Source organism: Streptomyces sp. NPDC052016 (assembly GCF_044548445.1).
GTDB lineage: Bacteria > Actinomycetota > Actinomycetes > Streptomycetales > Streptomycetaceae > Streptomyces.
In genome coordinates this window covers 1-112,238 of sequence record NZ_JBIUBX010000023.1, presented here as the reverse complement: position 1 = coordinate 112,238, position 112,238 = coordinate 1, and the positions used below count along the sequence as shown (strand labels likewise).

Sequence of the window (112,238 nt, the reverse complement as noted above, 5' to 3'; positions counted from 1 at the left end):
GTCACCGGAACCGCCCGGGGGATGTGAAAGGCGTTACAGCGGCTGAACTCCGGCCGGTCGGCGTCCGTGGCTACGGATGACCCCGGCCGACGGCCGGGCCGACGGAAGCAACCCGGAACACGACCTGAACAGGTCTAAACCAATTTTCCGTCGGCCCTTGTCACCGGGCACCCGGGTCTGATGAGCTGTGGCCTGGGACACAACGGACACCCTTCGAGAGGGAGATGTCGTGAGCAACGAGAGCCTGGCCAACCTGCTCAAGGAAGAGCGCAGGTTTGCGCCCCCCGCCGAGCTGGCCGCGCACGCCAACGTCACGGCGGAGGCGTACGAACAGGCCAAGGCTGACAGGCTCGGCTTCTGGGCCGAGCAGGCCCGCCGACTGACCTGGGCCAAGGAGCCGACGGAGACGCTGGACTGGTCGAACCCGCCGTTCGCCAAGTGGTTCAAGGACGGCGAGCTCAACGTCGCGTACAACTGCGTCGACCGCCACGTGGAGGCCGGGTACGGCGACCGGGTTGCGATCCACTTCGAGGGAGAGCCCGGGGACAGCCGCGCGATCACCTACGCCCAGCTCAAGGACGAGGTCTCCAAGGCCGCACATGCCCTGCTGGAGCTGGGAGTGCGCAAGGGCGACCGCGTCGCCGTCTACATGCCGATGATCCCCGAGACGGCGGTCGCGATGCTGGCGTGCGCCCGTATCGGCGCCACGCACTCCGTCGTCTTCGGCGGTTTCTCGGCGGACGCGCTGGCCACCCGCATCCAGGACGCCGACGCCAAGGTCGTCATCACGTCCGACGGCGGCTACCGGCGCGGCAAGCCGTCCGCGCTCAAGCCGGCCGTCGACGAGGCGATCTCCAAGGTCGACAACGTGGAGCACGTGCTTGTGGTCCGCCGTACCGGGCAGGACGTCGCGTGGGACGACAGCCGGGACGTGTGGTGGCACGACATCGTGGACCGGCAGCCGGCCGAGCACACGCCCGAGGCGTTCGAGGCCGAGCACCCGCTGTTCATCCTCTACACCTCCGGTACGACGGGGAAACCGAAGGGCATCCTGCACACCTCCGGCGGCTACCTCACCCAGGCCGCCTACACCCACCACGCCGTCTTCGACCTCAAGCCGGAGACCGACGTGTACTGGTGCACCGCCGACGTCGGCTGGGTCACCGGGCACTCGTACATCGTCTACGGGCCGCTGGCCAACGGCGCGACCCAGGTCATGTACGAGGGCACGCCCGACACCCCGCACCAGGGCCGGTTCTGGGAGGTCGTGCAGAAGTACGGGGTGACGATCCTGTACACGGCGCCGACCGCCATCCGTACGTTCATGAAGTGGGGCGACGACATCCCCGCGAAGTTCGACCTGTCCAGCCTGCGGGTCCTCGGGTCCGTGGGTGAGCCGATCAACCCCGAGGCCTGGATCTGGTACCGCAAGCACATCGGGGGCGACCGTACGCCGATCGTGGACACCTGGTGGCAGACCGAGACCGGCGCGATGATGATCTCGCCGCTGCCGGGCGTCACGGAGACCAAGCCGGGCTCCGCGCAGACGCCGCTGCCCGGCATCTCCGCGACCGTCGTCGACGACGAGGCGAACGACGTACCCAACGGAGGTGGCGGCTACCTGGTCCTGACCGAGCCGTGGCCGTCGATGCTGCGCACCATCTGGGGCGACGACCAACGGTTCATCGACACGTACTGGTCCCGCTTCGAGGGCAAGTACTTCGCCGGTGACGGCGCGAAGAAGGACGACGACGGAGACATCTGGCTGCTGGGCCGGGTCGACGACGTGATGCTCGTGTCGGGCCACAACATCTCCACCACCGAGGTGGAGTCGGCACTCGTCTCCCACCCGTCGGTCGCCGAGGCGGCGGTCGTCGGCGCGGCGGACGAGACGACGGGCCAGGCGATCGTCGCCTTCGTCATCCTGCGCGGTACGGCGTCGGAGGACGAGAGGCTCGTCGACGACTTGCGCAACCACGTCGGCGCGACCCTCGGCCCGATCGCCAAGCCCAAGCGGATCCTGCCGGTGGCCGAGCTGCCGAAGACGCGTTCCGGCAAGATCATGCGCCGTCTGCTGCGGGACGTCGCCGAGAACCGCCAGCTCGGAGACGTGACCACCCTGACCGACTCCACGGTCATGGATCTCATCCAGGCGAAGCTGCCGGCCGCGCCGAGCGAGGACTAGGCGACCGGGGACCGGCCGAGCGGGAGTAGTCGTACGCCGACAGGGGCACCCGGTGACCAGTGCGCCGGGTGCCCCTGTCGCACATCACGCGAAGATCACCGGGACCCCGCACGGCGCAGCTTAGGTAAGCTAAACAAACAGGTGAGCCGGGAAGTCTGGTCGGCACGTGTTCCGTCCTGCCCACCGACCGAAGGTGTCCCCCGTGACCGCGCCCCGTACAACCGCTCCCCGCAAGGTCCTCGGACGGCTGTCCCTCCCCGAGCGGACCTTCGTCGCGGACGCCCTGCGCACCGAGACCGTCGGCGGTGTGCTGCTGCTCGTCGCCGCTGTCACCGCGCTGGTCTGGGCGAACGTACCCGCGCTGCACGACAGCTACGAGACGGTCAGCCACTACCACCTCGGTCCCGAGGCCCTCGGGCTGAACCTGTCCATCGCCCACTGGGCCGCCGACGGTCTGCTCGCCGTCTTCTTCTTCGTCGCCGGCATCGAACTCAAGCGCGAACTGGTCGCCGGAGACCTCAAGGATCCCCGGGCCGCGGTCCTGCCCGTGGTGGCCGCCCTGTGCGGCATGGCCGCACCGGCACTCGTGTACACGCTCACCAGCCTCACCGGCGGCGGCTCGACGGACGGCTGGGCCGTGCCCACCGCCACCGACATCGCGTTCGCGCTGGCCGTGCTCGCCGTCATCGGCACGTCCCTGCCGAGCGCACTGCGCGCCTTCCTGCTCACGCTCGCCGTCGTCGACGACCTCTTCGCGATCCTGATCATCGCGGTGTTCTTCACCGACACCCTGAACTTCGCCGCCCTCGGCGGCGCGGTCGCCGGCCTCGCCGTGTTCTGGCTGCTGCTGCGCAAGGGCGTCCGCGGCTGGTACATCTACGTCCCGCTCGCGGTCGTCGTCTGGGCCCTGATGTACAACAGCGGCATCCACGCCACCATCGCCGGCGTCGCGATGGGGCTGATGCTGCGCTGCACCACCCGGGAGGGCGAGGAGCGCTCCCCGGGCGAGCGCATCGAGCACCTGGTACGGCCCCTGTCCGCAGGACTGGCCGTCCCCCTGTTCGCCCTGTTCAGCGCCGGTGTGGCCATCTCCGGCGGGGCGCTCGCGAAGGTGTTCTCCCAGCCGGAGACCCTCGGCGTGGTGCTGGGACTGGTCGTCGGCAAGACGATCGGCATCTTCGGCGGAACATGGCTGACCGCCCGCTTCACCCGGGCCTCGCTCAGCGAGGACCTCGCCTGGGCGGACCTCTTCGCCGTCGCGACGCTGGCCGGCATCGGCTTCACGGTCTCCCTGCTCATCGGCGAGCTGGCCTTCGAGGGCGACACGGCCCTCACCGACGAGGTCAAGGCCGCCGTCCTGACGGGCTCGGTGATCGCGGCGGTTCTGGCGAGCGTCCTGCTGAAGATCCGCAACGCCAAGTACCGGCGCCTGTGGGAGGCCGAGCAGCGTGACGACGACCTCGACGGTATCCCCGACGTCTACGAGGAGCACGACCCGGCGTACCACCTGCGCATGGCCGCCATCCATGACCGCAAGGCGTCCGAGCACCGGCGGATCGCCGCGGAGATCGCCCGGGAGAAAGGCGCCGCGGGGACCGGGCTTGCCGAAGTGACGGGCAGGGCGGGCGAGGAGGGCGACCGTCCGGCATGATCTGACGGGACGGTACAAAAGACGGGACCGCACGCAGTCAGGCAGAAGCCGGCGGAACCGTACAAGACGAGGGAGACCGCGATGAGCGCACCCGACGGCAGCCCGGTCGGCGCCGAACGCAGCATCGGCCAGCTGTTCGCCTCCGCGACGACCGAGATGTCGGCGCTGGTGCACGACGAGATCGCGCTGGCGAAGGCGCAGCTCAAACAGGACGTCAAGCGCGGCGCGACGAGCGGCGGCGCGTTCACGATGGCCGGCGCGATCCTGCTCTTCTCGCTGCCGATGCTCAACTTCGCCCTCGCCTACGGCATCCGGACCTGGAGCGACTGGAACCTCGCGATCTGCTTCCTGCTGTCCTTCGCGGCCAACGTCCTGATCGCCCTGGTCCTGGTGCTGGTCGGCGTCGTCTTCGCGAAGAAGGCCAAGAAGGGCAAGGGCCCGCAGAAGGTCGCCGCCTCCGTGAAGGAGTCCGCGGGCGTCCTGCAGAAGGCCAAGCCGCACCCGAGGCCCGAGCTCGCGCGGGACCGGGCTCCGGAGGCCATCGAGGCTGTGGCACGCTCGTCGTCATGACGGACCCCGCCACGCCTTCGGCGCTACCTGCCTCGGTCGTACGACCCGACGTCGTCGACGGCCGAAAGGTGACCCACCGGGAGGTCGCCGCCAACGGCGCGCGCTTCCACATCGCCGAGCTGGGCGACGGCCCCCTCGTCATGCTGGTGCACGGCTTCCCCCAGTTCTGGTGGACCTGGCGGCACCAGCTGACCGCGCTGGCCGACGCGGGCTTCCGGGCCGTCGCGATGGATCTGCGGGGTGTCGGCGGCAGCGACCGCACGCCCCGCGGCTACGACCCGGCCAACCTGGCCCTCGACATCACCGGCGTGATCCGCTCCCTCGGCGAGCCGGACGCCGCGCTGGTCGGCCACGACCTGGGCGGCTACCTGGCGTGGACGGCGGCCGTCATGCGCCCCAAGCTCGTACGGCGGCTCGCGGTCGCCTCGATGCCGCACCCCCGGCGCTGGCGCTCGGCGATGCTCGCCGACGTCCGGCAGACCTCCGCGAGCTCCCACATCTGGGGTTTCCAGCGGCCCTGGATCCCGGAGCGGCAGCTGACCGCCGACGACGGAGAACTGGTGGGCCGGCTGATCCGTGAGTGGTCCGGGCCCTCGTTGCCGGAGGACGAGGTGCTGGAGAGGTACCGGCGCGCGATGTGCATCCCCTCCACCGCGCACTGCTCGGTGGAGCCGTACCGGTGGCTGGTGCGGTCACTGGCCCGCCCGGACGGCATCCAGTTCTACCGGCGCATGAAGCGGCCCGTGCGCGTGCCGACGCTCCATCTGCACGGCTCCCTCGACCCGGTGATGCGCACCCGCAGCGCGGCCGGCTCCGGGGAGTACGTCGAAGCGCCGTACCGCTGGCGGCTGTTCGACGGACTCGGCCACTTCCCGCACGAGGAGGACCCGGTCGCTTTCTCCACCGAACTGATCAATTGGCTGAAGGATCCCGAACCCGATCGGTGACCAGGACATCGCGCCCGGTATCCGATCCTGAACACCTGTACTACGAACAGCCAATTGCCCGGCGCATAGGCCAATTGGCGGGCCCGCGGGCGGTTATCGACCTTGGGGCGGGGGCAGACGTCGGGGTATGGGCTGGACGCACGACTACAGTGACGTAGCACGCAACCGCCGCTCGGCCACGGGCCTGAGCTCCCACCAACGAGGGACCGCGCCGCAATCGGGCAGCGACCTCCGGGTGGGCATTCCGCATATCCTGCGCCGCCGGGCCCGCTGGGTCTCGGTACGCCTGCGTCACCCGCGCGGGTGACACGCTCCGCGCGGCGACACACCCGCCTGCGACACACCCCCCGCGCTACAGCGCGCAGTTGTCGCTGTCCACTTCCTGGTTGGCGGTGCGTCCCCGGGCGATGTCGTCCCGGATCTCGTCCGCGGTGAGCGCGTAGCCGGTGTCGGCGTCGTCGAGGGACTTGGCGAAGACCACGCCGTACACCTTGCCGTCGGGCGTGAGCAACGGGCCGCCGGAGTTGCCCTGGCGGACGGTCGCGTACAGCGAGTAGACGTCACGGCGGACGGTGCCGCGGTGGTAGATGTCCGGGCCGTTGGCCGTGATGCGCCCGCGCACGCGCGCGGACCGCACGTCGTACGCGCCGTTCTCCGGGAAGCCCGCGACGATCGCGCTGTCGCCGCTCGCCGCGTCCTCGGTGGTGAAGCGCAGGACGGGCGCGTCGAGGTTCGGTACGTCGAGGACGGCGATGTCGCGCTTCCAGTCGTACAGCACGACGGTGGCGTCGTACTTGCGGCCCTCGCCGCCTATCTGGACGGTGGGCTCGTCGACGCCGCCCACGACGTGCGCGTTGGTCATGACGCGGCGCTCGCCGAAGACGAAGCCGGTGCCCTCCAGGACCTTGCCGCAGCTCTCCGCGGTGCCCGTGACCTTGACGATGGAGCGCTGCGCGCGCGTGGCCACCGCGCTGCCCGCGAGGGCCGGGTCCGGTGGCCGGACGTCCGTGATCGGCTCGTTGGAGAACGGACTGAAGACCTGCGGGAAGCCGTTCTGCGCGAGGACGGAGGAGAAGTCGGCGAACCAGGTGTCGGCCTGGTCGGGCAGCGCGCGGGCCACCCCGAGCAGCACCTTGGAGTTGCGGACCTCCTTGCCCAGCGTGGGCAGGGTGGTGCCGGCGAGGGCGGAACCGATCAGCCACGCCACGAGCAGCATGGCGACGACGTTGACGAGCGCGCCGCCCGTCGCGTCCAGCGCGCGGGCCGGGGACCAGGTGATGTACCGGCGCAGCTTGTTGCCGAGATGGGTGGTCAGGGCCTGGCCCACGGAGGCGCAGACGATCACGACGACGACCGCGACGACGGCGGCGGTCGTGCTCACCTCGGAGTTGTCGGTCAGCGCGTCCCAGATGACCGGCAGCAGGTAGACGGCGACGAGGCCGCCGCCCAGGAACCCGATCACCGACAGGATGCCGACGACGAAGCCCTGGCGGTAGCCGACCACCGCGAACCAGACGGCCGCGACCAGCAACAGGATGTCCAGCACGTTCACCGTTTCAGGCCTCGCCTCTTTCTTCCCCGGCCAGTGCAGGTCGGCCGGAGGTCCGGGGGGTGTGCCCCGGGTAGACACAGCACGGAGGACACCCTGTCATGACCGCCAGTCGAGCGGGACCTGCTTCTCACGGTCCCAGGGGCGCTCCCACCCCGCGTAGTGCAGCAGGCGGTCGATCAGGCCTGCGGTGAAGCCCCACACGAGCGCCGATTCGACCAGGAATGCCGGGCCGCGGTGACCGCTCGGGTGGAAAGTGGTGGCGCGGTTGCCGGGGTCCGTGAGATCCGCCACGGGGACCGTGAAGACGCGGGCGGTCTCGTTGGGGTCGACCACTCCGACCGGGCTGGGCTCCCGCCACCAGCCGAGGACGGGCGTCACGACGAAGCCGCTGACCGGGATGTACAGCTTGGGCAGCACGCCGAAGAGCTGGACGCCGGCGGGGTCGAGGCCGGTCTCCTCCTCGGCCTCGCGCAGGGCCGCCCGCAACGGCCCGTCGCCGTGCGGATCGCCGTCCTCCGGGTCGAGGGCGCCGCCCGGAAAGGACGGCTGACCGGCGTGCGACCGCAGGGAGCTGGCCCGCTCCATGAGCAGCAGCTCCGGGCCACGCTCGCCCTCACCGAAGAGGATCAGCACCGCCGACTGGCGCCCCGCGCCGTCCTCCGGCGGCAGGAACCGGCTCAGCTGGAGCGGCTCCACCGTCTCCACGGCACGCACGACCGGCTCCAGCCAGCCCGGCAGCCCCTCCTTGCTGACCGTCACCGCACCACCCTGCGTGTCACTCGCCCGTGTCACCGCACACCACCCCCGCTCCTCCGGTCCAACGCCCCGGGCGCCCTAGATCGTTCCGCAGAGGGCGCCGGGAGGGCGCCCGGCGGACCACAGCCGTCACCCGGCCCCCAGCGGCGGAGCCGGCCTGCCGCCGGCGTCCAGGTAGGCCTGCGGCGGGTTCAGGCGCTGTCCCGGGAAGCCGCCCTTCTCGTACTTCAGGAGCTTCCTGGCCTTCTCGGGGTCCGTCTCGCCCTCGCCGTACGCCGGGCAGAGCGGGGCGATGGGGCACGCGCCGCAGGCGGGCTTGCGGGCGTGGCAGATGCGGCGGCCGTGCCAGATGACGTGGTGGGAGAGGTCCGTCCAGTCGCTCTTGGGGAAGAGCGTGCCGATCTCGGCCTCGATCCGGTCGGGGTCGGTCTGCTCGGTCCACTGCCAGCGCCGCACCAGCCGCTGGAAGTGCGTGTCCACGGTGATCCCCGGCCGGCCGAACGCATTGCCCAACACCACGAAGGCGGTCTTGCGGCCGACGCCGGGCAGCTTGACCAGGTCCTCCAGCTTCCCGGGGACCTCGCCGCCGAACTCCTCCACCAGGGCCTTCGACAGCCCTATCACCGACCTGGTCTTGGCCCGGAAGAAGCCGCAGGGGCGCAGGATGTCCTCGACCTCCTCCGGGTCGGCCGCGGCCAGGTCCTCGGGGGTCGGGTACTTCGCGAAGAGGCCGGGGGTCGTCTGGTTCACCCGGAGGTCGGTGGTCTGGGCCGACAGCACCGTGGCGACGATCAGCTGGAAGGGGTTCTCGAAGTCCAGCTCGGGGTGGGCGTACGGGTAGACCTCGGCGAGCTCCCGGTTGATCCTGCGGGCGCGGCGGACGAGAGCGGTACGGGACTCGGGCTTCCGGACCGCCGCGACCTTCTCGGCAGGAGCCGTCGCCACCTTCTTCGCGGACGGCGTCACCGTCGTCTTCGCACGTGCCGTCGCCGTCTTCTTCGCAGGCGCCGCCCCCGTCTTCCGCGTGGGCGCCTTCTTCGTCACCTTTGCCGCCTTCCCGGCCGACTTGTCCTCGCCGCCGGAGCCATGTTCGCCCACAGCGGAATCGCGACGTACAACCACCCGCTCAGCCCCCTTGGCCTGTGCTTCACCGGCGACTTGGACACCCGGCCAGCCTAAAGCCACCCACCGACATCCGCCCCGGACCCACAAGATCAGCCCCCAATTGGACCCCTGCCGCTTACCCCGGGACACCTGTGCGGCATCCTTGTGACAGATCACACTGTTTGGACCGTCCGGCAAAATGGGGAACACGGTCCCCTGACACAACGGGGGAGCAAGTTCCCCTGAGCAGGTCGACAAGGAGAGAACTCGTGGACGACGTTCTGCGGCGCAACCCGCTCTTCGCGGCTCTCGACGACGAGCAGGCCGCGGAGCTGCGCGCCTCCATGAGTGAGGTGACGCTCGCCCGTGGCGACTCCCTGTTCCACGAGGGCGACCCGGGCGACCGGCTCTACGTCGTCACCGAGGGCAAGGTCAAGCTCCACCGCACGTCCCCCGACGGCCGCGAGAACATGCTGGCCGTGGTCGGACCCGGCGAGCTCATCGGCGAGCTGTCGCTCTTCGACCCGGGCCCGCGTACGGCCACGGCGACCGCGCTGACCGAGGTCAAGCTGCTCGGCCTGGGCCACGGCGACCTCCAGCCCTGGCTGAACGCCCGCCCCGAGGTGGCCGCCGCGCTCCTGCGCGCCGTCGCCCGGCGCCTGCGCAAGACCAACGACGCCATGTCCGACCTGGTCTTCTCCGACGTGCCCGGCCGCGTAGCCCGCGCCCTGCTGGACCTCTCCCGCCGCTTCGGCGTGCAGTCCGAGGAGGGCATCCACGTCGTCCACGACCTCACGCAGGAGGAGCTGGCCCAGCTCGTCGGCGCCTCCCGCGAGACCGTGAACAAGGCCCTTGCCGACTTCGCCCAGCGCGGCTGGCTCCGCCTGGAGGCGCGAGCGGTCATCCTGCTCGACGTGGAGCGGCTCGCCAAGCGTTCGCGGTAACCCGTTTCCGGGGGCGCCGGTAACCCCCCTTCCGGGGGAGCCCGCCCCTGGACCTCCGCACCGTCCCGTACGGCCCCGGGGCCGGCCCCGGTCCCGGCGGCCTGACTGGCGGTGTCCCGCTGACCCGCACCGAAATTCCGAGCATCCGGGGCCGGCCCGGTGCACAGTGACCGCATGGCCGAAACCCCGCACCGCAGAGGACTCGACACACAGGGCCACATCGCCCGCGAAGGCTCCCTCGCGCGCGTGCCCGACGGTTTCCGCCCCGTCGTCGCCGCCGCCCGGGACCGGCTCCCGGACCTCTTCGGGCCGCGGCTGCACAGCGCGTACCTCTACGGCTCGGTCCCGCGCGGCACCGCGCGCGTGGGGCGCAGCGACCTGGACCTCCTGGTCGCCCTGCACGACGAGCCGACCGAGGCGGACCGGGCCGGTGGCCGTGCGCTGGTCGAGGCGCTCGACGAGGAGTTCCCGCAGATCGACGGCGGCGGAACGCTGCTCTACAGCCGCGCCCGCCTGCTGAGCGACCTGGAGACCCACGACCTGGGCTTCTTCGTGGCGTGCCTGTGCACGCCCCTCCTCGGGGACGACCTCGCCGAGCACCTGCCCCGCTACCGCCCCGACTCGCTGCTCGCGCGCGAGACCAATGGCGACCTCGCCCTGCTCCTGCCGCGCTGGCGGGAGCGCGTCGCCGGGGCCGCCGACACGGAGGAGGCCCGCCGGCCCCTCGTCCGGTTCATGTCCCGCCACCTCGTGCGCACCGCGTTCACCCTGGTCATGCCCCGCTGGAACGGCTGGACCAGCGACCTGTTCGAGATGGCGGAGGCGTTCGCAGGGTGCTACCCCGCGCGTGCGGCGCAGGTGCGGGCAGCGGCCGTACGCGGCTACGAGCCGGCCGGGGACCCGGCCGTCCTGCGCTCGTACCTCGACGACCTCGGACCGTGGCTCGCCGGGGAGTACGCGCGCGTGCACGGCGTCAAGGCGGCCAGACCGACCGGGACCGGGTGACGCGGACGGACCGGACGGCCGGCGGAGTGGGCGGCCGGGTGGAGAGGGCTAGATGAGGCCGTGCTCCTCCAGGTACTCCATCTGCGCCCGTACGGACAGCTCCGCCGCGGGCCACAGGGAGCGGTCGACGTCGGCGTAGACGTGCGCGACCACCTCGGCGGCGGTGCCGTAGCCGTCCTCGACGGCCGTCTCGACCTGGGCGAGGCGGTGGGCGCGGTGGGCGAGGTAGAACTCGACGGCGCCCTGGGCGTCGTCCAGCACGGGGCCGTGGCCCGGGAGGACCGTGTGGACGCCGTCGTCGACCGTCAGGGACCTGAGCCGCCGCAGGGAGTCCAGGTAGTCGCCCAGGCGGCCGTCGGGGTGCGCCACGACCGTCGTACCGCGGCCGAGGACGGTGTCGCCGGTCAGGACCGCGCGGTCGGCGGGGAGGTGGAAGCAGAGGGAGTCGGCGGTGTGACCGGGGGTCGGGACGACCCGTAGCTCCAGGCCACCGACGGTGATCACGGAACCGGCGGCCAGTCCCTCGTCGCCCAGCCGCAGCGCCGGGTCCAGGGCACGGACCTTGGTGCCGGTCAACTCGGAGAAGCGGGCGGCGCCTTCTGCGTGGTCGGGGTGGCCGTGTGTGAGCAGGGTCAGGGCGACACGCTTGCCGGCCTTCTCGGCGGTGTCGACGACCCTGCGCAGGTGGCCGTCGTCCAGGGGGCCCGGGTCGATCACGACGGCCAGGTCGGAGTCGGGCTCGGAGACGATCCAGGTGTTCGTGCCGTCCAGGGTCATCGCGGAGGCGTTGGGCGCGAGGACGTTCACCGCGCGGGCGGTGGCGGGACCGGAGAGGACACCCCCGCGAGGCCGGCCGGGAAGGGCTGCTGCGTCCGTCATGCGGGTGCTCCACCTGTGGGGATGTGCTTGGTGAACTCGTCGTGGCCCGGCCAGGACAGCACGACCTCGCCGTCCTCGAGCCGCGCCCGCGCCAGCACGGGAGTGAGGTCGCGCGCGGGAGCGGCGGCCAGGGCCTCGGCGGCCGTGGCCCAGGGCGCAAGCTGACGGAGGGTCGCGATGGTGGGCGGCATCATCAGCAGTTCGCCCTTGTCGTACGAGGCCGCCGCGTCCGCCGGGCGGATCCAGACGGTGCGGTCGGCCTCCGTGGAGGCGTTGCGGGTGCGCTGGCCCTCGGGGAGGGCGGCGACGAAGAACCAGGTGTCGTAGCGGCGGGACTCGAACTCCGGGGTGATCCATCGCGTCCAGGCGCCCAGCAGGTCGGAGCGCAGCACCAGGCCCCGGCGCTCGAGGAACTCCGCGAAGGACGTCTCACGGGCCACCAGGGCCGCCCGGTCGGCCTCCCAGTCGGCGCCGGTCGTGTCCCCGACGACCGACTCGGGGGTCGGCCCGGCCAGCAGGACGCCCGCCTCCTCGTACGTCTCCCGTACGGCCGCGCAGACGATCGCCTGGGCGCCCGCCTCGTCCACACCCAGCCGATCGGCCCACCACGCGCGCGTGGGACCCGCCCAGCGCACGTGCCGGTCGTCGTCCCGCGGGTCGACACCACCACCCGGATAGGCGTACGCGCCTCCGGCGAAGGCCATGGAGGCCCGTCTGCGCAACATGTGGACGACGGGACCGCCGTCCCCGTCCTTCAGCAGCATGACGGTCGCCGCACGTTTCGGGGCGACCGGCTCCAGGGTGCCGTCCGCGAGCGCACGGATACGGTCCGGCCAGTCCGCTGGAAACCACTGCCCATTCGCCATGGCCGGAGGCTATCCCGTGGTGCGCGAATGTTCGAGAGGTGCCTGGGGGGAGGGGGCCGGGGCGGGGCGATGCCGGGCGGGCGTCGGAAGCGCGGGGCTCCAGGGCGGCGCCGCGCGCGGGCGCCGCCGGGGCGGCGCGGGCGGGCGTCGGGGCGGGGCCGCGCGGGCGGGCGTCGGGAGCCCGGACGTCCGGCACGGGCGGGGCGGCGCGTTCGGGGCGCACCGGCAACGGGGACACGGGAGCGGTCGGCTGACGGCCGTCGGCCGCAGCGACCGACGGGCCAGGCGGGCAGGTCCTGCTGGGGGCAGTACGGCCCGCTGCGTGCGCTCCGGAAGCGCCGGCACCGACGCGGGCAGCACGAAAGCCGACACACAAGGCGGCTCCCACGCGCGGGCGTCGCCCCCGAGGGGGGCTGAAGCCCGCCAGGCCGGTCGAGTAGTGCCCGGTTGCCCTGGGGCAGGCGGGCACAAAGGCGAGCATGTAGAGGGCGGACACGTACCCGTACGGGCGCCCACTCCCGGACTACGGCCACCCACCCGAGCGCTCCGCCCGGCCAGGCACGGCACGGCACGCGCCGACCCTACCCCCGACCTTGGCCCCGGCCACGGCTTGGCAGCGCCTCCGCGGGTACGCCGTACGAACGAGCCTGCCGCCGCCGGGCCCAGGAGCCACCGGACGCCAACCGCCGGACGACCCCCAGCCCCAAGCACTCAGCCCCAGGCACCCGGCATCGGTATCAGCACCGGTATCGGCACCGGCACCGGCACCGGCACCGGCACCCGGGTTACGCCAACTCGACCTGGATCTCGACCTCGACCGGTGCGTCCAGGGGGAGCACCGCGACGCCGACCGCGCTGCGCGCGTGGACGCCCTTGTCCCCGAGGACCTCGCCGAGGAGTTCGCTCGCGCCGTTGAGGACGCCCGGCTGGCCCGTGAAGTCGGAGGCGGAGGCGACGAAGCCCACGACCTTCACCACGCGCGCGACGCGGTCCAGGTCGCCCGCGACCGACTTGACGGCGGCCAGGGCGTTCAGCGCGCAGATGCGGGCGAGGTCCTTGGCCTCCTCGGGGGTGACCTCCGCGCCGACCTTGCCGGTGACCGGCAGCTTGCCGTCCACCATGGGCAGCTGGCCGGCCGTGTACACGTACGGCCCGGTCTGCACGGCGGGCTGGTAGGCCGCCAGCGGAGGGACGACCGCCGGCAGGGTCAGGCCCAGCTCGGCGAGCCTCGCCTCGACCGCGCTCACGCCTTCTCCCGCTTCAGGTAGGCCACGAGCTGCTCGGGGTTGTTCGGGCCGGGCACGACCTGGACGAGCTCCCAGCCGTCCTCGCCCCAGGTGTCCAGAATCTGCTTCGTGGCGTGGACGAGCAGCGGCACGGTTGCGTATTCCCACTTGGTCATGGGCCGACTGTATCCGCTGTGGACCGCGTGGCTCGTTTCAGGCCGCGCGGCCGGTTCCCGGCCCCTGGGACACGGGTCCGTACGCCCGTTGTCCACAGCCTCCCGATTGGCTCGGGCGCCGACTGGTTACGCTCGAAGACGTGAGCAGGCTCCAGGTCGTCAGCGGCAAGGGCGGGACCGGAAAGACGACGGTCGCCGCCGCACTCGCGCTGGCCCTCGCGACCGAGGGGAAGCGGACGCTTCTCGTCGAGGTCGAGGGCCGGCAGGGCATCGCACAGCTCTTCGAGACGGAGGCGCTTCCGTACGAGGAGCGCAAGATCGCCGTCGCACCCGGGGGCGGGGAGGTGTACGCCCTCGCCATCGACCCCGAACTGGCCCTTCTGGACTACCTCCAGATGTTCTACAAACTGGGCAGCGCCGGCCGGGCCCTGAAGAAGCTCGGCGCGATCGACTTCGCCACCACCATCGCGCCCGGGCTGAGGGACGTACTCCTCACCGGCAAGGCGTGCGAGGCCGTGCGCCGCAAGGACAGGAGCGGGCGTTTCGTATACGACTACGTCGTCATGGACGCCCCGCCGACAGGCCGCGTCACCCGCTTCCTGAACGTCAACGACGAGGTCGCGGGCCTGGCCAGGATCGGCCCGATACACAATCAGGCGCAGGCCGTGATGCGGGTGCTGAAGTCGTCGGAGACCGCTGTTCACCTGGTGACGCTGCTGGAGGAGATGCCCGTCCAGGAGACCGCGGACGGCATCGCCGAACTGCGGGCCGCGAGGCTCCCGGTGGGCCGCATCGTCGTCAACATGGTCCGTCCGGAGGTGCTGGACGCGGACGAGCTGGAACTCCTGCGGACGGTGGGGCGTTCCTCGGTTGCGCGATCGCTGTCCGCCGCGGGGCTCGGCGGGGCGCGGCGCGGCGGGCACGCCGAGCGGCTGGTGGACCCGCTGCTGGAGCAGGCCGGGGAGTACGCCGAGCGGTATTCGCTGGAGCAGGAGCAGCGGTCCGTCCTGGCCGAGCTGGGTCTGCCGCTGCACGAACTGCCGCTGCTCGCCGAGGGCATGGACCTCGCGGGCCTGTACGAACTCGCCACCGAGCTGCGGAAGCAGGGGATGTCATGAGTCCGGACCAGACTCACGACCAGGGGAGCACCCGGCACGGCCTCTCCCCCGCGCGCGTGCTGGACATCGACCCGCTGCTCGACGACCCGGCGACGCGCATCGTGGTGTGCTGCGGCTCGGGCGGTGTCGGCAAGACGACGACGGCGGCCGCGCTGGGCCTCAGGGCGGCCGAGCGGGGCCGCAAGGTGGTCGTGCTCACCATCGACCCGGCGCGCCGGCTCGCGCAGTCCATGGGCATCGACTCGCTCGACAACACCCCGCGCCGTGTGAAGGGCGTCGAGGGCGACGGCGAACTGCACGCGATGATGCTCGACATGAAGCGCACCTTCGACGAGATCGTCGAGGCGCACGCGGACGCCGAGCGGGCTGCCGCGATCCTGTCGAACCCCTTCTACCAGTCGCTCTCGGCGGGCTTCGCGGGCACGCAGGAGTACATGGCGATGGAGAAGCTGGGGCAGCTGCGGGCGAAGGACGAGTGGGACCTGATCGTCGTCGACACCCCGCCGTCCCGTTCGGCGCTGGACTTCCTGGACGCGCCCAAGAGGCTCGGATCGTTCCTGGACGGCAAGCTGATCCGTGTCCTGCTCGCCCCCGCCAAGGTCGGCGGCCGAGCCGGGATGAAGTTCCTCAACGTCGGGATGTCGATGATGACCGGCGCGCTCGGCAAGGTGCTCGGCGGTCAGCTGCTGAAGGACGTGCAGACGTTCGTGGCGGCGATGGACTCGATGTTCGGCGGCTTCCGCACCCGCGCGGACGCGACGTACAAGCTGCTCCAGGCGCCCGGGACGGCGTTCCTGGTGGTGGCGGCCCCCGAGCGGGACGCGCTGCGGGAGGCGGCGTACTTCGTGGAGCGGCTGGCCGCCGAGGAGATGCCGCTGGCCGGACTGGTGCTCAACCGGGTCCATGGCAGCGGCGCCGCCCAGCTGTCCGCCGAACGGGCGCTCGCCGCCGCCGAAAATCTTGAGGAGCCCCGCATTGTGGATCAGGACGGCGGGAAAGCTGGACTTCGTAACTCTCCCGACACGTACGGCAGTTCAGAGTCGCCCGCATCCGGGCCCCCGGCGTCCGGATCCGCGGCATCCGAGTCCGACTCCCCCACGGACACGGAACGGACCGTGGACGACCTGACCGCGGGCCTGCTGAGGCTGCACGCGGACCGTATGCACCTGCTCTCGCGCGAGCAGCGCACGCGCGACCGTTTCACCGCGCTCCATCCCGAGGTGGCGGTCGCCGAAGTAGCGGCGCTGCCCGGCGACGTCCACGACCTCGTGGGACTGCGGGACATCGGGAACCGGCTCGCGGCCAACCGGCCGGAGCTGCCCGGCGGCTGAGCCGGCTGGACCGGCCGCGCCGAGGGTTGCCCGCCGAGGGGAGGGGTGCCCTCAGCTCACCGCCGCGTAGTTCTCGTACACCTGGTCGTCGTCGAGCGAGACGATGCCCGCGCCGCGCTCGTACTCCGAACGCGCCGTCTCCAGCAGCCGGCGCCAGGACGTGACGGTCGGCCGCCTGCGCAGCAGTGCGCGGCGCTCGCGCTCCGTCATGCCTCCCCACACACCGAACTCGACACGGTTGTCGAGCGCGTCGGCCAGGCATTCCGTGCGTACCGGGCATCCGGTGCACACCGCCTTGGCCCTGTTCTGCGCTGCTCCCTGAACGAACAGTTCATCCGGATCGGTAGTGCGGCAGGCAGCCTGCGCACTCCAGTCGGTTACCCAGCCCATACCGGCGCCGTCCTCTCCCGAATCGAGGCTCCCCCACGGCGGCAGCGGCATATTCACCGCCGCCAGTTGAGGACGTTACGGAAGGTGGGCACAGCGCAACACCCCCTTCGGGCCCAATCTTGAATGGCCCGAACGGACTATGGGTAAGCGGCAGATCACCCGGGGGAGTGAGCCTGCGACATGCGCGACTATCCCGGCAAACGGGACAGTTCTGTTGCGTCACAACGGACGCCGGGTGACACTCAAGGCGGATTCGGACACGCCCCCACCAAAAAAGTGAGGAACCTCCGGAACGATTCGGGGTCGCCGGACGTATTGATACGTAGCCCTGCTGCTGTGACAGTCGAGAGCAGCTTAGGCCAAGGCATATACGCGTGTCCGGCGAATGAGAACGTAGGCTGCCCTCATGCCAAAGAAGCGCTCGGGCGGTGGTCTGACGGCAACGCAGCAGGCCGCCAAGTTCCTCGGTGTCAGTGTGCTCTCGGGAGCCGTGCTGGCCGGTATCGCCCTGCCCGCGTTCGGCGCGCTGGGCCTGGCCGCCAAGGGGTCGGTGGAGTCCTTCGACGAACTTCCGGCCAACCTCAAGACACCGCCGCTCAGCCAGCGCACCACGATCCTCGACGCCAAGGGCGAGACGCTCGCCACGGTCTACTCCCGTGACCGCACGGTCGTCGACCTCAAGGACATCTCGCCCTACATGCAGAAGGCGATCGTCGCGATCGAGGACTCGCGCTTCTACGAGCACGGCGCCGTCGACCTCAAGGGCGTCCTGCGCGCGCTCAACAAGAACGCGCAGAGCGGCGGGGTCGCCCAGGGCGCCTCCACGCTCACCCAGCAGTACGTGAAGAACGTCTTCGTGGAGGAGGCCGGCGACGACCCGACGAAGGTCGCGCAGGCCATCCAGCAGACCCTCGGCCGCAAGATCCGCGAGCTGAAGTACGCGATCCAGGTCGAGGAGGAGCTGGGCAAGAAGAAGATCCTCGAGAACTACCTGAACATCACCTTCTTCGGCCAGCAGGCCTACGGCGTCGAGGCCGCCTCCCAGCGGTACTTCTCCAAGCACGCCAAGGACCTCACCCTGCCCGAGGCGGCCCTGCTGGCCGGCATCGTCCAGTCCCCCAGCCGCTACGACCCGGTCAACGACGAGGCCGAGGCCACGAAGCGCCGTAACGTCGTGCTGGAGCGCATGGCCGAGGTCGGCGACGTCTCGCAGGCCCAGGCCGAGCAGGCGAAGAAGGCGCCACTGGGCCTGAAGGTCACCCAGCCGAAGAACGGCTGCATCACCGCCGTGCAGGGCGCCAGCTTCTTCTGCAAGTACGTCGAGCGGGTCTTCAAGAGCGACCCGGTCTTCGGCAAGACCAAGGAGGAGCGCGCCAAGGTCTGGAACCAGGGCGGCCTCACCATCCGGACGACGCTCGACCCGCAGGCCCAGAAGTCCGTCCAGGACTCGCTGAAGGACCACGTCTACAAGTCGGACAAGGTCGCCGCGGCGGCCACGCTCGTCGAGCCCGGCACCGGCAAGATCCTCGCGATGGGCCAGTCGAAGCCGTACGGCTACGGCAAGAACGAGACCGAGTACAACTACTCGGTCAACTCGGCCATGGGCGGTTCGAACTTCGGCTTCCCGACCGGCTCGACGTTCAAGCCGTTCGTGGCCGCGGCCGCCCTGGAGGAGGGCCGGCCGGTGACGCAGACGTACCCCGCGCCGTACGAGATGCCCTACCCGAGCCAGGTGCAGACGTGCAGCGGCAAGCCCTGGGTCAACACCGGCAACGCCAAGCTGGAGAACGAGGCGGAGTCCGAGGTCGGGCCGTACGCGCTGAAGAAGGCCATGGAGCTGTCGGTCAACACCTACTTCGTGCAGATGCTCGCCGACATAGGCATGTGCCCGGTGGTGAAGATGACCAACGCCCTCGGCGTGGTCCAGGGCAACGGCGACAAGGTCCCGGAGGTGCCGTCGTCGATGACGCTCGGTTCGACCGGCCTCTCGCCGCTGACGATGGCGAGCGCGTACGCCGCCTTCGCCAGCCGCGGCATGTACTGCACGCCGGTCGCCATCGAGTCGATCACCCAGACCGTCGGCGGCGAGAAGAAGTCGCTGGAGGTCCCGAAGTCGACCTGCTCGCGCGCGATGAGCGAGAAGACCGCGGACAGCATCAACACGCTGCTGAGCGGTGTGACCGACTCCGGCACGGGCAAGCAGGCCGGTCTGTCCGGCCGCGACAACGCCGGCAAGACGGGCACGACGGACGAGCGCAGGAACGCCTGGTTCGTCGGCTACACCCCGAACCTCTCGGGCGCCGTCTGGGTCGGCAGCGCCACCCAGAAGGTCAAGATGACCCGCATCACCATCGGCGGCGTCTACCACGCCCAGGTCTACGGCGGTGACACGCCCGGCCCCATCTGGCGGGACGCCATGACCGGCGCCCTCCAGGGCAAGGAAGCCCCCCGCTTCAACATGGTCGACATCCCGAACCCCGAAAAGCCCCGCGACGAGAACGACAAGGGCAACGGGAACGGCAACGGCGACGGCGACGAGGGCTTCATCGGTGGCCTGATCAACGGCGGCACGACGACCGGCAACACCACCGGCGGCATCACCCTCCCGGACAACCTGTTCCAGGGGCAGACCAACGGCGGGAGCAACGGGTCCGGCGGCCGGGGACGCGGCTGACCCCGGGGCCGGACGCCCGAGCGGTCCGGCTCACGACGAACGGCCCTGCATGACGAACGGCCCCGGCCTCTCCGTACGAGAGGCCGGGGCCGTTCGTCGTTCCGTCGGCCGGATCAGCAGGACCAGCCGGATCAGCCGGATCAGCCGGATCAGCCGGCCAGGAGCTTCTTGACCGCGGCGGCGACGCGGCCGCCCTCGGCCTGACCGGCCACCTTCGGGTTCACGATCTTCATCACGGCACCCATGGCCCGCGGCCCCTCCGAGCCGGCCGCCTTCGCCTCCTCGACGGCCTGGGCGACGATGTCGTTCAGCTCGTCGTCGCTGAGCTGCTTGGGCAGGTACGCGGCAAGGACCTCGCCCTCGGCCTGCTCCCGCGCGGCCTGCTCGGCGCGACCACCCTGCGCGAAGGCGTCGGCCGCCTCACGCCGCTTCTTCGCCTCACGGGTGATCACCTTCTGCACCTCGTCGTCGGAGAGCTCGCGCTTCTCCTTGCCCGCGACCTCCTCCTTGGTGATCGCGGCGAGCGTCAGCCGGAGCGTCGAGGAGCGGAGCTCGTCGCGCTCCTTGATCGCGGCGTTGAGGTCTTCCTGCAGCTTCGACTTGAGCGTGGTCATGTCGTTGATTGTCGCAGGTGCGGGGAGCCCGACGCCCGTACATTTAAGGGGCGATCATGTGACGGCCGTCGGGTCTGACACGATGGACGTATGCGCGCGCGATACGGAGTACCTGTAGGAATCGCGGCGGTTGGTGCCGCCGGTCTGTTGTACTCGGCGGGCTTCGAGGCCCGCTTCTTCCGCCTCCGACGGGTGACGGTCCCCGTCCTCCCCGCCGGGATGCGCCCCCTGCGCGTGTTGCAGGTGTCCGACATCCACATGGTCAGCGGCCAGCGCAAGAAGCAGCGCTGGCTGCGCTCCCTGGCCGGCCTGCGCCCCGACTTCGTGATCAACACGGGCGACAACCTCTCCGACACGGAGGGCGTCCCGGAGGTCCTCGACGCGCTGGGCCCGCTGATGGAGTTCCCGGGCGCGTACGTCTTCGGCTCCAACGACTACTACGGCCCGAAGCCGCGCAACCCCGCCCGCTACCTGCTCGAGAAGGTCCAGGGCCGCCACGGTCTGAACGGCAACCCGCCCGCCGTCGGCGTGGTCCACAACCCCTGGGAGGACCTGCGCGACGCTTTCGACGCCGCGGGCTGGCTCAACCTGACCAACACGCGCGGCACGCTGAAGGTCGACGGCGTGTCCGTCGAGCTCACGGGTCTGGACGACCCGCACATCAAGCGCGACCGGTACGCCGAGGTGGCCGGCGGCCCGTCCCGCTCGGCTGACTTCTCGATGGGCGTGGTGCACGCACCGTACCTGCGCACGCTGGACGCCTTCACGGCGGACGGCTACCCCCTGATCCTCGCCGGCCACACCCACGGCGGCCAGGTGTGCATCCCCTTCTACGGCGCGCTGGTCACCAACTGCGACCTGGACACGGACCGCGTGAAGGGCCTCTCCACGCACACGGCGGAGGGCCGCACGGCGTACCTGCACGTCTCCGCGGGCTGCGGAGCGAACCGCTACACACCGGTACGGTTCGCGTGCCCGCCGGAGGCGACGTTGCTGACGTTGGTGGGGCGGGAGTAGGGGGCAGGGGCAATGGGGGGCAGGGGCCATAGGGGGCAGGGGCAAGGCCCCCCTCCGCATCGCCGCCCATCCCCGCTCCCCCATATGGGCGCACCCGGATGGCCCCATTTGCCCCCTCTTCCTAGCGTGAGGGGATGACCGCCCCGATACCGAGGGACCTGCCGGACCTCCCGCCCATCCCCCGGCCCCACGCGCTCCTCCCCTCCCTCCTCTTCTCCCTCGTCCCCGCCTCGGCGGTGGTGGCCCCGGTACGCCGCCCCCTGGCCGCGGTGCTCCGCCTGCTGATCGCCGCGACAGCGGCGGCCGGCGTCGCTCTGGCACTGCTGCTCGGCAGTCCGGCGCGCGTGCTGAGCCACTTCGCCGTCCAGAGCGGCATCCTGTTCGCCATGGTCACGGCCCTGTCGGCCTACCGCGCGTGGACGGCCCGCCGCCCGGTTCCCTCCGCCTGGACAGGTGCGGCGCTGCTCTACGTCCTGATCACCGGGCTGGTGTACCACCTGCTCCTGGTGGACGCGGCGAGCCCGTTCTCCGTGACGGGCACGACCGGCGCTCCGACGGGCCGGCACGCGGTCGCGGACCACCTGCTGCACACGGTGACGCCGGCCGCCGCCGTCCTGGACTGGCTGCTGCTGACACCCCCCGGCCGCCTGCGCCTGCGCCGAACCGCGCCGTGGCTGCTGTACCCCCTGGCCTTCCTGGGCTACTCCTTGATCCGCGCGGAACTGATCACCCCGGGCACCCCCGGCCGCCACCTCTACCCCTTCCTCGACGCGGCCGCCCACGGCTACAAGCACACCCTCGCCAACGCGCTGCTCCTGGGCCTGTCCTTCTACGCCCTCGCACTCGTCCTGGTGGCCGTGGACCACGTCCGCCCCAACCCCGTCCGCCCACCGTGCCAAAACCGGATTTCGTCTGGAGCCACCGGTGGGCTAAAGTAAACGACGTCGCCGCGACAAGCAGGACAAGCAGCGACATCGGGGTGTAGCGCAGCTTGGCAGCGCGCTTCGTTCGGGACGAAGAGGTCGTGGGTTCAAATCCCGCCACCCCGACAGTGAGACAGCAGGTGAGGCGCCTACTCGGATGAGTAGGCGCCTCACCTGTTTCGTGTGCCTGGCTGTCCGCGTGAGGGACTCGTCGGCGTCGGTTCCCTCGGCGTCCTTGAGCCCTGTTGTCTGAGTCCTGACAGGTCTACGCTCGGCTAATGACCTTGGAATGGCGGCATGTAGTGGTGCACTCGGCAGACCCCGCGGCTCTGGGGCAGTGGTGGGCCGAGGCTCTTGGCTGGGTTGTGGTCCACACCTCTGATGTGGAGTTCGCGATCCGTCCGGAGGCGGATCGCTCGCCGGGGTTGGAGTTCGTTCTGCTTGATGAGGCCAAGAAGGCCAAGAGCCGACTGCATCTCGACTTCGTGCCCGATGACCAGGACGCCGAGGTGGCTCGCCTCGAGGCTCTTGGCGCCAAGCGTGTCGACATCGGCCAGGGTGACCAGCCGTGGGTTGTCATGGCAGACCCCGAAGGCAACGAGTTCTGCGTTCTTGGCCGGCGGCCCCAGAACACGACTTCCTGAGGCCCTGGCACACCGAAGGCCCCAAGATTCATGGGTCCGCGTCAGCGTAGTGCTGCTTCGCCCGTGTGGACGGCGCGCAGGGCGCGGTCGACTGTTTCCCGGTTCTCGCCGACCGGGGCCACATAGTCGATGACGTCACGCGCGGCGTCCTCACCTAGCGTTCGAGTGATCACCCATGTGGCGAGGTACTGCGACGCCAGGCAACCGCCCGCCGTGGCGATGTTCCCCTCGGTGTGGAAGGGCGCGTCCAGCACGGTGACGTCGTAGGCCTCGACGAAGGGCCGGCTCTTCATGTCCGTGCAGGCGGGCATGCCGTCCAGCAGTCCGAGCCGGGCGAGCACCAGCGCGCCGGAGCACTGCGCACCGATCAGCTGTCGCGAGGGGTCCAGCGGCAGCCTGGAGATCAGCCGGTCGTCGGCGACCACCTCGCGTGCCTTCACCCCGCTGCCGATCAGCACGACGTCGGCTTCGGTCACGAACTCCATCGGGCGCTGGCCGGTCACCTCGACGCCGTTCATCGACGTGACCACCGGCGTCGGTGTCGTGATGACGGCCTCCAAGCCGTCCTTTCGGCACCGGTTGATCAGGGCGGAGGCGATGAAGCTGTCGAGCTCGTTGAACCCGTCGAAGGTGACCACGGCTACCTGCATGGCGTCTCCTAGAAGTACGGCGCATCAGGGGTGCACCTTCTCAGCAGCGCTGTGTCCGGGTCGCGGGCCAATGGGCGATCGGTGGCTCGTCCGCCCGTCCGCCGGCCCGTCTGACCGCCGTCCCTGGGTGGGGCGTGGGGGCCGGCGTCGGGCGGTCCTGGTCGTCGTCGGTTTCCTTGCGGTCTCCTTCGCAGGCCCCATGTCTCACGTGGCCTGCGTCCCACGTGCTACGCGGGTTCCTGGAGGACGGACAGGACGTTCCCGGCCGGATCGGTGAACCACGCGATCAGCGGGCCGCCGCCGCGGAAGATGCCCTTCTCGTCCGCTTCGAGGTGGTCGTAGCGCTCGAAACGCACACCCCTCCTGCTCAGCTCGTCCACCGTCGCCTCGATGTCGTCGACGGGGAAGTTGAGGATCGTGTACGTGGCCGGGGTGTGGTCGGGCTTGGGGTAGACCAGGATGTCCCGGTCGCCCGCGATGTGCAGGGTCAGCATGCCTCCCTGCTCGGACACGCGGAGTCCGAGCGTCTCGCCGTAGAACTTCCTGGCCGCGTCGATGTCGTCCACCGAGAATCCGCTGTACGCCTTCGTCGTGTCGAACATGGTCGCCTCCAGGGCTTGTGCTCTCCACTTCAGGACCGGCGGGCGGCCGGAAACTCATCGGTCGGGCGGCGCGGGCGTCCGGCGCACCAGGCCCTGGCTCGTTTTCGGTGACCTGTGAGGGAAAGCCGGGAGAGGATCTGAACAGACCGATCCAGGAAGGACCCGACAAATGATCATCTTCGGCACCAAGGGGTACCTGTACCAGCTCGCGATACTGACGCTGGTCTGTGGCCGCTGCGGCAACCCCGCCGCGCACACGCTCAGGAAGCGCGTCACGAAGTTCACCCTGTTCTTCGTGCCCCTGTTCCCGGTCTCCACGAAGTACGCCACGCAGTGCACCTTCTGCGGCGCGGAACAGAAGGTGACCAGGGAGCAGGCGGAGCAGTTGCAGGTGCAGGGCGGTGGCGGGTTCGGCGGTCAGCCGTACGGGCAGCCGCAGCAGCAGCCGTACCAGGGGAGGTGACGGGCCGGCCTCGACGGCGTCCTTCATCCGTTCCGGGTTCGTCAGTAGTTCCGGATTCGTCTGTCGTTCCGGGGTCGTCTGTCGTTCCCGGTTCGTCAGTCGATCCGGGTTCGTCAGTCGATCCGGGTTCGTCAGTCGTTCCAGGTTTCGCGGTCGTACCTGGTTCGTCAGTTGTTCCAGGTCTCGTCGTACGGGTCCCGGGGTGCCGTCACCGGCTTCGCGGTGGCGACCTCGAGGAACGGGATCGGGCCGTCGTTCACCGGGTCGCGGGTCAGCCGGGGGGTGTAGGTGCCGGTGACCTGCAGCCAGGTGTCCGGCTGGAGGACCGGGGGGATGCGGCCGGTGAGGCCCACCTTGACCGGCTGGGCGTCCGCGGCGCAGCAGTTGAGGGTCATGCGGACCAGGTACGGCGTGCCGTCCTCGTCGAGGGTCACGAAGCCGGTGAGCGCGACACGGCGGCCGGTGAGGGTGCGGCCGTGGTCGTAGGCCGCGCGGCCCGCGTAGTCGGCCACCGCCAGGGGGAGCGGATCGGTGGCGGGGAGCGCGGGGTAGGCGACGGGTTCCTGGAGGGCCGTGCCCGTGCGGGTCGCGCTGTAGGAGCCGAGGGCCGGCGGCGCCACCAGGATCAGGGCCAGGAGGGGGAGAAGCAGGAGCCAGGAGACTCGGGGTTCGGGGTGCGAGTGTGATTCCTCGGGCTCCTTGGCCTTGCGCCACTCGTACCACGCCGTCGCCAGCGCCGTGGCGATCAGGACCGCGCCCGACGCCAGGAGGAGGGGCTGCAGGCCCGCCTTGACGTACCGCAGGTAGAGGTCGGTGGCGCCGGCGTGCAGGAGGCTCGCGCCGAGGAGGAACAGGACCGCTGCCTGGGCCTGACGGTTCACAGGAGCACCGCCCCGGTCAGGGCCGACACGGCGACGGCGAGGCAGAACGTGGCGGGGGCGAAGCGCAGGGCGAAGGCACGGCCGAAGGTGCCCGCCTGCATCGCGAACAGTTTGAGGTCGATCATCGGGCCGACCACCAGGAAGGTGAGCCGGGCCGTGAGCGAGAACTGGGTCAGGGACGCCGCGACGAACGCGTCCGCCTCCGAGCAGAGGGACAGCACCACGGCCAGGGCGGCCAGCGCCAGCACCGCCACCACCGGGTTGTCGGCGGCCGTGCGCAGCCAGCTCTCCGGGGCGACCGCCTTCAGGGTCGCCGCCGCCATCGCGCCCACGACGAGGAAGCCGCCCGCGTGCATCACGTCGTGCCGCACCGAGTCCCAGAACGCCGCCCCCCTGCTCTGCCCCTCGTGCGGCGCGTGCGTCGGCGGGCGCAGCCAGTCCGTGCGGCCCAGGCGGTGCCAGAGCCAGCCCATCGCGCACGCCACGAGCAGGCTCGCGACGAAACGGGCCAGGACCATTTCGGGGTCGCCGGGGAAGGCGACGGCCGTGGCCGTCAGGACGATCGGGTTGATGGCCGGGGCGGACAGGAGGAAGGCGAGGGCCGCCGCGGGGGTGACGCCCCGGCGGACCAGGGCGCCGGCGACGGGGACCGACGCGCATTCGCAGCCCGGCAGCACCGCGCCCGCGGCGCCCGCCACCGGCACCGCCAGCGCGGGGCTGCGGGGCAGGGCGCGGGCGAAGAAGGACGGGGGGACGTACACGGCGATGGCCGCCGACAGCAGGACGCCGAGGACGAGGAACGGCAGCGCCTGCACGACCACCGCCACGAAGACCGTCGTCCAGCTCTGCATCACCGGGGCGGAGAGGGCGCGGCGGAGCGGGCCCTGCACCAGCACCAGGAGGAGCAGGAGCGCGGTCAGAACGAGGGGGGAGGTGAGGCGCCGGGGTTCCTGGGTGCTGCCGGACTCACGGGCGGCGCCGGGAGATGCGGGGTGGTTGCCCGGCTCATGGGAGTCGTGCGATGTGGGGCGGCCTGGGTCATCAGGGCCGCGGGAGTCCCGAGGGATGCCGGACTCGTCGGGGCCGCCGGGATGCTGGGGATCGTGATCCTGCGGGTCGTCGGATCCCCGCGGGGCCGTGCCCTCCTCGTGCGAGGCCGCTCTGGTGATGGCCACGGGTGGGCACCTCCGGGTTCCGTGTTCTCCCTCCCCTCCCATACGAGGGCACGGGACCGCCCGTTCACCGCATTTCTGGAACCACCCGTCCCGGTGAGGCAGTCTTCTCCCGTGTGGGGAGCGTTCCGAATCAGGGTGGGCCGTCGGGAGACACCGGCGCGCACATGGTGGTGTGCGGCGACGACGGGCTCGCGCACCGGCTGGCCGCCGAGTTGCGGCACGTGTACGGGGAGCAGGTGACGCTCGTCGTACCGCCTTCCGAGCGCACGGTGCGGCCGCCTGTCGTCGGGCGGGCCCGTGCGGTGTCGGCGGCGCTGCTGGACCGGGTGGTGAGCGCGGCCGTCAACCGGGCCTCGGGCAACGGTGGTAGCGGTTCGGGGGGCTCCGGCGGCCCGGCCGGTGGCGGTTCCGCCGCCGGAGAGCGTGGTGAACGCGGCGGCCCCGGAATGGTGTTGGAGGCCGCCGAGCCCACCGAGGCCGTGCTCGCCGAGGCCGGAGTGGACCGGGCCGCCGCGCTGGCGCTGGTGTACGACGACGACGAGACGAACATCCGCGCCGCCCTCACCGCCCGCCGGATCAACCCCCGGCTGCGGCTCGTCCTGCGGCTCTACAACCGCCGGTTGGGACAGCACATAGAGGAACTCCTCGATCAGGCGGCCGCGTTGGCGATCGGCGGCGTGGCCGGGGATGCCGTCGTGGGGGACGCGTCGACGACCGTGCTGTCCGACGCCGACACCGCCGCGCCCGCGCTGGCCGCGACCGCCGTCGTCGGGACCACCAAGGTCGTCCAGACGGACGGGCTGCTGCTGAGGGCCGTCGAGCGCCCGCCGCCCGGTCCCGGGCAGGCCGTCGACCCCCGGCGGGCCACCCTCGCGCTGCTGTCCTCGACGGGCAACGACCCCTCTTTCGCGGACGGTTCGGATGCCAGCGGGGATCAGGGGCCCCAGCTGCTGCCGGACGCGGCGACGGTGGCGTCCGCGACCGGGCGGGGCAGTGTCGTCCTGGAGCAGGTGGCGTACTCGGCCGGGACCGCGCTGCCGTCGGGGCGGGGCGTCGGGGTGGTGGCGCCGTTCGCCTCGTTGTTCTCGCGGCGGCTGCGGTGGTCGTTGGCCGGGCTGGCCGGGTGTGTGATCGCGCTCGCGGTGGCGCTGTGGCTGGCGACCGGGATCCATCCACTGGGCGCGGTGTACCTGACGTTGCTGGATCTGTTCGCGATCAACGATCCGGCGATCGGGTCGTCGACCGAGCGTCAGGTGCTGCAACTCCTGTCCGGGCTGATGGGACTCCTGCTGCTGCCGGTGCTGCTGGCGGCGGTGCTGGAGGCGCTGGGCACGTTCCGCGGGTCGGGATCGCTGCGGAAGCCGCCGCGTGGGCTGGGCGGGCACGTGGTGCTGCTCGGGCTGGGGAAGATCGGCACGCGGGTGCTGACGCGGCTGCGGGAACTGGACATCCCCGTGGTGTGCGTCGAGGCCACGCCCGAGGCGCGCGGGGTCGCGGTGGCGCGACGGTTGCGGGTGCCGGTGGTGCTCGGGGACGTCACCCAGGAGGGTGTCCTCGAGGCCGCCCGGATCCGCCGGGCCCACGCCCTGCTCGCGGTGACCAGCTCCGACACGACGAACCTGGAGGCCGCGCTGTACGCGCGGTCCCTGCGGCCCGACCTGCGGGTGGTGCTGCGGCTGTACGACGACGACTTCGCGACCGCCGTGTACCGCACCCTGCGGGCCGCGCACCCGCACGCGCTCACCCGGAGCCGGAGCGTGTCGCATCTGGCGGCGCCGTCGTTCGCCGGGGCGATGATGGGGCGGCAGATCCTCGGTGCCATCCCGGTGGAGCGGCGCGTGTTGCTGTTCGCCGCGCTGGAGGTCGGGGGGTACGCGCAACTGGCCGGGAAGACGGTCGGGGAGGCGTTCCGCGCGGGGTACTGGCGGGTGCTGGCGCTGGACACGGGCGAGGAGGGGCAGGGCGGGTCGGGGCTGGTGTGGGATCTGCCCGAGACGTACGTCCTGCGGAACGAGGACCGGGTGGTGCTGGCGGCGACGCGGAAGGGACTGGCGGAGTTGCTGGGCCGTCGCCGCAGGGACCGGCCCGGGCCATGACAACCGCGCAGGCGGGCCCTTGCACACAGGTGGGGCCCCACACAGGTGGGGCGCCCCCGCACCGCCGTGGGGGCGCCCCACCTGCGTGGGGGCCCCGCCACCCGTCTCCTACCGCAGATGCCGCTCCGCGAACTCCAGCTCCAGCCGCACCTGCTTGATCCGCTCGTCCACCACCAGGGAGCCGTGGCCCGCGTCGTAGCGGTACACCTCGTGGACGGCGCCGCGGGACTCCAGGCGCTTGACGTAGTTGTCGATCTGGCGGATGGGGCAGCGCGGGTCGTTCACCCCCGCCGAGATGTAGACCGGGGCCTTGACCTGGTCGACGTAGGTCAGGGGTGAGGACGCCTGGAAGCGCTCCGGGACCTCCTCCGGGGTGCCGCCCAGGAGGGTGCGGTCCATGGCCTTCAGGGCCTCCATCTCGTCGTGGTAGGCCGTCACGTAGTCGGCGACGGGGACGACCGCGATGCCCAGGGCCCACGCGTCGGGCTGGGTGCCGAGGCCGAGGAGGGTGAGGTAACCGCCCCAGGAGCCGCCGGTGAGGATCAGGCGGTCGGGGTCGGCGAGGCCGGAGCCGATCGCCCACTCGCGGACGGCCGCGATGTCCTCCAGCTCGATCAGGCCCACCCGGTGCTTCAGCGCGTCCGTCCAGGCGCGGCCGTAGCCCGTGGAGCCTCGGTAGTTCACGCGGACGACCGCGTAGCCGTGGTCCACCCAGGCCGCGGGGCCCGCCGCGAAGGAGTCGCTGTCGTGCCAGGTGGGGCCGCCGTGGATGTCGAACACGGTGGGCAGGGGGCCGGTCGCGCCGGCGGGCTTCTGGACCAGGGCGTGGATACGGCCGCCGGGGCCCTCCACCCATACGTCCTCGACCGGGACCGAGCCCGGGGACTTCATGCCGGGCGGGTCCAGGACCACCCCGCCGGACGTCGAGCGGACCACCGGCGGCTGGGCGGCGGAGGACCACAGGTACTCCACGCTGCCGTCGGGGCGGGCCGTCGCCCCGGACACCGTGCCCGGCGGGGTCGGCACTCTCACGAGCTCGCGGGTCGCCAGGTCGTAGCGGAACAGCTCGCTGCGGGCCTCGAAGCTGTGGGCGACCAGGAGGCCGGAGCCGTCCGGGTACCACTCGGCGCTGACGTCGCCCGGCAGGTCGAGCGCCAGGTCGGTCTCCTCGCCCGTCGCCACGTCCCACACCAGCGGCTCCCAGCGGCCCCGGCGCTGGTGGCCGATGAGCAGCCGGGTGTCGCCGTCGACGGGGGCGAAGCCCAGCACCTCCAGGCCCAGCTCCTCGGTGCCGCCCTTGGTGTCGTCCAGCTCGGCGACCGTGCTGCCGTCGGGGCGCAGGACGCGCAGCGCGGAGTGCATCGCGTCGCCGTGCTCGGTGTGCTCGATCGCGATGAGGGAGCCGTCGTGGGAGAGGTCGCCCACGCCCGCCGACTCGCGGTGGCGGTACAGCTCGAAGGGGGCCTCGCCGAACCGGGCCACGTGGATCGTGGTGCCGTCCTCGTCGGTGGAGCGGCCCACCACCGCCGTACGGCCGTCGCGGCCCAGTGCCAGGCCCGCCGGGTACGAGGGGTCCAGGCCCGGCGCCGCCAGCTCGTCCTCGCCGCCCTCGAAGGCCTGGCGGCGCCAGACGCCGAACTCGTCGCCGTCCTTGTCGTCGAACCACCAGATCCAGGCGCCGTCCGGGGAGAGCACGCCGTCCGTCGTGCCGTTCGCCCGGTTCGTCACCTGGCGCTGGGTGCCGGTCGAGCGCTCCCAGGCGTACAGCTCGTACGTCCCCGTCGCGTTCGACACGAACAGGGAGCGGTCCGGCGCGTCCTCCGCCCAGTCGGGCAGCGACACGCGGGGCGCCCTGAAGCGCTTCTCCCAGTCCGGCATCTCCTCGTACCGCTGCGGTGCGGCGGACCCGTTGCTCTCAGTCATGGCCCCATAGTGCCCGCACAGGGAGACACTTCGCTGCCGAGGCCCCCAGCCTGTGGACAACTTCGAGCAAGCCCTTTCCCGCCCGCTTCCGGTTTCCTTACATCCGCACGCGCCACGGGGCACGCCACGGAGGCGCTCTCCGTCGAGCCGACCGCGGGCCCGGAGCACCCGGCGGGCGGGCCGGTGACCGACCCCGCGGGCCGGTCGGCCGTGTCCGCCCCGTACCGTTGAGGGCGTGTACCGGTTTCTGCTGACGCCCCGATGGTGGGGGATCAACGTCTTCGTCCTGCTGGCCATCCCCTTCTGCGTGTTCATGGGGTCCTGGCAGCTGAGCCGGTTCGAGGCCCGGGTCGACGATCACCACAGCGCGCAGGAGCGGGCGTCGTCGGAGCGGACGGGGGCGGCTCGCCCGCTGGCCGAGATGCTGCCCGTGGACAAGGCCACCTCGGGCGAGCGGGTCACCGCGACCGGGCGGTACGGCGAGCAGCTGCTGGTCCCGGACCGTGAGCTCGACGGCGAGCGCGGCTTCTACGTCCTGACCCTCCTGCGGACGGACACCGGCAAGGCCGTGCCCGTCGTCCGCGGCTGGCTGCCCGGCCGGGCCGACGCGGCGAAGGCCCCGGCCGCGCCCACCGGCGAGGTCACCGTCACCGGCGCCCTCCAGGCGTCCGAGACGCCCGGCGAGAACGGCGTGAGCGCGCAGGGAGGCCTGCCCGCCGGGCAGACGGCCGCGATCAGCGCGGCCTCACTGGTGAACCTGGTGTCCTACGACCTCTACGACGCCTGGATCACGCTCGACACCGCCGACTCGGGGATGACGGCGGTGCCCGCGAGCGCGCCGGCCGGCACGGGGCTGGATCTGAAGGCGTTCCAGAACCTCGGGTACACCGGCGAGTGGTTCGTGTTCGCCGGGTTCGTGGTGTTCATGTGGTTCCGGCTGCTGCGCCGCGAGGTGGAGTTCGCGCGGGACGCGGCGCTGGGCATCGTCCCGGACGGGACGGACCCCGCGCCCGCACCGGGCGCCGGGGCTCACGACGAGGCCAGCACGCCCGTCCGGTAGACGGTCCCCGCGCAGGCGTCGGACACCGTGGCCGCCACCGTGGGCTCACCACCCTCGGCGGTGTAGGTCACGACGACGCTGCCGTCGGCCGTGCCGTCCTCGACGAGCAGCTGGGTGGAGGCGCCGTCGGTGCCGGTGGAGGTGGAGCCGGTGGCGGCCTGCTCGCTCTCGGTCGGCTGGGGGGAGGCCGAGCTGCCGCCGTCGCCGCCCCCACCGGGGCTGCCGGTGGTGGGGCAGGTCTCGGAGGGCACCCAGGCGAACTTCACGTCGTAGGCCGACCCCGGGGCGAGGGAGAGCTGGGAGACGTAGAGGGAGGGGTCGGGCAGGTCGGCCGCCGCGTCTCCGGAGACGTGCTCCACCACGCTGATCTTCGTGCTGTCGGCGGCGCCCTGGGCGGTGGGGGTGACGGAGACCTTCCCGCCGACGGTGCAGGCGCTGTCGGAGACGTTGACGACGCGGAAGGTGCCGTAGACGACGCCGGCCGAGTCGGGGACCTCGACGCCTGCGGTGGCCTCGCCGAGCTGGGACGACGCGCAGGCGGGCGCTGTCGTCCCCGCGCTGGCGGAGGGGTCGGCGCCGGTGGCGGAGCCGGTGGCGCCACCGGGGTCCTTGCCCGGACGGGTGTCCTTGCTGGTGCCGGCGCCCTGCTCCCCGCCCTGGCCGGCGGAGTCGCCCGCCTTGCCCGAGGAGCCGCCGTCGGGGGCCTTGCCCTCGCCCGCGCCGCCCTGGGCCTGGGAGGCCTGGCCGGCCATGGCCGGGTTGGCGTCGGACCCGCCGGCGTTGGAGACGTGCAGGAGGGCGGGGACGGCGGTGCCGACGAAGAGCGCCGCGGCGGCCATGCCGACGGCGGCCTGCCGCTTGCGGGCCCGGCGGGCCGGGACGGCCCGCCGGAGGTGGTCCAGCGTCCCGTCGCGCGGCTCCATCTCCTGGACCGCCTGGTGCAGCATCCGGCGCAGTGCCAGCTCGTCCGAGTCGAGCCCGTCGGGGCCCTGGTCGTCGAGGTGGAGGTTCACAGTTCCGTTCCCAGCGTGCGATTGCTTCGGCTCTTGCTTGTGCGGGGGCCTCGTCGGCTCGGGCGACGAGAGGCCGCCGGCGTCCGGCTCCTGCCGTTCGTGGTCGGCCGCGTCCCCGGCTCGCCCGCTCACGCCCGCGCCTCCATGGCGACGCGCAGGGCGGCGATGCCGCGGGAGCCGTAGGCCTTGACCGAGCCGAGGGAGATGCCGAGGGTCTCGGCGACCTGGGCCTCGGTCATGTCGGCGAAGTACCGCAGGACGAGGACTTCGCGCTGGCGGCGCTGCAGTCCCTTCATCGCCTTGATGAGGGAGTCGCGCTCCAGCTGGTCGTAGGCGCCCTCCTCCGCGCTGGCCATGTCCGGCATCGGCTTGGACAGCAGCTTCAGTCCGAGGATGCGGCGGCGCAGGGCGGAGCGGGAGAGGTTGACGACCGTCTGGCGCAGGTAGGCCAGGGTCTTCTCCGGGTCGCGGACGCGCTTGCGCGCGGAATGGACGCGGATGAAGGCCTCCTGGACGACGTCCTCGCAGGAGGCGGTGTCGTCGAGGAGGAGGGCCGCGAGACCGAGCAGCGAGCGGTAGTGCGCCCGGTAGGTCTCGGTGAGGTGGTCGACGGTGGTGCCGGCCGCCACCCCGTCGTCGGCGTACCCGACGGGGTCGGCGCCGTCACGCTGGCTGGGGATGCGGGTGGGCCGCGCTGCGGGCATGGGCGCGATCACCGGCATGCCACCGGGCGCCCCGGCCTGGCGGGGGCGGAAGGCGTTGCGGGGCGGCCGCAGGGCCGTACCGCGGGTCGCCGCGGGGAAGTCGAGTACCTCTGCCACGCCAGTTGGACACACGTCCCCCCTCGGGGGTTGTACGTGCCGGGCGCCGCTTTCCCGCCGGACGGTGAAACAGGCGCCGCGGCCGGTGACGCAGGCGTCCGCGCCGCCGCCCCGGTCGCCCGTCTCGTCCCGGACGGCAGCACCACTGACGGCGTCTCACATGCCCTCATGTGTCCCGCTCTTCCCTATGTCCCATATGAACGGGCGTCCCCACGCCCCGATCACGGCGTCCCCTACGCGCCGGGATCACACCTCCGCGCACCCCGAAGGGTGACCGCAAAGACGCTCCCCGCATTCCGCGTGGTTGCGGAGTGCGGGGAGGAAAAACTCCATGCATCTTCGAACGCCAAAGGTGCCCGATACAAGTGGTACCGGTCGTCGACCGGCTCACATCCACCCGCGAAGATCCTACAAACCCGTCAAGCTCTGGCCAGCGGTTTTGCGGTGCAGCGGCCCCTCGTCTCCGAAAACGCCTTCGGCCGGTGGCGGGCCCGTCGGCTCACACCCGGTTCGACGGGCCTCTCACGACAGCTCCGCCGCCACCAGTTCGGCGATCTGCGCGGTGTTGAGGGCGGCCCCCTTGCGCAGGTTGTCCCCGCACACGAAGAGCTCGAGCGCCGTGGGGTCGTCCAGCGCCCGGCGCACCCGGCCGACCCAGGTCGGGTCGGTGCCGACGACGTCGGCGGGCGTGGGGAACTCCCCGGCGGCCGGGTCGTCGCACAGGACGACACCGGGGGCCGTGGCGAGGATCTCGCGGGCCTTGTCGACGGTGACCTCGTCCTGGAAGCGGGCGTGGACGGTGAGGGAGTGCACGGTGATCACCGGCACCCGCACACAGGTGACCGCCACGGGCAGCTTCGGCAGTCCGAGGATCTTGCGGGACTCGTCCCGCACCTTCATCTCCTCCGACGACCAGCCGTCCGCGCGCAGCGACCCCGCCCACGGCACCACGTTCAGCGCGACCGGCTCCGGGAACGGCCCGGTGCGGTCGCCCACGGCCCGCCGTACGTCACCGGGGCTGGTCCCCAGCTCCGTGCCGGCCACCAGGGACAGCTGCTGCCGCAGGGTCTCCACACCGGCCCGTCCCGCCCCGCTGACGGCCTGGTACGACGACACCACCAGCTCGCGCAGGCCGAACTCGGCGTGCAGCGCGCCCAGGGCGACGATCATCGACAGGGTCGTGCAGTTCGGGTTGGCGATGATCCCGCGCGGACGGATCCGGACCGCGTGCGGGTTGACCTCGGGAACGACCAGCGGCACGTCCGGGTCCATCCGGAAGGCGCCGGAGTTGTCGACCACGACCGCGCCCTTGGCGGCGGCGACGGGCGCCCACCGTTCGGCGACTTCGTCGGGCACGTCGAACATCGCGACGTCGACACCGTCGAAGGCCTCTTCGGTGAGCGCCACCACCTCGACCTCCTCACCGCGTACGGCCAGCTTGCGGCCGGCCGAGCGCGGTGAGGCGATCAGCCTGATCTCGCCCCAGACGTCGGCGCGCTGGGACAGGATCTGCAGCATGACCGTGCCGACCGCTCCGGTCGCTCCCACGACCGCGAGCGTCGGACGCACGGACACCCGGGGGCCCGTCATCAGCGCCCGGTGCCTCCGTAGACGACGGCCTCGTCGCTGTCGGAGTCGAGGCCGAAGGCACTGTGCACGGCGCGCACGGCCTCGGGGACGTCGTCGGCGCGGGTGACCACCGAGATGCGGATCTCGGAGGTCGAGATCAGCTCGATGTTGACGCCCGCGTCGGACAGGGCCTTGAAGAAGTCGGCCGTGACGCCCGGGTTGGTCTTCATGCCCGCGCCGACCAGGGAGATCTTGCCGATCTGGTCGTCGTAGCGCAGGGAGTCGAAGCCGATGCCGCCCTTGTTCTTCTCCAGCGCGTCGATGGCCTTGCGGCCCTCGGCCTTCGGCAGCGTGAAGGAGATGTCCGTCAGGCCCGTGGAGGCGGCGGACACGTTCTGCACGATCATGTCGATGTTGATCTCGGCGTCGGAGATCGTGCGGAAGATCGCGGCGGCCTCGCCCGGCTTGTCCGGCACGCCGACGACCGTGATCTTGGCCTCGGAGGTGTCGTGCGCGACACCGGAGATGATGGCCTGCTCCACCTGCTTGTCCCCTTGCTGCTGTGTCTTTCGAACGACTGGCTCGCTGCTGACCCACGTGCCCTGCAGTCCGCTGAAGGACGAGCGGACGTGGATCGGGATGTTGTACCGGCGCGCGTACTCCACGCAGCGGTGGAGCAGCACCTTGGAACCGGACGCGGCCAGTTCGAGCATGTCCTCGAAGGCGATCCAGTCGATCTTCCGGGCCTTCTTCACCACACGCGGGTCGGCGGTGAACACGCCGTCGACGTCGGTGTAGATCTCGCACACCTCGGCGTCCAGCGCGGCCGCGAGGGCGACGGCGGTGGTGTCGGAGCCACCGCGGCCGAGGGTGGTGATGTCCTTGGTGTCCTGGCTGACGCCCTGGAACCCGGCGACGATGGCGATGTTGCCCTCGTCGAGCGAGTCACGGATCCGGCCCGGCGTCACGTCGATGATCCGGGCTTTGTTGTGGACCGAGTCGGTGATGACACCTGCCTGGCTTCCGGTGAAGCTCTGGGCCGAGTGGCCCAGGTTTTTGATCGCCATGGCCAGCAGGGCCATGGAGATCCGCTCCCCGGCGGTCAGCAGCATGTCGAGCTCGCGCCCGGCAGGGATCGGGGATACCTGCTCGGCGAGATCGATCAGCTCGTCCGTCGTGTCGCCCATCGCGGAAACCACGGCGACCACCTGGTGGCCGTTCTTCTTGGCTTCCACGATCCGCTTGGCGACGCGCTTGATGCCCTCGGCATCGGCTACGGAGGAGCCTCCGTACTTCTGCACGACAAGGCCCACGTGCGCTCCTCGCTCAGTTTGTCTCTTTCCGCACATACGCCCTTGTACTGCGGGTCGGCTCAGTCTAACGAGCGCCCGTATTCCGCCCCCGGGGTATCGCATGGTGAGACCCCACGCGAGGACACCCGGAGACGGGGCCGGACGGCCGTCCAGGACGTTCCCTGCCCAGTTCGACCGAGCTGATAGCTGTTCATTAAATTTCAAGTACTAAGGTGCGGCTGTGCACGTACTCCTGGTGGAAGACGACGAACCGGTGGCCGAGTCGCTCGGACGCGGTCTGAAACGCTACGGCTTCGAGGTCGACTGGGTCACCACGGGTGCGGCCGCCCTCTCCCACACGTCCCCCTACGACGTCGTCCTCCTCGACCTCGGCCTGCCCGACACCGACGGCCTGGACGTCTGCAGGGCGCTGCGCGAGCGCGGGAACGTGCCGATCATCGTGATCAGCGCGCGCAGCGACGAGACGGACCGGGTGGTCGGGCTGGAGCTGGGCGCCGACGACTACGTCTCCAAGCCGTTCGGGGTGCGCGAGGTCATCGCGCGCATACGGGCGGTGATGCGCCGCGTCCAGCCCCGTACGGCCGAGGGGAGCGGCGCCGCCGGCGGACCCGACCGCTACGGGACACGCCTCACGATCGACCGCAAGGCGGTCCGGGTGCACGTGGACGGCGAGGAGATCGCCCTCTCGCCGAAGGAGTACGACCTGCTGGCCTTCCTCACCGAGGAGCCGGGCGCGCTGATGTCCCGCGAGCAGATCATGGAAGCGGTCTGGGACGCCAACTGGTTCGGGCCGACGAAGACGCTGGACGTGCACGTGGCGGCGCTGCGCCGCAAGTTCGCCGGGGTGATCGCCATCGAGGCGGTGCGCGGGGTCGGCTTCCGGTTGGAGATCGTCGGCGGCACGGTCCCCGGCTCAGGTTCCGGCACCGTCCCCGTCCCCGGCTCCGGCTCCGGCTCCGGCTCCGGCTCCGGCGGACCGGTCTCATGATCAAGCAGCTCATCCGCAGCTACGTGCTGCTGGTCGCCGTCGCCATCGGCCTGTTCACCGTGCCGGTGGCCTTCACGCTGACGGCCCAGCTGCGCGGCGACACCGAGGTGTCCGTGCAGCGCGAGGCCACCACCATGGCCCTGCTGCTGGGCAACGCCGACACCGCGTCCTGCCAGGCCCTGGAGGAGATGGCCAAGGCCTACGCCGAGGAAACCAAGGACGAGGTGCAGGTCACGGCCACCGCACGGTGCTCGGCGGACCTGCCGCGCCCCCGGCCGGACGCGGCCCTGACCACCGCCCTGGAGAAGGGCGACGAGACCGTCGACTGGGGCTCGGACCTCATCTGGGGCCGCCACCTGGTGATCACGGTCCCCGCACAGCACGACGAACAGGTCGTCGGCGCCGTACGGATCGTGTACTCCACCTCCGGGCTCACCGACCGTCTGTGGACGATCTGGGGCTTCCGCGCCGTCCTCGCGGTGGCGGTGCTCGGCGTGGCCGCGCTGATCGGCGCGGTCGCCGCCCGGCGCCTCACGCGCCCGCTCCGCCAGCTCAACGACATGGCCACCAAGTTCAGCAACGGTGACCTGACCGCACGCTCCCCCGAGACGGGCCCCCAGGAGACGCAGACGCTGGCGCGCACCCTGAACCAGGCCGGCGAGCGCCTCGACACGCTGATCGCGTCCCAGCGCATCTTCGTGGCGGACGCCTCGCACCAGCTTCGTACCCCCCTGACGGCGCTCAGGCTGTCGCTGGACAACATCGCGGACGGCGTGGACGACGAGTTCGTCCGGGAGGACGTGGAGCAGGCCACCGCCGAGGTGGTGCGGATGAGCCGCCTGGTCAGCGGCCTGCTGGTGCTGGCCCGGGCCGAGGCCGGGGTGACGGCGGCGGAACCGCTGCCCCTGACCGACCTCGTGACGGAACGCCTGTCGGTGTGGAGGCCGGCCGCCGAGGAGCGCGGAGTCACCATCGCGCTCAGGGGGAGTGGTGTCGGCGACCGGCCGTCCGTGCTGGCCAGCCCCGGTCATCTGGACCAGGTACTGGACAACGTGTTGTCGAACGCCCTGGAGGTGTCGCCGGACGGCGGGACGATCACCGTCCGGGTGGAGCCGAGGTCCGACAAGGTGGTGCTGTCGGTCCTGGACGAGGGTCCGGGCATGTCCGACGCGGAGAAGTCCCGCGCGTTCGACCGCTTCTGGCGCGGTCAGGGCCTCACCGGACGGTCCGGTTCCGGGCTGGGCCTCGCCGTCGTCAGACAGCTGGTGACGGACGACGGCGGGACGGTGGCCCTGGCGGACGCCCCGGGGGGCGGGCTGTGCGTGCGGATCACGCTCCGCGCCGCGCAGCGCACGGGCTGATCAGCCCTCGGGCATCGCCGACGAGTGGTGGTTGACGATCTTCCACTGGCCGCCGCGCTTCTCGTACTCGTAGGTGTAGCGGGCCTCGACGACGCGCTTCTCGCCGGTCTCGTGGTCGGTGAGCGTGAACGCGTACACGCCGGTGTCGATGGCGGAGTTGCCGTCGAGGACGTTGATGTGCGTCTCGATCTTCTTGCCGACCGGCTTGCCGGCGAGGAAGTGCTCGAAGTAGTCGACGATGCCGGCGCGGTCGGTGCGGACCTTGTTGGACACCGTCGGCAGCAGGACCGCGTCCTTGGCGTAGCGGTCCGCGACCACCTCCGGGTCACCGGTCCGCAGGGCGGCGTTCCAGCCGTCGAACAACGCGGCGATCTGCCGCTTGCCGGGCTTCCCGGGCTCCTCGGAGCCGGCCGCGCTGACGCCGGCCGTCACCGTCGCGGCGGTGACGAGGGCGGTGGCGGTGACGAGGGCGGCGCGTATGCGGGTCGTGCGGGTCATCGCAACTCCTGTGCGGACAGTACCTGTTGGGATGACCCAAGACTCTCTTCACGCCGGTTAGGGCCCGTGCAGCCGTCGTACAACGCACGTGCAGGACCTTTCCAATTCCCCGATGGTGCAGGCAGGTGGCCATGACGGGTGGAGTGGGTGCCGCCGAGGCACTGCTGGCGGGGACCGTGCTGCTCGGCTCGTGCGTGCAGTGGCTGACCGGAATGGGCTTCGCGCTGGTCGCGGTGCCCGCCCTGGTCCTGCTGCTGGGCCCGGCCGACGGGGTCGTCCTGGCCAACTGCGCGGCCGGCGCGATCAGCGTGGTGGGTATGGCGGGCGGCCGGCGCGGGGTCCGGCTCCGGGCGATGGTCCCTGTGTGCGCCGCCGCGGCCTGCACGGTACCGGCGGGCTCCTGGCTGACCCGCCGCCTCCCGGACCCGGTCCTGATGTCGGTGATGGGCGCCCTGGTGACGGTCGCCGTGCTCCTGATCATGCGGGGTGCCCGCGTCCCGGCCCTGCGCGGCACCCGTGGCGCGGTCGTGGCCGGCGCGGCGGGCGGTTTCATGAACACCGCGGCGGGCGTCGGCGGCCCCCCGGTCTCCCTGTACGCCGTCAACGCGGGCTGGACCGTACGGGAGTTCGCCCCCAACGCGCAGTTCGTGGTCGTGAACGCGTTCTCGGTCGCCGCGAACGGGGTGCCGGAGCTCAGCGGTCCCGACCGGACGGCCGTCGTCGTCGCGATGGCCGTGGGCGCCCTCGCCGACCGGGGCCGCGCGGGACGGACACCGGAGCGTCGGGCCCGGCTGCTGGTGCCGGGGCCGGCGTCGGCGGGTGGGCTGACGGCCGTGGCGAAGGGGGTGTGGGGCCTGTGGCCGACGCCCGGGGCCTGAGCCCCGGGCCGCACCGCGGGAACGGGTGCCGGGCGGCGGTGGTTACCGGGCCTGCCCCAGCCCCATCCGGCCCCCCATCTCCTCCGCCATCACCCTCCCGGCCTCGAACTCCAGGGTGTCGTCGCCCATGCCCTGGTCGGTGTCCAGGCCGTCCAGTTCCTCCAGCGGCTGGTTGAGGCGGACGTGGGCGAGGACGGAGTGGAGGGCGCGGAGGGTGGCCGAAGCCGTGGAGCCCCAGTTGGAGAAGTAGGAGAACTGCCACCACCACAGGGCCTCCGAGGTCCGGCCGGCGCGGTAGTGGGCCATGCCGTGGCGGAGGTCGGTGATGACGTCGGCGAGGTCGTCGGAGATGCGGGCCGGGACGGGCGCCTTGCGGGGCTCGTACGGGTCGAACACCTCCGAGTAGACGTCGACCGGGTCCAGGAGGCGGGCCAGGTTCTCGCGGAGTTCGTCGACGTCCGCGTCGGGGCCCGTGTCGGGCTCGTAGCGCTCGTCGGGGACGATGTCCGCGTGGGCGCCGAGACGGCCGCCGGCCAGCAGGAGCTGGGAGACCTCCAGGAGGAGGAAGGGGACCGCCGAGTCCGGCTCGTCGCCCTTGGCTACCTCCGTGACGGCCACCAGGAAGCTCTCGATCTGGTCCGCGATCTGGACCGCGAAGTCGTCCGGGTTCTGGTCGCTCGCGTGCAGCGTGGCGTCAGACATCTAGGAGTCGTCTCCCCTCGAAGGCGCGGCCGAGCGTGACCTCGTCCGCGTATTCCAGGTCGCCACCCACCGGGAGGCCGCTGGCCAGGCGGGTGACCTTCAGGCCCATGGGCTTGATCATGCGGGCGAGGTACGTGGCCGTCGCCTCACCTTCGAGATTCGGGTCCGTGGCGAGGATCAGTTCGGTGACCGTGCCGTCCGCCAGGCGGGCCAGCAGTTCTCGTATGCGGAGGTCGTCCGGCCCGACGCCCTCGATCGGGCTGATCGCTCCGCCCAGGACGTGGTAGCGGCCCCGGAACTCGCGGGTGCGCTCGATGGCGACCACGTCCTTGGGCTCCTCCACCACGCAGATCACCGACGGGTCGCGGCGGGTGTCCCGGCAGATGGCGCAGTGCTCCTCCTGCGCCACGTTGCCGCAGGTCGCGCAGAAGCGGACCTTCGCCTTGACCTCCATCAGGGCCTGTGCGAGGCGCCGCACGTCCGTCGGTTCCGCCTGGAGGATGTGGAAGGCGATCCGCTGCGCGCTCTTGGGACCGACGCCGGGCAGCCGCCCCAGCTCGTCGATGAGGTCCTGGACCACGCCTTCGTACAACGGACTGCCGTCCTTCCTGGGGTTCCCTGCAGTACGTACGGTAGATGGCCGCCACCCGTCCTAGGAAGGCGGTGCGGGCGTCGCGCGGGCGACGCACGTCAAAACGGCCGGGGCCGCCGGACGGTCAGAACGGCAGGCCGGGGAGGCCGCCGCCCAGGCCCTGCGCCAGCGGGCCCAGCTTCTGCTGCTGGAGGTTCTGCGCGTTCTCGTTCGCCGCGTGGACGGCCGCGACGATCAGGTCGGCGAGGGTCTCGGTGTCCTCCGGGTCCACCGCCTTCGGGTCGATCCTCAGTGCGCGCAGCTCGCCGGCGCCGGTCACCGTCGCCTGCACCAGGCCACCGCCCGCCTGGCCGTCGACCTCCGTGTTCGCCAGCTCCTCCTGTGCACGGGCCAGGTCCTGCTGCATCTTCTGGGCCTGCTGGAGCAGCTGCTGCATGTTGGGCTGGCCACCACCGGGAATCACGATCAGCTCCTCTTCCGGGCCTGAGGTCGGTACGGGATTTTCCCGCTCGGCACGAGCCTACGTGGTCTGTGCGGGTGTCGCCCCGGCACTCTTTCGAGTGAGTCTCGTGCCGCGCCTATACCTGATCAAGGCCCTCTTACGGGCGTAAAGGCGGTGAAACCTTCCTCTCCGCCACCCATTGGGAGGTAGGAAAGGTCCGGCGCGTCAGGCGTCGTCACATGTCACCCGGCGTGACCCGTGAGGTCACGCGTGACGTCCCAGGTGACAAGGGACGCGGCGGGGGACGTGACCTGGTCGGGTCGTCGGTCGGTGTCGGTTCGGGACAGTAGGGAGTGCCGGGTGGGTCAGCAGCCGGAGATGCAGCCCGAGGGTCCGCCTCAGGACGGGCGGGGCGAGGGCGCGGCCGGACTGCGGCCGGGCGATCTGACCGGGCGGGCCTTCCCGCTCGGGGACTGGGGTGAGCCCGCGGAGCGGCTCGACGAGCTCTACCGGTGGGTGGAGCGGGGGGCGCTGGAGACGGCGGCCTGGTATCTCGCCGAGCGGGTGTGGAAGCGGCGGGGTGCGCGGGCGCTGCGGGGCGGGGCGGCGGCCGGTGCGGTCGCCGGGGCCGCTCTGCCGCTGCTGGATCTCACCGGGGCGATGGGCGGAGCGGCTCCCTGGGGGTATCTGGCGTTGCTGCTCGCGGTGGCGTGCGTGGGCGTCGACCGGTTCTTCGGGGTGACGTCCGGGTGGATAAGGGACGTGGCGACCGCGCAGGCCGTACAGCGGCGGTTGCAGGTGCTGCAGTTCGACTGGGCGTCGGAGTGCGTGCGGGAGGTTCTGGGGCCGGCGGAGGGGACCGCGAGTGAGGCCGCCGAGCGGTGTCTGGGGGTGCTTCGGCGGTTCTCGGAGGACGTGACGGAGCTGGTGCGGGTGGAGACGGCGGACTGGATGGTCGAGTTCCGTACGGGGTCGGCGCCGATGGGGATCCAGGGGACGGTGGCCCCCGGCGGGGGGCGCGGGGAGGGCGCGGGCTCGTCCGGGCGGTTGCCGTTGCCGCCGGGGGCGGGGAGCCGGCCGAACATGCCCCGACAGCGGCCGCCGGAGCCGCGGTGACGTCCGGACGGCGGCGGCAGGGCCTGCTTCATCGCGAGCCGGGCGGACTGCTCTCCTGCGCGCACAGCCTCAGCCCCTCCGGCGTCCAGCACGGCAGATGGCCGTGGGTGCGGATGACGTCCTGGCCGGTGCCCCGGGTGAGGTAGGTGAGGAAGCTCGACGCCAGGGAGTCGGCCGGGGGCCGGCCGTAGGTGTAGGCGTACTCGATCTCGCGGTACGGGTAGTCGCTGGTGCCGTTCTCGATGGCGTCGACGGAGGGCGGGGCGCCGTCGAGGTTGAGCGGGTGGAGGCCCTTCGCGCGGTCGGCGACGTTGAGCTCGGTGTAGCCGATCGCGCCGGGGGTGGTGGCCACGGTGGCCAGGACCTGGTCCGTCGAGTCGAGTTCACAGCGGACCACGGAGGCCGTCGGGTCGTCCTTGTGGAGGCAGTCGACGGAGGAGTTGGCGATCTCGCCCCGGCCCAGGACGCGGCGCTGGAACACCTGCCGGGTCCCGGAGTTGGCGTCCCGGCTGACCAGGATCACCGGCAGGTCCGGGCCGCCGAGATCCCGCCAGTTGGAGACCTGCCCGAGGTAGAGGCGGCGCACGTCCGCCGTGGAGAGGTTCCTCAGCCGGACGTCGTCGTTGACGACCAGGGCGAACACCGACACCGCCACGCGGTTCTCCCGGAGTTCCTCCAGGCCGGACGGCTTGGGGCCGTCGGAGAGGGCCACCAGGGGCGGGGACCCCTCCTTCGCGCGGGCGCCCGCCGCGGTGAGTTCGCGGATGCCGGCCGTCGAGCCGTGCGGGTCCACGGTGAGGTGGGCGCCCTCGCAGTCGCTCTCGTACTTGCGGGCCACCTCACGGATCACCGGGGCGAACGCCGTCGAGCCGGTGAGGGTGAGGGTGCCGCGTTCGCAGCCGATGGGGGGCGGGGTGTCGTCGCGGACGACGACCATCGTCGCGAGGGTGATCACGCTGAGGGTCAGGAGGACGGAGATCAGGCGGGCCGCACGGCTGAACAGCGGCGGGGTGTCGTCGGGGGTGGCGCTGCGGTTGGGGTGGACCACGCCGTCGCGGATGCCGCCGTAGAGGCGTATGCCGTGGCCGACGTCGCCGCCCGACAGCAGGACCAGCAGCTTGAAGTGCTCGCGCGGGTTGAGCGGGACGCGCGGGATGCGCAGCGTGTTGTCCTCGTAGCCGAAGCCTCGGTCCGCGGTGAAGTGGTCCATCAGGTGGTCGGTGTCGGTCGGCTGGGTGACCGACACGCCGCGGATGGTGCGGTCCGTGAACACCGCGGTCAGACCGTGACGTTCCGGGCCGGTGTAGTCGTCGCGGGCGATGCCCTGCGAGCCGTCGTTCTCGATGCGGAGCAGGACGAGGGTGGCGTCCGCCATGCCGGGGGCCTCGTCGAACAGGCCGAGACGGCGGTTGGGGCGGCCGGATCTGACGTCGTCGCCGATCGGGTTGTCCATCTGGACGCGGTAGCCGATCCTCTTGCGGCGCGGCACCCTGCGCTCGTACCAGACCATGACGCCGGACGCGACGATGCCGAGGACGGCCGTCCCCACGGCCACGACGTTCTCAGCGTTCAGCCAGTCCACTGTGGGTGCCCCCGCCACTCCGCCGGCCGGATCGTGGGGTCACCGTACGTCCGTCCGGGGGGACATTCCGGATGCGTGGCCGGAAGTTCGGCGGACGTTCACCGGCGGGTGTAGGTGAGTTTCTCCCCGGTGGCCGGGTTGAGCCGTTGCAGCCTGCCGTCGGGGAGCAGGGTGACCTCGGTGGCGTCGCCCGGGGTGCAGGAGGAGAGGGGCTCACCGGTGGTGACGGTGGAGGGCCCTATCCGCAAGGGGCCCTGCGCGGAGGGGCGTTGGGCGAGCCGGGCGCTGAACTCGCAGTGGTAGCCGTCGCCGTCGGCGACGAGCGCGAGCACCGTGTCGCCCACCTCGCCCTGGGACAGGGTCAGCCGACGGCTGTTGGTGCCGGTGGCGTTGTCGATGGTCGTGGTCCAGGTGCCGAGGTAGGCCTCCGGGATCGTGCCGTCCGCCGCGGAGGGGGACGGCGAGGGCGACGGTTCCTCGGACTCGGTGGGGGTGGCGCTCCGCGTGCTGGGGGCGGCCGAGGTCGCGGTCGGGCCGGGGCGCGCGCCGGTGTCGGTGTCGCCGCCGTTCATCAGCGCGTACACCGAGCCGCCCGCCGCGAGCGCGACGACCACGGCGACCGCGAGGAGCAGCAGGGTCGAACGGCCGCTGCGGCGGGCCGGCTCCTCGGGCTCGTCCCCGAAGGGGGAGTACGGGGGGTACGGCGAGGTCGTGCCGGGGCCGCCGCCCGCGTACGGGTTGTACGGGACCGGCTGCGGGGGCGGCGGCTGCGGGTGGCCGTAGGCGGGGGAGGCCGGTTGCGGGTGCTGCTGCGGCCGGCCGTACGCCGGGTGGGCGGGGGCGGCGGGGCCGGCCACCGGGGGGACGCCCCCGACCCGTGTGGGGGTGTGGTCCGGGGAGGCGCCCTCGCCACGCGGGCCGGAGTGCTGCGGGGCGGCCTCGGGCGCGCGGGCCGGGGCCTCGCTCCCTTCCGGGTCCTCCGTCTCCAGCAGCCGTACCGCGTGCCGCCCGAGCTGGGCCACGAGGGTGCTCGGCAGCCACGGGTCCCGGGAACGCCCCTCGGCGACGGTCTCCTGCGCGCCGGTGCGCTCCAGGATCCACTCCAGTGACGGACGGGCGGCCGGGTCCTTGCGCAGGCAGGCGCGGACCAGGTCGGCGATGCCCTCGGGGAGGCCCGACAGGTCGGCTTCCTCCTCGGCGATGCGGAACATCAGCGCGTGCACCCCGCTGTCGGCGGAGCCGAAGGGGAGGGCGCCGGTGGCGGCGAAGGCGAGGACGGAGCCGAGGCAGAAGACGTCGCACGCGGGCGTGATGCGGTCCCCGCGAACCTGCTCGGGCGCCATGAAGCCGGGCGAGCCGATCACCGCGCCGGTCCGGGTGAGAACGCTGTCGCCGGGCAGCGTCTCCAGCGCCCGCGCGACGCCGAAGTCGATGACGCGGGGCCCTTCTATGGTGACCATCACGTTGGACGGCTTGAGGTCGCGGTGGACGATCCCGGCCGCGTGGATGTTGGTGAGCGCGTGGGCGAGCCCGGCGGCCAGGATGCGCACCGACCGCTCGGGCAGCGGGCCGTGGTCGTGGCTCACCACCTGCTGGAGGCTCGGTCCGGCGACGTAGCCGGTGGCGACCCACGGCACCGCGGCCTCGGTGTCGGCGTCGAGGACGGGCGCGGTCCAGAACCCGCCGACCCGCTGGGCGTTGCGCACCTCCTGCCGGAACCGCGCCCGGAACTCCTCGCGCGCGGCCAGCTCCGGCCGGACCAGCTTCACGGCGACGGTCCGCCCGCGGTCCGAGCGGGCGAGGTAGACCCGCCCCATCCCGCCGGACCCCAGCCGCGCGAGCAGCCGGTAGCCGCCGATGCGCTGCGGATCCCCCGCGCTCAGCTCCTCCATGGCCGCCCCACCTCTCCCCCACACATGTGATCGAGCCGAGAATAATCCGGCCGTTGAGGGAGTCGAGCGGCGTGGTGTCTACGGTTCCATAACGGGCGGTTCCAGCTCGTCCAGCACCTTCGACAGCCGTTCCAGGACCCGTACGGTCTCGGCGAGCTCCGCCTCCCCGTACGCCTGCGCCAGCCGGTCGGCGAAGGCCGCGTGCCCGGGGTCGATGCGGGAGATCGCGGCCCGCCCCTCGTCCGTGGGCGCCAGCAGCTTGGCGCGCCGGTGCGCCGGGTTGGGCCGGTACTCGGCGAGCCGCCGGTCGACCAGCAGGTCGGCGACGCGCTGCACGCTCTGCCGCGTGATGCCCATCGCGCGGGCGATGCCGGACACCGGCAGGGGCTCGGTCAGCACGGCGCCGAGCACCTGCCACCAGGCGGCGGTGAGCCCGGACGGCCTCGCCAGTTCCTCGGCCACGGCGAGGAACTGGCCGTTCAGCCGGAAGACCCCGAGCGCGCTGCGGCTGAGCAGGTCCTGACGCTCACGGCTCACCGCGCGTCCGCCTTCTCCAGGACGGCGTAGGCCTCGGCGTCCGAGTCGTGGAACAGCCGGTACCAGGCGTCCAGCACCTCCCCCTCGTACACGCCGAGCCGCTGGAGGATCTCCCGGGCGAAGGCGACGGGTTCGGTGGGACCGGCGGTGATCAGGTCGCCGTCGGTGACGGCGTCGGCGTCGACGTACCGGTCGCCGCCCGCGTATCCGGTGGCGGCGAGGTAGAAGGAGACGGCGCTGGTGTGGGCCCGGTCGTCGAGCAGGCCCTCGCGGGCGAGCCCGGCGGTGGCGCCGCAGATCGCGGCGACGGGGGTGCCGGCGTCCAGGAAGGCGCGAGCGGTGCGGGCGAAGGGCGCGAGATCGCCCGACGTGTCCCAGAGGTCCGCTCCCGGAAGGATCAGCAGGGCGGCGTCCTCGGGGCGGAGCTCGTCCAGTGCCAGGTCGGGCCGGATGCGCAGGCCGCCGATGCTGCGGACCTCGTCCGTGGTGGGGCCGACGGTGCGGATGTCGTAGCCGTTGCGTGCCAGGTAGGCCGTGGCGTACCCGGTCTCCCAGTCGGCGAGGGTGTCGTAGACGGCGAGGTACACGGGCTTGCGGGGGCTGGTGCTCATGGCTCCTCCTCGGGCCGCTGAAGCCTTATGACAGCATCCTGCCCTTTGGGCAGCATACTGTCAATACGACTCTCGTGCCGTCGACGCCCGACAACCTGTCGCGGAAACCCCCGGTCCACAGACAGGACGCCGATTCCGCTTCCGCATCGCGGACATTTACGCTCGCCCGCATGACCCCTCAGACCGATCCCCAGACCGGCGCCGCCGTGAAGGCCACGGACCGCGCGCACGTCTTCCACTCCTGGTCAGCGCAGGAGCTCATCGACCCGCTCGCCGTGGCCGGCGCCGAGGGGTCGTACTTCTGGGACTACGACGGCAAGCGGTACCTCGACCTCACCAGCGGGCTCGTCTACACGAACATCGGCTACCAGCACCCGAAGGTCGTCGCCGCGATCCAGGAGCAGGCCGCACACCTGACCACCTTCGCGCCCGCCTTCGCCGTCGAGGCCCGTTCCGAGGCGGCCCGGCTGATCGCCGAGCGCACCCCCGGCGACCTCGACAAGATCTTCTTCACCAACGGCGGCGCCGACGCCGTGGAGCACGCGGTGCGCATGGCGCGGCTGCACACCGGCCGGGCGAAGGTGCTGTCGGCCTACCGCTCGTACCACGGCGGCACGCAGCAGGCGGTCAACATCACCGGCGACCCGCGCCGCTGGGCCTCCGACTCCGCGGCCGCCGGGGTCGTGCACTTCTGGGCGCCCTTCCTCTACCGCTCCCGCTTCTACGCGGAGACCGAGGAGCAGGAGTGCGCACGGGCGCTCGAGCACCTCGAGACGACCATCGCCTTCGAGGGGCCCGGGACGATCGCCGCGATCATCCTGGAGACCATCCCGGGCACGGCGGGGATCATGGTGCCGCCGCCCGGCTACCTCGCCGGGGTCCGCGAGATCTGCGACACGTACGGGATCGTCTTCGTCCTGGACGAGGTCATGGCCGGCTTCGGCCGCACCGGCGAGTGGTTCGCGGCCGACCTGTCCGGTGTCGTACCGGACCTGATGACCTTCGCCAAGGGCGTGAACAGCGGATACGTGCCGCTGGGCGGTGTGGCCATCTCCGGGGCCATCGCGGAGACCTTCGCGAAGCGGCCCTACCCGGGCGGCCTGACCTACTCCGGGCACCCGCTGGCCTGCGCCGCCGCCGTGGCGACCATCAACGTCATGGCGGAGGAGGGCGTCGTCGAGAACGCCGGGAACCTCGGCGCGTCGGTCGTCGGACCGGGGCTGCGGGAGCTGGCGGAGCGCCACCCGAGCGTCGGCGAGGTGCGGGGCGTCGGCATGTTCTGGGCCCTCGAACTCGTCAAGAACCGCGAGACGCGCGAGCCGCTGGTGCCGTACAACGCGGCCGGCGAGGCGAACGCGCCGATGGCCGCCTTCGGCGCCGCCGCCAAGAAGGCCGGGGTGTGGCCGTTCGTCAACATGAACCGCACCCACTTCGTGCCGCCGTGCAACGTGAGCGAGTCCGAGGTGAAGGAGGGCCTGGCGGCGCTGGACGCGGCGCTGTCGGTGGCCGACGAGTACACCGAGTAGCAGGCGCGGGGGCGGTCCGTGGCCGCGGTGCCGTGTCCCGCGCGGTGCCGCCACACCGGGACGCCGCGGTGCCGGTGTGCCGCGCCCCGGGGACGCCGCGGTACCGCTGCCCGCTCCCACGACCCCGACATCCGGGGTCGCCGTGCCGCGCCTTCGGGCTGCCGGGGGGGCCGTCGTGCCGCCGTGCCGCGCCTTCGGGCTGCCGGGGGTGCCGCCGTGCCGCCGTGCCGCGACCCGCTGGCGCCACACGGTGCCGCCTTGCCGCGCCCCCGGAAGGCCACGGCGCCGCTGTTCCGCCGTGTCAGGACCCCGGAAGGCCGAGGTGGAGCTGCTCTGCCCGGACGCTACGCGTGTAGGGCCGTGATTTCCTCGAACGCGTAAGGTGGCGTGCCCGTACATAAGACGAGCACGCCACTTATTCGTCCGTGACGAGGGAGACGCCCCGACCATGCCCGGCAGCAGCGGCAACGGCGCCGTGACGCGCAGCACCCTGCGGCAGCAGATCGCCGACGCGCTTCGCGACGAGGTGCTGGCGGGCCGGCTCCAGCCCGGGCAGGAGTTCACGGTGAAGGAGATCGCCGACCAGTACGGCGTCTCCGCGACCCCGGTCCGCGAGGCCCTGGTGGATCTCTCCGCGCAGGGCCTCCTCGAGGCCGACCAGCACCGCGGCTTCCGCGTCCACGAGTACTCCGTCGCGGACTTCCGGGGCATGATCGAGGCGCGCAGCCTGATCACCGAGGGCATGTTCCTCGCCCTCGACGAAGGCCGTCAGGGCTTCCAGAACCTGGAGGAGCCGCGGATCGCCGCCGCCGTCGCGGGAGTGCGCCGACGCGGGGAGGAGGCGCAGCGGGCAGCGACCGCCGGTGACCTGACCGTCCTCATCGGCTACGACCTGCGTTTCTGGCGGGAGCTGAGCACGCTGTTCGGCAACCCCTACCTCGCGGACTTCCTGCACCGGCTGCGGGTGCAGTCCTGGGTCTGCCTGGTGCAGCATCTGCGCCGGCTGACCGACCTGCGCGGCCATCTGTGGTCCGGCCACACCGAACTCGTCGACGCCCTCTACCGGCGCGACACCGCCACCGCCCGCTCGATCCTCGCCGCGTACAACGCCCACTCGATCGCGCTGATCGAGCGGCTGGCGTCGGAGTGAGCCCGGCGGATCCGGGCAGGACCAGAACGGCGCGGACCCGGGAGGCGGTCGTCGGCCTCTCCGTCGTCATCCCCGCCTACAACGAGGAACGCCGCCTGGGCCGCACCCTCGACGCCGTCATCCGCCACCTGGAGGAGACCGGCTCCCGCTGGGGCGGCTGGGAGATCGTGGTCGCCGACGACGGCTCCACCGACGCCACCCGCGAGATCGTCACCCTGCGCCACGACCCCCGTCTGCGGCTGGTCACGAGCCCCGCGCACCGCGGCAAGGGCCACGCCCTGCGCCTCGGGGTCGCCGCCAGCCGCGGTCGGCGCGTCCTCGTCACCGACGCCGATCTCGCCGCGCCCGTGGGCGAGCTGGAACGGCTGGAGGAGGCGCTCGCCGAGGGGCACACGGCGGCCGTCGGATCGCGCGCGCTGAAGGGCTCGACGCTGGGCGACCCCCGGCACCGCATACGCGAACTCGTCGGCACGGCCGGCAACCTGCTCATCCGCGGGACGGCCGTGCGCGGGATACGCGACACCCAGTGCGGGTTCAAGCTGTTCGACGGCGACAGGGCCCGGGCCGCCTTCGCCGCGTCCCGGCTGGACGGCTGGGCCATCGACGTGGAGGTGCTGCGCCACTTCCAGCGGGCGGGCTGGCCGGTCGCCGAGGTGCCCGTGCACTGGTCGCACCAGCGCGGCTCGAAGGTGCGCCCGCTGGACTACCCGCGGTTCCTGCGCGACCTCGTCCGTATCCGTGTCCCGCTGCCGGGGCCCGCCGACGCCCTCGCCGCCGCCCTGTTCCTCGCCATGGCCGTCGCGCTGCACTCCGGCCGCTTCTTCGACCCGGCCCACCGCTACCTCACCGACTCCCTCCAGGACCAGAACCAGTGGGAGTGGTTCTTCGCGGTGACCGCCGACAACGTCGCCCACCTGCGCAACCCGCTCTTCAGCCACCTCCAGGGCGTCCCGGAGGGCGTGAACCTGATGGCGAACACGGCCATGCTGGGCCTGTCCGTCCCGTTCACGCCGGTCACGCTCCTCCTCGGCCCGGCGGTCGCCCTGAGCCTGGTGACGACGCTGGGCATGGCGGCCACCGCCGCCGCCTGGTACTGGCTGATCGTGCGCCGCCTCACGCCGCGGCGCGGGGCCGCCTTCGCGGGCGCCGCGCTGGCCGCCTTCGCGCCGCCCATGGTGAGCCACGCCAACGCCCACCCGAACTTCGTCGTCCTGTTCATGATCCCGCTGATCGCCGACCGGGCGCTGCGCCTGTGCACCGGCACGCGGACCACCCGGGACGCGGTGGTCCTGGGCCTGATGGCGGCCTACCAGCTCTTCCTGGGCGAGGAGGCCCTGCTGCTGGCGGCACTGGGCATGCTCCTGTTCGCCGCCGCCCACGCGGCCGCGCGCCCCCGGGTGGCCCGGGAGGCCGTACGGCCCCTCCTGCGCGGCCTGGCGGTCGCCGCGGCCGTCTGTCTCCCGCTCGTCGTCTACCCGCTGGCCTGGCAGTTCTCCGGCCCGCAGAGCTACACGCACATCGACCACGGTCCCGGCACCGCCAACACCGTGCCCGCCCTGCTCGCTTTCGCCGAACGCTCCCTCCTCGCCGGCGACGCCGACCGCGCGAACGCCCTCTCCCTCAACCCCACCGAACAGAACGCCTTCTACGGCTGGCCCCTGCTCCTCCTCGCCCTCGCGATCACCGTACGGCTGTGGCGGCGGCCGGCCGTCAGGGCGCTGGCGTTCACCGCGGCCGCGGCGGCCCTCCTCTCCCTGGGCCCGCGCGTCCATGTGCCGTTCGCGGACACTACCGTCCCCGGCCCCTGGGCCCTGTTCGCCGGTCTCCCGCTGTTCGAGTCGGTCATCGAGAGCCGGGTCGCGATGATCTGCGCCCCCGCCCTGGGGATGCTGCTCGCCCTCGCGATCGACCGACTGGCGGCGGCCCGCTCCCCCATCGCGCGGTACGCCGGACTGCTGGCCGTCTGGTTCGCGCTGCTCCCCCTCGTCCCGGCCCCGCTGAGGTCCGAGCCGCGCGCCGAGGCGCCCGCCTTCTTCACGGACGGCGCCTGGAAGGCGTACGTCCGCCCCGGCGAGTCCCTCGTGCCGGTGCCGCTGCCCGAGCCCGCCGCAGCCGAGGCCCTGCACTGGCAGACCTCCGCCGGCCTCGGCTTCCCGATGCCCGGCGGCTACTTCAACGGCCCGTACGGCGACGGCGACCGCAGCGGCGTCTACGGCGTCCCGCTGCGCTTCACGGCGAGCCTGCTGCGGGACGTGCGGGCCACGGGGGTGGCGCCGGTGATCGACGGCCGGGCACGGGCGGAGACGCGCACGGACCTCGCGCACTGGAGGGCGGGAGCGCTGGTCCTCGTCCCGCAGCCGCGGGACGGAGCGCTGCGCACGACCGTAGACGAGCTGGTGGGCCGTCCCGCGCGGTGGGTGGACGGCGTGTGGGTATGGGACCTGCACGAGGGGACGCACGAGAGGCGCTGAGGCATGCCGCACCGACTACCCTTCCCAGACCGGGCAGTAGACGACGAAGACGCTAGGTGAGGAGCTCTCTTTGGCCTGTGACCTGTGGCTGGTACCGCTCGTCGACGTGTTGTGCCACACCCCCGACAACCCGTTCGCCGAGGAACTCGCGCAGTACAACGAGGTGCTCGCCGAGTCGGGACTCCCGCCCGTGCCGGTGTACCAGTACATGCCGGGCCTGTCCGGTGACGTGGCCCCGGTGGCCGGCTTCGACTACGACGCGCTGCACTTCCTGCGGCGCGCCTACCTGCTCCAGGTCTGCGGCCTCCCCGTCACCCCGGTCGACGAACTCGGCGGCGACTACGAGCAGCTCCTGGAGATGTTCGAGGCGACGGCCCAGCAGTCCCACCTGGTCTGGCACTACGACCACGCGGGCGCGTACGTCCCCGTCGACTTCCCGCAGCCGCTGTCCAACGACGAACTCCTCGCCGGTGGCGGCCCGTTGGGTTCCTCGCAGGCCCTGCTGCGGGAGCTGGAACACGTCGCCCCGTCGATCGGCATCGACCCGGCGAACCCCCCGGCGGCCCCCCAGCCCCCGGTCGCTCCGACGGAGTTGGAGGAACCGGCGGTCCCCGCGCCCTACGACCCCAGCCCCTTCGCCCGCGAGCGGCACGTGTGGCTGGGTCTGCACGCGGCGGCGACGCGGAGTCTGGCGCAGGGGTCGATGATCGTCTTCAGCTGAGGCCGGACAGGGTCGGCGCGGGTGCCCGGGAGGCCTTCTCCTGGAAGGCCCGCCGGAGACCCGCGCCCGACCGTCGCCGTGTCCCGTCCTACAGGAACGAGTTGATCTCGATCGTCTCGTCCCGGCCCGGGCCCACGCCGATCGCGGAGATCGGGGCGCCGGACATCTCCTCCAGTGCCTTGACGTAGTTCTGGGCGTTCTTCGGGAGGTCGGAGAACGACTTGGCCTTGGAGATGTCCTCGGACCAGCCCGGAAGCATCTCGTAGACCGGCTTCGCGTGGTGGAAGTCGGACTGGGAGTACGGGAGTTCCTCGACGCGCTTGCCGTCGACCTCGTAGGCGACGCAGACCGGGATCTCCTCCCAGCCGGTGAGCACGTCCAGCTTGGTGAGGAAAAAGTCGGTCAGGCCGTTCACGCGGGTCGCGTAGCGGGCGATGACCGCGTCGAACCAGCCGCAGCGGCGGTCACGGCCGGTGGTGACGCCCCGCTCGCCGCCGATGCGGCGCAGCGCCTCGCCGTCCTCGTCGAAGAGTTCGGTGGGGAAGGGGCCGGCGCCCACGCGGGTCGTGTAGGCCTTCAGGATGCCGATGACGCGGCTGATCTTCGTCGGGCCCACGCCGGCGCCGGTGCAGGCACCGCCCGCGGTCGGGTTCGACGAGGTGACGAAGGGGTAGGTGCCGTGGTCGATGTCCAGCAGGGTGCCCTGGCCGCCCTCGAAGAGGACGACCTTGTCGTCCTCCAGGGCCTGGTTGAGGACCAGCACCGTGTCGGCGACGTACGGCGCCAGCTTGTCGGCGTAGCCGAGCAGCTCCTCGACGACCTGGTCGACGGCGATCGCGCGGCGGTTGTACAGCTTGGTCAGCAGTTGGTTCTTGACGTCGAGCGCCGCCTCGACCTTCTGCTGGAGGATCGACTCGTCGTACAGGTCCTGCACGCGGATGCCGACGCGGTTGATCTTGTCGGCGTAGGTCGGTCCGATGCCCCGCCCGGTGGTGCCGATCTTCCGCTTTCCGAGGAAGCGTTCCGTCACCTTGTCGACAGTCACGTTGTACGGCGTGATGATGTGCGCGTTGCCGCTGATCAGCAGCTTCGACGTGTCGACGCCGCGCTCGTTCAGACCGCTCAGCTCGGAGAGCAGCACCGACGGGTCGACGACGACGCCGTTTCCGATCACGGGCGTACATCCTGGAGAGAGGATTCCGGAAGGGAGGAGGTGGAGTGCGTACTTCTGGTCGCCCACGACGACCGTGTGGCCGGCGTTGTTGCCGCCCTGGTAGCGCACTACGTAGTCCACCGAGCCACCGAGCAGGTCGGTGGCCTTCCCCTTGCCTTCGTCACCCCACTGAGCACCGAGCAGCACAAGTGCGGGCACGCGCGTACACCCCTTCCGGGTGGGGCATGTCCAGGGTCAGGGGCGCACGCGGAGGTACTTCGCGCCGCATGCACCGCGACCGTTGTCGATCGCACCGCGACCGCCGTTGGCCGCGAACCGTCGGACCCGGATGCCCCGGAATAGACGAAGCCCCTGGCGCAATAGCGCAAGGGGCTCTTGCACAAAGATGCTACCCGAGGAAGCGAGGCAGGACCGAGGTGGCGACTTTCGCGACGCCGGATCAGCTGCTGGTGATCATCGATCCGGTCGCCCGGAGGACGGACGGGGAGTCCGTGAGGATCGCGAAAGACGTGCTCAGCGCGGGTGCGGCCGCCAAGGTGTGCCTGCCGGAGGGGCCCGAGGAATTCGCCCGGGTGCTGGCACGGCGCGGCTCCCGGCGGCCGGTGGTCGTCGGCGACGACCGCGCCCTGACGCGGGCGGTGGCCCTGCTGCACCGGCAGCGGGAGCTGGCCGGATGCGTGCTGTCGATGGTGCCGGTGGGGGGCGCCCTCGGTGTCGCGCAGGCCCTGGGGGTGCCCATGGGGGCCGTGGCGGCGGCGCGGGCGGTCCTCGACGGGGCCGAGCGTCGGCTGGATCTGCTCGTCGACGACAGCGACGGGGTGGTGCTGGGGGCGCTGCGGATCCCGCCGGTGCCGCTGGCGGCACAGGACGAGGCGGCGCTCACGGAAGGGGGCCGGCCGTGGCTGCGGACCTGCCAGTCCGTCATACGGACGCTGGTGCCCTCCCGGCCGTCCCGGACGGCGGCCGCCCCTCCCCCGCCGGGGCCCGCGCGCCTGCGGGTCGAGGTGGACGGGGTGACGCTGGTCGATCTCGACCAGCCGGTCGAGGCGGTCTCGGTGACCCCGGACGCCTCCGGAACGGCCGTGGTGGAGGTGCGCCCGCTGTCCCTGGGCGCGGAGGCGTCACCGCTGGAGGCGCGGGGGCGGACGGTGACCGTGTCGGGCGCGGACTTCCGCTACCGGGCGGACGCGGCGGTGGCGGGACCGGTGCGCAGGCGGACGTGGACGGTGCGGGAGGGGGCTCTGGGGCTGGTGCTGCCGAGGTGGTGAGCAAGGGGACCGAGGCGTCGCGGGTCGGCGCGGTCTCCCACGCGGCCCCGCGGTCCTGGCTCCGTCGACCGTCGCGGAGGCGTCGGGGGGCGGCGCGGTCACCCACGCAGCCCCTCGTTCCTGGCCCCCTCGACCGCCGCGGAGGCGTCACCTCCCGCGGCCGACCGCACCTGGTCGAGCTCGGCGGTGACGTCCCACCGGACGCTCGGCCGGCACCTCCGCCGCATCGTCCCGAGGCTCGGCGTCCCCCGCGGGCCGGTGCGACCGCACGGGACCTCCCGCCCGCACGCCACGCGGGCGTGGCGTCCGCACCTCACGCGGGCGTGGCGTCCGCACGTCACGCGGGCGTGGCGTCCGCGGCGGCGGCTTGCCGATCGGCGACGCCGCCTTGCCTCCCGGCCCGTGCGGCGCCGGCCGGGGCAGGCGTAACCGGCCCGTGGGTGGCGTCACCGGCCCGTGCGGTGCCGGCCGGGGCGGGCGTAACCGGCCCGTGCGCGGCCTCACCGGCCCGTGCGGCGGCGGCCGGGGGGTTCACCGGCCCGTGCGGCGGCGGCCGGGGCGGGCCTCACCGACCCGTGCGGCGGTACCGGCCGGGGCGGGCGTCACCGGCCCGCGCTCGGCTTCACCGGCCGAAGGTCTTGTCGCGGTGGACGCGCCAGCGCTCCATCATGGCCGCGATCTCGCCCTCGACGAACTCGAAGAAGGCGAGCGTCTCGGCCATGCGGCGGCCGGCCGGGGTGTCGGCACCGAGGCTGGTGACGCCGTCGCGCAGGGCGCTCTCCCACCGCTTGATGACGGCCTCGCGGTTGGTCAGGGCCTCGTACCACTGGTCGCCGTGCACCCGGTAGCGCTCCCGGCGCGAGCCGGGCTCCCGCTCGCGGGACACCATGTGCGTCTGGGCCAGGTAGCGCACCGCCCCGGAGACGGCGGCGGGGCTGATCCGCAGCTGTTCGCCCAGCTCGGCGGAGGTCATCGCACCCGCGTCGGAGGAGAGGAGGGCGGCGAAGACGCGGGCGGGCATGCGGGCCATCCCGGCCTCGACGAGCTGCGCGGCGAAGGACTCGACGAACTTCGACACCGCCTCCGCGTCCCGTCCGGCCCCGACTGGTTGGTTCATGCCCCCATCCTATCGGCGCTTCACTGAGTTCCTTAACTTCACAAATTTCTGAAGGAAGCGTACGTTCGGAAGCATGACGAAGTCCATCACGGTGTCCGGGCTGCACAAGTCCTTCGGCCGTACGCACGCGCTCGACGGTCTCGACCTCGAGGTCGAGACGGGCGAGGTGCACGGCTTCCTCGGGCCCAACGGCGCCGGAAAGTCCACCGCCATCCGCGTCCTGCTCGGCCTGCTGCGCGCCGACTCCGGCGCCGCCCAGGTCCTCGGCAGGGACCCGTGGAAGGACGCGGTGCAGGTGCACCGCCGGATCGCCTACGTCCCCGGGGACGTGACCCTGTGGCGGAACCTGTCCGGCGGCGAGGTCATCGACCTCCTCGGCCGGCTGCGCGGAGGCCTGGACCCCCGGCGCCGCACCGAACTCGTCGAACGCTTCGAGCTCGACCCCACCAAGAAGGGCCGCACCTACTCCAAGGGCAACCGGCAGAAGGTCGCCCTGGTCGCCGCGTTCGCCTCGGACGTCGACCTGCTGATCCTGGACGAGCCGACCTCGGGCCTGGACCCGCTGATGGAGGAGGTCTTCCAGCGGTGCGTGCGGGAGGAGAGAGAGCGGGGCCGTACGGTCCTGCTGTCCTCGCACATCCTGAGCGAGGTCGAGAAGCTCTGCGACCGGGTCAGCATCATCCGCAAGGGCCGCACGGTCGAGACGGGCCCCCTGGCCGAGCTGCGCCACCTCACCCGCACCAGCGTCACGGCCGAGCTCGCCGGCGCCCCCAACGGGCTGTCCGGCCTGCCCGGCGTCCACGACCTCGACGTCCGCGGCAGGCGGGTCAGCCTGCAGGTGGACACCGAGCACCTCGACTCCGTCCTGCGGTCGCTGACCGCGTCCGGCGTGCGGTCGCTGACCTCCACACCGCCGACCCTGGAGGAGCTCTTCCTGCGCCACTACCAGGACGAGGCGGCGGCACGATGACGACGCTCACCGCACCCGCGTCCGGCCGACTCGCCGGGACCGGCGTCCTGTTGCGCTTCGCCCTGCGCCGCGACCGGACGCTGATCACCCTCTGGACCGCGGTCAACGCCCTGATGGTCCTGTCCATGCCGAACACCCTGAAGGGCCTCTACGGCACGGCCGCCGAACGCGCCGACCTGCTGAAGCAGACGGCCACCAACTCCTCCCTGCGCGCCCTGGTCGGCCCCGTCTTCGACGACTCCCTCGGCGCCCTCACCGCCTGGCGCGTCGGCGTCTACGCGGGCGCGCTCGCCGCGGTGACCAGCCTCCTCGTCGTCGTACGCCACACCCGCGAGGAGGAGGAGAGCGGCCGCCAGGAACTCATCGCCTCGGGCGTGGTGGGCCGCCGTGCCTCCCTCACGTCGGCCCTGCTCACGGCCGCCGTCGCCAACGCGGCCTTGGCGCTGCTGGTCACCGCCGGCCTGGCGGGTCACGGCGCAAGCGGAGCGCCGGCTCTCGGCCTGGGACTGGCCGCCGTGGGGATGCTCTTCGCCACGACGGCGGCGATCGCCGCCCAGCTCACGGAGAGCGCACGGCTCGCCCGGGGACTGACGGCGGCCGTCCTGGGCGCCGCGTTCGTGCTGCGCGCGGCGGGCGACTCGGCGACGGACGACGGCTCGTCCGTGCTGACCTGGCTGTCGCCGCTGGGCTGGCTGGAGAACCTGCGGCCCTTCGCCGACGAACGGTGGTGGGTGCTGACGCTGTTCGCGGCGGCGATCGCCGTGCAGGGCGCGGTGGCCTACGCGCTGGCCGGCCGCCGGGACGTCGGCATGAGCTTCCTGCCCGCCCTCCCGGGACCGGCGGCAGGGCGGCTGGGCTCGGCCGGCGCACTGGCCTGGCGTCTGCACCGCGGCAGCGTGCTCGGCTGGAGCCTCGCCTTCTTCCTCGCCGGGGTCGTCTACGGCGGGATGACGGAGAGCGCGGCCGACCTGGTCGGTGACAACGAGCGGGCCCGCGAGATCTTCGAGCGGATGGGCGGCCGGTCGGCGATCACCGACTCCTTCCTCGCGGCCATGGTCGGCATGCTCGGCCTGGTGGCGTCCCTCTACATCGTCTCCTCGGTCCTGCGGCTGCACGGCGAGGAGACCTCCGGCCGGGCGGAACCGGTCCTCGCGAACGCGGTCGGCCGGCTGCGCTGGGCCGCCGGCCACCTGATCGTCGCCTTCGGCGGCGCCGCCCTGATCATGCTCCTCGCGGCCCTCGGCTTCGCCGCCGGCTATGGCGAGGACCTCGGCCCCCTGCTGGCCGCCGCCCTGGTCCAGCTCCCGGCGGTCTGGGTGGTCGGCGGTCTGACGGTCCTCCTCCACGGCGCGGCCCCGCGCCTGGCCCCGGCCGCCTGGGGCATCGCGGGAGCGGTCCTGCTGATCGGCTGGATCGGCCCCGCGCTGAACGTCCCCCAGGCGGTCCTGGACCTCTCCCCCTTCGGCCACCTGCCGAAGCTGCCGGGCGGCGCCGTGCACTGGCCGCCGGTGCTGGTGCTGCTGGCGGTGGCCACGCTGTCGACCGCCGGAGGACTGGCGGCACTGCGGCGCCGGGACCTGACCACGTAGGCGGGGGGATCCCGGGCAGGCGGCCTGCCCGGGCCGGTGGCGCCGACGACGCGCCTCGGGCCGTGGATCCCGCGCTGGGGGAACCCGGCGAGGAGGCCTGCCCGGGCCGGCGGCAGCCCGGGGCCATGGGAACCCGTGATGGGGGAACGGGGGGAGGAGGCCTGCCCGCTGGCGGCGCCCCCGGGCCGGGGAATCCCGCGCTGTGGGAACCCGGGAAGGATCGTCGGCGTCCCTGTCGGGCATGGGGGAACGTACGCAGGCCGCCGCCGGGTGTCTCACCGTGGCTCTGGGCGCGGGCGCGGGGCTCGCGTTGTGGACCGTCGACGTCCGCGGCCGATTCGACCGCTTCGAGCAGTCACCGGACTGGAGCGTCCTGTACGCCGAGCTGCCCCTGGCGATCCTCGGCGGCGTCGCCGTCTCCCTCGTGCTGTGGGCCCTGCTCCGCCGCGTCAGAGCTCGACGCTGAGCCCATCCAGCCCTCGGATCACGAAGTTCGGCTTGCGCCGCGGTTCCGTCGCCGGACGGAGCGTCGGGGCCCGCTCCAGCAGCGCCGTCATCGACGCGGCGAGCTCGATGCGGGCCAGCGGGGCGCCGATGCAGTAGTGGATGCCCGCGCTGAAGGAGATGTGCGGATTGTCCTTGCGGCTCAGGTCGAGGCGGCCGGGGTCGGCGAAGACCGCCGGGTCGTGGTTGGCGGAACCGAAGAGCATGGCGATCTCCGCGCCGCGCGGGATCGTCGTCCCGTCGATCTCGATGTCGTCCAGCACCCAGCGCTCGAAGAGCTGCAGCGGGGTGTCGTATCGCATCAGCTCCTCGACGGCCGAGGGGACGAGGGAGTGGTCGGCGCGCAGGGCGGCCAGCTGGCTGGGATTGCGGAACAGCGCCCACCAGCCGTTGACGGTGGCGTTCACCGTGGCCTCGTGGCCGGCGTTCAACAGCAGGACCGCCGTCGAGATCATCTCCTGCTCGGTCAGCCGGTCGCCCTCGTCGTGGGCCGCGATCAGCCCCGAGATCAGGTCGTCGCCGGGCTCCTTGCGGCGGGCCGCGATCAGCTCGCGCAGGTACTCCGAGAACTCCACCGACGCGCGGACGGCCTTCGCCGCCGTCTCCTCCGACGGGTTGAGCTCGTACATCCCGCAGATGTCCGCCGACCAGGGCCGCAGCGGGGCGCGGTCCGACTCGGGGATGCCCAGCATCTCCGCGATCACCGCCACCGGCAGCGGCTCCGCGACGTCCGTCAGCAGATCGCCGCCGCCCGCCTCCACCAGCCCGTCCACCAGCTCCCCCGCCAGCTGCCGGACGTACGGCTTGAGCTGCTCCACCGTCCGCGGGGTGAACGCCTTCGACACCAGGCGCCGGATCCGGGTGTGGTCCGGCGGCTCCAGGTCGAGCATCCCGTGGTCGTTGAGCGTGTGGAACGGCTCGTGCTCGGCCGGCGGCGCCGTCCGGCCGAAGTCCTCGTGCGAGAAGCGGTGCTGGTACGTCCGCCCCAGCCGCCGGTCCCGCAACAGCGCCGAGACGTCCGCGTGGTGCGGCACGAGCCACTGGTCGGTGGGCTCGTAACGCAGCACCCGGCCCCGGTCACGCAGCTCGGCGTAGGCGGGGTACGGGTCGGCGAGGAACGCCGGGTCCCACGGGTCGAAGGCGAGATCGGTTCGGCCTGACATGGACGGACGCTAACGCGTCGGACCGGCGTCTGACCAGGGGGTCCGCGCCGGACGGCCGCGCGGCCCGTCCCTAGCCCGGCGTCACCAGCCGCGCCTCGTACGCGAACACCGCCGCCTGGGTGCGGTCCCGCAGGCCCAGTTTCACCAGGATCCTGCTCACGTGGGTCTTGATCGTGGACTCGGCGACCACCAGGCGCTCGGCGATCTCCGCGTTGGACAGCCCCTGCGCGATGAGGACCAGGACCTCCGTCTCCCGTTCGGTCAGGTCGCCGTAGGACGCCTGGGCGGTGCGGGGCAGGCGGGGGCCGTCGGACAGTTTGGAGAACTCGGTGATCAGGCGCCTGGTGACGGAAGGAGCCAGCAGGGCCTCGCCGGAGGCGACCACCCTCACCCCGTCGGCGAGCTGACGGGCCGAGGCGTCCTTCAGGAGGAAACCCGAGGCTCCCGCGCGCAGCGCCTGGTAGACGTACTCGTCGAGGTCGAAAGTGGTCAGCACCAGCACCTTGGCCGAGTCGTCCGAGGCGACGATCTCCCGCGTGGCCTCGATGCCGTTCAGCTCGGGCATGCGGATGTCCATCAGGACGACGTCCGGGGACAGTTCCCGCACGCGCTCCACCGCCTCGCGGCCGTTGACCGCCTCGCCGACGACCTCGATGTCCGGCATCGCGTTCAGCAGGACGGAGAAGCCCTCGCGCACCATCATCTGGTCGTCGGCGATCAGCACCCGGATCGTCATGCTCCACCCTCACCCGGGGAGGACATAGCCACCGGCAGGAACACCGCCACCTCGTAGCCGCCGTCCGTCGTCACGTCCGCGGTCATCTCGCCGTTCAGCATGGTCACCCGCTCCCGCATGCCCGTGATGCCGTGGCCCGCGCCGGGTGAGGGCTTCAGCAGCGAGGGGTTGGGCGGCGGGCCGTTGACTATGCGCAGGCCCAGCCCGCCGAGGACGTAACCGATCTCGACGCGGGCGCTCGCCCCGGGCGCGTGCCGCAGGGTGTTGCTCAGGGCCTCCTGCACGATGCGGTACGCCGACAGCTCCACCCCCTGCGGCAGCTCGCGCACCGCTCCGGTCACCACCTTCTCGACCTGCAGGCCGGCCTCCCGCACATTGGCGAGCAGCCCGTCCAGTTCGGCGAGCGTGGGCTGCGGAGCGTCCGGCACCTCGTAGTCCTCGGCGCGGACCACACCGAGCACCCGGCGCAGTTCCGTCAGGGCCGCGACCGCGTTCTCCCGGATCGTGGCGAACGCCTTCTCCAGCTCCGGAGGCGGGTTCTCCACCCGGTAGGGCGCGGCCTCCGCCTGGATGGCGACCACCGACATGTGGTGGGCGACCACGTCGTGCAGCTCGCGGGCGATCGTGGTGCGCTCCTCCAGCAGCGTGCGCCGGGAGCGCTCGTGCTCGGTCACCGTCTGCTGGGCCGTCACCTCCTGCTCGGCCTGCCGGCGTATCTGCCAGACGGTCACGGCGAGCAGGATCAGCGCGGAGAAGACCAGCATCGGAGCCACGTTGGTGCCGTAGTGACCCCAGCTGAACGCGGTCTCCGCGACGAAGCCGTACGCGGCGGTCAGCAGCCACATCCATGCCGCCGTGCGCGGCCGGGTGCGTATGGCGACGACCGTGAGCACGGCCAGGTGGGAGACGAAACTGCCCGGCAGCCAGGGCCAGTTTCCGTACGTGGTGCCGATGGCGGCGACGAGCGTGGCCGACACCAGCGAGAGCCAGAAGGCGCCGACCGGGCGGACCAGCGTCAGCAGGACCGGCGCCAGGGCGAGCAGACCGCAGACGACGGACGTCGTGGTGCCGGAGCCGTCCGTCCAGGCGACCAGCATCGCCAGCACGCCGGCCGCGGCGACCAGCCCGTGTGACCGCCATGCCGCGTACTCCCGCCTGCGGCCCTTCAGCCGGCGGGTGAGGGGGCCGTCGGGCTCCCTGCGGGGCAGCGGGCGGTAGGCGAAGGCATTCTGGAACAGGTCCTCGCGCAGCCCGCGCAGGGCGTCCACGGCCGCCCGGAACTCCGGGCTGCGCGGCCGGTAGGCGCCGTACGGGTTCTCCGGGGGCGTCGTGTGCGTCTGCGTCGTCTCGGTCACGGTGAAAACGGTAGGCCGGGGACGGGGGTGCCGTCGTCAGCAGCGAGAGGGGTTCTGCGAGGTCCGTCTGAAGTACTACGGGTCGCTGAGGGTGGCCGCGGGGCGCCGTGCGGCGACCGCGGGTCACCGCCGGGCGGCCGCGGGGGCATTGCCCGGCGACCGCGGATTACCACTCGGCGGCCGGGGCCCAACCGTGGACGGCTGTGGACCAGCGCGGGACGGCCGCGGGGCAGCACCGGACGGCCGCGGACCAGCGCGGGACGGTTGCGGATCAGCGTCCCGGTCGTGGACCAGCGCCGGGCGGTTGAGGAGCAGCGCGGGACGGTTGCGGACCAGCGCCGGGCGGTTGCGGATCACCGCGCGGGACGGTTGCGGACCAGCGTCCCGGTTGCGGACCAGCGCCGGGCGGTTGAGGAGCAGCGCGGGACGGTTGCGGACCAGCGCCGGGCGGTTGCGGATCACCGCGCGGGACGGTTGCGGACCAGCGTCCCGGTTGCGGACCAGCGCCGGGCGGTTGCGGATCACCGCGCGGTGACTGCAGGCCGCCATCACGGGGCTGCAGGCCGCCACCACGGGGGCTGCAGGCCGCCGCGGGGCTCCGCGGGCTTCCGTGAACGGTCTCCGGACCCGGATCGGGCGGCGGTTCAATACCCGGACGGTCTCACCAGTCCCGACTCGTAGGCGAACACGGCCGCCTGGGTGCGGTCCCTCAGGCCGAGTTTCACCAGGATGCGGCCCACATGCGTTTTCACGGTCTGCTCGGCGACGACGAGGTGGCGGGCGATCTCCGCGTTGGACAGGCCCTGCGCGATCAGCGTGAGGACCTCCGTCTCGCGTTCGGTGAGGTCGCCCACCCGCTCCTTCAGCGGGGCGCGAGGCGTGCCGTTCAGCCGGGAGAACTCGGCGATCAGCTTGCGGGTGATGCCGGGCGCGAGCAGGGCGTCGCCGGCCGCCACGACCCGCACCGCCTCCGCGAGCTGGTCGGCGGAGGCGTCCTTCAGCAGGAACCCCGACGCCCCGGCGCGCAGCGCCTCGTACACGTACTCGTCGAGGTCGAAGGTGGTGAGGACGAGCACCTTGATGTGCGGGGTCGCGGCGGTGATGCGGCGGGTGGCCTCGATGCCGCCCAGTTCGGGCATCCGGATGTCCATCAGGACGACGTCCGGGGAGAGTTCGGCGACCTGGACGACGGCGTCGAGGCCGTCGACGGCCTGCCCGACGACCTCGATGCCCGGGTGGGCGTTGAGCAGCACGGTGAAGCCCTGACGGACCATCTGCTGGTCGTCGGCGATCAGTACGCGGATGGTGCCGCTCGTCATGGGGTTCCTTCTTCGGTCGTGGGCGAGGCTTCGTCCGTCGTGGCCCTTCCGGTCGGGCTCCTCCCCGCCGGTTTTTCTCCCGACGGGGGGTCTCCCGCCGGCCTTCCTCCCGGCGGGAGTTCTCCCGCCGCGGTGACGCCCACCGCGGTGACGCCCACCGTGGGGACGCCCGCCGTGGTGACGCCAGTCGTGGTGACGCCCGTGCCCGGGGTTGCCCCCGTCGTCGGGAGCGGGTCGTCCGGGAAGATCAGCTCGAGGTCTTCGGGAGTGCCGGGGTCGTCGTCGGGCGGGGTCGTGGCGCCGTCGCCGGGGAGGAACGCCGAGACCGTGAAGCCCCCGTGCAGCGTCGGGTGCGCGGTGACGTGACCGCCCAGCATCGCGACCCGCTCGCGCATGCCCAACAGTCCGTGGCCGGCGCCCGGGGAGGGCCGCACGGGCCCGGCCGGGCGGGAGTTGGTGACCTCCAGGTGCAGTCCGCGCGGGTCGTGGGTGAGGGCGACGCGGACCCGGGAACCGGGCGCGTGCCGCAGGGCGTTGCTCAGCGCCTCCTGCACTATCCGGTAGGCCGACAGCTCCATGCCCGGCGGGTATCCGCGCGCCTCGCCGTGGACCTCGGTGACGACATCCAGTCCGGCGGCGCGGGTGTTGTCGACGAGGGCGTCCAGGCGGTCGAGGGTGGGCTGCGGGGTGTCGGGGGCTGTGCCGGTGCCGGCCGCGCCGAGGCCGTAGGGGTCCTCGGGGTTCTCGGAACGCAGCACGCCGAGCACCCGGCGCAGTTCGGTGAGGGCTTCCAGGGCGTTCTGGCGGATGCCGGAGAGGTTCTCCTTCAGCTCCTCGGACGGGTTGTCCACGAGGTGCGGCGCCACCTGCGCCTGGATGGAGATCACCGACATGTGGTGGGCGACCACGTCGTGCAGTTCGCGGGCGATGCGGTTGCGCTCCTCGAGCAGGGTGCGGCGGGCACGCTCCTCCGCGGTGATCGTCTCCTGCTCGACGAGCTGCGTGCGGGCCTCGCCGAGACCGCGGAAGGCGGAGCCGACGAGAACGACCGCCCCGAAGATCGCGACGGACGTGACACCGGTCGAGGTGTAGGTCGCCCCGCCGATCAGTCCCTGGACCACCCAGGTCGTCACGCCGGTGCCGGCCAGAACGGCGAAGGACACCCGGGGGTGCACGCGGAGCGCCAGGAACAGGAACACGATGGAGTGGGCGAGGACTTCGGAGGCGTTCCAGGGCCAGGCGGGACCCGGGAGCGGATGGCCCTGCAGGCTGGGTCGGGCGGCCACCGCGGCGACGGCGGTGCCGGCCAGGGACAGCGCCCACGCGGGAACCGGCCGCCACAGGGCCAGGATGACGGCCGCGCCCTGCGCGAACGCGGTCAGCACCGCCAGCTCCGTGTCGACGGCGTAGCGACCCATCTGCTCTGTACCGGCCAGTGAGATGCCGAGGGCGATCCAGCACAGCACCACGTATCCCGGCACGCGCAGCCAGCGGAGTCCGCGCCAGGGCGGGGCACCCTGAGAGCGGCCGCCGCCTGCTGCACGGGCACGGTGGAAGCGGCGCCGTGGGACGGGGGCGGGCGCCGGGTCGGCGGGGTGGGGTGGGGTACGCGTCTCCTCGCCGGTCACAGGCCCAACCCTAGGCATCGCGGGCCGCCTTGGCTCCCGCCGTTTCGGAACGTCGGTGGACGCGGACCACCCGGGACCGGGGGACGCCGGGACGGCGGGAACCCTGTTCGTAGGTCCGGAAGGCCACCCAGCACACCGCCAGCGCCAGCGCGAGCACCGGCAGCCAGAGCAGGCGGGCCGCCACCCAGCCCAGCCCGTCGGGCACCGAGTGGAGGCCGGGCAGGCGGCCCGCGAGGAGGCCTGTCGCGGTGGTCGCCATCAGGGCCGTCTGGTGCCAGAGGAAGACCGTCATCGCGGAGAGGTTCACCAGCGCCACCGCCGCCCAGGTCAGTGGGTGCCGCATCACCTCGCGCAGTCGGCCGCGCAGCAGCAGGGCAGCGCCGCACTGGGCGAGGCCGAAGGTGACGGCGGCGAGCGTCGGCGGGTTGAGGTTGGAGACCGCTTCGCCGGGCACCCCCACCATGGACGCCGGATAGCCCGCCCACATGACCAGCACGGCGGTCGCCACCGCCCCGCCGGTGAGCAGGACCCAGCCCGCGCGCGGGCGCTCCAACTCTCCGCGCGTCCAGGCCGCGCCCAGGGTGTACGGCACCAGCCAGCCCGCCGCCAGGTTCACCCAGCCCAGCCAGGAGGGTCCGCCGAGGCCGAAGCGGACCAGGTCCACGTGCAGGACGACGGCCAGCGGCCACAGGGGGCTGAGGCGGGCCAGCAGCGGGGTCGCCGCCGTCAGGACGGCGAACACCAGCAGGAACCACAGCGGGGACAGCGCGAGCTTGACCAGCGTGTGCACGGTGACGAAGGAGGCCCCGCCGAGGAGGAGGCAGAGCGCGGCCGCCGTCCACAGGGTGAGGAGCGCCGCCACCGGTTTGAACAGCCGGGACAGACGCGCCCGGAGCCAGGCACGGTACGTACCGCCCCTTGCGCGGGCCGAGGCGTGGCTCTTCGTCGCCACATGGCCGCCCACCATGAAGAACACCGCGAGTGTCTGGAACGTCCAGGACACCGGGGCCAGCCAGGGCATGTGTGCCAGGGGGCTCGCCGTGCGGAGCGTCCCGCCGTCCGCGACGAGGGCGGTGACCAGCCAGTGGCCGAGCACGACGCCGAGGATCGCGATGGCTCTCAGGGCGTCCACGGCCCGGTCTCGGGTGGTGGGCGTCGCCGTGTCGACGCGGTGGGCCGCCCGGTGCAGGACGGTTCGTGCGGCGCGGACCGCGGCTGCGGCTCGGGGGCGGGGCGTCGGGCGGGGCTTCCGGCCCGCGGGCGGGTTCTCCGCGGTCCCGGCTCCGGAACCGGCCGCCGGTACGGGCCTGTCAAGCACGGGTGACCTCCCCTGTCTCGCCCAGGACGATCCGGCTGAGGTTGGCCAGGGAGACCGAGCCCGGGCGGAAGTAGTCGCTGTGGCCGCCGTCGCCGGCGGTGAAGACCCGGGCGCCGAAGGAGGGGGAGACCGGGTCGGTGCCGAAGCCGACCGTCGTACCGAAGAGGTCGACGCTGACGTGCGGAACCTCGGCCACCCAGTCGTCGGCGCCCCGGGCCGCCCAGACCCGCGCACGGGTGCGCAGCCCGGCCGCCGAGTCGGCCCCCGTGCCTGGGCTGCCGACGAGGACCAGGTCCTCCACGTCGAGGCCGTCCGCGGCGCGGCCGCACACCACCGAGCCGTAGGAGTGGCACAGGAGGGTGACCCGGGTGTCGGGGCCCGCGAGGACACGCAGCCCGCGCAGGAACTCCCGTAGGGACGGGGCGGCTTCGTCGGCGCGGTCCCTGGTGACCACCGTGGCGCTGACCGTGCCCGGCGTGGTGTAGCCGAGCCATGCGAGCACCGCGGTGGACGTGCCCGCGGGAGCCTGCCGGGCGAGCCGTCGGTGCAGGGAGGCCGCGGCCTCGTGGAACCGCTCGTAGGTGTCCAGTGAGGTGTCGGAGCCGGGTACGAGGACCGCTACCCGGTCGGCGCGGGCGAGGTCTCCGAAGACCTCCGTCACGCGGCCGGCGCCACGGCCGTCGAAGGAGAGGAGTTTGCGGGAGGGCGCCGCCAGTTCGCGGTCGGCCGTCGCGCGGTGCGCGTCCCCGTGGGCCGCCGCCATCCGGGCGGCCAGTTCGGCGTTGGCCCGGTTCGCCGCGTACGCCTGCTCCAGCGTCGTCGCCGTCACCGGCGGAAGGGCGGCGGGGGCCGGCGCGGGGATGCCCGGGCGGGCGGCGGCCGTGAGCGGCACGGCCACGGCCGCGGTGACGAGGACGGCGAGGAGCGCGCGGATCACACGGCGCAGAGACACCCCGGCGCGGGACACCACCCCACGCGCCGCCCCACGCCGTAGGCGGACCCCGTCAGCGCAGCGGAACCACCGCCCACCCCGGTCCGTTCCCCCTTCGCGGCTTCGCCGTCCCCGACCGCCGCTCCCCGCGCCGCCCCCCATCGCCCGCCCTCCCCCGTCCGGTCCGCCCGGCCTTCGGGCGCCACTGGAAGGGAAGTTACGGATCAGCGGTCGTCGTTCGCGTCCCGCCGAAGAGCTGTCCTCGCACGTAGCTCTCAGGTACTACGGGTATGGCCTTACGGGCACGCCTCCACCCGCACCTACGGGTAACGGCACCGCCCGCACGCCCACAGCACCACGCGGGCCCATGAATGCGACCCACTCGTGCCCATAGTTGCGGCCCCGCCGCGTAGATGCGGCCCGGCCGCGCCCACACATGCGGCCCCGCCGCGCCCACACATGCGGCCCCGCCGCGCCCACAGGTGCGACCCCGTCAGCAGCCCTGGGACGGCCCGCCGGCGTCCTCACCTCACCACGCCAGCTGCGCGATCTCCTCCGCCACCACCGCGCACGCGTCCGCCGCCGGATCGATCAGCGGGAAGTGACCGACGTCCTCCAGCAGCGTCAACCCCACCACCTCACCCGCCTTCGCCGCCGCATCCGCGTACGCCTCGGCGACCGCCTGCGGGACGACGAGGTCGGTCCGGCCCTGGACGAGGGTCGTGGCGATGCCGGTGGGCAGCAGGAGCGCGGGGTCGGCGTACGGCCGCCGTTCCGCGAAGTGCTCGTCGCCGCCCAGGAGTTGGCGGGAGGCGCCCGCGCACACGTCCAGCTTCTCTGCGACCTCGAAGTCCGCGATCGGGGCGAGCGCGACGACGCCCCGCAGCGGGGCGGGACCGTCGGTGCGCCAGGGCGCGTCGGCGGGCAGCACGTGCCGGGCCGCGGCCCACAGGGCGAGGTGCCCGCCCGCCGAGTGGCCGGTGAGCACCGTGCGGCGCGCGTCGGCCTGCGGCAGGGCCTCGCGTGCGAGAGCGGGGAGGGCGTCCAGGGCGGCGGCGACGTCGTCGAAGGTGTCCGGCCAGCGGCCGGCGACCGGCGCCGGCCCGGGCGGCCCGCTCTCGGCCCCGCGGCGGTACTCCACGTTGGCCACGGCGAACCCCCGCCGCGCCAGGAAGTCCGCGAACGGGGTCACGTGCCGTCGGTCGTACGGCGCCCGCCAGGCACCCCCGTGCAGGACGACGACCAGCGGGACCGAGCCGCCCGGAGCGCCCGCTCCCGCCGCTTCCCGCGGTGCGTAGAAGTCGATCACCTGGTCGGGGTGGTCGCCGTAGGCGGCGGTGGCGTCGGGGTCGACCGCCGGGTGCGAGAAGGCCGACTCCTCTTCGGCGGCGGCCCGGGCTGCGACGACGTCGTCCGGCATGCTCCAACCTCTCAGCAACGAAACGTGTTTGGACGGGACGGGTGGCGGACCAGGTGGGGATTCGGCCGTTGGCGGGGACGGTATCAGGCCCGTGACGTGCGCGGACACGGGGATGTCACGCTCGGTGAGGGGAATCGGCTTCACAGCTTCGCCAGGCCGCACGTCGTGGTCCGTCAGTCGCCCGTACGTGCGTCGAGGTGTGCCCCGGGGAGCCCGTTATGTCCACCGGGCCCGGCACCTTACGTCCGGGTGAGCGCACCATACGTGTCCGGGTGGGCACACCGAACGTGCCAGGGTGAGCGCACCGCCCGTGACCGGGTGAGCACACCGAACGTGCCAGGGTGAGCGCACCGCCCGTGACCGCGCGGCCGCGCTCAGGCGGCCGGGGAGGAACCGGCCACGGAGGTGCCGGCCGACGAGAGGCCGGCCGAGGAGACGCCGGCCGGGCCACCACGAAGCGGGCCGCTCAGGCGGCCCGCTTCGCTGCCGCGGCGGGGGTCCGGCGTCCGTACTCAGCGCCCGTGCGCCGGGGCGGCCCCGCCCGTCACCTCCCCGAGCACCCGCGCCGCCCGTTCCACGTCCGCGAAGCCCACGTACAGCGGGGTGAAGCCGAAGCGGAGGACGTCCGGGTGGCGGAAGTCGCCGACGACGCCCCGCGCGATCAGGGACTTCATGACGTCTCCCGCGTCGTCACACCGGAGGGCCACCTGGCTTCCCCGTTCGGCATGGGTGAGCGGTGTCAGGGACTCGACGCGGCCCGCGGGGACGTACTCCCCGACGCACTCCAGGAAGAGGTCCGTCAGGGCCAGGGACTTCGCGCGGACGGCCTCGATCGCCACGCCTTCCCAGACGTCGAGTGCGGCTTCCAGGGCGAGCATCGACAGGATGTCGGGCGTGCCGACGCGGCCGCGCAGGGCGCCCGGGGCGGGCTCGTACTCGCTCCGCATGCCGAAGGGCTCGGCGTGCGAGTTCCAGCCGGGGAGCGGGGAGTCGAAGCGGTCCTGGAGGTCGCGCCGGACGTACAGGTACGCCGGTGAACCGGGGCCGCCGTTCAGGTACTTGTAGGTGCAGCCGACCGCGAGGTCCACGCCGTGCTCGTCGAGACCCACGGGCAGGGCGCCCGCGCTGTGGCACAGGTCCCAGACGGCGATCGCGCCGGTCGCGTGCACGGCGGCGGTCAGCCCCGGCAGGTCGTGCAGCCGGCCGGTGCGGTAGTCGACGTGGTTCAGCAGCACCGCGGCCGTACGGTCCGACAGGGCGGCCGGCACCTCCGCCGGGGTCACGGCGCGCAGCGTGCGTCCGGTCAGCCTGGCCGCCGACTCGGCTATGTACCCGTCGGTCGGGAAGGTGGTCGCGTCGACGAGGATCTCGTCCCGTCCGTCCCCCGCCAGCCGCACCGCTCCCACGAGTGCCTTGAAGACGTTGACGCTGGTGGAGTCGCCCACGACGACCTGCCCGGCGCCGGCGCCCACCAGCGGGGCGATCCGGTCGCCGATCCGCTCCGGCGCCGTCCACCAGCCGCTCTCCTCCCAGGAGCGGATGCGCAGCTCGCCCCACTGGCGGCCGACCACGTCCGCCACCCGTGCGGGAACGGCGGACGGCAGCGCGCCGAGCGAGTTGCCGTCGAGGTAGACGACCTCGTCCAGCACGAACTCCGCGCGCTTCGAAGACAGCTGGTCGCCGGCGTCCAGCTCACGTGCCTTGAATGCGAGGTCAGACATGGGACCTCGCCGTCCACAGCTCCGGGAAGACGTTCTTGCGCGCACGCTTCTCCAGCCAGGCCACCCCGGCGGAGCCGCCGGTGCCCGTCTTCGCGCCCATCGCGCGGCGGGTGGCGACGAGGTGGTCGTTGCGCCAGCGCCACACCAGCTCGGCGACGTCCGTCAACGCCTCGCCCAGACGGGCCAGTTCGTCGCTCTCGTCACCCGAGTAGAGCGCGGTCCACGCCGCCTCCACCTCCAGCGACGGCTCGTACCGCCGTGAGACGTCCCGCTTCAGGACGCTCTCCGGGATCGTGTGCCCGCGGCGGGCCAGCAGCCGCAGCACCTCGTCGTACAGGCTCGGCTCGTGCAGCGCCTTCTCCAGCTCGGCGTGGACGCGGGGCGCGCCGCGGTGCGGGACCAGCATGGACGCGGACTTCTCACCGAGCAGGAACTCCATCCGCCGGTACATCGCCGACTGGAAGCCGGAGCCCTCGCCGAGGGCGCTGCGGTAGGCGTTGAACTGGGCCGGCGTGAGCTGGCCGAGCGGCTTCCAGGAGGCGTTCAGCGCCTCCAGCTCCCGCACCGACCGCTTCAGCGCGGCGATCGCCACCGGCACCCGGTCCTCGCGCAGGGCCTGCGCCGCGGTCTCCCACTCGTGGACGATGACCGTGAACCACAGCTCCATCACCTGGGTCGTGACCAGGAAGACCATCTCTCCGGGATCGTCGGAGAGTGTTTGCTGGAGGTGGGTGAGCACGTCCGCCTTGACGTAGTCCTCGTACGGCGTCGTGCCCTGGAAGTCGAGATGCGGGGCCTCGGGCTCCTGAGCCTCTCGAGCCTCATGGGACATCGCTGTCTCCTGTTGTGTACTCCGGGTAGCGGTCCGCCCCTGCCGTTACCGACACGGGGGCCCCGGTCCCCACCGGCATCCTCCGTATCGTCACCCGAAAGTGCAAGGCCCGCCTGATCACATCAGGCGGGCCCGGACTTCGGGACGTCCCGGGAGGACGGACGGCCCGGCTCCGGCGCTAGCCCAGCGTCTGGGCCGCGGTCGGAGAGGAGTCCTTCAGGAACTGCGTGCAGCGCTCGTGCTCCTCCTGCTCGCCGATCGCCTGCGCGGCGCGGGCCAGGGCGTGCAGGGCGCGCAGGAAGCCGCGGTTCGGCTCGTGCTCCCAGGGGACCGGGCCGTGGCCCTTCCAGCCGTTGCGGCGCAGGGCGTCCAGGCCTCGGTGGTAGCCCGTACGGGCGTACGCGTACGACTCCACGACGCTGCCCCGCTCGAACGCGTCGTCGGCGAGCTGGGCCCAGGCGAGCGAGGAGGTCGGGTACTTCGCGGCGACGTCGGCGGGGGCCGCGCCGTTCGCGAGCAGCTCGCGGGGCTCCGGGTCGTCGGGGAGGTGGGTCGGGGGCGGACCCCCGAGGAGGTTTTCGTGAATGGACATGGGTCCAGTCTGGGGGATGCGCGGCGGTACGGGGTGCGGGCCGGGTCGGTTACCGGTCGGGCCCGCACGACACCGGCATCGACCGCCCGCACCCGCTGCGACCGTTCGACCGCCCGCACCCGCTGCGATCCGTTCGACTGCCCGGCACGCGCTCTCGCCGGGGCAGCCTCGCGGCCCCGCACCGCAAGCTCCGCACCCGTCGCCGGGGCAGCCCCACAGCCCCGCACCACAAGCTCCCCGCCGGTCGCGGAGGCAGCCCCACAGCCCCCCACCACAAGCTCCCCGCCCGTCGCGGAGGCAGCCCCACAGCCCCGCACCACAAGCTCCCCGCCCGTCGCGGAGGCAACCCCACAGCCCCGCACCACAAGCTCCCCGCCCGTCGCGGAGGCACCCCCCCAGCCCCGCACCACAAGCTCCCCGCCGGTCGCGGAGGCAGCCCCACAGCCCCGCACCACAAGATCCCCGCTCTCCCGATGTCACCCGTGGAATTTGCCCGGATCCCGTCGCGGCCCCGGCGCGAGATTGCGGCGTGCTCGCACGCCCTCCAGCGGTGGAGCCGTCACGCTGCCGTGGGTCCTGCACTCCGGGCGCCGGCACTCCGGCCCCGGAGGCCGCACCGTCGCGAAGGCGATCGCCGCCCCCGCCACCATCAGCACCGCGCACACCACCATCGCCCGCCCGAACGCGTCGTCGAACGCGGTCGCCGAGCGGTACGCCTCCTCCCCCATCCCCGTCACCACCGGCAGCGCGGCCACGGCGACCAGTCCGGCCGCGCGGGCCGCCGCGTTGTTGATGCCGCTGGCCAGGCCGGCCCGGGCGACGTCCACCGAGGCCAGGACGGTCGCGGTCAGCGGGGCCACCAGGGTGACCAGGCCGACGCCGAGGACCAGGACGGCGGGCAGGACGTCGGCCGGGTAGGAGGCGTCCGGGCCGACCCGGAGCATCAGCAGCATCCCGGCCGCGGACAGGAGCGGTCCGGCCGTGAGGGGGATGCGCGGGCCGATGCGGTCGGCCAGTTCCCCGGACCTCGCCGACAGCAGCAGCATCAGTACGGTCGTCGGCAGCAGGGCCGTACCGGCGCCGAGCGCGGAGTAACCGGCGACGACCTGCAGTTGGACCGCCGAGAGGAAGAAGAAGCCTCCCAGGGCCGCGTACACGCACAGGGTGACCAGGTTGACGGCCGTGAACTGGCGGGACGCGAAGACGTCCAGCGGCATCATCGGATCGGGCCTGTGCCGCTCGACGTACAGGAAGGCCGCGCCGGCGGCGACGCCGCCCACGGCCGCGACCGCGACGACCACCGCCCCCCTCCCCGCCTCGATCAGCGCGTACGTCACCAGGCCGAGCGACAGCGCGGCCAGCACCGCGCCGAGGACGTCGAAGCCTCCGTGGGGGCGTCCTTCCGCGCTCTCGGCTCCGCGCGCGCGGGAGGACCCCGCGTCCGACTCCGGGACGTGCCGCAGGGCGACGGGCACGCACAGCGCGGCCAGCGGCACGTTCAGCAGGAACACCCACCGCCAGCCCGGCCCGTCCACCAGCCAGCCGCCCACGAACGGGCCCACGGCAGCTCCGACGCCCCCGAAACCCGACCACAGGCCCACGGCCCGCCCCCGGTCGTCGGGGTGGAAGGAGGCCTGGATGAGGGCGAGGGAGCCGGGGGTGAGGAGCGCCCCGCCGACGCCCTGGAACGCCCGCGCTGCCACCAGCACCTCGGCGTTCGGCGCGAGCCCGCACAGCAGGGAGGCCGCGGCGAACCACACCACCCCCACCACGAAGATCTTCCGCCGGCCGTAGCGGTCGCCGAGGGAGCCGCCCAGCAGGATCAGCCCGGCCAGCGTGACCATGTACGCGTTGACCGTCCACTGCAGGGCGGCGAGGCCCGCGTTGAGGTCACGGCCGATGCGCGGGAGGGCGACGTTGACGACCGTCGAGTCCAGCATGGCCATGCTGGAGCCGAGGACCGTGGTGAGCAGGATCCATCTGCCCTGCGGGGAGGCCAGCCGGACGTCGGGCATGCTCCCAGGTATACAGCGAGCCCGGTGCCGAAGCACCGGGCTCGCCGCGAACCGCGGGCGACGCGCCGCCCGCGGGAAGGCGCTACTTGATCTTCGTGCCGGCCGAGCGCAGGTTCTGCGTGGCCTCGACGACACGCGCGGCCATGCTCGCCTCGGCCAGCTTGCCCCAGGTCCGCGGGTCGTAGGTCTTCTTGGAGCCGACCTCGCCGTCGACCTTGAGGACGCCGTCGTAGTTCTTGAACATGTGGTCGGCGACGGGACGCGTGAAGGCGTACTGCGTGTCCGTGTCGATGTTCATCTTGACGACGCCGTTCTCCAGCGCGGTCGCGATCTCCTCCTCCGTGGAGCCGGAGCCGCCGTGGAAGACGAAGTCGAACGGCTGCGAGCCGGCCGGCTTGCCGTACTTGGCGGCGACGCCCTCGTTGAGCTCCTTCAGCAGCTCGGGACGGAGGACGACGTTGCCCGGCTTGTACACGCCGTGGACGTTGCCGAAGGACGCGGCCAGCAGGTAGCGGCCCTTCTCGCCCAGGCCGAGGGCCTCGGCGGTGCGGACGGCGTCGTCGACGGTCGTGTACAGGGAGTCGTTGATCTCGTGGGAGACGCCGTCCTCCTCGCCGCCGGTCGGGGTGATCTCGACCTCGAGGATGATCTTCGCGGCGGCGGCGCGGGCGAGCAGCTCCTGCGCGATCTCCAGGTTGTCGGCGAGGGTCTCCGCCGAGCCGTCCCACATGTGGGACTGGAACAGCGGGTTGCGGCCGGCCTTGACGCGCTCCTCGGAGATCGCGAGCAGCGGACGGACGTACCCGTCGAGCTTGTCCTTCGGGCAGTGGTCGGTGTGCAGGGCGACGGTGACCGGGTACTTCTCGGCGACGATGTGCGCGAACTCCGCGAGGGCGACCGCGCCCGTCACCATGTCCTTGCTGTACTGGCCGCCCAGGAACTCGGCGCCACCCGTGGAGATCTGGATGATGCCGTCGCTCTCCGCCTCCGCGAAGCCGCGCAGAGCCGCGTGCAGGGTCTGGGTCGAGGTGACGTTGATGGCCGGGTAGGCGAACTTGCCTGCCTTCGCCCGGTCGAGCATCTCGTTGTAGACCTCGGGGGTTGCGATGGGCATTCGTCCGCTCCTTGAGTGTGCGGGTTGGCGTACTGCGTGATTACGGCCCTGACCTAGACCTTGGGTGCGACGTCATCGTCGTCCCCATCTTTCCAGAGATGCGCGGATGGTCCATGCCTGATCCGCGCCGGGGTCAAGTCCAGGTCAAACGGGCCGGTCAGTCCAGACCCAGTTCATCCTTCGAGAAGGCGAACAGGTACGGCACACCCGCACCCTCCTGGATCTTCTCGGCGGCGCCGGTCGCCCGGTCCACGATGGTCGCGACGGCGACGACCTCGGCGCCCGCCTCGCGCACCGCCTCCACGGCGGTCAGCGGCGAACCGCCGGTGGTGGAGGTGTCCTCGACGACCAGGACGCGGCGGCCCGCGATGTCCGGCCCCTCGACCCGCCGCTGCAGCCCGTGGGCCTTCGCCGCCTTGCGCACGACGAAAACGTCCAGCTTCCGGCCGCGCGCCGCTGCGGCGTGCAGCATGCTCGCGGCGACCGGGTCGGCGCCCATGGTCAGCCCGCCCACGGCGTCGAAGTCCAGCTCCGCGGTCAGATCCAGCAGCACCTGGCCGACCAGCGGGGCGGCCTCGCCGTCGAGGGTGATGCGGCGCAGGTCGACGTAGTAGTCGGCCTCCAGACCCGACGACAGGGTCACCTTGCCGTGCACCACGGCCTTGTCCTTGATCTGCTGCAGCAGCGCGCCGCGTGTGCCCTGCGGCGATACTTCGTTGACGTCCGTCATGCCGACCAGCTTAGAGGCGGCTCCAGCGCCAGGTGGTGGTGGCCTCCAGCGGCTCCAGGGGCGTGACCAGGCGCGGGAGGGTGTTGAGGCCGTCGGGCGGGCCGGTCTGCGGCTCCACGCACACGGCCGCCTCCTGCTCGTCGTAGACGACGACCCACTCCTCGGGGCTCGTCACCTTCAGCTCCAGCCGCCCCGGCCAGGTGAGGGTCACGTCGACCCCGCCGGGCATGCCGAAGCAGTCGTCCCAGGGCCCCGGCTTCGGCTCGACGCGGTTGCCGGTCGGCAGGTGGTCGTCGCCGCGCTCCTCCTGCCAGGCCGGGTCGAAGGCGAGCCGCACGTCCGCGCCGCCGAGCGTGCGGTTGAACCACGGGTGCCAGCCGATCTGCGCCGGGTACGACGAGCCGTACGTCTCCACCGCCATGCTGAGCGTCAGGGCGTCCTCGCTCAGCGCGACGATCTGCGTGACCCGTCCGGGGTAGGGCCAGGGCTCCACCAGGTCGTACGTCAGGACCGCCTCGTCCGCCGAGCTGCGGGCCACCCGCCAGGCGCCGTCGCGGACGGTGCCGTGGATGGCGTGCGGCGGGGCGTTGAGGGGCATCTGGTGGACGGTCGCCCCGTCCCGGAAGCGGCCGTCCCGGATCCGCCCGCACCAGGGGACCATGGGGAAGCAGCCGAACCGTTCACCCTGCCGCAGCAGCTCCACACCGCCGACGCGCAGCCCTCCGACCCGTCCGCCGTTGCCGGGCTGCACGGTCACCTCCGCGTCGCCCGCGGTCAGCGTGATGTCTTCGTCGCTCACGGGACGACCCTACCGAGGCGATCAAGAGGACGTCGGGTTCACCGGCGGCGCCGCAGCGCCCGGCCCACCACGATCACCGACGCGACCACCAGCGCGGCCGCCGGGCCCGCCCAGCGCAGGGTGCTGCTCGGGGCGACGGTCTGCGGGGCCGGGACCGGCGCGTAGCGGCCGCGGGGCGGGGCGTGGTCGACCTCCTCCGCGCTGCGCCCGATCATGGTGCGGCGGGCGTGCGCGGCCTCGGCGGGGGGTTCCGCGGAGGGGAAGTCGTCGACGTCCTCCACGTCGACGTCCTCCATGTCGACGTCCTCCATGTCGACGTCCTCCGACACGTCCACGTCGCCCGGCACGTCGAGGTCCTCGTCCGCCTCCATGGCGTCGTCCCTGTGCTCGACGTCGCCGAGGTCGTCGGGCCCCGGCGGGGGGACCTCGGCCTCGTGGACGGTGGGGGGCTCCTCGACGGGGACCGCGGGCTCCGCCGCCCCCGCCCGCGCGGCCTCTTCCCCGGCCGCCTCCGCCGTCGCCCCTGCGCCCGCCGCTGTACCTGCGCCTGCCCCTGCGCCCAGGTTCTCCGCGAAACGGTTCAGCAGCCGTACGACCGCCCCGTCCACCGCGTCCGCCGGCAGTTCCGTGATCCGGCCGTCCGCCGGCGCCGAGCCCTCGAAGCCGAGCGTCGTGCCGCCGTCGGCCGCGGTGAGCCGCACGGTGAGCGCGAGCTTGACCGACCCCGTCCCCCGCGCCTCGGCCGCGTCGCCCTCCACGGCGTACGTGCCGTCCTCGCGGGGGGTGACACGCAGGGTGCCCCGGTAGGTGATGGTGTGGCCGCCGACGCGCACCTTCAGCCGCCCCGCGACGGGTTCGCTGCCGGCGTCCTGCTGGAGTCCGGGGACCGCCCGGGCCACCTGCGCGGGTTCGGCGAGGGCCGCCCGCAACCGCTCGACGGGAACCGGAACGAACACCTCATGCTCCATGAGAGCGGAGCCTACCCAGGGCCTGCGGAAAAGCACCCGCCGAAACCTGGATTGGTTCCGCCTCGGCGCCCTCGCGCGTACCCTTCCGCCCTCAGTAGCGCGGATGGACCAGCGTCGACGCCCGCACCCCCGCCACCGGCGGCCCCAGCGGCCGTTCCCCGTGGTCCAGGGTCAGGGCCGGCCGGGTCGCCGTGCCGGCGAGGACGAAGCCCCAGTCGCGACGGGTGCGGGAGGCGTCGTCGGTGGCGTCGAGGCCCGTGGTGGGGTCCGGGTCGCGGCCGTCGATCCGGTAGGAGGCCGTGTGCAGACCCGCCGCGCGCATCGTCGTCTCGACCGTCCAGAAGACGCGGGGGCGGGAGGCCACCGGACCGGCGTGGACGGCCAGCCGGCCGCCGGGGCGCAGGGCGCGGCGGGCCAGGCCGTAGAACTCCTGGGAGTACAGCTTCGTGCTGGCGGTGATGCCGGGGTCGGGCAGGTCGGCGATCACCACGTCGTAGCTGCCGGGTGGGGTCCCGCGCAGCAGGCCGAAGGCGTCGGCGACGGTGACGTGGACGCGGGGGTCGTCGTAGGCGTGGCCGTTGAGGCGGGACAGGGGCGGGTCGGTGCCGGCCAGGTGGATCAGGTCCCGGTCGAGGTCGACGACGTCGACGTGGTGGGCGCCCGGGTGGGTGAGGACCTCGCGGGCGGCCAGTCCGTCGCCCCCGCCGAGGATCAGGACCCGGGTGTGGGGGCCGTTCATCGCGGGGTGGACCAGGGCCTTGTGGTAGCGGCGCTCGTCCTGGCCGCCGCCGCGGAGCCGGCCGTCGAGGTAGAGCCCGAGGGGGCGGCCGTGGGTGCCGCCGGTGAGGACGACCTCCTGCACGGCGGTCCGCAGGGCCACGCGGACGTCGTCGCCGTACACCGCGTCGCGGGCGGCCCGCTCGAAGTCGTCGACGAGGACGGCCGCGGAGGCGAGGACGCCGAGCGCGGTGACGGTGGCGCACAGCAGGAGCCAGCGGGCCCGGCGGGTGAGGTCGCGGCGGAACAGGCCCAGGACCAGGGCGCCTCCCGCGATCACGTTGACCGCGCCGGTCAGCAGGGAGCTGGTCAGCTGCCCGAAGAACGGCAGCAGGAGGAACGGGAACGCCAGGCCGCCGACGAGCGCGCCGACGTAGTCGGCGGCGAACAGGTCGGCGACCGCGCCACCCGCGTCCTGGCGGCGGATGCGCTGGATCAGCTCCATCAGCAGCGGGACCTCGGCCCCGATGAGCAGGCCGATGGCGAGGGAGAAGGCGACCAGCAGGACCCGGGGGCCGCTCGCCCACAGCCCGCCCCAGTCGCCCGTCCAGGCGAACACCGCGTACAGCACCAGCGCGCTGCAGCCGCCCACCAGCGCGAGGGCCACCTCGACGGCGGCGAAGCCGGCCGCGGCGAGACGGCACAGCCGTTTGGCGACGAGGGAGCCGATGCCCATCGCGAAGACCATGACGGAGAGCACGACGGAGGCCTGGGTGACCGAGTCGCCCATCAAGTACGAGGCGAGGGCGACGAGTTCGAGTTCGTACACCAGTCCGCAGGCCGCGCAGACGAAGACGCACGCGAGGACCAGCAGCCGCCCGGTGTCCGGCGGGACGGGGAGCCGCGCGGGGCCGCGCCGGAGGGGTGGGGCACCGGGCGGGGCGGGGGCGTGCGGCTCGATCACGACTGCGACGTTACGTCACGAGTGTGGGACGCTTCGTCACCCACACGTGTGGAAATCGCCTGGGTCGGGGCGTCGCAGGTTTGGGCGGGGATCACCGGGTGCCGCGCCGCACGGGCCGGCTCACCGGGCCGGCACCCCCCGTGCGCCCACCCGCGTTCTCGTCGCCACCAACTGCCCGTCCTGCGGATACGCGTGCCAGGTACGCCAGTGCACGTGCCCCTCGTGGCGCTGGGCGAGGAGGGCGGTGAAGGCGTGCGGGCTGCCGGGGAAGACGCCGGCGAGGCCGTGGGGATGCTCCGAGACGAGGGCCAGCAGTTCCTGGGCGCGACCCGCGAACTGACCGGGTGTCAGCACCTCGACACGGGCCGCGAACTCGTACTCCCACTCGCCCACCCGCTTGGCCACGCCGAGCGGGAGCGGTGTGCTGCTGCCGGGGATGCAGGCGACCGTCTCGGAACACGTGCCCCGCTCCTCCTCCAGCAGGACCTGGTGCGACGCACCGAGCAGTCGCAACTGGAGCTTGGCACCGGACAGTTCGAGATCGAGTGTGGCCAGGGCGGGCAGCGGCTCACGCCCCAGGGCCCAGGCGAGGTCGGCCGCGCGCGTGTCGGTGTACGAGGTGTTCAGGGTCGTGAGCATGACTCGGCTCCGCTAAAACGCAAGAAGAGGAAAGGTCCGGCGCACCCCGGTCGTCACCCGGGGGGTCGGGCCCGCGGCCCGGTCTGGGGAAGAACGTCCGCGCGGGACGTGCGAGGGGCTGCGTTGGTGACTTAGAGGGAATCATGAACAGTGGCGCCGCCACAGCCTTTTTACCCAACTTCGTAGGGTTTCCATCCCTCAGAGGGCTCCACAGCTCAACTGTTCAACCGTGGCGTGCGCCGTGCGTCCCGGCTGCACCTCCGCGCGCCCCCGCCTCATGCCCCCGTCCATGGTGCGACCGCGGGGCGCCCCTGGTCAGGGGCGGGCCCCGCGGTCCGGACGCGGCTCCCCCGGGGAGCTCAGCTGCCCCGTGTCAGCTGCCTCCGCCGCATCCGCCGCCTCCTCCCCCGCAGGACGAGCCGCCGCCCCCGCAGGAGTGCCCGCCCGAGGACGAGCCGGTGTCCCCGCCGCCGGCCCACCAGCTGCTGCTGCCGCTGTCGCTGCGGCGGCTGCCGGAGCCACTCGACCGGCCGGCCCGGTACGTCCCCCCGTGCCGCGTGGTGCTGCCGCTCCTGCGTGCGGCGCCGATGACGACCGCCACCACGACGAAGAGCGCGATCACCGCCAGGATGATGCCGAATGCCATGGCGTCACCCTCCTTTCGAATCCCCCGAAGCGGCCCCCCGTGGGCGCCTCGCGCAACCGAGCGGTCGGTGCGTGACCGGGGGATGCCCGCCCGCCACGGCCGCCAAAGCGCACTTGAGGAAGTCCAGAGCTTCGGCGCAGGATGACCGGCATGACCTCCACCGCACGTCCCTTCCTCAACCGCCGGCTCACCGCTTTCGGGACGACGATCTTCGCCGAGATGTCCGCCCTGGCGGTGCGGACCGGGTCCATCAACCTCGGCCAGGGTTTCCCCGACACGGACGGGCCCGAGGAGGTCCGGGAGGCGGCCGTGCGGGCGCTGCGGGACGGGCGCGGCAACCAGTACCCGCCGGGTACGGGCGTCCCCGAGCTGCGTACGGCGGTCGCGGAGCATCAGCGCCGCCGCTACGGCCTGTCGTTCGACCCGGACACGGAGGTGCTGGTCACGGCGGGCGCCACGGAGGCCATCGCGGCCTCGCTGCTGGCGCTGCTGGAGCCGGGGGACGAGGTGGTCGCCCTGGAGCCGTACTACGACTCCTACGCGGCCTGCATCGCGATGGCGGGCGGCACGCGCGTGCCGGTGACCCTGCGGCCGGACCCCGGGGAGGCCCGCTTCCGGCTGGACCTGGACGAGCTGCGGGACGCGGTCACCGACCGCACCCGGCTGCTGCTGATCAACACCCCCCACAACCCGACCGGCACGGTCCTCACCCGTGCGGAGCTGACCGCGATCGCCGAGCTGGCGGTGGAGCGGGACCTGCTGGTCGTCACCGACGAGGTGTACGAGCACCTGGTGTTCGACGAGGCCGAGCACGTGCCGCTGGCGACCCTGCCGGGGATGCGGGAGCGGACGGTGACGATCGGGAGCGCCGGCAAGACGTTCTCGTTCACCGGCTGGAAGGTCGGCTGGGTGACGGCGGCGCCGGGGCTGGTGACGGCGGTGCGGGCGGCGAAGCAGTTCCTGACGTACGTCTCGTCCGGTCCGTTCCAGTACGCGGTCGCCGAGGCGCTCGCCCTGCCCGAGGCCTACTTCGAGGCCTTCCGCGCGGACATGCTGGCCAAGCGGGACCTGCTGGCGGCGGGGCTGGCGGAGGCGGGTTTCGCGGTCTACCGGCCGGCCGGCACCTACTTCGTCACCACCGACATCCGGCCCCTCGGCGAGAGCGACGGCTTCGCCTTCTGCCGCTCGCTGCCGGAGCGGGCGGGCGTGGTGGCCATCCCGAACGCCGTGTTCTACGACCACCGCGAGGCGGGCGCGCCGTTCGTACGGTTCGCGTTCTGCAAGCGGGAAAAGGTCCTCCGGGAGGCGGCGGAGCGGTTGCGGGGCCTCGCGTCCTGAACTCGCGCCAGCTTCGGACTCGTTCGAAGCATGCTTCCTCGTCGGCGAGAGCGGCGACGGTTCGTGGGAGTTTCGGCGAGTCTGCGCGCACTGCGGCGCCGTCGGCGGCGTGGGCGCCGCTGGTCGAGCGTCTGCGGCACTGGACGGTGTCGCCGCTGGTCAGCGGCGCCGCTTGCCGCCGCTCCTGTCGGCAGGGCGCACGCGCTTGCGGGCGCGGCCGAGACGGGCGGCGGGTGCGCGCAGCGCCCGGGCCGCAAGCTGCCTGAGCTCCTCCAGACCGGCCTGGTCAGGGTGCCTGGAGTCCAACGCGGCGGCGATCGCGTCCCTGGCCTGGGGGCCCTGGGCGCGCAGCGCCTCCACAGCGCTGCCTGAGCCGCCCGCCAGCTCCACGAGTTGGAGCAGGTTCTCGGCGAGCACCAGCAGCTGCTCGGCATCGGCCATGTCCTCGGGAGAAAGCAGCTCATGCTGCGCCAGCGCGTTCAGCGCCAGCGGCGCCAGCTGGGGGTCGCGACGCAGCGTGCGCAGCAGCCGCTCGCCCTCACCGTCCGGCAACGCCGTCAGCAGCACACCGAGCATCGCCTGCGCACGCGTACGGAAAGCCATGGTCCTTACAGCGTCGGTCAGTTCCCGCAGTGCGTCCGCCCGCTCGCCGCGAGCCGTGATCCAGCCGGCCAGCTCCGCCTGGGCGGCATCCGGGGGGTACTCCTCGGCCAGCACGCCCAGCAGGCCGGCCGCCGGGGCCTGGACCAGTTCACCGATCAGCGGTGCGTCGCGTCCGACCGCCAGCAGCCGCTGCCGTACGGCCCGGGTACCGAGCTCGGTGAGACGGATGAGTTCGACCGGCCCGGCGGTCAGCTCCTCACGCCGGGCATCGGCACGCTCCCGCGCCGCCGGATCCGGCGCCGCCCCCGCGGCACCCAGCAGCTCCGCGACCTCCGGCGGCATGTCCGCGAGCAACTCCGGTCCGGCATCGGACAGGTCGACGTCGATGAAGACCGGATCAGCCATCCCACGGTCACGCTCGATCGCGCCCAGGTCGTCCAGCAGGTCGAGCACCGTGCGCAGGTCCCGGTCGGCGTGCTCGAACCACATCCGGTGCTGGAGGTCCGACCCGCCGTCGAGTTGGAAGGAGGTCCGATAGGCCAGGGGTACTGTGTCGCGCAGCCGCGGCCAGGGCATCGGATACGGCAGGCTGTAAAGCGTGTTCAGCACATCATCCAGGACGTCCTCGTAGACATCGAAGAGCATCGACTCGACGTGCCAGCCGCTGCGCGCCCCGATCAGAGCCTGCCGCAACTCGAAGCACGCGTCGAAGGCGCGCAGCCACAACTGGAGCGGGCCGGCCAGCACCGGCCGAGCCTTGGCCACCGCGTACAAACGCCACTTGACCACCCGGACCAGCCGAGCCCTCTTCGCCCACTCCACCAGCAGTCCCAGCCGCGGCAGGTCAGCCGAAGAGCGCACCCCGCCGGTCCTGTCACCGGTGCCGAGCAGGTCCGCCAACGCGCGGGCATCTGCCATCCGCAGCCGCCCCGCCGCCGTCACGGGGCGGCCGTCCCCGCCCCGCCCACTCGGCGATACCGCGCAACTGCGTTACCGTCGTCGACGCCCCGGCCCGCCGACGCAGTTCGTCGTCCTCAGGAAGCGCCACGGGCAGCTGAGGCTCGGCCCGAGCCGAACCGGACAGCGCGCGGCCGGTCAGCCGCCGTTCCATCATCGCGTCGAGAGTCTGCTGATCGTAGGCGACCTCTCCGAGCCGCGCCCGCTCCGCGAAGCGCTGCAACGATGCCCCGTCAAGGACGTCTACGCCCTGCTCGGCGGCCGTCATCGCCCAGAACTTCGCCAAACCCCAGCGAGTGCGGTCGGTCATCGCCGCCGGATGCTGTTCCGCGACCCTGTCGACCACGGCAAGGGACTCCTGGAGGGAGGGGCCGCGCGGGTCCGCCAACTGCGCGGCGTGCAGATAGCGCAACAGCGTGCGCACCGTGCCTGGGGCGTCGCCATGTTCCTCCCCAGGAAGCTCGGTGATCTGCTGGGGCAACCAGGAGAGCAGCAGCTCCTCCACATGGCGCGACTCCCACAGGCCCAGTCGGCCGTCGGCAGTCGCCCGGTGCCGGTAGTCCAGCACCGTCTCGGCCGTGAACCCGTCCACCGACAGCCCCTGCTCCCCGGCCCACTGGACGAGGCGGTCGATGAGCATCCCGCACGCTGCCTCGAACTCTTCCTCGGCCTCGGGATCGAACCGCATCCGCATGAAATCCGCCCCACCTGCCCGCAGCACTCCTTGCCGTGCCACGCTACCGTCGCACCGCGGCGGCGACTCGGCCGAGGGCGAGTGGCCCGCTGCCTCAGGGCGGTACGTGGGCGGTCACCCTCGCCGACCACGGCGAGTCGCGCCCGACCCGGAACGACCACGTTCGACGACGAGGGCGGTGCCAAGGGCACCGCCACACCGGGAGTCTTTCGTCAACGGGCGTCCGCCTCGGGCTCCGGACGCGGAAGCTCGTCGAGGTCGAGGGTGAAGGTGCGGCCGTCGGCCAGCGGGATGGGGAGCTTGCCCGTGCCGTACTTGTGGGTGTGCGCCGCGATGTAACCGGTGCCGGTCGGCTGGGTGTGGAGGACGACTTCCTGGGCGTAGGGGTCCACCACCAGGTAGATCGGGATGCCGTAGCGGCCGTACTTCGCGGTGCAGTCGTCGTAGTCCTTGCGTGCGGAGGAGGTCGAGACGACCTCGGAGATCAGCAGGACGTCCTCGAAGCTGTAGCGCTTGCCCTCCCGGCGGGCGTCCTCGCGAAGGATCGCCAGATCGGGGGCGGAGTTCTCGTCGGCGGGGAAGTCGATGTAGACGTCGGAGACGGTCTTCGCATGGCGTCCGAGGGACACGATCGTGTCGTACTGCATCGACTTGATCGTGCTGGAGTGCTCGAAGCTCTGCGGAGTCATGATCACCTTTCCGTCGGCTCCGAACAGGACCGTGTATCCCTTGGGGAACTCGGTGTGCACGATCGCGTCGACGCTCATGGACGGCTCCTTCCCGTGTGTGGTCAGGATACGGCGGGACAGCGCCCTGTCACCGAGCCCGGCGGTACGGCTGTGAGCTCGGTCCGGACAGGTCGCCGGGGGCACGCGAATAGGTGTATGAACGCGGAGTCGGCTGGGTGACGGCGGCGCCGGGGCTGGTGACGGCGGTGCGGGCGGCGAAGCAGTTCCTGACGTACGTCTCGTCCGGTCCGTTCCAGTACGCGGTCGCCGAGGCGCTCGCCCTGCCCGAGGCCTACTTCGAGGCCTTCCGCGCGGACATGCTGGCCAAGCGGGACCTGCTGGCGGCGGGGCTGGCGGAGGCGGGTTTCGCGGTCTACCGGCCGGCCGGCACGTACTTCGTCACCACCGACATCCGGCCCCTCGGCGAGACCGACGGCTTCGCCTTCTGCCGCTCGCTGCCGGAGCGGGCGGGCGTGGTGGCCATCCCGAACGCCGTGTTCTACGACCACCGCGAGGCGGGCGCGCCGTTCGTGCGATGCGCGTTCTGCAAGCAGGTGAGTGTGCTGGAGGAGGCGGTGAAGCGGCTCAAGGCGTCGGCGGCGTAGCCGACGCGGCCCGCGGCCGGCACGGCGGCGGAGCGGCCGAGTTCCGACAGGGTGTGGGGGTTTCCACAGGCTGTGGACGGACGCTCCCGACTCGCACCGCGCGCCGGCGGTCGCCGGTCGCGGGTCACACGGCGAGAGCCCGGCCCGGGCACACGACCGTGGCGGTCGCGGCCCGGGCCGGGCTCCCTTTCGCGTACGGGGCGTCTCCGGCCGCGCTCCGGGGTGGAGCCCGTCGGCACGCCGGTGCAGCGAGGTGTTACGCGTCGTCGCCCTCGTCGGGCTCCTCCGCGTCGTTGACCTCCTTCTCCAGGCCCAGCTGCTCCACGAGCCACTTGTCGAACTCGATGGCGGCGCGGACCCAGCTCACCGTCGAGGAGACGAAGAGCTCGATGTTCACCCCGGCGCCGATCAGCATCTGCGCCTCGCCGATGAGGCGGACGGTGCCGTCGTCGTGGGTGTGGGTGTAGACCTTGGGCCACAGGGTGCGGCGGTTCCAGTCGTCGACGGACTCCAGCAGCTGCGCCTTGTCGTCGATCTGGTGGGGCCGGTCGTAGAAGGTCCGTACCGAGTAGACCGCCTGGTCGCCCTCGCCGCGGAACATGAAGTACGTACGGAATTCCTCCCACGGCGCCGCGAGGTCGCCCTCGTCGTCGACGACGTACTTCAGCTCCATCTGGTCGAGGAGCTGCTTCACGAGGTCCTGATCCGGAACGACGGGGCCCGCCGGTCCCTGGGGCTGCGGCTCGGGCTGGCCCCCGAAGTTCGGAATCGAGGACGGGTCGATGCTCACCGTGATTTTCCCTTCGTACGGATCCCGCCATCCTCCCCCATGCGGGGAGGGGGGTGGCAAGCCCCGCCGGGGCCTGTCAGCCGTCGGCTGACATGATCCAGCCGGTCGGTGGCGGTCGGGTGCACGGGACGGGGACACGATGGCACGGTTGCGGGGCGGTACGGCGAAGGAACCCGCACACCCGGCACGGACCCGGTGGGCCCTGGTGGCGGCGGTCGCCGCGGTGCCCGTGCTGCTGCTGATCTGGCTGGTCACGGCGGTGGTGCGGTTCTCGGCCCCGGACGACACGCTCGGCCGGGGGCCGCGCGGGGTGCCGTGCGCGCGGGCGCTGGAGTTCGGCGCGGCGAGGCCGCCGGCCCGGGCGCACGACACGCGGTGCACCGTGCAGTCCTTCCAGGACAGGCTTGTACAGGGCCGAGTTCCGCATGCCCCGGACGGCGGTACGGGACTGGCTCGAACGCACCTGTCCGCAGGCCGGGGAGCCGAAGACGGAGTTCTGTGCACCGGAGTCGGCCGACCCGTGCCTGGGCGTGGGCTTCCTGGCGGAGGCCGGGGACTACGCGGGAGAGGTCCCGGATGCGGCTCAGCCCGGCTTCGGCGCGGCGGCCGCGCGGGTGAGCGTGGAGTACGAGGGCCCGGACACCGCGCTGGTGCGCTTCGAGGCCTTCGACATGTGAGCGGCGGCCCGCCCCGGGGTCCGGGACGGGCCGCCGCGTCGTTCCTGCCGTGCCGCCGCGGCGGGCGGCTACAGCGTCTTGCCCGTCACCTCCGCCTCGGCCGTCGCCGGTCCCACGATCAGACCGTCGCCGAAGGCGTCCACCCGGACGGTGTCGCCGTCCTTGACCTCGCCGGCCAGGATCTCCTTGGCGAGACGGTCGCCGATGGCCGTCTGGACCAGGCGGCGCAGCGGGCGGGCGCCGTAGGCCGGATCCATGCCCTCGTCGGCGAGCCAGGCCAGGGCCTCCTCGGTGACGTCCAGAGTGAGGCGCCGCTCGGCCAGCCGCTTGGCGAGGCGGTCGATCTGGAGGCGGGCGATCCGGCCCAGCTCGTCCTTCGTCAGGGCCGAGAAGACGACCAGGTCGTCGAGCCGGTTGAGGAACTCCGGCTTGAAGGAGGTCCGGACCACCTCCAGGACCTGCTCCTTCTTCTCCGCCTCGGTGGTGACCGGGTCGACCAGGAACTGGCTGCCCAGGTTCGAGGTCAGCACCAGGATCGTGTTGCGGAAGTCGACCGTACGGCCCTGGCCGTCGGTCAGCCGTCCGTCGTCGAGCACCTGGAGCAGGATGTCGAAGACCTCGGGGTGCGCCTTCTCCACCTCGTCGAGGAGGACCACGCTGTACGGCCGCCGCCGCACCGCCTCCGTCAGCTGGCCGCCCTCCTCGTAGCCCACGTATCCGGGCGGGGCGCCGACGAGCCGGGCGACGCTGTGCTTCTCGCTGTACTCGGACATGTCGATGCGGACCATGGCCCGCTCGTCGTCGAAGAGGAAGTCGGCGAGCGCCTTGGCGAGTTCCGTCTTGCCGACGCCGGTCGGGCCGAGGAAGAGGAAGGAGCCGGTCGGCCGGTCCGGGTCGGCGATCCCGGCGCGGCTGCGCCGTACGGCGTCGCTGACGGCCCGTACGGCCTCGCTCTGCCCGATGAGCCGCTTGCCCAGCTCGTCCTCCATGCGCAGGAGCTTCTGCGTCTCGCCCTCCAGCAGGCGCCCGGCCGGGATCCCGGTCCAGGAGGCGACGACGTCGGCGATGTCGTCGGATCCGACCTCCTCCTTGACCATGGTGTCCTTCGCGGCCTCCTCCTCGGCCTCGGACGCGGCCTCCAGGTCGCGCTCCAGGGCCGGGATCTCGCCGTACAGCAGCTTGCTGGCGGTGTCGAAGTCGCCGTCGCGCTGGGCCCGTTCGGCCTGGCCCCGCAGTTCGTCGAGCTTCTCCTTCAGCTCGCCGACCCGGTTGAGGGACTGCTTCTCCTTCTCCCAGCGGGCGTTGAGGCCGCGCAGCTCCTCCTCCTTGTCGGCGAGGTCGCGGCGCAGCTTCTCCAGGCGCTCCCGGGAGGCGACGTCGGTCTCCTTGTCGAGCGCCAGCTCCTCCATCTTCAACCGGTCGACGGCGCGCTGGAGTTCGTCGATCTCGACGGGGGACGAGTCGATCTCCATGCGCAGCCGGGAGGCGGCCTCGTCGACGAGGTCGATGGCCTTGTCGGGCAGGAAGCGGGAGGTGATGTACCGGTCGGACAGGGTCGCGGCGGCGACCAGTGCGCTGTCCGCGATCTGCACCTTGTGGTGGGCCTCGTACCGTCCCTTGAGCCCGCGCAGGATGGCGATGGTGTCCTCGACGGTCGGCTCGGCGACCAGCACCTGCTGGAAGCGCCGTTCGAGCGCCGGGTCCTTCTCGATCCGCTCCCGGTACTCGTCGAGGGTGGTGGCGCCGACCATGCGCAGTTCGCCGCGCGCCAGCATGGGCTTGAGCATGTTGCCGGCGTCCATGGCGGAGTCCCCGCCGGCACCGGCGCCCACCACCGTGTGCAGCTCGTCGATGAAGGTGATGATCTGCCCGTCGGAGTCCTTGATCTCCGCCAGGACGGTCTTCAGCCGCTCCTCGAACTCACCGCGGTACTTCGCGCCGGCGACCATCGCGCCCAGGTCGAGCGCGACCAGCCGCTTGTCCTTCAGCGACTCGGGCACGTCGCCCTTGACGATCCGCTGGGCGAGGCCCTCGACGACGGCGGTCTTGCCGACGCCCGGCTCGCCGATGAGGACGGGATTGTTCTTGGTGCGCCGGGACAGTACCTGCACGACGCGGCGGATCTCGGTGTCCCGTCCGATGACGGGGTCGAGCTTGCCGTCCCGGGCGGCGGCGGTGAAGTCCGTACCGAACTTCTCCAGCGCCTTGTACTGCCCCTCGGGGTCGGCGGTGGTCACCCGGCGCCCGCCGCGCGCCTTCTGGAAGGCCTCGGCCAGCTTCTTCGGGGTCGCCCCCTGACGGGTGAGCACCTCACCGGCCTGACCGCCCTTGGCGGCGATGCCGATGAGCAGGTGCTCGGTCGACAGGTACTCGTCCCCCAGGTCCCTGGCCCGCGCCTGCGCGTCGGCGATCACGGCGAGCAGCTCGCGGTTGGGCTGCGGCGGCGCGACGGTGGACCCGGTCACGCTGGGCAGCGAGCCGAGCACCTTCTCCGCGCCGGCCCGTACGGCGGCCTGGTCGGCGTCGACGGCGGCGAGCAGATCGACGATGTTCTCGTTGTCCTGCCCCTGGAGCAGCGCGAGGAGCAGGTGGGCTGGGGTGAGGTCGGGGTGTCCCTCGGACACGGCCCGGTTGCCGGCCGCCTGGATCGCGTCCCGGCTCCGGTTGGTCAGCTCGGCGTCCACGTCTGCTCTCTCCTCCTTGCGTCAGCCGTCAGCACTGACTCCGACAACGTACACAAAGTTGAGTCTATTCCACTCAAGGTCGAGTCGGGGAGTCCCGCACCGACTAAGTTCCGACCATGGCCGCATACCCCCAGAACCCGGGCGCCCCCGACGCGACGTACCTCGCCTTCTGGCGTGAACGGCACTTGTGCACCCTGACCACACCACGCCCTGACGGCTCTCCGCACGTCGTTCCCGTCGGGGTGACATACGACCCCGAGGCCCGGCTCGCTCGCGTGATCTCCGACAGGTCGAGCACGAAGGTGGCCAACGTGCTCGCGGCGGGCCCCGAGGGCGCCCGGGTGGCGGTCTGCCAGGTGGACGGCCGCCGCTGGGCCACGCTGGAGGGCCGTGCCGTCGTGCGCGCGGACCCGGACCGCGTCAGGGAAGCGGAACGCCGCTACGAGGAGCGCTACGGCCGGCCCCCACGCCCGAACCCCACCCGCGTGGTGATCGAGATCGGACTGACCCGCGCGATGGGCCGCGGCTGACCGGACGGCCGAACGCGCCCCCGACCGCACGCCACACCTCTGTCACCTGCCACCGGCCCGCGCGGACCACCCACCTGCGGGCCCGCACCCGCCTGACCGGATCCGCCTCCGTCTGTTTCCGGCCACGCCGAGGCCCTGCCCGTCACCGCACCGTCCGTGCCCGAACCCCGAGATATCCGCCAAAACTGCAGCGGCGTCACCGTGTTCAGGTCACGGTGACGCCGCTGCGGGGGGAAGCACCTGAGGCGATCTGTTACGACGGGGGAATCGCGTCAGGCACTGCGGGGGGTGGCTGAAATGGTGCTGGGTGCGGTCGGGGTCGCCGACTCCGCCAGTTGGTGGTCGCGCTGGTCGAGGTTCACGAAGATCATCCCGTATCGGATGGCACACCGAACCGGCTGTGGCGCCCCCCGGGGCCGCCTGAGACACCGGTAGGCCCGTACGTCTCCGTCCTCGTCCCGCGTGACGACCACCGGCTCTCCGAAGACGGTCACCATCAACGAGTCACCACTGTGGGGGATGGCGGTGACCAGGTCGATGAAGTGCCAGCCGGAGCGGTAGGCGGTGGCCATTTCACGGCGGAAGGAACGGTCGTCCGGTGGTGTGGTCATGCCGATCAGTCCCACCTGGTGTCGAAGGGGACGGCCGGCGTGTCCTCGATGGCGGCCGCGGCGACCACGGCCTGAGCACCACTCGTCCTGTGTGCGTCGCTCTTCGCTTCGGAGAGGCCGACCAGCGTTCCGACGGCCACAACGGCGGAGAAGGCGGCGACAAGCACCGAGCGAAGCATTCTCTTACGCATAGTCGGCTTCGTCCTCACTTGAAGGTCCCCTCTTCCCCCGTCGAGTAAGACGATGGCTCATTCAGGCACGTCATGGCCACACGATCGGTGCATCATGTTCCTGCATGTTCAGGACCCTGGGGGGTGGAGATTTGGCAACAAATGGGACTAAGGCGACACATCCCCATGCGGTGACCGAGCTGTGTGAGGAGGGAAGCCGCCTCTATGCGAACGCCCTTCGCACAGGTCGCATCCAACGGGCCGATGTCGAGCCTGCTCCCTGCCTGATGGAGTTCGCCCTCCTCCACCCCGACCCGGACGACGCGAACTGGCTGCGCCCGGTTCCCCCGTCCGTCGCCCTGGCCCAGCGGCTGCACCCCATCGAACGCGAGATCACCGACAACCGCCGGCTGTCCATCGCGCTCACCGAGGTCTTCGAGCCCTTCATGGCCCTCAGCGCCCAGGAGACCGCCCCCACCCACTCGATCACGGTGCTGGAGGGCCTCGACCGCATCAACGCGGCGCTCGACCTCGCGACCTCCCAGTGCCGTACCGAGGTCCTCGCGGTCCAGCCGGGCGGCCGCCGCAGCCCCGAGAACCGGCTCCTGGAAGCGCTGGAGCGCGACAGGCCGCTGATCGAACGCGGCGTGCGCATCCGCACCCTCTACCAGCACACCGCCCGCTACAGCCCCGACCGGCTGGCCTACGTGGACCAGTTCACCGACGGCAAGGTCGAGTACCGCACCATCGACGAACTCGTCGAGCGCCTCATCATCTGCGACGAGGCCGTCGCCTTCATCCCCGTCCGCGACGACCGGCAGGTCGCCCTGGAGCTGCGCCACCCCGGCCTCGTCCGCTACCTGATCAAGGTCTTCGAGTTCATGTGGAACCGCGCGGTGCCCCTGACAGCGGGCACCCCCTACGAGGCCGACCCGGACGGCATCACCGACATCCAGCACTCCATCGCCAAGCTCCTCGTCGAGGGCCACGTCGACGAGGCCATCGCCCGCCGCCTCGGCATGAACGTCCGCACCTGCCGGGCCCACATCGCCAAGCTCGCCACCGCCCTCGGCAGCGGCAGCCGGGCCCAACTCGGTTATCTCATCGCCCAGTCCGGAATCCTGGAACGGGAGCACTGACCACCGAGGAGAGGGCCACGCGTGACTGCGGCAGCGCACGACCACCCACCCGAGGAGCCCTGCGAGGAGGCTCTGGAGCTCTATGCGCGCGCCCTGCGGTCGGGCCATGTCCCGGCCGCGGAGGCGGAGGCGTACCCCTGCCTGGTCGACAGCGGACTCCTGCGGCCGCACCCCCGCGACCCGCACCGGCTGGGCCCCCTGGCCCCCGCCGTCGCCCTGCCCCGTCTGCTGCGCACCGTCGCCGAGGACATCGCCCGCCGGCGCCGGCAGGAGGCCCGGCTGGCCGAGGCCTTCGAACCGCTTCTCGCGCTCGCCGTGCCGAGCGCCCACCCCGCGGACGCCGCCGAACTCCGCCTGCTGAGCGGCCTCGACCGGATCAACCAGGTCATCACACGCACCATCGCGGAAGCCTCCGAGGAGATGCTCGCCGTCCAGCCCAGGGGCCGGAACCCCGGCGAGTTCTCGCGGCCGCACGCCGAGGCCGTGGCCCGCGACCAGTCCTTCCTGGACCGGGGCGGCCGGATCAGAACGCTCTACAACCACACCACCCGCCACGCTCCCGCGGTCCTGGCGCGGTACGAGCGGCTCGAGGGCGACGTGGAGGCCCGCACCCTGGACGAGATCACCGAGCGCCTCCTCGTCCTCGACCGCGCGGTGGCCTTCATCCCCGCCAACCGGGACCGCACGGTCGCCCTGGAGATCCGCCACCCCGCTCTGCTGGACTACCTCACCACCGCCTTCGACCGCCTCTGGCGCCTGGCCACGCCGATGTACCCGGAGACCGTCCCCCAGCCCAGCCTCAACGGCATCACCCCCCGCCAGCGCGCGATCGCCGCCCTGCTCGTGGAGGGACACACCGACACCGTCATCGCCGACCGGCTCGGCATGAACGTCCGCACCGCCCGCGTCCACATCGCCAAACTGGCCGCCACCCTCGGCAGCGCGAGCCGCGCCCAACTCGGCTACCTCATCGGACGGTCGGGGATCCTCGATCCGGAAGGATGACCGGAGCGGCCACCCCCGGCAGGGGCCCGTCCAGGCCCACCTGGGCGATCCGCACCCCCAGCTGCGTACGGCTCGCCGCGCCCAGCGTCTCCGACAGCCGGGCGATGTGCGCCCGGCAGGTACGGACGCTGATCCCCAGACGTTCCGCGATCACCGCGTCCTGGTGGCCCTCCGCCAGCAGTGCCGCGATGGACTGCTCCCGGTGCGAGATGCCCTCGATACGGGTGTCGGGGAGCGGCGCGGTCAGCGGGATCGCGAGCCGCCACAGGCGTTCGAAGACGGTGGCCAGGTAGGCGATCAGGGCCGGGTGCCGCAGTTCCAGCGCCATCGTGCGGTCGGCGTTCGCGGGGATGAAGGCGACCGTGCGGTCGAAGAGGATCAGCCGGTCGATGACCTCGTCCAGGGTCCGCGCCTCGACCGCGGTGCCCATCAGCTCCAGGTAGTTGAGCAGGCCCTGCCCGTGCCGGGCCACGTGGTTGTACAGGTCCCGCATGCGCACGCCCCGCCCGCGCAGCGCCAGCGCCCGGTGCAGCCCCTCGGACAGTTCGTGCTCGCGCCGGATGCCGCCGGGCTGGACCGTCAGCACCTCCGTGGTGCACGCCTCGGTCGCCTGGTCCAGGGCCGCCTGGATGCGGGAGGCGCCGTCCAGGACGCGGATCGCCGCCCCCTCCCCGGCCGTCGGCACCCGCGCGGGGCCCAGGCCGGAGTACCACTCGAAGGCGGCCACCGCCGAGCCCATGCGCCGCTGGCTCGCGCTGACCTCGTCGTACAGCCCGCGCAGCAGCCGGGTCATGACCTCCTGCGGGGAGGTCGGCACCAGCCAGTCCATGTCGTCGGGGTCCGGATGGAGCAGGGCGAGCTCCAGCAGGCAGGGCACCGGCTCGGCGTCCTTGCGCCGCACACGGCCCCGCCGTACGGCCCGGGAATACACGCGATCCCCGGCCTCGCACAGTCGGTCAGCACCGTGAGGATGCTCCTCCGCCCCGTGCCCGGCCATCGCCCATCCCACCCCCGCTGTCCGCCTCTTCCGCAGCGCAACTATGCGCGGCCCCGGACCGGGTCCGCAACACGGCTCCGTCCGCCGGCGCCTCGGAAAACCACCTGTTCGTACGGGTATCTCCCGGCCTCCGCCGCCCGCACTGCAACAAGCTGGGGGGTCACCGGCCCGGCCGGACCGGTCCCGGCCCTCCCCGGGGGCCGGGCGTGCGTCGGGACGCCCCCTGAGCCCCGTTACAGGTCGAGGGTCCAGGTCTGGCCGACGAGGTCGTGGCCGAAACTGTGGTGGGGCTCCTCGTCGGTGAGCGTGAAACCGGCGCCCTGGTAGATCCTGCGGGCGGACGCCAGCACGTCGTTGGTCCACAGCGTGACCCGCCGGTAGCCGGCCGCGCGGGCGAAGGCCAGGCACTCCTCGACGAGGCGGGTGCCGAGGCCGAGCCCCCGGGCCGCCGGGGTGACGAGCAGGATGCGCAGCCGGGCCACGCCCGGTTCGTCGCCGGCGACGAGGAAGACGCAGCCCACGCGCTCACCGTCGGCCTCGGCGATCCAGGCCGCCTCCCGGGCCGGGTCGTGCCCGGTGGCGTAGTCGGCGACGATCCTGGCCACCAGGGCCTCGAAGTCGGTGTTCCAGCCGAACTGCCGGTGGTAGGCCTCGCCGTGCGCCATCACGACCCACCCCAGGTCGCCGGGCCGGCCGGCGCGCCGCACGACGACCCTCGGCTGCTGGTCCTGCTGCGGCATGGCTGCCCTCCCGGTCCCTTCGGCCACCACGTCCGGTCGCCACTGGAGCGACCGTTTCCGTGACCTTAGGACAGCTCCGTGTCCCGGGAAGCGACACACCCGTCCGCCCGGCAGGTCGAGCCGCCGGCGGCCGCCCGCCGGTACGCGCTCACCCACGGCCCGGCGACCCTCGCCGCGCCCGCCCGCCTCCGCCGTCGGCTCCGGCGTGCGGGACCGGCCCGACGTCCTCGCGTCCTGTCAGCCGTTGCCCGCGAGGGACGGCGAGGACGGGCGCCGTCCGCCGCACGCCGCCCTGGCGGCGCTCCGGGGCGCCCTGCTCGACCTCCTGGCCGCCGACGACGGGCCCCGCGGTCAACCGCCGTCGTCCGCCACCGGCTCGCCCTGCTGGGCGGCGCAGAGACGTGACCGGTGAGCCGACGCACGAGAGGGGGGCACGCGCGGCGCGTGCCCCCCTCTCGTCGTCACCGGATCAGTTGAGCTTGATGGCCCGGCAGGCGGCCTCGTACTTCGCGGTGCAGATGTCGGACACCTCGTAGATGCCGTCCGCGACGACGGTGCTCTTGATGTTGCTCTTCTGCAGCGCCACCACGGTGACCAACTGCGCCGGGATGTCCTTGTGAGTAGGGCTGTCCACCCTGTCCCGGGTGAGGGCGTCGAACTGGATGTCGCGGCCCTGGACCTTGGCGACGGCCATCTCCGCGGCGGCCTCCGCCATCTGCGGGTAGGGCTTGTACACGCTCATGAACTGCTCGCCGCTGACGATCCGCTGCACCCCGGCCAGCTCAGCGTCCTGGCCCGTGATCGGGGGCAGGTCGTCGCCGCTGACACCCGCCGCCTTCAGGGCCTTGATGATGCCGCCGGCCATGGCGTCGTTGGCGGAGTAGACGGCCGCGATGTTGCTCTTGCCGATCTTGTCGATCGCCTCGGCCATGTGGCTCTCGGCGACCTCCGGGCTCCACGCCTTGGTGTCGTAGGACGCTGCGATCGTCACCCGGCCGCTGAGCTCGGACAGCGCGCCGTCCTTGAACTGCTTGGCGTTCGGGTCGGTGGGCGAGCCGTTGATCATGACGATCTTGTCGGAGGTGTCGGCCGCTCCCAGGGCCTCCACCAGGGTGCGGCCCTGCACCTCGCCGACCAGCTCGTTGTCGAAGGAGACGTACGCGTCGATCGGGCCCTGGGCCAGCCGGTCGTACGCGATGACGGGGATGCCCGCGTCCTTGGCCTTCTGGACCGTGTCCGCGATGGCCTCGGCGTCGACGGCGTCCAGCAGGATGATGTCGACCTTCTCGTCGATCATCCGCTCCATCTGGCTCACCTGGGTGTCCGGGTCCGCGGCCGCGTTGGCGTACTCGGTCTTGCCCTTGTTCTGGGTGAGGGAGGCGATCTTCGCCTTGATGATCGGGTAGTCGAACTGCTCGTACCGGGTGTTCGTCTTCTCCGGCATCAGCACGCCCACGGTGATGTCGTTGCCCTTGGTCGGTGTCGCCTCGCCGGCCTCCTCCGTCGCGCTCAGCATCCCGCAGCCGGCGAGCGAGAGGGACAGCGTGGATGCGGCCACGGCCATGGCGATACGACGGCGCATTCGAGGGCTCACTTCAGGTGCGTTTCGGACATGGGTGCGACATGGTGACCCAGGTGTCTGAAAAGCCAACGCGTCGGTGACCACCGACGTCAAGCCGACCTACTTAACGAAGTAACAACATCACACTCCGCTTAGCACGTGAAGACGCATGGAGACGAGGCGGAGGCCTCTCCCGCCCCTCTTTACGGGCCCTCCATCCAACGGGAGTTCACGGAACGGCAAAAAAGCGCACAACCAACCCCGTTGCTCGCGCGTCGCGGCCATGACGGACCGTCCGGCCGCCCCGTGTCCGAGCAGACGACCGCATGGACGTGGACCCGCACGAGACGCACGGACGGAACGATCCGCGGGAACCGGGCCTCAGTCGCGCCGGCCGTCGCGCTCGCCACGCCTGCACGCCGCGACCGGCCGCCTGCCGTAATGCGCCCGTGACCTGGGGAATCACCACTTCCGGCGCTGTTGCGAAGTGGTGACGAAGCGACGATTGATCAAGCACGGGGGGTGGGTGAAGATGAGTGCACCGCGGGCCGCCGGGGGGAAAGCAGGACCGGCCGGACGCGGGCACCTCTCTCGTCTCAGTGCGTCCCGGCACCGGTCGGCCGATCCGTATCCCGTACGTCGTGCGCGCCGGTCCGTTCCTCTTTCGTCTCACCCGGCTCACTGCCGCCACGGTCGCCCGTCACCGCAGTGCGCCCCTAGCGATTCCTGGGGGAATCCGCCATGTCCGCGTCCGCCGCGTCCGCCCGTCCCGTCGCCGCCCGCCGCTTCCGCACCCTGGCCGCGACCACCGTCGTCGCCGCCGTCGCCGGTACCGCCCTCGTCCCGGTGACCGCCTTCGCCGCCGACAAGGCGAGCGGCGCGCCGCTGACGATGACGCTGGGCGCGCCCACCCCGGAGGGCCTGCTCAAGCGCGGCGGGACGACACAGTCGACGACCCTGACGGTCACCAACTCCTCGACCGAGGCGCAGGAGTTCCTGGCCTGGCTGCCCGGTACGCCGGACGGTCCGAGCCCGCTCCTGGCCGACTCCGTCGTCTTCGACGTGACCCCGCTCGACGCGCCCCCGACCAAGTCCCTCGTCGGCCGGCAGGACGGCTCCTTCCAGGGCCTGTTCTTCCCGGCCACGGGCAGCCCCGCGGACAACTTCTCCATCCCGGCCAAGACCACGTACACCTGGAAGGTCACCGTCGGACTCGGCGCCGGCTACCCCACCAACGACGGCGACTTCACGCTGACCGCCGGAGCGCTGGTCGGCGACGTGAACGACGACCCGGCCCACAACACCGCCGTCTTCAAGACGGACCCGCAGATCAAGCCCGGCACGCTGGACCTGACCTGGGTGCGCGACAACAACGTCGTCGCCCGCCCGGGCCAGCGCGCCGGCCTGACGCTCGAGGCCGTCGCCAACGGACCCGGCGAGTTCCCCGCCGAGCTGCGCCGCACGGTCTCCGCGCAGGACTTCCGCCAGGGCGCCGGCAACCCCGACTTCATCCTGGAGGCCGAGGTCGGCGGCAGGATCGTGAAGCTGGAGGAGACCCAGCCGAGCATGTGGGAGCTGCCCGTCATCCCGAAGGGCTTCGGCGCCGCCTCCGGCAGGAACAGCATCAAGCTGTACCTCTCCCTGGGCAAGAACACCGACATCAAGAAGGACACCGAGGTGCCGCTGGAGGCGCTGTTCTCCATGGGTGACAGCTACGGCTTCAACGGCATCCCGACCACGGTGACGGCCGGCCCGGCCAAGACCGCCCCGAGCTCGCCGTCGGCCACCCCGTCGACGCAGCCGTCGCAGTCCCCGTCCGCGTCCGCCGACGCGACCCCGTCGGCGTCCGCGTCCACCACACCGGCCGCCGCCGCCACGACGCACACCACCACGACCACGACCACCGTCAACGGCTCGCTGGCCGACACCGGTTCCGGCGCGGGCAGGTACGCCGTCCTCGCCGCCGCCCTGGTCGTCCTGGGCGGGGCCGCCACCTGGCTCGGCGTCCGCCGCCGCCGCTCCTCGCACGCCTGACGTCCCGCCATCGGCTTGTGGGCCCGGAGGATCACGCCTCCGGGCCCTTCTCCGTGCCCGGGTACGGTCGAATCGGTCCGGACCGGGCCCGCACCACCGCCCCCACGTGCTGAACGACCACTGGCCCGGCTGACCCCGCACATGCGTGAGGGGCCCGGGGAGTTCGCCTCCCGGGCCCCTCACGCGCGGTGTCCCGGCGTCAGTCCGAGGACTGTCGCTTGGGCCGCCACACCACCAGCGCGCTGGTCTGCTGCACCTCCTGGTACGGCACCAGATCGCGGCGGTAGGAGGCGTGGACCGCGGCCTCGCGCTGCTGCATGGCCGCCGCCGCGCCGTCCAGGGCCGCCTCCAGCTCCGCGACACGGGACTGGAGCGCGGCGACCTGGTTCTCCAGCTCGATGATCCGCTTGATGCCGGCCAGGTTGATGCCCTCGTCCTGCGACAACTGCTGGACGGTCCGCAGCAGTTCGATGTCGCGGGCCGAGTAGCGGCGGCCCCGGCCGGCGGTGCGGTCCGGGGACACCAGGCCCAGGCGGTCGTACTGGCGCAGCGTCTGCGGGTGCAGGCCGGAGAGCTGGGCCGCCACCGAGATGACGTAGACCGGGGTCTCCTCGGTCAGTTCATACGGGTTTCGTCGACGGCCGTCCATCACTCTCAAGCTCCCTTCGCGGCCTCGAACAGCTCCGCCCGCGGGTCCTCACCCGCGGTCGCCTCGCGATACGCCTCCAGCGCGTCACGAGCCTTCCCCGACAGGTCCTTCGGAACACTCACCTCGACGGTGACCAGGAGGTCGCCGCGGGTGCCGTCCTTGCGGACCGCGCCCTTGCCCCGTGCGCGCATGGTGCGCCCGTTGGGCGTGCCGGGCGGCAGCTTCAGCGTGAGCGCCGGGCCGCCGAGGGTGGGAACGCGGATCTCTCCGCCCAGGGCCGCCTCCGCGAAGGTGACGGGCACGGTGACGGTGAGGTTGTCGTCCTTGCGGCCGAAGACCGGGTGCGGGTCGACGTGGACGACGACGTACAGGTCGCCGGCCGGGCCGCCGCGCTCACCGGGGGCGCCCTTGCCGCGCAGCCGGATGCGCTGCCCGTCGGTGACGCCCGCGGGGATGCGGACCTGCATCGTGCGGGAGGACTTGGCCCGCCCGCTGCCCTTGCACTCCATGCAGGGGTGCTCGGCGATCAGGCCCCGGCCCTTGCAGTCCGGGCAGGGGTCGGTGAGCGAGAAGCCGCCCCCCGAACCCCGCGCCACCTGTCCCGTGCCGACGCAGGTCGGGCACACGCGCGGCGTGCCGTTCTTGTCGCCGGTGCCGGAGCAGGCCTTGCAGGGGGACTGTGAGGTCATGCGCAGCGGGACCGTCGCGCCCTCGATCGCCTCGGTGAAGCTGAGGGTGACCTCGGTGTCGATGTCCTGCCCGCGCCGGGGCTGGGTGCGGGCGCCCGTGGTGCCACCGCGGTTGAACAGGCCCCCGAAGACGTCACCGAGTCCGCCGCCGAAGCCGCCGGCTCCCCCGCCGCCCTGGGCGCCTCCGAAGAGGTCGCCCAGGTCGAAGTTGAAGGAGCCGCCGCCCGCGCCCGGCCCCGGGCGGAAGCCGCCGTTGCCGAAGAGGGCGCGTGCCTCGTCGTACTCCTTGCGCTTCTTGGGGTCGCCGAGCACGTCGTTCGCCTCGGAGATCTCCTTGAAGCGCTCCTCGGCCTTGGCGTTGCCCTTGTTGGCGTCCGGGTGGAACTCGCGGGCGAGCTTCCGGTACGCCTTCTTGATCTCGGCCTCGGTGGCGTCCTTGGGGACGCCGAGGACCTTGTAGTAGTCCTTCTCGATGAAGTCCTTGGTGCTCATCCTCGACGTCCCTCCTCTCTCATCGGTTCAAGCTCAGCCCTCGTCCGGGCCACCGCTCTCCTTGTCGTCGGCCGCCGTGTCGTTCTCCTCGGCCGGCTTGACCGTCTGGGTCCCGGGCTGGGGTTCGGCCACGGCCACCCGCGCGGGGCGGATGGTGCGCTCGCCGATCCGGTACCCGGGCTGCAGAATCGCCACGCACGTCGTCTCGGTGACGTCCGGCGCGTAGCTGTGCATCAGCGCCTCGTGGATCGTCGGGTCGAAGGGCTCGCCCTCCTTGCCGAACTGCTGCAGGCCCATCTTGGCCGCGACGGTCTCCAGCGACTCGGCGACGGACTTGAAGCCGCCGACGAGTTCGCCGTGTTCCCGCGCGCGGCCGATGTCGTCGAGCACGGGCAGGAGCTCGGTCAGGAGGTTCGCGATGGCGATCTCCTTGACCGCGATCCGGTCGCGCTCGACGCGGCGGCGGTAGTTCTGATACTCGGCCTGGAGGCGCTGGAGGTCCGCGGTGCGCTCACCGAGCGCGGTGCGCACCTGGTCCAGCTGGGCCACCAGCCCGGCCGTCTCGTTCGCGTCCCCGGCCGGGGCCGCCCCCTCCGCCGAGGCGGAGGAGTCGGCCTTCGGCTCGGCGTCGTCGGGGGTGGCGCCGGAGGGGACGTCGGGCTTCTCCTCGAAGCCCGGGGTCTCCTCCGTCACGCGGCACCGTCCTTGCGCTCGTCGTCCACGATCTCGGCGTCGACGACGTCGTCGTCGGCGGGCTTGGCGCCACCGGCGGTGGCACCCTCGGGACCGCCCGCGGCCTGGGCGTCGGCGTACATGGCCTGGCCCAGCTTCTGCGAGACGGCCGCGACCTTCTCGGTGGCCGTGCGGATCTCACCGGTGTCCTCGCCCTTGAGCTTGTCCTTCAGCTCGGCGACGGCGGCCTCGACCTCGGTCTTGATCTCGCCGGGGACCTTGTCCTCGTTGTCCTTGAGGAACTTCTCGGTCTGGTAGACCAGCTGCTCGCCCTGGTTGCGGGCCTCGGCGGCCTCGCGGCGGCGGTGGTCCTCCTCCGCGTACTGCTCGGCCTCCTGGCGCATGCGGTCGACCTCGTCCTTCGGCAGCGAGGAGCCGCCGGTGACGGTCATCTTCTGCTCCTTGCCCGTGCCCAGGTCCTTCGCGGTCACGTGCATGATGCCGTTGGCGTCGATATCGAAGGAGACCTCGATCTGCGGGACGCCGCGGGGCGCCGGCGGCAGACCGGTCAGCTCGAACATCCCGAGCTTCTTGTTGTACGCCGCGATCTCGCGCTCGCCCTGGTAGACCTGGATCTGCACGGACGGCTGGTTGTCCTCGGCGGTGGTGAAGATCTCGGACCGCTTGGTCGGGATCGTCGTGTTCCGCTCGATGAGCTTGGTCATGATGCCGCCCTTGGTCTCGATGCCGAGGGACAGCGGGGTCACGTCGAGGAGCAGGACGTCCTTGACCTCACCCTTGAGGACACCGGCCTGGAGCGAGGCGCCGATGGCGACGACCTCGTCCGGGTTCACGCCCTTGTTGGCCTCCTTGCCGCCGGTCAGCTCCTTGACGAGCTCGGCGACGGCGGGCATACGGGTGGAGCCACCGACGAGGACGACGTGGTCGATCTCGTTGATGGAGACGCCGGCGTCCTTCATGACGTTGAAGAACGGGGTCTTGCAGCGCTCGAGCAGGTCCGCGGTCAGCTGCTGGAACTGGGCGCGGGTGAGCTTCTCGTCCAGGTGCAGCGGGCCCTCGGCGGACGCGGTGATGTAGGGCAGGTTGATCGAGGTCTCGGTGGACGAGGACAGCTCGATCTTCGCCTTCTCGGCGGCCTCGCGCAGACGCTGCAGGGCCATCTTGTCCTTGCTGAGGTCCACGCCGTGACCGGACTGGAACTGCTTGACCAGGTAGTCGACGACGCGCTGGTCCCAGTCGTCACCACCGAGGTGGTTGTCACCGTTGGTGGCCTTCACCTCGACGACGCCGTCGCCGATCTCCAGGAGGGACACGTCGAAGGTGCCGCCACCGAGGTCGAAGACGAGGATCGTCTGGTCGTCCTTGTCGAGGCCGTAGGCGAGCGCGGCCGCGGTGGGCTCGTTGACGATGCGGAGGACGTTGAGACCGGCGATCTCGCCGGCTTCCTTCGTCGCCTGGCGCTCGGAGTCGTTGAAGTAGGCGGGGACGGTGATGACCGCGTCGGTCACCTTCTCGCCCAGGTAGGCCTCGGCGTCCCGCTTCAGCTTCTGCAGGATGAACGCGGAGATCTGCTGCGGGTTGAAGTCCTTCCCGTCCAGCTGGATCTTCCAGTCGGTGCCCATGTGACGCTTCACGGAACGGATGGTCCGGTCCACGTTGGTGACCGCCTGGCGCTTGGCGACCTCGCCGACCAGCACCTCGCCGTTCTTGGCGAAGGCGACGACGGACGGCGTGGTCCTGGCACCCTCGGCGTTGGTGATGACGGTGGGCTCGCCGCCCTCCAGAACGCTGACGACGGAGTTAGTCGTGCCCAGGTCGATGCCGACCGCACGTGCCATGGTGATCTTCCTCCAGCTGACTTGAGTGGAACGGACTCAAGTGTGCACGAGGCTCACCCCTGGGTCAACAGACCTGAGTCGGCAGGACTCAACTCTTATCCGTTTCTTACACGCAAGGAACCGCTGACCTGCGAGGATGCCATACGGCGGGGTGCTCTTACGGGTGATTCGACCGACCGGCGAGGGGGTTGCACCGAGGACACGGCTTGACGCCGCGCCCGCCCTCGGGCCCGCGAGGCGCCGTCCGCCTGCCGCTGCGAGCCACCGTCCCCGGGGCGCCTGGTGGCGCTCTCCACGGGCCGCGCGGCACCGCCTCCTGCCCGCCGCGCCGCGCCTTCCGTCGCCCGCCGCACGGCGCTCTCCGCCGCGCGCCGCCCGGGCCCCTCACCCTGACGGGCGTACACCGGCACCCGCCACAGCCCGAGGACGACGACCAGGGCGCCGCCCGCCACCCACAGCACGGCCTGCCGGTCGAGCAGGCCGCTGTGCACCAGCACCGCGACGAGTACCCCGGCGAAGGCGGCGACACCGATGAGGATCGCCGCCCCCTGCGGGGTGAGACCCAGCCTCCGCAGCCGGTGGGCGAGATGGTCGGGCGCCCGCCGCAGCAGTGGGCGCCCGGCCGTGCGCCGGGCCAGCAGGACGAGGAGGGCGTCGGCCGCGGCGACCGCGGTGAGCGCGAACAGCACGCCCGCGCCGGCCACCGCGTCCTGCCCCGCGCGCGTGGTCACCGCGGCCGCCGCCAGCAGGAAGCCGGCGAACAGCGCGCCGCACCCGCCGAGCGCCACGCGCGCGGGAGGCCAGTTGTGCATCAGGAAGCCGGTCAGCGCGGCGGCGAGCACGCTCAGCAGCACTGTGAGCCCGTCCATCACCTCGGCCGCCGCGCACGCCCCCACGCCGAAGGAGGTGACGACGCCCACCGTCCCGGCCACGCCGTCGGCGTGGTCGAGGGCCCGGAAGGCGAGCGCGACGCAGGTGACCCAGCCGACGGCGGCGACTCCCGCGACGACGCCGGTGTCGCCGTACGGGACGACGAAGGCCGCCGCGATCGCCGTACCGACCACCAGGAACCGCGCCTTCAGCCGCCACAGGTCCGCGACCAGGCCCAGCCCGGCGACCGCGCCGGCCGTGGCGAGCAGCACCCCCATCCCCGCCCCCAGCGGGGCGAGACCCGTCCAGTCCCCTGCCGACGCGACGAGACACGTCACGGCCACGACGGCCACTCCTCCCGACAGGGCCACCCGGCGCTGCCGCTGCCGCCGGTCGACCAGCCCGACGCGCAGGGCGGGCACGCGCAGCAGCGCCGCGAGGACGGCGGTGAGGAGCAGGGCGGTGGTGGCGGCGGCGATCCCGTAGAGCACGGACATAAATTAGTCATTAATGTACCAATTTGGTACGAATAACACGGTCGGGATGGTCCGCTTTCTGAGGCAACCCTCAGCGACTCAGATCACCCCGGCCCCGGCTACAGTGCGTCGGAAGATAGGGGTAGTCTCAGACGGACTGAATAAGTTACCGCTTAGTAATGTGATCTCCCCTCGCAGGCCCGAGGAGCCCCCATGCAACTCGCCGCGATCATCGTGTCGCTGGCCCTGACCGTGGTCGGCGTGGCCCTGCTCGCCCGCGCCATCGGCCAGTTCGTCCGGTACTTCAAGCTGGGCCAGCCGGTCCCCGCGGGTACCCGGACCGACAACCCCTACCAGCGCAGCGTGACACTGGTCCGCGAGTTCCTCGGCCACACGCGCATGAACCGGTGGGGCATCGTCGGTGTCGCCCACTGGTTCGTGGCGATCGGCTTCCTGACGCTGCCGCCGACGATCATCACCGCGTACGGCCAGCTCTTCCAGGCCGACTGGACGCTGCCGGTGATCGGCGGCTTCCTGCCGTACGAGCTGTACATCGAGTTCATCGCCGCGATGACCACCGTCGGCATCGTCACGCTGATGGTCATCCGCCTGCTGAACCTGCCCTCGCGCCCGGGCCGCAAGTCCCGCTTCGCCGGCTCGAAGATGGGCCAGGCGTACTTCGTCGAGTACGTCATCTTCACCATCGGCCTGGCCATCTACGTGCTGCGCGGCCTGGAGGGCGCGCTGCACCACGTGGAGCACTACGAGGCCGCGTACTTCGCCTCGTACCCGCTGATCCTGGCCTTCGAGGGCCTGAGCGTGGCCACGCTGCAGAACCTGGTCTACCTCTTCGCGATGATCAAGCTGGGCACGACCATGATCTGGATGATCACGGTCAGCCTGAACACCAACATGGGTGTGGCCTGGCACCGATTCCTGGCGTTCCCGAACATCTGGTTCAAGCGCGACGCCACCGGTGAGACCGCCCTCGGCGCGCTCCAGCCGATGACCTCGGGCGGCAAGCCGATCGACTTCTCCGACCCCGGCGACGACGACGTCTTCGGCGTCTCCCAGGTCGAGCAGTTCTCCTGGAAGGGCCTGCTGGACTTCTCGACCTGCACCGAGTGCGGCCGCTGCCAGTCGCAGTGCCCCGCCTGGAACACGGGCAAGCCGCTGTCCCCCAAGCTCCTGATCATGTCGCTGCGGGACCACGCCCACGCCAAGGCGCCGTACCTGCTGGCCGGCGGCGGCAAGACCATGGAGGGCGAGGAGAAGGCGTCCGAGGAGCAGCTGAAGGACGTGCCCGCCGCGGCTCTCGCGGAGGCCGAGCGCCCGCTGATCGGCACCGCCGAGGAGAACGGCGTCATCGACCCGGACGTCCTGTGGTCCTGCACCACCTGCGGCGCCTGCGTCGAGCAGTGCCCGGTCGACATCGAGCACGTCGACCACATCGTCGACATGCGCCGCTACCAGGTCATGATCGAGTCCTCGTTCCCGTCCGAGGCGGGCACGATGCTCAAGAACCTGGAGAAGAAGGGCAACCCCTGGGGCCTGGCCAAGAAGCAGCGCCTGGAGTGGACGAAGGAAGTCGACTTCGAGGTGCCGGTCGTCGGCAAGGACGTCGAGGACCTGTCCGAGGTCGAGTACCTGTACTGGGTCGGCTGCGCCGGCGCCCTCGAGGACCGCGCCAAGAAGACCACCAAGGCCTTCGCGGAGCTGCTGCACATCGCCGGCGTCAAGTTCGCCATCATGGGCGGCGACGAGAAGTGCACCGGTGACTCCGCCCGCCGTCTCGGCAACGAGCCCCTGTTCCAGGAGCTCGGCATGGAGAACGTCATGTCCCTCAACGCCGCCTTCGGCGAGGAGATGGACGACGACGGCAAGGTGACCGAGGAGTCCCGCAAGCCGAAGTCGGCGAAGAAGATCGTCGCCACCTGCCCGCACTGCCTCAACACCCTCGGCAACGAGTACCCGCAGCTCGGCGGCGACTACGAGGTCATCCACCACACCCAGCTGCTCCAGCACCTGGTGGACGAGGGCAAGCTGATCCCGGTGACCCCGGTCGAGGGCATCATCACCTACCACGACCCCTGCTACCTGGGCCGCCACAACAAGATCTACACGCCCCCGCGCGAGATCATCGCCAACGTCCCGGGCCTGCGCAACGAGGAGATGCACCGCCACAAGGAGCGCGGCTTCTGCTGCGGCGCCGGTGGCGCGCGGATGTGGATGGAGGAGCGGATCGGCAAGCGCATCAACAACGAGCGCGTCGACGAGGCCCTCTCCCTCAACCCCGACATCGTCTCGACGGCCTGCCCGTTCTGCCTCGTCATGCTCACGGACTCCGTGAACGGCAAGAAGAACGACGGCAAGGCCAAGGAGTCCATCCAGGTCGTGGACGTCGCCCAGCTCCTCCTGGAGTCGGTCAAGACCCCGGTCGACGACGAGCCCCCGGCGGGCGCGTCGGAGACGGAGAGCGAGCCGGAGCCGCAGCCGGTCAAGTGACCGCCGCCGACGGCGCCGGTCCGACGCCCCCCTGTCCCGTGCGGACAGGGGGGCGTCGGCGTAAGTGGGACGCGGTGCCTCGGGAGTTGGACGCGGTCCCTCGGGAGTCGGACGCGGTTCCCTCGGGAGTTGGACCGGTCCCACAGGAGTCGTACGGGTCCCCCTTAGGGGATGTCACAGGTCGGCCGCAAAGCCGTGCGCGAAGGCCCCGGCCCCGCACGTCACTTCTCGGGACCAGGTACGTTCGATGACGTGGCTGGATTCAGGATCGGACGCGGCGGCCGGGACGGCCGCGCCCCGCAAGCGCGACCCCAAGACCCTCCGTACGGGCAGCAGACGCCCCAGGGGCCGTCGTACGGCTACCCGTCGGCGCAGCAGCCGTACCCGCAGCAGCGGCCGCAGTACCGCGGCGGCCAGCAGCCCCCGTACGGCGGCGGAAGCGGCGGCGGCCAGTGGCCCCCGGCCGGCAACGGCCAGGGCGGCGGCTACGGCGGCCAGGGCGGCGAGCCGGAGTACTTCGGCGGCGGCCCCGACCCGTACGCCCCCGGCGCCCATGACCCGTACGCCGCGAACAACCCGGGGCACACGCAGGCGTTCTCGATCGACGACCACCAGCAGTACAGCCAGGGCGAGACCTACCACGCCGGCTCCGCGGCCCCCTCGGGCCCGATCGGTCCGCGCCTGCACTGGAAGGAGCTGCTGCGGGGCGTCGTCCTCTCTCCCGGCCAGACGTTCCTGCGGATGCGGGACTACACGCTGTGGGGCCCCGCCCTCATCGTCACCTTCCTCTACGGCCTGCTCGCGGTGTTCGGCTTCGACGACACGCGCGAGGACGCGATAAACGCCACCCTCTCCAACGCGATCCCGATCGTCCTGACGACGGCCGTCGCGATGGTGCTGAGCTCCTTCGTCCTGGGCGTGGTCACCCACACCCTGGCCCGCCAGCTCGGCGGCGACGGCGCCTGGCAGCCCACGGTCGGCCTCTCCATGCTGATCATGTCCCTCACGGACACACCCCGTCTGATCGTCGCGATGTTCCTCGGCGGCGACGCGTCGTTCGTCCAGGTCCTGGGCTGGGCGACCTGGGTGGCGGCCGGGGCCCTGCTGACGCTCATGGTCAGCCGGTCGCACGACCTGCCGTGGCCGAAGGCGCTGGGCGCGAGCGCGATCCAGCTCGTCGCGCTGCTGTCGATCGTCAAGCTGGGCACGTTCTGACCCTGCCGGCACCCGACCGCCGCCGCACACGAAGGGGCTCCCCGGAACTACCGGGAAGCCCCTTTTCTCTTGCGACTCACCAGCCAGGTGTCGCCACCGGCCCGCCTGGTCGGCCCCACCATGGGCAGCCTGAACGACAACGGCAGCGTCACCTGCTGGAGCGCCTACGGCGATCTCCACGAGGCGCTCCGCGGCCTGTAGCGAGTCTGACGACCCCACCCACCTGCGGCCGGCGCGGCGGGGCTGTGCATCCTGGGCACCATGACGAACCCCGAGGGCCCGTACGTGAAAGTGCACTTCCGGCTTGAGATCAAAGACGACTGGCCCCCGGCGTCGGTGGAGAGCCTCTGGGCCGTCGACCAAGGCGACGGCACCGCACGGCTCGACAACATCCCCTGGTTCGTCCGAGGCATCGCCTGTGGGGACATCGTGGCCACCGAGCCCGACGAGGAAGGCGTGCGATGGGCCGGCGAAGTGGTTCGGCCTTCGGAGAACTGCACCATCCGCCTCATCGTGTTCCGTGACGGCGGTTCAGGACCCGCACGGCAGAGCGTGATCAACGCGTTCCACGAACTCGGAGTCTGCGGCGAGGGCATAGAGCGCTTCGGCATGGTCGCCCTGGACGTCCCGCCCACCGCCGATCTCGCCAAGGTGCAGAGGCTGCTCGATCATGGCGTGGCCAAGGAATGGTGGGACATGGAAGAAGGGTGCGTCACTGCCCGATGGCGGGCGGCCTCCGCCGGCTGACACCGTTCATGTGACCCATGGCTGGGCCGTCCCTGGGGCGTCCGAGGACGCTCAGCAGTGGCCGAGGACGACCGACAACGCCCCCAGAGGGATCTGGTCCGTGCAGGTCAGAGCGCCTCTCTGCTCACCTTGGGTGCCTCTCCCGACTTATGTACTGGAGGCAGGACGCTCCACGGGAAGTTGATCCAGGCGTCCGTCCGCTTCCACACGTACTCGCACTTCACGAGGGAGTGGGACTTCTCATAGATCACGGCGCTGCGGACCTCGGCGACCGTGTCGAGGCAGAAGTCGCGCACCAGCTTGAGCGTCTTGCCGGTGTCGGCGACGTCGTCGGTGATCAGGACCTTCTTGTCGGAGAAGTCGATGACGTTGGGGACGGGAGCGAGCATGACGGGCATCTCGAGCGTCGTCCCCACCCCTGTGTAGAACTCCACGTTGACCAGGTGGATGTTCTTGCAGTCGAGGGCGTAGGCGAGCCCGCCGGCGACGAAGACGCCGCCGCGGGCGATGGAGAGCACGATGTCGGGCTCGTACCCGTCGTCGGCGACCGTCTGCGCGAGCTCACGGACGGCGACACCGAACTGCTCGTAGCTGAGGTTCTCGCGCGCGTCGCTCATACCTGGGTCCGGTGGAAGTTGAGGAAGGACCGGGAGGCGGTCGGGCCGCGCTGCCCCTGGTACCGGGACCCGTACCGCTCGCTGCCGTACGGGTACTCGGCGGGCGAGCTGAGGCGGAACATGCAGAGCTGGCCGATCTTCATGCCCGGCCAGAGCTTGATGGGCAGGGTGGCGAGGTTGGACAGCTCGAGGGTCACGTGTCCGGAGAAGCCGGGGTCGATGAACCCGGCGGTGGAGTGGGTGACCAGTCCGAGACGCCCGAGCGAACTCTTGCCCTCCAGTCGGGAGGCGAGATCATCGGGCAGCGTGATGACCTCGTACGTCGACGCGAGGACGAACTCGCCGGGGTGGAGGATGAACGGCTCGTCCCCCTCCGGCTCCACGAGCCGGGTCAGGTCCGCCTGCTCGATGGAGGGGTCGATGTGGGGGTAGCGGTGGTTCTCGAACACCCGGAAGTAGCGGTCGAGGCGTACGTCGATGCTCGACGGCTGCACCATGGATTCGTCGTAGGGATCGATCCGCACCCGCCCGGCGTCGATCTCGGCCCGGATGTCCTTGTCTGAGAGAAGCACGCCCCGAGGATACGCAAGGCGCGCGGACCCGCCACAACCAGGACGTCTCCGCGCGCCAGGGTGGTGGTGCCGCGCCGCTACCGCTTCTCGAGGCTCACCGGTACCGCGCTGCGCAGCCGCGCGCAACGAGGACACCGTACGAGCCGCCCGGGGCCGAGCCGGCCGGCCTGCTGCATCGGGAACGAAGCGGTGCTGAACACGTGCCCATCGGCACAACGGACGACGGTGCGCTCCATCAAGTCCTAGAGTCCCTTCCCCAAGAGCCGCGTCACGCCTGCTGGGATGCCGTGACGACAAACGCCACATTACGGGACGATCGAGACGGCTCTCCAGGCGGCACTCCGTCCCCGCCGGGACCCTCTCCCACCCCTCCACCGTACGCTCCAACTCCGGCCCCCCGCAGCCGGATCCCACCCGCGAAACGGACTCAGGCCCCACGGGCTTGAGCGCCGGGGGCCTGGCATGCGGTACAGTGACGGGGCGATCAGACACCGGCCCTTCAGGGCTGGGCGTCTTACGCGGGTGTAGTTTAATGGTAGAACATCAGCTTCCCAAGCTGAGAGCGCGAGTTCGATTCTCGTCACCCGCTCCATATGAAACCCCCAGGTCAGAGACCCGGGGGTTCTTTGTTGTCTAGTCCAATTTGAGGTGGCGTGCCCTCCGCGTGCCCTAAGTCGAGGTCAGTGGCCATTTCAGGGCCGCCCAGGTGTCACTTTGAGCAGCTCCGCTGCTGGGCGCCTCTACTGACGTTGTTGCCGTGATGTCGTCAAGGTGAGGTTGGTCTCGGCGAGGCATCCGTCGATGAGGTTGCTGCGGTACTGGATCTGGCGCAGACCGTGTCGGAGCGTGCTGATGAGGTGGTCGGGGTCGATGAAGGTGGACGCTGGCGCGGATCACCCCGCAACCAATTTCATGGCCTGACTCCGCTCCTGCGCCTCCTCAAGGTCCACGTCCGCTACCTCGGCTGGCACAGCCGTCCACAGCTGTGGAAAGCCTTCGCCGAGCACGACGCCCTCGTCATGCCCTCGAACACCCTCGAAGCCATGACACCCGCACCTTGCTGGCAGCCGCATCGAGTTTCGTCGCCACGACCTTCTGCTGACCCTGTCCCGTCTTCCCCCGCAACTCTCTCTGCCCTGGGAAATATCTGGCCGACCACACGCAGGTCCTGCACTGGGACACCGAGGCCGGGTGGACCTGCCACCTGTTGACAGGCACCTTGCCGTCATCCATCTGCCAGCGGTAGCGCAGAGACTCCGCCCGCCGGATACCTGGGGTGGAGACTCTACGATCACTCCGCAGGTCTGCTCGACTGGCGGTCACAGCTCCTCCGCGAAGGCGTCCTGGTACGCAGCCCCCCTCCGAACACGTTGAGGTTGACGTGTCCCGTATAGGTCGTGTCCGTCAGGTCGGTGATCCGCGCGCCGTTCAGGAGCAGTTGGATGCGGTTCCCCTAGATGAATGAGTCCGATGTTTGCGCTGACCGCGACCATGGCGAAGGGCGCCCGTTGGCCTGGTTGTGACTCCTTGCCTGGACGCCCTTCTGGCCGCACTGTACGTGTTCATCGACGACCATGT

At 72.0% G+C, this 112,238-nt stretch carries 101 protein-coding genes, 2 tRNA genes and 4 pseudogenes; 42 read left to right on the top strand and 65 right to left on the bottom strand.

The window, feature by feature from the left end; all coding sequences use genetic code 11:
• The first annotated feature begins 229 nt into the window (after window positions 1-229).
• From acs to ACIHAR_RS27120, 5 genes are all read left to right on the top strand, one after another.
• On the top strand, window positions 230-2,185 hold the full coding sequence (gene acs, locus ACIHAR_RS27140; protein WP_400022331.1) for an acetate--CoA ligase: 1,956 nt from the start codon (window positions 230-232) through the stop codon (window positions 2,183-2,185).
• Window positions 2,186-2,387: 202 nt separating this feature from the next.
• Window positions 2,388-3,836 (top strand): Na+/H+ antiporter NhaA, encoded by a 1,449-nt coding sequence (nhaA, locus tag ACIHAR_RS27135; protein WP_365467232.1) that lies wholly within the window; start codon window positions 2,388-2,390, stop codon window positions 3,834-3,836.
• 81 nt (window positions 3,837-3,917) lie between these two features.
• Window positions 3,918-4,406, top strand: a complete 489-nt coding sequence (locus tag ACIHAR_RS27130) for a phage holin family protein (protein WP_365467230.1) — start codon at window positions 3,918-3,920, stop codon at window positions 4,404-4,406.
• On the top strand, window positions 4,403-5,353 hold the full coding sequence (locus ACIHAR_RS27125; RefSeq protein WP_365467228.1) for an alpha/beta hydrolase: 951 nt from the start codon (window positions 4,403-4,405) through the stop codon (window positions 5,351-5,353). Before ACIHAR_RS27130 ends, ACIHAR_RS27125 begins: the two co-directional genes overlap by 4 nt.
• Window positions 5,354-5,480: 127 nt before the next feature.
• Entirely contained in the window at window positions 5,481-5,660 is a 180-nt protein-coding gene (locus ACIHAR_RS27120; RefSeq protein ID WP_365467226.1) for a hypothetical protein, read from the top strand.
• A 45-nt stretch (window positions 5,661-5,705) separates the two neighbouring features.
• Here ACIHAR_RS27120 and ACIHAR_RS27115 read toward each other — a convergent pair whose 3' ends face one another.
• From ACIHAR_RS27115 to nth, 3 genes are all read right to left on the bottom strand, one after another.
• Entirely contained in the window at window positions 5,706-6,905 is a 1,200-nt protein-coding gene (locus ACIHAR_RS27115) for a MarP family serine protease (RefSeq protein ID WP_384659539.1), read from the bottom strand.
• Between the two features lie 96 nt (window positions 6,906-7,001).
• Entirely contained in the window at window positions 7,002-7,697 is a 696-nt protein-coding gene (locus tag ACIHAR_RS27110) for a CoA pyrophosphatase (protein ID WP_365467222.1), read from the bottom strand.
• A gap of 93 nt (window positions 7,698-7,790) precedes the next feature.
• Window positions 7,791-8,759, bottom strand: a complete 969-nt coding sequence (nth, locus tag ACIHAR_RS27105) for an endonuclease III (RefSeq protein ID WP_400022330.1) — start codon at window positions 8,757-8,759, stop codon at window positions 7,791-7,793.
• A 275-nt stretch (window positions 8,760-9,034) separates the two neighbouring features.
• Between nth and ACIHAR_RS27100 the strand changes: the two genes are divergently transcribed.
• Together ACIHAR_RS27100 and ACIHAR_RS27095 are read left to right on the top strand one after the other, a co-directional pair.
• Window positions 9,035-9,709 (top strand): Crp/Fnr family transcriptional regulator, encoded by a 675-nt coding sequence (locus ACIHAR_RS27100; RefSeq protein WP_029382547.1) that lies wholly within the window; start codon window positions 9,035-9,037, stop codon window positions 9,707-9,709.
• A gap of 174 nt (window positions 9,710-9,883) precedes the next feature.
• On the top strand, window positions 9,884-10,714 hold the full coding sequence (locus ACIHAR_RS27095; RefSeq protein ID WP_365467218.1) for a nucleotidyltransferase domain-containing protein: 831 nt from the start codon (window positions 9,884-9,886) through the stop codon (window positions 10,712-10,714).
• 48 nt (window positions 10,715-10,762) lie between these two features.
• Here the strand turns inward: ACIHAR_RS27095 and ACIHAR_RS27090 are convergent, their stop codons facing one another.
• The 4 genes from ACIHAR_RS27090 to ACIHAR_RS27075 all read right to left on the bottom strand — a co-directional run bounded on the left by ACIHAR_RS27090 (window position 10,763) and on the right by ACIHAR_RS27075 (window position 13,861).
• Window positions 10,763-11,593, bottom strand: coding sequence for an MBL fold metallo-hydrolase (locus ACIHAR_RS27090; RefSeq protein ID WP_365467216.1), 831 nt, complete (start codon window positions 11,591-11,593; stop codon window positions 10,763-10,765).
• Entirely contained in the window at window positions 11,590-12,459 is an 870-nt protein-coding gene (locus ACIHAR_RS27085) for an NUDIX hydrolase (protein WP_400022329.1), read from the bottom strand. Before ACIHAR_RS27085 ends, ACIHAR_RS27090 begins: the two co-directional genes overlap by 4 nt.
• Window positions 12,460-13,244: 785 nt before the next feature.
• A complete protein-coding gene (locus tag ACIHAR_RS27080) occupies window positions 13,245-13,706 on the bottom strand; it encodes a RidA family protein (protein ID WP_365467212.1) in 462 nt (153 codons plus the stop codon).
• Window positions 13,703-13,861, bottom strand: a complete 159-nt coding sequence (locus tag ACIHAR_RS27075; RefSeq protein WP_003967454.1) for a DUF4177 domain-containing protein — start codon at window positions 13,859-13,861, stop codon at window positions 13,703-13,705. The genes ACIHAR_RS27080 and ACIHAR_RS27075 overlap by 4 nt, the downstream gene beginning before the upstream one ends.
• A 140-nt stretch (window positions 13,862-14,001) precedes the next feature.
• Here ACIHAR_RS27075 and ACIHAR_RS27070 point away from each other — a divergent pair, with 140 nt between their 5' ends.
• Together ACIHAR_RS27070 and ACIHAR_RS27065 are read left to right on the top strand one after the other, a co-directional pair.
• Window positions 14,002-14,979 carry an ArsA family ATPase gene (locus tag ACIHAR_RS27070; protein ID WP_400022328.1) on the top strand — a complete coding sequence of 326 codons (978 nt, stop codon included), beginning with the start codon at window positions 14,002-14,004 and terminating at the stop codon, window positions 14,977-14,979.
• Window positions 14,976-16,310, top strand: coding sequence for an ArsA family ATPase (locus ACIHAR_RS27065; RefSeq protein WP_400022327.1), 1,335 nt, complete (start codon window positions 14,976-14,978; stop codon window positions 16,308-16,310). The genes ACIHAR_RS27070 and ACIHAR_RS27065 overlap by 4 nt, the downstream gene beginning before the upstream one ends.
• A gap of 51 nt (window positions 16,311-16,361) precedes the next feature.
• Here the strand turns inward: ACIHAR_RS27065 and wblA are convergent, their stop codons facing one another.
• Window positions 16,362-16,700 carry a transcriptional regulator WblA gene (wblA, locus tag ACIHAR_RS27060; RefSeq protein ID WP_264925002.1) on the bottom strand — a complete coding sequence of 113 codons (339 nt, stop codon included), beginning with the start codon at window positions 16,698-16,700 and terminating at the stop codon, window positions 16,362-16,364.
• A gap of 406 nt (window positions 16,701-17,106) precedes the next feature.
• Between wblA and ACIHAR_RS27055 the strand changes: the two genes are divergently transcribed.
• Entirely contained in the window at window positions 17,107-19,374 is a 2,268-nt protein-coding gene (locus ACIHAR_RS27055; RefSeq protein WP_400022326.1) for a transglycosylase domain-containing protein, read from the top strand.
• Window positions 19,375-19,523: 149 nt separating this feature from the next.
• On the opposite strand, the gene ACIHAR_RS27050 is transcribed toward ACIHAR_RS27055, so the two are convergent.
• Window positions 19,524-19,988: a GatB/YqeY domain-containing protein gene (locus ACIHAR_RS27050; protein WP_400022325.1), complete on the bottom strand. Its 465-nt coding sequence runs from the start codon at window positions 19,986-19,988 to the stop codon at window positions 19,524-19,526.
• A 90-nt stretch (window positions 19,989-20,078) separates the two neighbouring features.
• On the opposite strand from ACIHAR_RS27050, the gene ACIHAR_RS27045 reads away from it, so the two are divergent.
• From ACIHAR_RS27045 to ACIHAR_RS27030, 4 genes and pseudogenes are all read left to right on the top strand, one after another.
• Window positions 20,079-21,005 (top strand): metallophosphoesterase, encoded by a 927-nt coding sequence (locus ACIHAR_RS27045; protein WP_400022324.1) that lies wholly within the window; start codon window positions 20,079-20,081, stop codon window positions 21,003-21,005.
• Between the two features lie 134 nt (window positions 21,006-21,139).
• A pseudogene (locus ACIHAR_RS27040) lies at window positions 21,140-21,938 on the top strand (Pr6Pr family membrane protein).
• A gap of 42 nt (window positions 21,939-21,980) precedes the next feature.
• Window positions 21,981-22,054, top strand: a tRNA-Pro gene (locus ACIHAR_RS27035).
• Window positions 22,055-22,206: 152 nt separating this feature from the next.
• Entirely contained in the window at window positions 22,207-22,572 is a 366-nt protein-coding gene (locus ACIHAR_RS27030) for a VOC family protein (protein WP_365467173.1), read from the top strand.
• A gap of 41 nt (window positions 22,573-22,613) precedes the next feature.
• Here the strand turns inward: ACIHAR_RS27030 and ACIHAR_RS27025 are convergent, their stop codons facing one another.
• Together ACIHAR_RS27025 and ACIHAR_RS27020 are read right to left on the bottom strand one after the other, a co-directional pair.
• Window positions 22,614-23,222, bottom strand: coding sequence for a DJ-1/PfpI family protein (locus tag ACIHAR_RS27025; RefSeq protein ID WP_365467171.1), 609 nt, complete (start codon window positions 23,220-23,222; stop codon window positions 22,614-22,616).
• 227 nt (window positions 23,223-23,449) lie between these two features.
• Window positions 23,450-23,824 (bottom strand): VOC family protein, encoded by a 375-nt coding sequence (locus ACIHAR_RS27020; RefSeq protein WP_388760481.1) that lies wholly within the window; start codon window positions 23,822-23,824, stop codon window positions 23,450-23,452.
• Between the two features lie 169 nt (window positions 23,825-23,993).
• Between ACIHAR_RS27020 and ACIHAR_RS27015 the strand changes: the two genes are divergently transcribed.
• Window positions 23,994-24,287: a zinc-ribbon domain-containing protein gene (locus tag ACIHAR_RS27015; protein WP_365467168.1), complete on the top strand. Its 294-nt coding sequence runs from the start codon at window positions 23,994-23,996 to the stop codon at window positions 24,285-24,287.
• 167 nt (window positions 24,288-24,454) lie between these two features.
• Here ACIHAR_RS27015 and ACIHAR_RS27010 read toward each other — a convergent pair whose 3' ends face one another.
• Window positions 24,455-25,168 carry a TIGR03943 family putative permease subunit gene (locus ACIHAR_RS27010; RefSeq protein WP_365467166.1) on the bottom strand — a complete coding sequence of 238 codons (714 nt, stop codon included), beginning with the start codon at window positions 25,166-25,168 and terminating at the stop codon, window positions 24,455-24,457.
• Window positions 25,165-26,343 (bottom strand): permease, encoded by a 1,179-nt coding sequence (locus ACIHAR_RS27005; protein WP_400022323.1) that lies wholly within the window; start codon window positions 26,341-26,343, stop codon window positions 25,165-25,167. The genes ACIHAR_RS27010 and ACIHAR_RS27005 overlap by 4 nt, the downstream gene beginning before the upstream one ends.
• Window positions 26,344-26,507: 164 nt before the next feature.
• Here ACIHAR_RS27005 and ACIHAR_RS27000 point away from each other — a divergent pair, with 164 nt between their 5' ends.
• A complete protein-coding gene (locus ACIHAR_RS27000; protein ID WP_400022322.1) occupies window positions 26,508-28,439 on the top strand; it encodes an NAD-binding protein in 1,932 nt (643 codons plus the stop codon).
• Between the two features lie 108 nt (window positions 28,440-28,547).
• On the opposite strand, the gene ACIHAR_RS26995 is transcribed toward ACIHAR_RS27000, so the two are convergent.
• On the bottom strand, window positions 28,548-30,362 hold the full coding sequence (locus ACIHAR_RS26995) for a prolyl oligopeptidase family serine peptidase (RefSeq protein WP_365467162.1): 1,815 nt from the start codon (window positions 30,360-30,362) through the stop codon (window positions 28,548-28,550).
• Between the two features lie 235 nt (window positions 30,363-30,597).
• On the opposite strand from ACIHAR_RS26995, the gene ACIHAR_RS26990 reads away from it, so the two are divergent.
• Window positions 30,598-31,422 (top strand): SURF1 family protein, encoded by an 825-nt coding sequence (locus ACIHAR_RS26990; RefSeq protein ID WP_365467160.1) that lies wholly within the window; start codon window positions 30,598-30,600, stop codon window positions 31,420-31,422.
• Here the strand turns inward: ACIHAR_RS26990 and ACIHAR_RS26985 are convergent.
• From ACIHAR_RS26985 to ACIHAR_RS26970, 4 genes are all read right to left on the bottom strand, one after another.
• Window positions 31,392-32,435, bottom strand: coding sequence for a hypothetical protein (locus ACIHAR_RS26985; RefSeq protein WP_400022321.1), 1,044 nt, complete (start codon window positions 32,433-32,435; stop codon window positions 31,392-31,394). The two genes, ACIHAR_RS26990 and ACIHAR_RS26985, sit on opposite strands and share 31 nt — an antisense overlap.
• 128 nt (window positions 32,436-32,563) lie before the next feature.
• Window positions 32,564-33,256, bottom strand: coding sequence for a SigE family RNA polymerase sigma factor (locus ACIHAR_RS26980; protein WP_365467156.1), 693 nt, complete (start codon window positions 33,254-33,256; stop codon window positions 32,564-32,566).
• 522 nt (window positions 33,257-33,778) lie between these two features.
• Window positions 33,779-34,846, bottom strand: a complete 1,068-nt coding sequence (locus ACIHAR_RS26975; protein WP_365467154.1) for an aspartate-semialdehyde dehydrogenase — start codon at window positions 34,844-34,846, stop codon at window positions 33,779-33,781.
• Window positions 34,846-36,138: an aspartate kinase gene (locus ACIHAR_RS26970; RefSeq protein WP_365467152.1), complete on the bottom strand. Its 1,293-nt coding sequence runs from the start codon at window positions 36,136-36,138 to the stop codon at window positions 34,846-34,848. Before ACIHAR_RS26970 ends, ACIHAR_RS26975 begins: the two co-directional genes overlap by 1 nt.
• Window positions 36,139-36,358: 220 nt before the next feature.
• Here ACIHAR_RS26970 and ACIHAR_RS26965 point away from each other — a divergent pair, with 220 nt between their 5' ends.
• Both ACIHAR_RS26965 and ACIHAR_RS26960 read left to right on the top strand, forming a co-directional pair.
• Window positions 36,359-37,126: a response regulator transcription factor gene (locus ACIHAR_RS26965; RefSeq protein WP_400022320.1), complete on the top strand. Its 768-nt coding sequence runs from the start codon at window positions 36,359-36,361 to the stop codon at window positions 37,124-37,126.
• The gene (locus ACIHAR_RS26960) at window positions 37,123-38,487 is read left to right on the top strand and encodes an ATP-binding protein (RefSeq protein ID WP_400022319.1); all 1,365 of its coding nucleotides are present in this window, start codon (window positions 37,123-37,125) and stop codon (window positions 38,485-38,487) included. The genes ACIHAR_RS26965 and ACIHAR_RS26960 overlap by 4 nt, the downstream gene beginning before the upstream one ends.
• Here ACIHAR_RS26960 and ACIHAR_RS26955 read toward each other — a convergent pair whose 3' ends face one another.
• On the bottom strand, window positions 38,488-38,985 hold the full coding sequence (locus ACIHAR_RS26955) for an SgcJ/EcaC family oxidoreductase (RefSeq protein ID WP_365467146.1): 498 nt from the start codon (window positions 38,983-38,985) through the stop codon (window positions 38,488-38,490).
• A gap of 131 nt (window positions 38,986-39,116) precedes the next feature.
• Between ACIHAR_RS26955 and ACIHAR_RS26950 the strand changes: the two genes are divergently transcribed.
• Window positions 39,117-39,863: a TSUP family transporter gene (locus tag ACIHAR_RS26950; protein WP_400022318.1), complete on the top strand. Its 747-nt coding sequence runs from the start codon at window positions 39,117-39,119 to the stop codon at window positions 39,861-39,863.
• A gap of 42 nt (window positions 39,864-39,905) precedes the next feature.
• On the opposite strand, the gene ACIHAR_RS26945 is transcribed toward ACIHAR_RS26950, so the two are convergent.
• From ACIHAR_RS26945 to ACIHAR_RS26935, 3 genes are all read right to left on the bottom strand, one after another.
• Window positions 39,906-40,565 carry a DUF5063 domain-containing protein gene (locus ACIHAR_RS26945; protein ID WP_365467144.1) on the bottom strand — a complete coding sequence of 220 codons (660 nt, stop codon included), beginning with the start codon at window positions 40,563-40,565 and terminating at the stop codon, window positions 39,906-39,908.
• Window positions 40,558-41,157 carry a recombination mediator RecR gene (recR, locus tag ACIHAR_RS26940; RefSeq protein WP_365467142.1) on the bottom strand — a complete coding sequence of 200 codons (600 nt, stop codon included), beginning with the start codon at window positions 41,155-41,157 and terminating at the stop codon, window positions 40,558-40,560. The genes ACIHAR_RS26945 and recR overlap by 8 nt, the downstream gene beginning before the upstream one ends.
• 124 nt (window positions 41,158-41,281) lie before the next feature.
• Window positions 41,282-41,620, bottom strand: a complete 339-nt coding sequence (locus ACIHAR_RS26935; RefSeq protein WP_365467140.1) for a YbaB/EbfC family nucleoid-associated protein — start codon at window positions 41,618-41,620, stop codon at window positions 41,282-41,284.
• 357 nt (window positions 41,621-41,977) lie between these two features.
• On the opposite strand from ACIHAR_RS26935, the gene ACIHAR_RS26930 reads away from it, so the two are divergent.
• Entirely contained in the window at window positions 41,978-42,715 is a 738-nt protein-coding gene (locus tag ACIHAR_RS26930) for an SLATT domain-containing protein (protein ID WP_400022370.1), read from the top strand.
• A 28-nt stretch (window positions 42,716-42,743) separates the two neighbouring features.
• Here the strand turns inward: ACIHAR_RS26930 and ACIHAR_RS26925 are convergent, their stop codons facing one another.
• The 4 genes from ACIHAR_RS26925 to ACIHAR_RS26910 form a co-directional block, all read right to left on the bottom strand.
• The gene (locus ACIHAR_RS26925) at window positions 42,744-44,297 is read right to left on the bottom strand and encodes a substrate-binding domain-containing protein (RefSeq protein WP_400022317.1); all 1,554 of its coding nucleotides are present in this window, start codon (window positions 44,295-44,297) and stop codon (window positions 42,744-42,746) included.
• A gap of 98 nt (window positions 44,298-44,395) precedes the next feature.
• A complete protein-coding gene (locus tag ACIHAR_RS26920) occupies window positions 44,396-46,189 on the bottom strand; it encodes a serine/threonine-protein kinase (protein ID WP_365467134.1) in 1,794 nt (597 codons plus the stop codon).
• Between the two features lie 78 nt (window positions 46,190-46,267).
• Window positions 46,268-46,726, bottom strand: coding sequence for a MarR family transcriptional regulator (locus ACIHAR_RS26915; protein ID WP_365467132.1), 459 nt, complete (start codon window positions 46,724-46,726; stop codon window positions 46,268-46,270).
• The gene (locus ACIHAR_RS26910; RefSeq protein ID WP_365467131.1) at window positions 46,723-47,337 is read right to left on the bottom strand and encodes a type 1 glutamine amidotransferase family protein; all 615 of its coding nucleotides are present in this window, start codon (window positions 47,335-47,337) and stop codon (window positions 46,723-46,725) included. The genes ACIHAR_RS26915 and ACIHAR_RS26910 overlap by 4 nt, the downstream gene beginning before the upstream one ends.
• Window positions 47,338-47,507: 170 nt before the next feature.
• Between ACIHAR_RS26910 and ACIHAR_RS26905 the strand changes: the two genes are divergently transcribed.
• From ACIHAR_RS26905 to ACIHAR_RS26890, 4 genes are all read left to right on the top strand, one after another.
• Window positions 47,508-48,863, top strand: a complete 1,356-nt coding sequence (locus ACIHAR_RS26905) for an aspartate aminotransferase family protein (RefSeq protein WP_365467129.1) — start codon at window positions 47,508-47,510, stop codon at window positions 48,861-48,863.
• A gap of 448 nt (window positions 48,864-49,311) precedes the next feature.
• Window positions 49,312-50,013, top strand: coding sequence for a GntR family transcriptional regulator (locus ACIHAR_RS26900; RefSeq protein ID WP_400022316.1), 702 nt, complete (start codon window positions 49,312-49,314; stop codon window positions 50,011-50,013).
• Entirely contained in the window at window positions 50,010-52,484 is a 2,475-nt protein-coding gene (locus tag ACIHAR_RS26895; protein ID WP_400022315.1) for a glycosyltransferase, read from the top strand. Before ACIHAR_RS26900 ends, ACIHAR_RS26895 begins: the two co-directional genes overlap by 4 nt.
• Window positions 52,485-52,554: 70 nt before the next feature.
• Entirely contained in the window at window positions 52,555-53,205 is a 651-nt protein-coding gene (locus ACIHAR_RS26890; RefSeq protein WP_365467123.1) for a hypothetical protein, read from the top strand.
• A gap of 88 nt (window positions 53,206-53,293) precedes the next feature.
• Here ACIHAR_RS26890 and ACIHAR_RS26885 read toward each other — a convergent pair whose 3' ends face one another.
• Window positions 53,294-54,577 carry an adenylosuccinate synthase gene (locus ACIHAR_RS26885; protein ID WP_365467121.1) on the bottom strand — a complete coding sequence of 428 codons (1,284 nt, stop codon included), beginning with the start codon at window positions 54,575-54,577 and terminating at the stop codon, window positions 53,294-53,296.
• Window positions 54,578-54,795: 218 nt separating this feature from the next.
• Here ACIHAR_RS26885 and ACIHAR_RS26880 point away from each other — a divergent pair, with 218 nt between their 5' ends.
• Window positions 54,796-55,647 (top strand): diacylglycerol kinase, encoded by an 852-nt coding sequence (locus tag ACIHAR_RS26880; RefSeq protein WP_365472883.1) that lies wholly within the window; start codon window positions 54,796-54,798, stop codon window positions 55,645-55,647.
• A 622-nt stretch (window positions 55,648-56,269) separates the two neighbouring features.
• On the opposite strand, the gene ACIHAR_RS26875 is transcribed toward ACIHAR_RS26880, so the two are convergent.
• Complete coding sequence (locus tag ACIHAR_RS26875; protein ID WP_365472880.1) at window positions 56,270-56,764, bottom strand: MarR family transcriptional regulator; 495 nt, start codon at window positions 56,762-56,764, stop codon at window positions 56,270-56,272.
• Window positions 56,765-56,837: 73 nt separating this feature from the next.
• Here ACIHAR_RS26875 and ACIHAR_RS26870 point away from each other — a divergent pair, with 73 nt between their 5' ends.
• The 3 genes from ACIHAR_RS26870 to ACIHAR_RS26860 all read left to right on the top strand — a co-directional run bounded on the left by ACIHAR_RS26870 (window position 56,838) and on the right by ACIHAR_RS26860 (window position 59,789).
• Complete coding sequence (locus ACIHAR_RS26870; RefSeq protein WP_400022314.1) at window positions 56,838-57,734, top strand: ATP-binding cassette domain-containing protein; 897 nt, start codon at window positions 56,838-56,840, stop codon at window positions 57,732-57,734.
• Window positions 57,731-59,323 carry an ABC transporter permease gene (locus ACIHAR_RS26865; protein ID WP_400022313.1) on the top strand — a complete coding sequence of 531 codons (1,593 nt, stop codon included), beginning with the start codon at window positions 57,731-57,733 and terminating at the stop codon, window positions 59,321-59,323. The genes ACIHAR_RS26870 and ACIHAR_RS26865 overlap by 4 nt, the downstream gene beginning before the upstream one ends.
• A 241-nt stretch (window positions 59,324-59,564) precedes the next feature.
• Window positions 59,565-59,789, top strand: a complete 225-nt coding sequence (locus ACIHAR_RS26860) for a hypothetical protein (RefSeq protein WP_400022312.1) — start codon at window positions 59,565-59,567, stop codon at window positions 59,787-59,789.
• Here the strand turns inward: ACIHAR_RS26860 and ACIHAR_RS26855 are convergent.
• The 19 genes from ACIHAR_RS26855 to ACIHAR_RS26765 form a co-directional block, all read right to left on the bottom strand.
• The gene (locus tag ACIHAR_RS26855) at window positions 59,773-60,990 is read right to left on the bottom strand and encodes a cytochrome P450 (RefSeq protein WP_400022311.1); all 1,218 of its coding nucleotides are present in this window, start codon (window positions 60,988-60,990) and stop codon (window positions 59,773-59,775) included. The two genes, ACIHAR_RS26860 and ACIHAR_RS26855, sit on opposite strands and share 17 nt — an antisense overlap.
• Before the next feature lie 70 nt (window positions 60,991-61,060).
• A complete protein-coding gene (locus ACIHAR_RS26850; RefSeq protein ID WP_365472866.1) occupies window positions 61,061-61,726 on the bottom strand; it encodes a response regulator transcription factor in 666 nt (221 codons plus the stop codon).
• On the bottom strand, window positions 61,723-63,081 hold the full coding sequence (locus tag ACIHAR_RS26845) for a histidine kinase (protein ID WP_400022310.1): 1,359 nt from the start codon (window positions 63,079-63,081) through the stop codon (window positions 61,723-61,725). The genes ACIHAR_RS26850 and ACIHAR_RS26845 overlap by 4 nt, the downstream gene beginning before the upstream one ends.
• Before the next feature lie 644 nt (window positions 63,082-63,725).
• On the bottom strand, window positions 63,726-64,400 hold the full coding sequence (locus tag ACIHAR_RS26840) for a response regulator (protein ID WP_400022309.1): 675 nt from the start codon (window positions 64,398-64,400) through the stop codon (window positions 63,726-63,728).
• On the bottom strand, window positions 64,397-66,028 hold the full coding sequence (locus tag ACIHAR_RS26835; RefSeq protein WP_400022308.1) for a sensor histidine kinase: 1,632 nt from the start codon (window positions 66,026-66,028) through the stop codon (window positions 64,397-64,399). Before ACIHAR_RS26835 ends, ACIHAR_RS26840 begins: the two co-directional genes overlap by 4 nt.
• A 10-nt stretch (window positions 66,029-66,038) precedes the next feature.
• The gene (locus ACIHAR_RS26830; RefSeq protein WP_400022369.1) at window positions 66,039-67,217 is read right to left on the bottom strand and encodes an acyltransferase; all 1,179 of its coding nucleotides are present in this window, start codon (window positions 67,215-67,217) and stop codon (window positions 66,039-66,041) included.
• A 121-nt stretch (window positions 67,218-67,338) separates the two neighbouring features.
• A complete protein-coding gene (locus tag ACIHAR_RS26825) occupies window positions 67,339-68,298 on the bottom strand; it encodes an alpha/beta hydrolase (RefSeq protein ID WP_400022307.1) in 960 nt (319 codons plus the stop codon).
• A gap of 508 nt (window positions 68,299-68,806) precedes the next feature.
• The gene (locus tag ACIHAR_RS26820; protein ID WP_365468674.1) at window positions 68,807-69,697 is read right to left on the bottom strand and encodes an alpha/beta hydrolase; all 891 of its coding nucleotides are present in this window, start codon (window positions 69,695-69,697) and stop codon (window positions 68,807-68,809) included.
• Window positions 69,698-70,209: 512 nt separating this feature from the next.
• The gene (kynU, locus tag ACIHAR_RS26815; protein WP_400022306.1) at window positions 70,210-71,418 is read right to left on the bottom strand and encodes a kynureninase; all 1,209 of its coding nucleotides are present in this window, start codon (window positions 71,416-71,418) and stop codon (window positions 70,210-70,212) included.
• Window positions 71,411-72,250: a tryptophan 2,3-dioxygenase family protein gene (locus tag ACIHAR_RS26810; protein WP_400022305.1), complete on the bottom strand. Its 840-nt coding sequence runs from the start codon at window positions 72,248-72,250 to the stop codon at window positions 71,411-71,413. Before ACIHAR_RS26810 ends, kynU begins: the two co-directional genes overlap by 8 nt.
• Window positions 72,251-72,428: 178 nt before the next feature.
• Window positions 72,429-72,842, bottom strand: coding sequence for a DUF3151 domain-containing protein (locus ACIHAR_RS26805; protein WP_365468665.1), 414 nt, complete (start codon window positions 72,840-72,842; stop codon window positions 72,429-72,431).
• Window positions 72,843-73,318: 476 nt separating this feature from the next.
• Window positions 73,319-74,857 (bottom strand): MFS transporter, encoded by a 1,539-nt coding sequence (locus ACIHAR_RS26800; RefSeq protein ID WP_400022304.1) that lies wholly within the window; start codon window positions 74,855-74,857, stop codon window positions 73,319-73,321.
• An 82-nt stretch (window positions 74,858-74,939) separates the two neighbouring features.
• Window positions 74,940-75,971, bottom strand: coding sequence for a class II fructose-bisphosphate aldolase (gene fbaA / locus ACIHAR_RS26795; protein ID WP_365468659.1), 1,032 nt, complete (start codon window positions 75,969-75,971; stop codon window positions 74,940-74,942).
• A 157-nt stretch (window positions 75,972-76,128) separates the two neighbouring features.
• Window positions 76,129-76,701 carry an orotate phosphoribosyltransferase gene (gene pyrE / locus ACIHAR_RS26790; RefSeq protein WP_400022303.1) on the bottom strand — a complete coding sequence of 191 codons (573 nt, stop codon included), beginning with the start codon at window positions 76,699-76,701 and terminating at the stop codon, window positions 76,129-76,131.
• Window positions 76,702-76,711: 10 nt separating this feature from the next.
• Window positions 76,712-77,500: an aldose 1-epimerase gene (locus ACIHAR_RS26785; RefSeq protein ID WP_365468653.1), complete on the bottom strand. Its 789-nt coding sequence runs from the start codon at window positions 77,498-77,500 to the stop codon at window positions 76,712-76,714.
• Between the two features lie 38 nt (window positions 77,501-77,538).
• Complete coding sequence (locus ACIHAR_RS26780) at window positions 77,539-78,468, bottom strand: SRPBCC family protein (protein WP_400022302.1); 930 nt, start codon at window positions 78,466-78,468, stop codon at window positions 77,539-77,541.
• A gap of 91 nt (window positions 78,469-78,559) precedes the next feature.
• A complete protein-coding gene (locus ACIHAR_RS26775; protein WP_365468647.1) occupies window positions 78,560-80,149 on the bottom strand; it encodes a polyamine aminopropyltransferase in 1,590 nt (529 codons plus the stop codon).
• 120 nt (window positions 80,150-80,269) lie between these two features.
• Complete coding sequence (locus ACIHAR_RS26770; RefSeq protein WP_365468644.1) at window positions 80,270-80,788, bottom strand: DUF2617 family protein; 519 nt, start codon at window positions 80,786-80,788, stop codon at window positions 80,270-80,272.
• 373 nt (window positions 80,789-81,161) lie between these two features.
• Window positions 81,162-81,434, bottom strand: coding sequence for a hypothetical protein (locus ACIHAR_RS26765; protein ID WP_365468641.1), 273 nt, complete (start codon window positions 81,432-81,434; stop codon window positions 81,162-81,164).
• Window positions 81,435-81,575: 141 nt separating this feature from the next.
• Here ACIHAR_RS26765 and ACIHAR_RS26760 point away from each other — a divergent pair, with 141 nt between their 5' ends.
• Window positions 81,576-82,772 (top strand): pyridoxal phosphate-dependent aminotransferase, encoded by a 1,197-nt coding sequence (locus ACIHAR_RS26760; RefSeq protein WP_365468638.1) that lies wholly within the window; start codon window positions 81,576-81,578, stop codon window positions 82,770-82,772.
• Window positions 82,773-82,931: 159 nt separating this feature from the next.
• Here the strand turns inward: ACIHAR_RS26760 and ACIHAR_RS26755 are convergent, their stop codons facing one another.
• From ACIHAR_RS26755 to ACIHAR_RS26745, 3 genes are all read right to left on the bottom strand, one after another.
• Window positions 82,932-84,293 (bottom strand): hypothetical protein, encoded by a 1,362-nt coding sequence (locus ACIHAR_RS26755; protein ID WP_400022301.1) that lies wholly within the window; start codon window positions 84,291-84,293, stop codon window positions 82,932-82,934.
• Window positions 84,250-85,026: a hypothetical protein gene (locus ACIHAR_RS26750; RefSeq protein WP_400022300.1), complete on the bottom strand. Its 777-nt coding sequence runs from the start codon at window positions 85,024-85,026 to the stop codon at window positions 84,250-84,252. Before ACIHAR_RS26750 ends, ACIHAR_RS26755 begins: the two co-directional genes overlap by 44 nt.
• Window positions 85,027-85,238: 212 nt before the next feature.
• Window positions 85,239-85,793 (bottom strand): Uma2 family endonuclease, encoded by a 555-nt coding sequence (locus ACIHAR_RS26745; RefSeq protein WP_365468632.1) that lies wholly within the window; start codon window positions 85,791-85,793, stop codon window positions 85,239-85,241.
• Between the two features lie 128 nt (window positions 85,794-85,921).
• Here ACIHAR_RS26745 and ACIHAR_RS26740 point away from each other — a divergent pair.
• Window positions 85,922-86,359, top strand: a pseudogene (locus tag ACIHAR_RS26740) (aminotransferase class I/II-fold pyridoxal phosphate-dependent enzyme); the annotation flags it as partial.
• A 256-nt stretch (window positions 86,360-86,615) separates the two neighbouring features.
• Here ACIHAR_RS26740 and ACIHAR_RS26735 read toward each other — a convergent pair.
• Window positions 86,616-87,149 (bottom strand): YbjN domain-containing protein, encoded by a 534-nt coding sequence (locus ACIHAR_RS26735; RefSeq protein ID WP_365468629.1) that lies wholly within the window; start codon window positions 87,147-87,149, stop codon window positions 86,616-86,618.
• Between the two features lie 404 nt (window positions 87,150-87,553).
• On the opposite strand from ACIHAR_RS26735, the gene ACIHAR_RS26730 reads away from it, so the two are divergent.
• Window positions 87,554-87,826 carry a hypothetical protein gene (locus ACIHAR_RS26730; RefSeq protein WP_400022299.1) on the top strand — a complete coding sequence of 91 codons (273 nt, stop codon included), beginning with the start codon at window positions 87,554-87,556 and terminating at the stop codon, window positions 87,824-87,826.
• Between the two features lie 68 nt (window positions 87,827-87,894).
• On the opposite strand, the gene clpB is transcribed toward ACIHAR_RS26730, so the two are convergent.
• Window positions 87,895-90,510, bottom strand: a complete 2,616-nt coding sequence (clpB, locus tag ACIHAR_RS26725) for an ATP-dependent chaperone ClpB (RefSeq protein ID WP_400022298.1) — start codon at window positions 90,508-90,510, stop codon at window positions 87,895-87,897.
• Window positions 90,511-90,626: 116 nt separating this feature from the next.
• Here clpB and ACIHAR_RS26720 point away from each other — a divergent pair, with 116 nt between their 5' ends.
• A complete protein-coding gene (locus tag ACIHAR_RS26720) occupies window positions 90,627-91,040 on the top strand; it encodes a TIGR03618 family F420-dependent PPOX class oxidoreductase (protein WP_365468620.1) in 414 nt (137 codons plus the stop codon).
• Between the two features lie 272 nt (window positions 91,041-91,312).
• Here ACIHAR_RS26720 and ACIHAR_RS26715 read toward each other — a convergent pair whose 3' ends face one another.
• Both ACIHAR_RS26715 and ACIHAR_RS26710 read right to left on the bottom strand, forming a co-directional pair.
• Complete coding sequence (locus ACIHAR_RS26715) at window positions 91,313-91,651, bottom strand: hypothetical protein (RefSeq protein ID WP_388751711.1); 339 nt, start codon at window positions 91,649-91,651, stop codon at window positions 91,313-91,315.
• Window positions 91,652-91,656: 5 nt separating this feature from the next.
• Window positions 91,657-91,818 (bottom strand): hypothetical protein, encoded by a 162-nt coding sequence (locus ACIHAR_RS26710; protein ID WP_365468686.1) that lies wholly within the window; start codon window positions 91,816-91,818, stop codon window positions 91,657-91,659.
• Between the two features lie 128 nt (window positions 91,819-91,946).
• Between ACIHAR_RS26710 and ACIHAR_RS26705 the strand changes: the two genes are divergently transcribed.
• Together ACIHAR_RS26705 and ACIHAR_RS26700 are read left to right on the top strand one after the other, a co-directional pair.
• Window positions 91,947-92,960, top strand: a complete 1,014-nt coding sequence (locus ACIHAR_RS26705) for a helix-turn-helix transcriptional regulator (RefSeq protein ID WP_365468614.1) — start codon at window positions 91,947-91,949, stop codon at window positions 92,958-92,960.
• 21 nt (window positions 92,961-92,981) lie between these two features.
• Window positions 92,982-93,965, top strand: a complete 984-nt coding sequence (locus ACIHAR_RS26700) for a helix-turn-helix transcriptional regulator (protein WP_365468611.1) — start codon at window positions 92,982-92,984, stop codon at window positions 93,963-93,965.
• Here ACIHAR_RS26700 and ACIHAR_RS26695 read toward each other — a convergent pair.
• The 3 genes from ACIHAR_RS26695 to ACIHAR_RS26685 form a co-directional block, all read right to left on the bottom strand.
• Complete coding sequence (locus ACIHAR_RS26695; protein ID WP_400022297.1) at window positions 93,928-94,962, bottom strand: LuxR C-terminal-related transcriptional regulator; 1,035 nt, start codon at window positions 94,960-94,962, stop codon at window positions 93,928-93,930. The two genes, ACIHAR_RS26700 and ACIHAR_RS26695, sit on opposite strands and share 38 nt — an antisense overlap.
• A gap of 233 nt (window positions 94,963-95,195) precedes the next feature.
• On the bottom strand, window positions 95,196-95,702 hold the full coding sequence (locus ACIHAR_RS26690) for a GNAT family N-acetyltransferase (protein WP_388751705.1): 507 nt from the start codon (window positions 95,700-95,702) through the stop codon (window positions 95,196-95,198).
• A 469-nt stretch (window positions 95,703-96,171) separates the two neighbouring features.
• Complete coding sequence (locus tag ACIHAR_RS26685; protein WP_365468602.1) at window positions 96,172-97,284, bottom strand: substrate-binding domain-containing protein; 1,113 nt, start codon at window positions 97,282-97,284, stop codon at window positions 96,172-96,174.
• Window positions 97,285-98,004: 720 nt separating this feature from the next.
• Between ACIHAR_RS26685 and ACIHAR_RS26680 the strand changes: the two genes are divergently transcribed.
• A complete protein-coding gene (locus ACIHAR_RS26680) occupies window positions 98,005-99,297 on the top strand; it encodes a hypothetical protein (protein ID WP_365468599.1) in 1,293 nt (430 codons plus the stop codon).
• Window positions 99,298-99,496: 199 nt separating this feature from the next.
• Here ACIHAR_RS26680 and ACIHAR_RS26675 read toward each other — a convergent pair whose 3' ends face one another.
• The 5 genes from ACIHAR_RS26675 to ACIHAR_RS26655 form a co-directional block, all read right to left on the bottom strand.
• The gene (locus ACIHAR_RS26675; RefSeq protein ID WP_365468596.1) at window positions 99,497-99,946 is read right to left on the bottom strand and encodes a heat shock protein transcriptional repressor HspR; all 450 of its coding nucleotides are present in this window, start codon (window positions 99,944-99,946) and stop codon (window positions 99,497-99,499) included.
• 5 nt (window positions 99,947-99,951) lie between these two features.
• The gene (dnaJ, locus tag ACIHAR_RS26670) at window positions 99,952-101,127 is read right to left on the bottom strand and encodes a molecular chaperone DnaJ (protein WP_400022296.1); all 1,176 of its coding nucleotides are present in this window, start codon (window positions 101,125-101,127) and stop codon (window positions 99,952-99,954) included.
• Between the two features lie 33 nt (window positions 101,128-101,160).
• Window positions 101,161-101,820, bottom strand: coding sequence for a nucleotide exchange factor GrpE (gene grpE, locus ACIHAR_RS26665; RefSeq protein WP_365468590.1), 660 nt, complete (start codon window positions 101,818-101,820; stop codon window positions 101,161-101,163).
• Window positions 101,817-103,658, bottom strand: coding sequence for a molecular chaperone DnaK (gene dnaK / locus ACIHAR_RS26660; RefSeq protein WP_365468587.1), 1,842 nt, complete (start codon window positions 103,656-103,658; stop codon window positions 101,817-101,819). Before dnaK ends, grpE begins: the two co-directional genes overlap by 4 nt.
• Window positions 103,659-103,753: 95 nt before the next feature.
• Entirely contained in the window at window positions 103,754-105,025 is a 1,272-nt protein-coding gene (locus ACIHAR_RS26655; RefSeq protein WP_365468584.1) for an MraY family glycosyltransferase, read from the bottom strand.
• 192 nt (window positions 105,026-105,217) lie between these two features.
• Between ACIHAR_RS26655 and ACIHAR_RS26650 the strand changes: the two genes are divergently transcribed.
• The 4 genes from ACIHAR_RS26650 (at window position 105,218) to ACIHAR_RS26635 (ending at window position 109,471) form a co-directional block, all read left to right on the top strand.
• Window positions 105,218-107,509, top strand: a complete 2,292-nt coding sequence (locus ACIHAR_RS26650) for a (Fe-S)-binding protein (RefSeq protein ID WP_400022295.1) — start codon at window positions 105,218-105,220, stop codon at window positions 107,507-107,509.
• 171 nt (window positions 107,510-107,680) lie between these two features.
• Window positions 107,681-108,724 (top strand): Yip1 family protein, encoded by a 1,044-nt coding sequence (locus ACIHAR_RS26645; protein ID WP_365468578.1) that lies wholly within the window; start codon window positions 107,681-107,683, stop codon window positions 108,722-108,724.
• A gap of 69 nt (window positions 108,725-108,793) precedes the next feature.
• Entirely contained in the window at window positions 108,794-108,925 is a 132-nt protein-coding gene (locus ACIHAR_RS26640; RefSeq protein ID WP_400022294.1) for a hypothetical protein, read from the top strand.
• 60 nt (window positions 108,926-108,985) lie between these two features.
• A complete protein-coding gene (locus ACIHAR_RS26635) occupies window positions 108,986-109,471 on the top strand; it encodes a DUF4265 domain-containing protein (protein WP_400022293.1) in 486 nt (161 codons plus the stop codon).
• A gap of 107 nt (window positions 109,472-109,578) precedes the next feature.
• Here the strand turns inward: ACIHAR_RS26635 and ACIHAR_RS26630 are convergent, their stop codons facing one another.
• Complete coding sequence (locus ACIHAR_RS26630; protein ID WP_400022292.1) at window positions 109,579-110,088, bottom strand: phosphoribosyltransferase; 510 nt, start codon at window positions 110,086-110,088, stop codon at window positions 109,579-109,581.
• The gene (gene dcd, locus ACIHAR_RS26625) at window positions 110,085-110,660 is read right to left on the bottom strand and encodes a dCTP deaminase (RefSeq protein ID WP_365468566.1); all 576 of its coding nucleotides are present in this window, start codon (window positions 110,658-110,660) and stop codon (window positions 110,085-110,087) included. The genes ACIHAR_RS26630 and dcd overlap by 4 nt, the downstream gene beginning before the upstream one ends.
• 518 nt (window positions 110,661-111,178) lie before the next feature.
• Between dcd and ACIHAR_RS26620 the strand changes: the two genes are divergently transcribed.
• Window positions 111,179-111,252 (top strand) — tRNA-Gly (locus ACIHAR_RS26620).
• Between the two features lie 148 nt (window positions 111,253-111,400).
• On the opposite strand, the pseudogene ACIHAR_RS26615 reads toward ACIHAR_RS26620, so the two are convergent.
• Window positions 111,401-111,535, bottom strand: a pseudogene (locus ACIHAR_RS26615) (IS630 family transposase); the annotation flags it as partial.
• Window positions 111,536-111,553: 18 nt separating this feature from the next.
• On the opposite strand from ACIHAR_RS26615, the pseudogene ACIHAR_RS26610 reads away from it, so the two are divergent.
• Window positions 111,554-111,706, top strand: a pseudogene (locus ACIHAR_RS26610) (glycosyltransferase); the annotation flags it as partial.
• Window positions 111,707-112,238 lie beyond the last annotated feature (532 nt).

Excerpts from the sequence above, each read along its gene's own strand:
- ACIHAR_RS26765 (WP_365468641.1), bottom strand. The coding sequence starts at position 81,434 with ATGGCATTCGGCATCATCCTGGCGGTGATCGCGCTCTTCGTCGTGGTG.
- ACIHAR_RS26760 (WP_365468638.1), top strand. The coding sequence starts at position 81,576 with ATGACCGGCATGACCTCCACCGCACGTCCCTTCCTCAACCGCCGGCTC.
- ACIHAR_RS26655 (WP_365468584.1), bottom strand. The coding sequence starts at position 105,025 with ATGTCCGTGCTCTACGGGATCGCCGCCGCCACCACCGCCCTGCTCCTC.
- ACIHAR_RS27055 (WP_400022326.1), top strand. The coding sequence starts at position 17,107 with ATGCCAAAGAAGCGCTCGGGCGGTGGTCTGACGGCAACGCAGCAGGCC.
- ACIHAR_RS26715 (WP_388751711.1), bottom strand. The coding sequence starts at position 91,651 with ATGACCACACCACCGGACGACCGTTCCTTCCGCCGTGAAATGGCCACC.
- ACIHAR_RS27050 (WP_400022325.1), bottom strand. The coding sequence starts at position 19,988 with ATGACCACGCTCAAGTCGAAGCTGCAGGAAGACCTCAACGCCGCGATC.
- ACIHAR_RS26805 (WP_365468665.1), bottom strand. The coding sequence starts at position 72,842 with ATGTCCATTCACGAAAACCTCCTCGGGGGTCCGCCCCCGACCCACCTC.
- ACIHAR_RS26680 (WP_365468599.1), top strand. The coding sequence starts at position 98,005 with ATGTCCGCGTCCGCCGCGTCCGCCCGTCCCGTCGCCGCCCGCCGCTTC.
- ACIHAR_RS27130 (WP_365467230.1), top strand. The coding sequence starts at position 3,918 with ATGAGCGCACCCGACGGCAGCCCGGTCGGCGCCGAACGCAGCATCGGC.
- ACIHAR_RS26695 (WP_400022297.1), bottom strand. The coding sequence starts at position 94,962 with ATGGCCGGGCACGGGGCGGAGGAGCATCCTCACGGTGCTGACCGACTG.
- ACIHAR_RS26750 (WP_400022300.1), bottom strand. The coding sequence starts at position 85,026 with ATGCGGATGCGGTTCGATCCCGAGGCCGAGGAAGAGTTCGAGGCAGCG.
- wblA (WP_264925002.1), bottom strand. The coding sequence starts at position 16,700 with ATGGGCTGGGTAACCGACTGGAGTGCGCAGGCTGCCTGCCGCACTACC.
- ACIHAR_RS27020 (WP_388760481.1), bottom strand. The coding sequence starts at position 23,824 with ATGTTCGACACGACGAAGGCGTACAGCGGATTCTCGGTGGACGACATC.
- fbaA (WP_365468659.1), bottom strand. The coding sequence starts at position 75,971 with ATGCCCATCGCAACCCCCGAGGTCTACAACGAGATGCTCGACCGGGCG.
- ACIHAR_RS26910 (WP_365467131.1), bottom strand. The coding sequence starts at position 47,337 with ATGAGCACCAGCCCCCGCAAGCCCGTGTACCTCGCCGTCTACGACACC.
- ACIHAR_RS26630 (WP_400022292.1), bottom strand. The coding sequence starts at position 110,088 with ATGAGCGACGCGCGCGAGAACCTCAGCTACGAGCAGTTCGGTGTCGCC.
- ACIHAR_RS26720 (WP_365468620.1), top strand. The coding sequence starts at position 90,627 with ATGGCCGCATACCCCCAGAACCCGGGCGCCCCCGACGCGACGTACCTC.
- ACIHAR_RS26780 (WP_400022302.1), bottom strand. The coding sequence starts at position 78,468 with ATGGAGCATGAGGTGTTCGTTCCGGTTCCCGTCGAGCGGTTGCGGGCG.
- ACIHAR_RS26770 (WP_365468644.1), bottom strand. The coding sequence starts at position 80,788 with ATGCTCACGACCCTGAACACCTCGTACACCGACACGCGCGCGGCCGAC.
- dnaK (WP_365468587.1), bottom strand. The coding sequence starts at position 103,658 with ATGGCACGTGCGGTCGGCATCGACCTGGGCACGACTAACTCCGTCGTC.
- ACIHAR_RS26945 (WP_365467144.1), bottom strand. The coding sequence starts at position 40,565 with ATGTCTGACGCCACGCTGCACGCGAGCGACCAGAACCCGGACGACTTC.
- ACIHAR_RS27030 (WP_365467173.1), top strand. The coding sequence starts at position 22,207 with ATGACCTTGGAATGGCGGCATGTAGTGGTGCACTCGGCAGACCCCGCG.
- ACIHAR_RS26870 (WP_400022314.1), top strand. The coding sequence starts at position 56,838 with ATGACGAAGTCCATCACGGTGTCCGGGCTGCACAAGTCCTTCGGCCGT.
- ACIHAR_RS27125 (WP_365467228.1), top strand. The coding sequence starts at position 4,403 with ATGACGGACCCCGCCACGCCTTCGGCGCTACCTGCCTCGGTCGTACGA.
- ACIHAR_RS26650 (WP_400022295.1), top strand. The coding sequence starts at position 105,218 with ATGCAACTCGCCGCGATCATCGTGTCGCTGGCCCTGACCGTGGTCGGC.
- pyrE (WP_400022303.1), bottom strand. The coding sequence starts at position 76,701 with ATGACGGACGTCAACGAAGTATCGCCGCAGGGCACACGCGGCGCGCTG.
- ACIHAR_RS26900 (WP_400022316.1), top strand. The coding sequence starts at position 49,312 with ATGCCCGGCAGCAGCGGCAACGGCGCCGTGACGCGCAGCACCCTGCGG.
- ACIHAR_RS26855 (WP_400022311.1), bottom strand. The coding sequence starts at position 60,990 with ATGTCAGGCCGAACCGATCTCGCCTTCGACCCGTGGGACCCGGCGTTC.
- ACIHAR_RS26810 (WP_400022305.1), bottom strand. The coding sequence starts at position 72,250 with ATGTCCCATGAGGCTCGAGAGGCTCAGGAGCCCGAGGCCCCGCATCTC.
- ACIHAR_RS26800 (WP_400022304.1), bottom strand. The coding sequence starts at position 74,857 with ATGCCCGACGTCCGGCTGGCCTCCCCGCAGGGCAGATGGATCCTGCTC.
- ACIHAR_RS26975 (WP_365467154.1), bottom strand. The coding sequence starts at position 34,846 with ATGACGGGCCCCCGGGTGTCCGTGCGTCCGACGCTCGCGGTCGTGGGA.
- ACIHAR_RS27085 (WP_400022329.1), bottom strand. The coding sequence starts at position 12,459 with ATGGCGAATGGGCAGTGGTTTCCAGCGGACTGGCCGGACCGTATCCGT.
- ACIHAR_RS26675 (WP_365468596.1), bottom strand. The coding sequence starts at position 99,946 with ATGGACGGCCGTCGACGAAACCCGTATGAACTGACCGAGGAGACCCCG.
- ACIHAR_RS26955 (WP_365467146.1), bottom strand. The coding sequence starts at position 38,985 with ATGACCCGCACGACCCGCATACGCGCCGCCCTCGTCACCGCCACCGCC.
- ACIHAR_RS26960 (WP_400022319.1), top strand. The coding sequence starts at position 37,123 with ATGATCAAGCAGCTCATCCGCAGCTACGTGCTGCTGGTCGCCGTCGCC.
- ACIHAR_RS26705 (WP_365468614.1), top strand. The coding sequence starts at position 91,947 with ATGTTCAGGACCCTGGGGGGTGGAGATTTGGCAACAAATGGGACTAAG.
- ACIHAR_RS26920 (WP_365467134.1), bottom strand. The coding sequence starts at position 46,189 with ATGGAGGAGCTGAGCGCGGGGGATCCGCAGCGCATCGGCGGCTACCGG.
- ACIHAR_RS27065 (WP_400022327.1), top strand. The coding sequence starts at position 14,976 with ATGAGTCCGGACCAGACTCACGACCAGGGGAGCACCCGGCACGGCCTC.
- ACIHAR_RS26905 (WP_365467129.1), top strand. The coding sequence starts at position 47,508 with ATGACCCCTCAGACCGATCCCCAGACCGGCGCCGCCGTGAAGGCCACG.
- ACIHAR_RS27075 (WP_003967454.1), bottom strand. The coding sequence starts at position 13,861 with ATGACCAAGTGGGAATACGCAACCGTGCCGCTGCTCGTCCACGCCACG.
- ACIHAR_RS26860 (WP_400022312.1), top strand. The coding sequence starts at position 59,565 with ATGGGGGAACGTACGCAGGCCGCCGCCGGGTGTCTCACCGTGGCTCTG.
- ACIHAR_RS27090 (WP_365467216.1), bottom strand. The coding sequence starts at position 11,593 with ATGACGGACGCAGCAGCCCTTCCCGGCCGGCCTCGCGGGGGTGTCCTC.
- ACIHAR_RS26645 (WP_365468578.1), top strand. The coding sequence starts at position 107,681 with ATGTCACAGGTCGGCCGCAAAGCCGTGCGCGAAGGCCCCGGCCCCGCA.
- ACIHAR_RS26875 (WP_365472880.1), bottom strand. The coding sequence starts at position 56,764 with ATGAACCAACCAGTCGGGGCCGGACGGGACGCGGAGGCGGTGTCGAAG.
- ACIHAR_RS26820 (WP_365468674.1), bottom strand. The coding sequence starts at position 69,697 with ATGCCGGACGACGTCGTCGCAGCCCGGGCCGCCGCCGAAGAGGAGTCG.
- ACIHAR_RS26745 (WP_365468632.1), bottom strand. The coding sequence starts at position 85,793 with ATGAGCGTCGACGCGATCGTGCACACCGAGTTCCCCAAGGGATACACG.
- ACIHAR_RS26995 (WP_365467162.1), bottom strand. The coding sequence starts at position 30,362 with ATGACTGAGAGCAACGGGTCCGCCGCACCGCAGCGGTACGAGGAGATG.
- ACIHAR_RS27025 (WP_365467171.1), bottom strand. The coding sequence starts at position 23,222 with ATGCAGGTAGCCGTGGTCACCTTCGACGGGTTCAACGAGCTCGACAGC.
- ACIHAR_RS27015 (WP_365467168.1), top strand. The coding sequence starts at position 23,994 with ATGATCATCTTCGGCACCAAGGGGTACCTGTACCAGCTCGCGATACTG.
- dnaJ (WP_400022296.1), bottom strand. The coding sequence starts at position 101,127 with ATGAGCACCAAGGACTTCATCGAGAAGGACTACTACAAGGTCCTCGGC.
- ACIHAR_RS27120 (WP_365467226.1), top strand. The coding sequence starts at position 5,481 with ATGGGCTGGACGCACGACTACAGTGACGTAGCACGCAACCGCCGCTCG.
- ACIHAR_RS26840 (WP_400022309.1), bottom strand. The coding sequence starts at position 64,400 with ATGACGAGCGGCACCATCCGCGTACTGATCGCCGACGACCAGCAGATG.
- ACIHAR_RS27000 (WP_400022322.1), top strand. The coding sequence starts at position 26,508 with ATGGTGGTGTGCGGCGACGACGGGCTCGCGCACCGGCTGGCCGCCGAG.
- ACIHAR_RS26685 (WP_365468602.1), bottom strand. The coding sequence starts at position 97,284 with ATGCGCCGTCGTATCGCCATGGCCGTGGCCGCATCCACGCTGTCCCTC.
- ACIHAR_RS26865 (WP_400022313.1), top strand. The coding sequence starts at position 57,731 with ATGACGACGCTCACCGCACCCGCGTCCGGCCGACTCGCCGGGACCGGC.
- kynU (WP_400022306.1), bottom strand. The coding sequence starts at position 71,418 with ATGTCTGACCTCGCATTCAAGGCACGTGAGCTGGACGCCGGCGACCAG.
- ACIHAR_RS27045 (WP_400022324.1), top strand. The coding sequence starts at position 20,079 with ATGCGCGCGCGATACGGAGTACCTGTAGGAATCGCGGCGGTTGGTGCC.
- ACIHAR_RS26950 (WP_400022318.1), top strand. The coding sequence starts at position 39,117 with ATGACGGGTGGAGTGGGTGCCGCCGAGGCACTGCTGGCGGGGACCGTG.
- ACIHAR_RS26690 (WP_388751705.1), bottom strand. The coding sequence starts at position 95,702 with ATGCCGCAGCAGGACCAGCAGCCGAGGGTCGTCGTGCGGCGCGCCGGC.
- ACIHAR_RS26850 (WP_365472866.1), bottom strand. The coding sequence starts at position 61,726 with ATGACGATCCGGGTGCTGATCGCCGACGACCAGATGATGGTGCGCGAG.
- ACIHAR_RS26930 (WP_400022370.1), top strand. The coding sequence starts at position 41,978 with ATGCAGCCCGAGGGTCCGCCTCAGGACGGGCGGGGCGAGGGCGCGGCC.
- ACIHAR_RS26755 (WP_400022301.1), bottom strand. The coding sequence starts at position 84,293 with ATGGCAGATGCCCGCGCGTTGGCGGACCTGCTCGGCACCGGTGACAGG.
- ACIHAR_RS26635 (WP_400022293.1), top strand. The coding sequence starts at position 108,986 with ATGACGAACCCCGAGGGCCCGTACGTGAAAGTGCACTTCCGGCTTGAG.
- ACIHAR_RS27095 (WP_365467218.1), top strand. The coding sequence starts at position 9,884 with ATGGCCGAAACCCCGCACCGCAGAGGACTCGACACACAGGGCCACATC.